The organism is Mammaliicoccus sp. D-M19 (assembly GCF_022386695.1).
GTDB lineage: Bacteria > Bacillota > Bacilli > Staphylococcales > Staphylococcaceae > Mammaliicoccus > Mammaliicoccus sciuri.
The window spans coordinates 1-102923 of record NZ_JAJNHW010000010.1 but is presented as its reverse complement, the minus strand read 5'-3'; the positions used below and the strand labels follow the sequence as shown (position 1 = coordinate 102923).

General features: G+C 33.0%; 95 protein-coding genes and 1 riboswitch. Of the genes, 34 read left to right on the top strand and 61 right to left on the bottom strand.

Annotated elements, in window-relative coordinates:
- The coding region (locus LQ675_RS14020) for a YSIRK-type signal peptide-containing protein (RefSeq protein ID WP_239753269.1) at nucleotides 1-1806 on the bottom strand (1806 nt) is incomplete at its 3' end.
- A gap of 374 nt (nucleotides 1807-2180) precedes the next feature.
- Nucleotides 2181-2699, bottom strand: coding sequence for an NUDIX hydrolase (locus tag LQ675_RS14015; protein ID WP_172965096.1), 519 nt, complete (start codon nucleotides 2697-2699; stop codon nucleotides 2181-2183).
- Between the two features lie 134 nt (nucleotides 2700-2833).
- Here LQ675_RS14015 and LQ675_RS14010 point away from each other — a divergent pair, with 134 nt between their 5' ends.
- The gene (locus LQ675_RS14010; RefSeq protein WP_107610321.1) at nucleotides 2834-3613 is read left to right on the top strand and encodes a class I SAM-dependent methyltransferase; all 780 of its coding nucleotides are present in this window, start codon (nucleotides 2834-2836) and stop codon (nucleotides 3611-3613) included.
- A gap of 326 nt (nucleotides 3614-3939) precedes the next feature.
- On the opposite strand, the gene LQ675_RS14005 is transcribed toward LQ675_RS14010, so the two are convergent.
- From LQ675_RS14005 to LQ675_RS13945, 13 genes are all read right to left on the bottom strand, one after another.
- Nucleotides 3940-4287, bottom strand: a complete 348-nt coding sequence (locus LQ675_RS14005) for a DUF2200 domain-containing protein (protein ID WP_048540854.1) — start codon at nucleotides 4285-4287, stop codon at nucleotides 3940-3942.
- A 68-nt stretch (nucleotides 4288-4355) separates the two neighbouring features.
- A complete protein-coding gene (locus LQ675_RS14000) occupies nucleotides 4356-4751 on the bottom strand; it encodes a PTS sugar transporter subunit IIA (protein WP_048540852.1) in 396 nt (131 codons plus the stop codon).
- 18 nt (nucleotides 4752-4769) lie between these two features.
- Nucleotides 4770-5627 (bottom strand): PTS system mannose/fructose/sorbose family transporter subunit IID, encoded by an 858-nt coding sequence (locus LQ675_RS13995; protein WP_211097939.1) that lies wholly within the window; start codon nucleotides 5625-5627, stop codon nucleotides 4770-4772.
- Entirely contained in the window at nucleotides 5614-6516 is a 903-nt protein-coding gene (locus LQ675_RS13990) for a PTS mannose/fructose/sorbose/N-acetylgalactosamine transporter subunit IIC (RefSeq protein WP_048540851.1), read from the bottom strand. The genes LQ675_RS13995 and LQ675_RS13990 overlap by 14 nt, the downstream gene beginning before the upstream one ends.
- 27 nt (nucleotides 6517-6543) lie before the next feature.
- Nucleotides 6544-7020, bottom strand: a complete 477-nt coding sequence (locus tag LQ675_RS13985) for a PTS sugar transporter subunit IIB (RefSeq protein WP_048540849.1) — start codon at nucleotides 7018-7020, stop codon at nucleotides 6544-6546.
- Nucleotides 7021-8805 (bottom strand): glycoside hydrolase family 35 protein, encoded by a 1785-nt coding sequence (locus LQ675_RS13980; protein WP_152291963.1) that lies wholly within the window; start codon nucleotides 8803-8805, stop codon nucleotides 7021-7023. It abuts the gene before it with no gap.
- Between the two features lie 22 nt (nucleotides 8806-8827).
- On the bottom strand, nucleotides 8828-9769 hold the full coding sequence (locus LQ675_RS13975; protein WP_239728358.1) for a tagatose 1,6-diphosphate aldolase: 942 nt from the start codon (nucleotides 9767-9769) through the stop codon (nucleotides 8828-8830).
- Nucleotides 9766-10701: a 1-phosphofructokinase family hexose kinase gene (locus LQ675_RS13970; RefSeq protein ID WP_075578369.1), complete on the bottom strand. Its 936-nt coding sequence runs from the start codon at nucleotides 10699-10701 to the stop codon at nucleotides 9766-9768. The genes LQ675_RS13975 and LQ675_RS13970 overlap by 4 nt, the downstream gene beginning before the upstream one ends.
- Nucleotides 10702-10713: 12 nt before the next feature.
- Nucleotides 10714-11814 carry an SIS domain-containing protein gene (locus LQ675_RS13965; protein WP_239728355.1) on the bottom strand — a complete coding sequence of 367 codons (1101 nt, stop codon included), beginning with the start codon at nucleotides 11812-11814 and terminating at the stop codon, nucleotides 10714-10716.
- Nucleotides 11815-11869: 55 nt separating this feature from the next.
- Nucleotides 11870-12580 (bottom strand): GntR family transcriptional regulator, encoded by a 711-nt coding sequence (locus LQ675_RS13960; protein WP_048540838.1) that lies wholly within the window; start codon nucleotides 12578-12580, stop codon nucleotides 11870-11872.
- Between the two features lie 98 nt (nucleotides 12581-12678).
- Complete coding sequence (locus LQ675_RS13955; RefSeq protein ID WP_239728334.1) at nucleotides 12679-13857, bottom strand: YbfB/YjiJ family MFS transporter; 1179 nt, start codon at nucleotides 13855-13857, stop codon at nucleotides 12679-12681.
- 788 nt (nucleotides 13858-14645) lie between these two features.
- On the bottom strand, nucleotides 14646-18263 hold the full coding sequence (locus tag LQ675_RS13950) for an NEAT domain-containing protein (RefSeq protein ID WP_239728150.1): 3618 nt from the start codon (nucleotides 18261-18263) through the stop codon (nucleotides 14646-14648).
- A gap of 196 nt (nucleotides 18264-18459) precedes the next feature.
- On the bottom strand, nucleotides 18460-19461 hold the full coding sequence (locus LQ675_RS13945; protein ID WP_048540835.1) for an NADP-dependent oxidoreductase: 1002 nt from the start codon (nucleotides 19459-19461) through the stop codon (nucleotides 18460-18462).
- A 259-nt stretch (nucleotides 19462-19720) separates the two neighbouring features.
- Here LQ675_RS13945 and LQ675_RS13940 point away from each other — a divergent pair, with 259 nt between their 5' ends.
- Together LQ675_RS13940 and LQ675_RS13935 are read left to right on the top strand one after the other, a co-directional pair.
- Nucleotides 19721-21100, top strand: a complete 1380-nt coding sequence (locus LQ675_RS13940; protein ID WP_152291959.1) for an amino acid permease — start codon at nucleotides 19721-19723, stop codon at nucleotides 21098-21100.
- 97 nt (nucleotides 21101-21197) lie between these two features.
- On the top strand, nucleotides 21198-21485 hold the full coding sequence (locus LQ675_RS13935; protein ID WP_239728162.1) for a putative quinol monooxygenase: 288 nt from the start codon (nucleotides 21198-21200) through the stop codon (nucleotides 21483-21485).
- 498 nt (nucleotides 21486-21983) lie between these two features.
- Here LQ675_RS13935 and LQ675_RS13930 read toward each other — a convergent pair whose 3' ends face one another.
- Nucleotides 21984-23477 (bottom strand): CoA transferase, encoded by a 1494-nt coding sequence (locus LQ675_RS13930; protein WP_239728174.1) that lies wholly within the window; start codon nucleotides 23475-23477, stop codon nucleotides 21984-21986.
- 127 nt (nucleotides 23478-23604) lie between these two features.
- On the opposite strand from LQ675_RS13930, the gene LQ675_RS13925 reads away from it, so the two are divergent.
- Nucleotides 23605-24195 (top strand): TetR/AcrR family transcriptional regulator, encoded by a 591-nt coding sequence (locus LQ675_RS13925; RefSeq protein WP_239728177.1) that lies wholly within the window; start codon nucleotides 23605-23607, stop codon nucleotides 24193-24195.
- Nucleotides 24196-24222: 27 nt separating this feature from the next.
- Here LQ675_RS13925 and LQ675_RS13920 read toward each other — a convergent pair whose 3' ends face one another.
- From LQ675_RS13920 to LQ675_RS13905, 4 genes are all read right to left on the bottom strand, one after another.
- Nucleotides 24223-25542, bottom strand: coding sequence for an Nramp family divalent metal transporter (locus LQ675_RS13920; RefSeq protein WP_048540826.1), 1320 nt, complete (start codon nucleotides 25540-25542; stop codon nucleotides 24223-24225).
- Nucleotides 25543-25671: 129 nt separating this feature from the next.
- A complete protein-coding gene (locus LQ675_RS13915; RefSeq protein ID WP_048540824.1) occupies nucleotides 25672-26940 on the bottom strand; it encodes a pyruvate MFS transporter in 1269 nt (422 codons plus the stop codon).
- Nucleotides 26941-27136: 196 nt separating this feature from the next.
- Nucleotides 27137-27955, bottom strand: a complete 819-nt coding sequence (locus tag LQ675_RS13910) for a MetQ/NlpA family ABC transporter substrate-binding protein (protein WP_239728187.1) — start codon at nucleotides 27953-27955, stop codon at nucleotides 27137-27139.
- An 82-nt stretch (nucleotides 27956-28037) separates the two neighbouring features.
- A riboswitch (SAM riboswitch) is annotated at nucleotides 28038-28143 on the bottom strand.
- Nucleotides 28144-28659: 516 nt separating this feature from the next.
- The gene (locus tag LQ675_RS13905; protein ID WP_075578363.1) at nucleotides 28660-29370 is read right to left on the bottom strand and encodes a MerR family transcriptional regulator; all 711 of its coding nucleotides are present in this window, start codon (nucleotides 29368-29370) and stop codon (nucleotides 28660-28662) included.
- 287 nt (nucleotides 29371-29657) lie between these two features.
- On the opposite strand from LQ675_RS13905, the gene LQ675_RS13900 reads away from it, so the two are divergent.
- The 8 genes from LQ675_RS13900 (at nucleotide 29658) to LQ675_RS13865 (ending at nucleotide 38102) form a co-directional block, all read left to right on the top strand.
- Nucleotides 29658-31286, top strand: a complete 1629-nt coding sequence (locus LQ675_RS13900; RefSeq protein WP_078355236.1) for an APC family permease — start codon at nucleotides 29658-29660, stop codon at nucleotides 31284-31286.
- Between the two features lie 305 nt (nucleotides 31287-31591).
- Complete coding sequence (locus tag LQ675_RS13895; RefSeq protein WP_239728189.1) at nucleotides 31592-33619, top strand: BglG family transcription antiterminator; 2028 nt, start codon at nucleotides 31592-31594, stop codon at nucleotides 33617-33619.
- Between the two features lie 19 nt (nucleotides 33620-33638).
- Nucleotides 33639-34106 carry a PTS sugar transporter subunit IIA gene (locus LQ675_RS13890; RefSeq protein ID WP_239728191.1) on the top strand — a complete coding sequence of 156 codons (468 nt, stop codon included), beginning with the start codon at nucleotides 33639-33641 and terminating at the stop codon, nucleotides 34104-34106.
- A 57-nt stretch (nucleotides 34107-34163) separates the two neighbouring features.
- Nucleotides 34164-34442, top strand: coding sequence for a PTS sugar transporter subunit IIB (locus LQ675_RS13885; RefSeq protein WP_037590477.1), 279 nt, complete (start codon nucleotides 34164-34166; stop codon nucleotides 34440-34442).
- 84 nt (nucleotides 34443-34526) lie between these two features.
- The gene (locus LQ675_RS13880) at nucleotides 34527-35786 is read left to right on the top strand and encodes a PTS galactitol transporter subunit IIC (protein WP_048540810.1); all 1260 of its coding nucleotides are present in this window, start codon (nucleotides 34527-34529) and stop codon (nucleotides 35784-35786) included.
- Nucleotides 35787-35806: 20 nt separating this feature from the next.
- Complete coding sequence (locus LQ675_RS13875; protein WP_119493416.1) at nucleotides 35807-36838, top strand: zinc-binding dehydrogenase; 1032 nt, start codon at nucleotides 35807-35809, stop codon at nucleotides 36836-36838.
- A gap of 41 nt (nucleotides 36839-36879) precedes the next feature.
- Nucleotides 36880-37038 carry a hypothetical protein gene (locus LQ675_RS13870; protein ID WP_088592136.1) on the top strand — a complete coding sequence of 53 codons (159 nt, stop codon included), beginning with the start codon at nucleotides 36880-36882 and terminating at the stop codon, nucleotides 37036-37038.
- Between the two features lie 26 nt (nucleotides 37039-37064).
- Nucleotides 37065-38102, top strand: coding sequence for a galactitol-1-phosphate 5-dehydrogenase (locus LQ675_RS13865; RefSeq protein ID WP_107610331.1), 1038 nt, complete (start codon nucleotides 37065-37067; stop codon nucleotides 38100-38102).
- Between the two features lie 245 nt (nucleotides 38103-38347).
- On the opposite strand, the gene LQ675_RS13860 is transcribed toward LQ675_RS13865, so the two are convergent.
- Both LQ675_RS13860 and LQ675_RS13855 read right to left on the bottom strand, forming a co-directional pair.
- Nucleotides 38348-39229: a nuclease-related domain-containing protein gene (locus LQ675_RS13860; RefSeq protein ID WP_075578359.1), complete on the bottom strand. Its 882-nt coding sequence runs from the start codon at nucleotides 39227-39229 to the stop codon at nucleotides 38348-38350.
- A gap of 104 nt (nucleotides 39230-39333) precedes the next feature.
- On the bottom strand, nucleotides 39334-39840 hold the full coding sequence (locus LQ675_RS13855) for a P-loop NTPase family protein (protein WP_075578358.1): 507 nt from the start codon (nucleotides 39838-39840) through the stop codon (nucleotides 39334-39336).
- A 117-nt stretch (nucleotides 39841-39957) separates the two neighbouring features.
- Here LQ675_RS13855 and LQ675_RS13850 point away from each other — a divergent pair, with 117 nt between their 5' ends.
- A complete protein-coding gene (locus tag LQ675_RS13850) occupies nucleotides 39958-40542 on the top strand; it encodes a LysE family translocator (protein WP_058592169.1) in 585 nt (194 codons plus the stop codon).
- 43 nt (nucleotides 40543-40585) lie between these two features.
- Here the strand turns inward: LQ675_RS13850 and LQ675_RS13845 are convergent, their stop codons facing one another.
- Nucleotides 40586-41371, bottom strand: a complete 786-nt coding sequence (locus LQ675_RS13845; protein WP_049320537.1) for a MurR/RpiR family transcriptional regulator — start codon at nucleotides 41369-41371, stop codon at nucleotides 40586-40588.
- A gap of 112 nt (nucleotides 41372-41483) precedes the next feature.
- On the opposite strand from LQ675_RS13845, the gene pfkB reads away from it, so the two are divergent.
- The 3 genes from pfkB to lacD are packed head-to-tail and all read left to right on the top strand — an operon-like array spanning nucleotide 41484 to nucleotide 45231.
- A complete protein-coding gene (gene pfkB / locus LQ675_RS13840; RefSeq protein ID WP_239728192.1) occupies nucleotides 41484-42419 on the top strand; it encodes a 1-phosphofructokinase in 936 nt (311 codons plus the stop codon).
- A gap of 5 nt (nucleotides 42420-42424) precedes the next feature.
- The gene (locus tag LQ675_RS13835; RefSeq protein ID WP_239728194.1) at nucleotides 42425-44299 is read left to right on the top strand and encodes a fructose-specific PTS transporter subunit EIIC; all 1875 of its coding nucleotides are present in this window, start codon (nucleotides 42425-42427) and stop codon (nucleotides 44297-44299) included.
- Entirely contained in the window at nucleotides 44296-45231 is a 936-nt protein-coding gene (lacD, locus tag LQ675_RS13830; RefSeq protein WP_239728196.1) for a tagatose-bisphosphate aldolase, read from the top strand. Before LQ675_RS13835 ends, lacD begins: the two co-directional genes overlap by 4 nt.
- A 198-nt stretch (nucleotides 45232-45429) precedes the next feature.
- Here the strand turns inward: lacD and LQ675_RS13825 are convergent, their stop codons facing one another.
- A complete protein-coding gene (locus LQ675_RS13825; protein ID WP_239728198.1) occupies nucleotides 45430-47073 on the bottom strand; it encodes an alpha-keto acid decarboxylase family protein in 1644 nt (547 codons plus the stop codon).
- Between the two features lie 214 nt (nucleotides 47074-47287).
- On the opposite strand from LQ675_RS13825, the gene LQ675_RS13820 reads away from it, so the two are divergent.
- Nucleotides 47288-47734: a MarR family winged helix-turn-helix transcriptional regulator gene (locus LQ675_RS13820; protein WP_025906982.1), complete on the top strand. Its 447-nt coding sequence runs from the start codon at nucleotides 47288-47290 to the stop codon at nucleotides 47732-47734.
- A 56-nt stretch (nucleotides 47735-47790) separates the two neighbouring features.
- On the opposite strand, the gene LQ675_RS13815 is transcribed toward LQ675_RS13820, so the two are convergent.
- Complete coding sequence (locus LQ675_RS13815) at nucleotides 47791-48012, bottom strand: hypothetical protein (RefSeq protein ID WP_048540559.1); 222 nt, start codon at nucleotides 48010-48012, stop codon at nucleotides 47791-47793.
- Nucleotides 48013-48019: 7 nt separating this feature from the next.
- Nucleotides 48020-49195, bottom strand: coding sequence for a DUF418 domain-containing protein (locus LQ675_RS13810; RefSeq protein WP_239728200.1), 1176 nt, complete (start codon nucleotides 49193-49195; stop codon nucleotides 48020-48022).
- A gap of 134 nt (nucleotides 49196-49329) precedes the next feature.
- On the opposite strand from LQ675_RS13810, the gene LQ675_RS13805 reads away from it, so the two are divergent.
- The 3 genes from LQ675_RS13805 to LQ675_RS13795 are packed head-to-tail and all read left to right on the top strand — an operon-like array spanning nucleotide 49330 to nucleotide 51824.
- Entirely contained in the window at nucleotides 49330-49989 is a 660-nt protein-coding gene (locus LQ675_RS13805) for a response regulator transcription factor (protein WP_048540557.1), read from the top strand.
- Nucleotides 49990-49993: 4 nt separating this feature from the next.
- Nucleotides 49994-51457, top strand: a complete 1464-nt coding sequence (locus tag LQ675_RS13800; RefSeq protein WP_239728203.1) for a sensor histidine kinase — start codon at nucleotides 49994-49996, stop codon at nucleotides 51455-51457.
- Between the two features lie 13 nt (nucleotides 51458-51470).
- Nucleotides 51471-51824 (top strand): hypothetical protein, encoded by a 354-nt coding sequence (locus LQ675_RS13795; RefSeq protein ID WP_048540555.1) that lies wholly within the window; start codon nucleotides 51471-51473, stop codon nucleotides 51822-51824.
- Between the two features lie 224 nt (nucleotides 51825-52048).
- Here LQ675_RS13795 and yidC read toward each other — a convergent pair whose 3' ends face one another.
- Complete coding sequence (yidC, locus tag LQ675_RS13790) at nucleotides 52049-52807, bottom strand: membrane protein insertase YidC (protein WP_048540554.1); 759 nt, start codon at nucleotides 52805-52807, stop codon at nucleotides 52049-52051.
- 29 nt (nucleotides 52808-52836) lie between these two features.
- Nucleotides 52837-53106: a hypothetical protein gene (locus tag LQ675_RS13785; protein WP_037590157.1), complete on the bottom strand. Its 270-nt coding sequence runs from the start codon at nucleotides 53104-53106 to the stop codon at nucleotides 52837-52839.
- Nucleotides 53107-53275: 169 nt separating this feature from the next.
- On the opposite strand from LQ675_RS13785, the gene LQ675_RS13780 reads away from it, so the two are divergent.
- Nucleotides 53276-54199: an ABC transporter substrate-binding protein gene (locus tag LQ675_RS13780; protein ID WP_239728211.1), complete on the top strand. Its 924-nt coding sequence runs from the start codon at nucleotides 53276-53278 to the stop codon at nucleotides 54197-54199.
- Nucleotides 54200-54688: 489 nt separating this feature from the next.
- Here LQ675_RS13780 and LQ675_RS13775 read toward each other — a convergent pair whose 3' ends face one another.
- The 6 genes from LQ675_RS13775 to LQ675_RS13750 all read right to left on the bottom strand — a co-directional run bounded on the left by LQ675_RS13775 (nucleotide 54689) and on the right by LQ675_RS13750 (nucleotide 61274).
- Nucleotides 54689-56053 carry an MFS transporter gene (locus LQ675_RS13775; RefSeq protein WP_239728212.1) on the bottom strand — a complete coding sequence of 455 codons (1365 nt, stop codon included), beginning with the start codon at nucleotides 56051-56053 and terminating at the stop codon, nucleotides 54689-54691.
- Nucleotides 56054-56069: 16 nt separating this feature from the next.
- The gene (locus LQ675_RS13770; protein ID WP_048540551.1) at nucleotides 56070-56633 is read right to left on the bottom strand and encodes a cysteine hydrolase family protein; all 564 of its coding nucleotides are present in this window, start codon (nucleotides 56631-56633) and stop codon (nucleotides 56070-56072) included.
- A gap of 117 nt (nucleotides 56634-56750) precedes the next feature.
- Nucleotides 56751-57722, bottom strand: a complete 972-nt coding sequence (locus LQ675_RS13765) for a FecCD family ABC transporter permease (RefSeq protein WP_239728213.1) — start codon at nucleotides 57720-57722, stop codon at nucleotides 56751-56753.
- A complete protein-coding gene (locus tag LQ675_RS13760; protein ID WP_048540549.1) occupies nucleotides 57719-58705 on the bottom strand; it encodes a FecCD family ABC transporter permease in 987 nt (328 codons plus the stop codon). The genes LQ675_RS13765 and LQ675_RS13760 overlap by 4 nt, the downstream gene beginning before the upstream one ends.
- 70 nt (nucleotides 58706-58775) lie before the next feature.
- Nucleotides 58776-59714, bottom strand: coding sequence for an ABC transporter substrate-binding protein (locus LQ675_RS13755; RefSeq protein WP_048540548.1), 939 nt, complete (start codon nucleotides 59712-59714; stop codon nucleotides 58776-58778).
- A 210-nt stretch (nucleotides 59715-59924) separates the two neighbouring features.
- Nucleotides 59925-61274: an amino acid permease gene (locus tag LQ675_RS13750; protein ID WP_048540547.1), complete on the bottom strand. Its 1350-nt coding sequence runs from the start codon at nucleotides 61272-61274 to the stop codon at nucleotides 59925-59927.
- Nucleotides 61275-61516: 242 nt separating this feature from the next.
- Between LQ675_RS13750 and add the strand changes: the two genes are divergently transcribed.
- Nucleotides 61517-62494 carry an adenosine deaminase gene (gene add, locus LQ675_RS13745; RefSeq protein WP_048540546.1) on the top strand — a complete coding sequence of 326 codons (978 nt, stop codon included), beginning with the start codon at nucleotides 61517-61519 and terminating at the stop codon, nucleotides 62492-62494.
- 56 nt (nucleotides 62495-62550) lie between these two features.
- Here the strand turns inward: add and LQ675_RS13740 are convergent, their stop codons facing one another.
- Both LQ675_RS13740 and LQ675_RS13735 read right to left on the bottom strand, forming a co-directional pair.
- Complete coding sequence (locus LQ675_RS13740; protein ID WP_239371834.1) at nucleotides 62551-62925, bottom strand: hypothetical protein; 375 nt, start codon at nucleotides 62923-62925, stop codon at nucleotides 62551-62553.
- Nucleotides 62926-62955: 30 nt separating this feature from the next.
- Nucleotides 62956-63585, bottom strand: coding sequence for an NDxxF motif lipoprotein (locus tag LQ675_RS13735; RefSeq protein WP_239728214.1), 630 nt, complete (start codon nucleotides 63583-63585; stop codon nucleotides 62956-62958).
- A 173-nt stretch (nucleotides 63586-63758) separates the two neighbouring features.
- Between LQ675_RS13735 and bioB the strand changes: the two genes are divergently transcribed.
- Nucleotides 63759-64721, top strand: coding sequence for a biotin synthase BioB (gene bioB / locus LQ675_RS13730; protein WP_048540543.1), 963 nt, complete (start codon nucleotides 63759-63761; stop codon nucleotides 64719-64721).
- 148 nt (nucleotides 64722-64869) lie between these two features.
- Nucleotides 64870-66231 carry a CitMHS family transporter gene (locus tag LQ675_RS13725; protein ID WP_048540542.1) on the top strand — a complete coding sequence of 454 codons (1362 nt, stop codon included), beginning with the start codon at nucleotides 64870-64872 and terminating at the stop codon, nucleotides 66229-66231.
- A 385-nt stretch (nucleotides 66232-66616) separates the two neighbouring features.
- Here the strand turns inward: LQ675_RS13725 and LQ675_RS13720 are convergent, their stop codons facing one another.
- The 4 genes from LQ675_RS13720 to LQ675_RS13705 form a co-directional block, all read right to left on the bottom strand.
- Nucleotides 66617-67555 (bottom strand): mechanosensitive ion channel, encoded by a 939-nt coding sequence (locus LQ675_RS13720; protein WP_048540541.1) that lies wholly within the window; start codon nucleotides 67553-67555, stop codon nucleotides 66617-66619.
- Nucleotides 67556-67762: 207 nt separating this feature from the next.
- Entirely contained in the window at nucleotides 67763-68092 is a 330-nt protein-coding gene (locus LQ675_RS13715; RefSeq protein ID WP_239728215.1) for an excalibur calcium-binding domain-containing protein, read from the bottom strand.
- A 153-nt stretch (nucleotides 68093-68245) separates the two neighbouring features.
- Nucleotides 68246-68725, bottom strand: coding sequence for a GNAT family N-acetyltransferase (locus tag LQ675_RS13710; RefSeq protein ID WP_239728216.1), 480 nt, complete (start codon nucleotides 68723-68725; stop codon nucleotides 68246-68248).
- Between the two features lie 112 nt (nucleotides 68726-68837).
- The gene (locus LQ675_RS13705; protein ID WP_025907313.1) at nucleotides 68838-69167 is read right to left on the bottom strand and encodes a DUF4889 domain-containing protein; all 330 of its coding nucleotides are present in this window, start codon (nucleotides 69165-69167) and stop codon (nucleotides 68838-68840) included.
- 192 nt (nucleotides 69168-69359) lie between these two features.
- On the opposite strand from LQ675_RS13705, the gene LQ675_RS13700 reads away from it, so the two are divergent.
- Complete coding sequence (locus tag LQ675_RS13700; RefSeq protein WP_075578345.1) at nucleotides 69360-70250, top strand: fructose bisphosphate aldolase; 891 nt, start codon at nucleotides 69360-69362, stop codon at nucleotides 70248-70250.
- 88 nt (nucleotides 70251-70338) lie between these two features.
- Here the strand turns inward: LQ675_RS13700 and LQ675_RS13695 are convergent, their stop codons facing one another.
- Nucleotides 70339-70767: an IS3 family transposase gene (locus tag LQ675_RS13695; protein ID WP_107609106.1), complete on the bottom strand. Its 429-nt coding sequence runs from the start codon at nucleotides 70765-70767 to the stop codon at nucleotides 70339-70341.
- A 204-nt stretch (nucleotides 70768-70971) separates the two neighbouring features.
- On the opposite strand from LQ675_RS13695, the gene LQ675_RS13690 reads away from it, so the two are divergent.
- From LQ675_RS13690 to LQ675_RS13680, 3 genes are all read left to right on the top strand, one after another.
- Nucleotides 70972-72276 (top strand): MFS transporter, encoded by a 1305-nt coding sequence (locus tag LQ675_RS13690; protein ID WP_107609105.1) that lies wholly within the window; start codon nucleotides 70972-70974, stop codon nucleotides 72274-72276.
- A gap of 4 nt (nucleotides 72277-72280) precedes the next feature.
- The gene (locus tag LQ675_RS13685) at nucleotides 72281-73705 is read left to right on the top strand and encodes a glycoside hydrolase family 32 protein (RefSeq protein ID WP_239728218.1); all 1425 of its coding nucleotides are present in this window, start codon (nucleotides 72281-72283) and stop codon (nucleotides 73703-73705) included.
- 135 nt (nucleotides 73706-73840) lie between these two features.
- Nucleotides 73841-74818, top strand: coding sequence for a LacI family DNA-binding transcriptional regulator (locus LQ675_RS13680; protein WP_058592146.1), 978 nt, complete (start codon nucleotides 73841-73843; stop codon nucleotides 74816-74818).
- Nucleotides 74819-74903: 85 nt separating this feature from the next.
- On the opposite strand, the gene LQ675_RS13675 is transcribed toward LQ675_RS13680, so the two are convergent.
- Nucleotides 74904-76355, bottom strand: coding sequence for a SulP family inorganic anion transporter (locus tag LQ675_RS13675; protein ID WP_239728221.1), 1452 nt, complete (start codon nucleotides 76353-76355; stop codon nucleotides 74904-74906).
- Between the two features lie 94 nt (nucleotides 76356-76449).
- On the opposite strand from LQ675_RS13675, the gene LQ675_RS13670 reads away from it, so the two are divergent.
- The gene (locus LQ675_RS13670; protein ID WP_239728223.1) at nucleotides 76450-76992 is read left to right on the top strand and encodes a recombinase family protein; all 543 of its coding nucleotides are present in this window, start codon (nucleotides 76450-76452) and stop codon (nucleotides 76990-76992) included.
- Nucleotides 76993-77613: 621 nt separating this feature from the next.
- Here LQ675_RS13670 and betA read toward each other — a convergent pair.
- Together betA and betB are read right to left on the bottom strand one after the other, a co-directional pair.
- The gene (gene betA, locus LQ675_RS13665) at nucleotides 77614-79296 is read right to left on the bottom strand and encodes a choline dehydrogenase (protein ID WP_075578338.1); all 1683 of its coding nucleotides are present in this window, start codon (nucleotides 79294-79296) and stop codon (nucleotides 77614-77616) included.
- A gap of 39 nt (nucleotides 79297-79335) precedes the next feature.
- Nucleotides 79336-80826: a betaine-aldehyde dehydrogenase gene (gene betB, locus LQ675_RS13660; RefSeq protein ID WP_107610366.1), complete on the bottom strand. Its 1491-nt coding sequence runs from the start codon at nucleotides 80824-80826 to the stop codon at nucleotides 79336-79338.
- Nucleotides 80827-81034: 208 nt separating this feature from the next.
- Here betB and cudC point away from each other — a divergent pair, with 208 nt between their 5' ends.
- The gene (gene cudC, locus LQ675_RS13655) at nucleotides 81035-81589 is read left to right on the top strand and encodes a choline uptake/conversion transcriptional regulator CudC (RefSeq protein ID WP_048540526.1); all 555 of its coding nucleotides are present in this window, start codon (nucleotides 81035-81037) and stop codon (nucleotides 81587-81589) included.
- Nucleotides 81590-82175: 586 nt separating this feature from the next.
- Here the strand turns inward: cudC and cysC are convergent.
- The 16 genes from cysC to LQ675_RS13575 all read right to left on the bottom strand — a co-directional run bounded on the left by cysC (nucleotide 82176) and on the right by LQ675_RS13575 (nucleotide 99176).
- Entirely contained in the window at nucleotides 82176-82775 is a 600-nt protein-coding gene (gene cysC / locus LQ675_RS13650) for an adenylyl-sulfate kinase (protein WP_084755998.1), read from the bottom strand.
- 19 nt (nucleotides 82776-82794) lie between these two features.
- Nucleotides 82795-83973: a sulfate adenylyltransferase gene (gene sat, locus LQ675_RS13645; RefSeq protein ID WP_048540524.1), complete on the bottom strand. Its 1179-nt coding sequence runs from the start codon at nucleotides 83971-83973 to the stop codon at nucleotides 82795-82797.
- Between the two features lie 15 nt (nucleotides 83974-83988).
- Nucleotides 83989-84897 (bottom strand): sulfite exporter TauE/SafE family protein, encoded by a 909-nt coding sequence (locus LQ675_RS13640; RefSeq protein WP_048540523.1) that lies wholly within the window; start codon nucleotides 84895-84897, stop codon nucleotides 83989-83991.
- Between the two features lie 21 nt (nucleotides 84898-84918).
- Nucleotides 84919-85533, bottom strand: a complete 615-nt coding sequence (locus LQ675_RS13635) for an NAD(P)-binding protein (RefSeq protein WP_048540522.1) — start codon at nucleotides 85531-85533, stop codon at nucleotides 84919-84921.
- 25 nt (nucleotides 85534-85558) lie between these two features.
- Entirely contained in the window at nucleotides 85559-86299 is a 741-nt protein-coding gene (locus LQ675_RS13630) for a sirohydrochlorin chelatase (RefSeq protein WP_048540521.1), read from the bottom strand.
- 15 nt (nucleotides 86300-86314) lie between these two features.
- Nucleotides 86315-87085 (bottom strand): uroporphyrinogen-III C-methyltransferase, encoded by a 771-nt coding sequence (cobA, locus tag LQ675_RS13625; RefSeq protein WP_048540520.1) that lies wholly within the window; start codon nucleotides 87083-87085, stop codon nucleotides 86315-86317.
- Between the two features lie 20 nt (nucleotides 87086-87105).
- On the bottom strand, nucleotides 87106-88809 hold the full coding sequence (locus tag LQ675_RS13620; RefSeq protein ID WP_372587805.1) for an NADPH-dependent assimilatory sulfite reductase hemoprotein subunit: 1704 nt from the start codon (nucleotides 88807-88809) through the stop codon (nucleotides 87106-87108).
- A gap of 14 nt (nucleotides 88810-88823) precedes the next feature.
- Nucleotides 88824-90644 (bottom strand): assimilatory sulfite reductase (NADPH) flavoprotein subunit, encoded by a 1821-nt coding sequence (locus LQ675_RS13615; RefSeq protein WP_048540519.1) that lies wholly within the window; start codon nucleotides 90642-90644, stop codon nucleotides 88824-88826.
- Nucleotides 90645-90746: 102 nt separating this feature from the next.
- On the bottom strand, nucleotides 90747-91478 hold the full coding sequence (locus tag LQ675_RS13610; protein ID WP_048540518.1) for a phosphoadenylyl-sulfate reductase: 732 nt from the start codon (nucleotides 91476-91478) through the stop codon (nucleotides 90747-90749).
- Between the two features lie 454 nt (nucleotides 91479-91932).
- Nucleotides 91933-93555, bottom strand: coding sequence for a BCCT family transporter (locus tag LQ675_RS13605; RefSeq protein WP_048540517.1), 1623 nt, complete (start codon nucleotides 93553-93555; stop codon nucleotides 91933-91935).
- Between the two features lie 339 nt (nucleotides 93556-93894).
- On the bottom strand, nucleotides 93895-94584 hold the full coding sequence (locus tag LQ675_RS13600) for an LrgB family protein (RefSeq protein ID WP_048540516.1): 690 nt from the start codon (nucleotides 94582-94584) through the stop codon (nucleotides 93895-93897).
- A complete protein-coding gene (locus LQ675_RS13595; RefSeq protein ID WP_048540515.1) occupies nucleotides 94581-94964 on the bottom strand; it encodes a CidA/LrgA family protein in 384 nt (127 codons plus the stop codon). The genes LQ675_RS13600 and LQ675_RS13595 overlap by 4 nt, the downstream gene beginning before the upstream one ends.
- Nucleotides 94965-95113: 149 nt before the next feature.
- On the bottom strand, nucleotides 95114-96010 hold the full coding sequence (gene cidR, locus LQ675_RS13590) for a cidABC operon transcriptional activator CidR (RefSeq protein ID WP_048540514.1): 897 nt from the start codon (nucleotides 96008-96010) through the stop codon (nucleotides 95114-95116).
- Between the two features lie 35 nt (nucleotides 96011-96045).
- Entirely contained in the window at nucleotides 96046-97380 is a 1335-nt protein-coding gene (locus LQ675_RS13585) for a sodium-dependent transporter (RefSeq protein ID WP_048540513.1), read from the bottom strand.
- A gap of 70 nt (nucleotides 97381-97450) precedes the next feature.
- Complete coding sequence (locus LQ675_RS13580; RefSeq protein ID WP_048540579.1) at nucleotides 97451-98599, bottom strand: FAD-dependent oxidoreductase; 1149 nt, start codon at nucleotides 98597-98599, stop codon at nucleotides 97451-97453.
- A gap of 13 nt (nucleotides 98600-98612) precedes the next feature.
- The gene (locus LQ675_RS13575; protein WP_048540512.1) at nucleotides 98613-99176 is read right to left on the bottom strand and encodes a PadR family transcriptional regulator; all 564 of its coding nucleotides are present in this window, start codon (nucleotides 99174-99176) and stop codon (nucleotides 98613-98615) included.
- Between the two features lie 213 nt (nucleotides 99177-99389).
- On the opposite strand from LQ675_RS13575, the gene scdA reads away from it, so the two are divergent.
- From scdA to LQ675_RS13555, 4 genes are all read left to right on the top strand, one after another.
- The gene (gene scdA / locus LQ675_RS13570) at nucleotides 99390-100073 is read left to right on the top strand and encodes an iron-sulfur cluster repair di-iron protein ScdA (RefSeq protein WP_107610369.1); all 684 of its coding nucleotides are present in this window, start codon (nucleotides 99390-99392) and stop codon (nucleotides 100071-100073) included.
- A gap of 25 nt (nucleotides 100074-100098) precedes the next feature.
- A complete protein-coding gene (locus LQ675_RS13565) occupies nucleotides 100099-100854 on the top strand; it encodes a class I SAM-dependent methyltransferase (RefSeq protein ID WP_075578332.1) in 756 nt (251 codons plus the stop codon).
- Between the two features lie 58 nt (nucleotides 100855-100912).
- Nucleotides 100913-101350: a VOC family protein gene (locus LQ675_RS13560; protein ID WP_081359384.1), complete on the top strand. Its 438-nt coding sequence runs from the start codon at nucleotides 100913-100915 to the stop codon at nucleotides 101348-101350.
- Between the two features lie 111 nt (nucleotides 101351-101461).
- Complete coding sequence (locus LQ675_RS13555) at nucleotides 101462-102328, top strand: nuclease-related domain-containing protein (protein ID WP_048540508.1); 867 nt, start codon at nucleotides 101462-101464, stop codon at nucleotides 102326-102328.
- Between the two features lie 379 nt (nucleotides 102329-102707).
- On the opposite strand, the gene LQ675_RS13550 is transcribed toward LQ675_RS13555, so the two are convergent.
- A partial coding sequence (locus LQ675_RS13550) for a transposase (protein WP_239728392.1) occupies nucleotides 102708-102923 on the bottom strand: 216 nt, incomplete at its 5' end.

The window sequence follows — 102923 nt, the reverse complement described above, 5'->3', positions numbered from 1 at the left end:
GGCATCGGCATCGGCATCTGAATCAGAGTCTGCATCCGAATCGCTGTCCGCATCTGAGTCGCTATCTGAATCTGAGTCGCTATCTGCGTCAGCATCCGCATCAGCGTCAGCATCTGCGTCAGCATCTGCGTCAGCATCAGCGTCAGCATCCGCATCAGCGTCAGCATCTGCGTCAGCATCCGCATCGGAATCGGCGTCTGCGTCTGCGTCTGCGTCAGCATCGGCATCTGCATCTGCATCTGCATCAGCATCAGCATCCGCATCGGCATCAGCATCCGCATCGGAATCGGCGTCAGCGTCAGCATCCGCATCCGCGTCGGAATCTGCGTCGGCATCCGCGTCAGCATCCGCATCGGCATCAGCATCGGCGTCAGCGTCTGCGTCGGCATCAGCGTCGGCATCGGCGTCATCCTCAATAATTATTGAATCCGAATCACCACTACTTGCTAATAAATCAACATTTATGAGCCCTGATCCAACTGCTGATCTAAAGTTATATTCATGTCTTCCTGGTTGATCAGAATCTGGCAAAATACCACCAGCTGTTAGTGCATTTAAATCTAAAGTTAAAGTATAAGTTATTCTACTAGCCAAAGATATTGCTGCTAATCTTGGTGCTTGACCATATATTACCCCTGTGTTTGGATCAATATTTATATCATTCCCTGTTATTGATCCTGTTCTTCTTGGCCCTACTAACAATGTGGGGGGCAAATCATAATCAATTTTTACAGCGTTTCTAAAATTAGGGTCTGACATTAATGTTCTAAATTGAGGTGGCAATTGAAAAGTCGGATAAGTAGAGCCTAATGCTACATTTAAGAGTGGACTCCCTTCTAATTTCAATTGTAACTTCCCATCATTATGGGATGCATCTAAATTCATATCACCAAGTAAATTTACATCAATTAAAGCATTTGTGCTAATATTCCCTATTCTCTTATTTGAAGCTTCGGTTTGTGTATTATTCGTTATAACTTTTGATGAAGATTCATCTTTTGATGTTTCTACTTTTTCGGTTGTATTTTTTACAGACTCATCTTCTTTGGTTTTATTATCAGAAGCAACATCTTTTTCTGAGTCTTTATTTGCATCTATGTCTTCTTTTGTTGCATCTTCTTCATTACTTGATTCATCAGCATTATCACTATCTGTTTCCTCTGAATTATCTTCTAAGTCACCTTTTATAGTTGTAACATCTTCAGATGTTTCCTCAGAGTCAGTTGCACTATCTTCATCTGCTTCTGATGTAGTAACTTCTACATTTTGTTCATCAGTTGAAGAATCTTCTGATTCATTCCCTTGTTCAGTTTGATCTACTGTTGTTTCTTCTGAATTTTGATTATTTGAATCTTTTAAGTCATTATTACTTAATGGATGCTCTCGAGACGGTTGACCGTCATATGTAGCTTCCCCTTGATCATTCGTTACTTCTTCATTATTTATTGCTTCGGATGAACTTTCTGCAACATCAGAGGTATTACTATTCTCTTGTTGTGAAGTTGGTTCTTGAACTTCTGATTCATTTATTTCATTTCCCGTATTATTACTCGTAACATCGACTTTCGAATCTTGCTCAGTTGATTTTAAAGTCGATTGTTGTTGTTCAGAATTTAAACTCCTTTCTTTTATTGAATCACTATCATCAGAATCATCTGATGCATTACCCAAAATCTTGAAAGATGTTTCATAATTATTTTCGCTTGCTTCTACTGTATTTAAACCTGAGTACAGCGTTAAACCTATTAAAACTGATCCTGCTCCTACTGTGAATTTGCGTATTGAGTATCTTCTCTTTTCTCTCATATATTACTCCTCCCAAATTATTTAAATACAACTTAATATTACTATAAAATTTTAATTTTGCACTATATTTTTTTATTGCAAAACTAGCATTATACAATGTAACTATATTTATATAAGTTATTTTAATTGTTATAAAATTACATTTAAGGAGTAAACAAAATAAATTAGACCATTTAATAGTATTTATATATTTCTAAATATATATCATTTTATATATTTAGAAAGAATTGTTTTAATATACAAATTCTGCGCGAGACATATTTTGAGCGAGTGAGTACTAGTATAATAAGTTAACTAATAATAATCATATTATTTTGAAAACTTTATCTGAATAATAAAATTTTCAAAAAAAAAAGAAACAGCTAAACTGTTTCTTACTCACGGATTGTTCCTAAACCGATATTCATTTCAAATATAAATTCTATAAGACCTTTCCTATATGGAATAAATAAACCTTCTTTAATCATGTCTAATAATTCATATTTTGTAACCCATTTTACTTCTTGTACTTCTTCTGTTGGAAAGCTTAGTTTCTCTATATTTATATCTTGATGCACTATGAAAAAATCATCATATCCGTCGTCAAAATTAATTGTGAAATGTGGTCTTCGATTAGTTAAATCTAATTGAATACCTAGTTCTTCATATGTTTCTCGTTCTGCTGCATCTCTATTTGTATCACCTTGAACAGCACTACCTCCTGCTGAAAAGTCCCACTTACCTGGCCATCCTTGTTTGTCATCTCTTCTTTTTTGTATTAGCAATTGTCCCTGTTTATTAATAATACAAACATGAATCACAAGATGATATCGATTAGCAGGCACTTCATTTCCTCTTGTCATCGTTTCATTTAATAACTGCCTATTTTCATCGTATAAATCCCAATTCTCCATTCTCACCACTCCGTAATCATAGTAATCATATTTTATCATATTGAAATTAACACCTTGTTATAGCTATTCATAAGTTATGTGTATTATTACAACCATTCATTTAGGTGTATGGTGTAAGGAAAGGGGATGATATATTGAATAATATTTTTCATGATGAGCAGAATAAGTATATGTATAGTGGACGAAAGGTTGATTATAAATGGGTATCTTTGATAAGTAGCATCATCAAACAATCTAATATTGATATGGATGATGCACTAGACATTGGTTGTGGTGGCGGCATTTATACAAATCAATTAAGTGAATTTGGATTCAAGCATGTCTTAGGTATAGACCAATCTGAAGTAATGATCGCATCAGCTAATGAACAAGCTTACAATAACCATATACAATTTGAAGTTGGAGATATATTCAATAATCATTTAGCCAACCAGTCACAGAATTTTATACTTTCAAGAGCACTCATTCATCATATTCAAGATTTACAAAAAGCTTTTTTAGAAACAAAGCGTATTCTAAAAGATAACAGCATATTTGTTATTCAAGATCGAACTATTGAAGATTTAGCGATTCCTGCTTCTTCAAACAATCTACGCGGATATTTATATGAGCATTTTTCAAGACTTCGGGATTTTGATTCAAAGAGAAGACATTCAGAAGTAGATGTTACAAACGCATTGTATGATGTTGGATTTAATAATGTTGAAACTTTAAAAATTAATGAAATTAGACAATCATATGCAATGATAGAATCCTTACAGCATGATTATTTATCAAGAAAAGGTCGTAGTATTCTATTTGAATTATCAGACCAAGAATTAAAATCATTTGTAGCACAATTTCCCAAATATGTAGGAGACTATTCTCCCATAATAGAAAAAGATCAGTGGACACTTTGGGTAGCATATCATTAAAAAAGCATGGGATATTATCCCATGCTTTACACTTCTTCGGACTTTTGTAACTATGGCATGCCTTAGTTACATTTCCTCAAACTTTTGTTACTATAGACCGCCTTAATTACATTTCCTCGGACTTTTGTTACTATAGACCGCCTTAATTACATTTCCTCGGACTTTTGTTACTAACGGCTGCCTTAGTTACATTTCGCCAGACTTTTGTTACTAACGGACTCCTTAGTTACATTTCGCCAGACTTTTGTTACTAACGGACTCCTTAGTTACATTTCGCCAGACTTTTGTTACTAACTCCTGCCTTATCCCATGCTTTTACTACATATTTACCTAAATATGTTTTCTTTTTTCTTACCTCTTGCTAACTCATCTATTAATTTGTCTAAGTATCTAATTTCTTGCATAAGTGGTTCTTTGATTTCTTCAACTCTTATGCCACATATGACGCCTTTGATCAGTTTTCTATTTGGATTCATATTTGGTGCTTCTTCAAAAAATGTTCTAAAATCAGTTTTGTTCTCTAATTGCTGATCTAATGATTCTTGACTATAACCTGTTAACCAAATGATGATTTCATCTACGTCTGCTTTTGTTTTACCTTTTTTCTCAGCTTTTGTGACGTAATGTGGATAAACATTTGATACTGGCATGTCATATATTTTTTCATTCTTCATTATGCATCCCTCATTTTTATCTTTACTCTATTATAAAGGTAACAGCATTTCTTGACTAATTTTTATCGTTATTCATCATCTTCATCTAAGCCTTGTAGTAAATCATTTACTTTTACGATACTTTTTTGTGTTTCATTAATGATGTCCGCTTCTTGATTCAGCATTTCTCCATTTAAATATGCAATAACCATAGGCAAGTTCATTCCAGCATATAAATCAAACTGTTTTCCAGTCATTAAAGTTTTAGAAATGACATTGGCTGGTGTACCACCTAGTAAATCTGTAAATACAGTTACTTCTTCATCAGTGATTGCTGCTAGAAATTTCTTTTCAAAGTCTTCTTGTCCTTCATCAGGCAAAAGTGCAACAGTTTCAATATTATCTTGTGGTCCTAATATCATTTCAACACTTTCTTTTAAACCTTCACACATTGAACCATGACTTGCTAAAATTAATTTTCCCATTGTGAAAACTCCTATTGATTAAATTTTTGCTAATACGCCTAATGCAGATAATATAACCGTTACAATGATAACGATAAAAATTGCACGCGTTGAATTCATATGTTTTTTGCCTAATAACCAATAAACACCTAGTACAATTGCTAATGGTAATAATTTTGGTAAAATCATATCGACATTATTTTGAATATTAACGGTTAAATCACCAATTTTTGGTTCCCATGCAAATTGAACTTTAACCATCGTGGCGACGAGTGCTCCGACCATAAATACCCCGAGCAATGTAGCAGCATTTGTTAATGATTCGAGTTTATGTTGCATCGTTGTTACTAAAGATATACCTTCTTTGTATGCAAATTCTAATTGTTTCCATCTAAAGACCATAACGGCAATTTGTGCTGCTAACCATATAAAAGCACCAAAAGGATTTCCGTTAATCGCCATATTGGCAGCTAACGCCCCAAATATAGTTGGAATTAATGAACCGAATATAGAGTCACCTACTGCTGCGAATGGTCCCATTAAACCTACTTTCATACCACTTACAGATTCTTTAGATTTAATCTGTTCTTGCTCTTCCATCGCGACATCAATACCCGTCACAATTGTGTTGAAAAAGTTACTCGTATTGAAGAATTGAGCATGTGTATGCATCATTTCTTTTAGTTCTGGTGTATCGTCACCATAAATTTTACGTAATTGTGGAAGCATAATATATAAATAGCCAGATCCTTGCATACGTTCATAGTTCCATCCAGCTTGGAACCCTAATAAACTTCTTCTATTAATTTGTCTAAAATCTTTTTTAGTTAATTTATACTGACCTTCTGATATGACATTTTGTTCTTTAGGATCAACATTTTGATTATAGTTCGTCATCTTCAATCTCCCCTTCATCATCATTTTGAGAATTAGAAGTATTCATTTCTCCAGGTTGTACTGGTTTTGCTAAAGAAGTACGTTTGTATTCCATTGCAGCAAACGAAAATCCAATTAACGCAATGGCTAACATAGGTAGAGGATTGAATACAGTATCAAATTTCTTATCAAGTCCTGAAACAGCTGTACCTAAACCGCTCATACCATCAAATACTGTAGCTAATAACGCTGTTAATACAAATCCTAAAATGAAATACATATAATGTTTCTTAATAGGTAAGTATCTTAATAAGATTGCAAAACCGACTGCTGGTAGTACAGCTCCTGCAGTTGTTAATCCATCTCCTAGCCACTTTAAGTCGGAGTTTAAATAGTTCACAACTGTCTTAACGACAGAACCGCCGAAAGCTAATGCTAAGAATACTGGAATCATTCTTGATAATGCCCATGGAATAATACCTGCAATGTAATAACGTTCAATGCCTTTATAATCCATTTGTTCGATTTTTGCGTCTATACGATGTGCAAAGAATGTGTTTGTAAATCGAGCTAGAATATCTGTTTGAATCATCAAACTCGCAACAGGTACAGCTAATGTTGCAATTGCTTGAGTCGGCTGCATACCTAATGCAACTGAGAAAGCTACCGCTAAAATTGTACCTGAGTTCGCATCAATTCTAGATGCACCACCGAATGTACCAACACCTAAAATAGTTAACTGCATGCTACCACCGATAATTAAGCCAGTTGTTACATCTCCCATGATTAACCCTGCAATTAAACCAGCGAATACGGGTTGACTTATTGAAGAATAAAGATGAAGTTCATCCCATATTTGATAACCCGCATATAATGTTAAAAGCAGAACTTGCCACCATAATATTTCCATAATTAAAAACCCCTTTTTGTTTGAATATTATTTAATCAATGACATGAAATCCTCACTGTTATCATTTGGAACCATTTGCGAAATAATTCGAATACCTTTGTCGTTAAGCTGTTTAAACATTTCTATATCTTTATCCGTAACATTAATCGAACGCTTGATTGATCTTGTTTCCTTCGTTTGAGACATATTACCAACATTTAACTCATCAATTTTCACACCGTAGTTTACAAGTTCTAAAAATTGATCAGGTCCTTTGGCAATCACCATTAATCTTTGAGAGTCATATTTACCATTTAATATGTTATCCGCAGCCTTTTTAACAGGTAATACACTTAATTTAACACCAGCTGGCGTTGCTAATTTAAGCCCACTTTTATCCACTGTACTTTCTGCGACAACATCATCAATAACCATAAGTCTTGTAATATCTAGCTTTGTCGTCCACAAATTTGCTACTTGCCCGTGAATCAGCCTACCATCAATTCTATTCGCTATAATTGTCATTTAAATCTCTCCCTTTTTTTGAATAAATTTAGGTTCTTTCACCAAATTAATTTCTTGGTTATATGTCCCTTCAGTATCAAAAATAATAATTTCATTTTCCCCTTCATGAAGCAGTGTTTTTGATATATATAGGGATGCTGTTGGTCCAACATTCCAATATCTACCTATATTCACGCCATTCACTAATACTACGCCTTTGGAGAAAGCGCTTACATCAATGTGCGTATTGTTTGCTTCATTTAACATAAACACATACCTGTATAATGCAGGTGTATCTTTAATCCATTCTTCTTCAAAATGCTCCTTGTTTAGTTGCTCTAATTGAATATGGAATTGTTCATAGTCTTGAACAAAGTGCAAATCTTGCATTAAACCTTGTCCTAAACCTTTTCTTTGTGTACTTGCAAGCAATTTATATCCATAATTTACACGTCCCATATTTTCAACGAGTATATCAATTTGAGGGTCTTCTGATTGTAATTCAGCTTCAAAAGTATCCCCGATTTCTTGTTGATAGGCCGTATAAACATGTTCACCATCTATATACATCTTTACTCTATCTCTTGCATCAACAATTCTAAATTTTTCAATGGATGAATCTTTGTGTACTTTCGTGCGATAAAGCATGTAACCAAGTCCATCACCCGCTTCTTCCATCGTTTCTGGATATTTAGAAGTCGTCTTGTACGATATTTCATCTAGAACATTAAACAAACTGACTTTATCCTGTAGTTGAATATGTTTCAATTCAATAAAATCTTTTATTAACGGTTCTGCTTGTTCAATATGTGGTATTTCTTCTTTGAGCATTTTCTGCAAATCATAATACTTTTGAGTCGGATTGCCCATTTCATTAAGAGGTGCATCATAGTCATAAGAAGTAATTTGAGGCAAATCTACCGAACCTCTAGCTGAGCAACCGTTCCAGAATCCATAATTCGTACCACCATGAAACATATATAAATTGATATGTCCTTGTTGAACGGCAGTTCTTACTTCGGCAACTAAATCATCACTTTCTCGTTTAATAATGTCGTCGCCCCATCGATTAAACCAACCATCCCAAAATTCCATACACATGAGCGGCCATTTTTTCTGAAATTCATCATGGAATGATTTTAAATTTTGAAAGTTTATATCAGTCTTAGATCCAAAGTTAGCGGTTGGTAAAATATGATCTTCAGCCATACTGCCTGCCCTCAAAGTTTGTGCCCATCCGCCATCAGATGTAAATAGTGGCACTGTTGTACCATGTTTAATCATTAAATCTTTAATCATATTTAAATATGATTTATCTTCACCGAATGAGCCATATTCATTTTCAATCTGCATCATAATAATAGGTCCATTATGATCAATTTGTAACGGCTTTAATATTTTAAATAATTGTGCATAATATCGGTCTACTTTATCGATAAATCTTTGGTCTGACGAACGAATTCTCATGTCTTTGTAATTGAGCAACCATGAAGGTAAACCTCCAAACTCCCATTCTGCACATATAAATGGAGATGGTCTTATAATCACGTATAGACCTAATTCTTCAGCCAACTGAATAAAGTGTTGAATATCTTTTTCGCCACTAAATTCAAAGTGTTCTTCCCGAGGCTCGTGATAATTCCACGGAATATAGGTTTCAACTGTGTTAAAACCGAGTGCCTTTAAATTGTATAATGAATGATACCAGTCATCCTTAGGTACTCTAAAATAATGAATAGCACCAGACAATATTTGAATAGGCTTATCATCTAATAAGAAATCAGTGTTAATTTCAAATTTATGCATCTTTACACCACCTGTTCTTTGTTTATCTTATTGGAGTTGCTGTCTTCTGTATGATGTTATTGAGCGTCTCTAAATTATGAATGCCTTCACTGTTCAACCATTCTTTAGCAGCTTCTTGACCTTGTTCTTTGAGTACAACAGTTCCACCTTGCCATGTTGCACGTCCGCATAATACACCATTGAAATGCGCACCACTTTCATGTGCAAAGACAAGTGTATCTTTAAATTGTTGTGAAGTTAAACCCCCACTTAAATATATGTAAGGTATTGAAGTTGCTGTCTCTTGCTCTTTAAAATATGATGCCGCTTCTTCTTTACTAAAGACATAGTCTTCTGCAAAACCTTCGACATAGTTCATATTAACGGGTGTTTCAACTTTAAGTACATCGACGTTATACTTTTCATCACTAAAAGCTTTCATCGCCTCTATCACTTTATGTGGTCTTACTTTAGCAAATGACCCGCCTTTTACATCACCTATTTGATCATCATAAGTTAAGATTTCTAATAGGAACGGAATATTCTCTTCGACCGTTTCTTGTCCAACTTGTTGTACTAAATCTTTCTTTACATTGTTAATATCGTCCGGTTCATCAACATCATAATAGATGAGTAATTTAATACCGTCAGCACCCATCTCTTTTAATTGTTTAACAGATAAACCTTCAACTAATCTTGGTAATCTACCAACTACTGATTTATCGTATCCTGTTTGTTCATAAGCTAAAATTAATCCAGCGTCTTTAGCCTTAGCTTGTATGCCCTCTTTACCATATTCAGGGTCTAATAGAATACTAGAACCACTTGGTGAAAGTGTTTCAGATACAAGTTTTTTAAATAATGCAATGTTGTCATCCGTTCCTTGTTCACCTAGTAATCTTTTGAGTGCTCCTCTTTGGTCAACAGCAATTGCAGCGAATATCCCTTTGTCATCGACGAGTTTATTTATATTTTTATTTGTCATGCTAATTTCTCCACTCCCACTTTTTTGATTAAATCATCCACTTCTTGTTGAATGATTTTTCCCGTTGCAGCTTGCATCGCATTTGAAGTACCACATGCTAAAGCTGTTTGAATTGTCGTTACAGGATCTAAATCATACTCCACACTATAAGCGATACCTGCTACAGTAGCATCTCCTGAACCTACAGGATTAACCGCATTTATGTTTGGTAAAGTTGCTTTGTAAATCGACTGTTTCAATTTAATAATCGCACCTTCAGAACCAAGCGTTACAAATACATCCACTTCTTTAAATAACTGATTTGTTTTTAGAATCTTGATAATGTCTTGGTGACTTAACTCCTTTTGATGAACTAAGTCTTCAAATTCTGATTGATTAGGTTTTATCGCATGAATATGAGCACACTGTCCTAAAATTCCTTTTAACGATTGTCCATCTATATCGACAATGTTGTAACTATGCGTTAATGTATTTAAAATTTTAATCATATATGCAGTCTTTGACTGATTCATTAACTTAGGTGTGCTTCCGCTGATGGTTACAACTTTATACTGATGCGCAATATCCGTTAATTGTTTAAGATACAAAGATTGCGATGCTTCAGATATTTCAGGTCCAGCTTCAAGAATTTCAGTTTGATGTTCACCATCGTTAATCGCGATACACTGTCTTGTATTGCCTTCTATATCTATGAATTGAAGTTGAATATTTCTTTGTTCGAGTTGAGTTTGGATCCATTGTCCATTCGCTCCACCTAAATAACCTGTAGCTGTCACGTCTACACCTAAATCATTCAGAACTTTCGTCACATTTATACCTTTACCGCCAGCATTTTTAATCATTTGTGTCGGTCTATGCACTGCCCCAATTTCAAGACTTTCAACTTGATAGCTGATATCGATAGATGGATTTAATGTATTTGTCAAAATCATTCTTCTCACCCTTTAGCTATATGGATATATTGTTACCCCTTTAACAACACGATTGATAAAGCCATCTGGACTCGGATTATCAGGATTCAAGCCAAGTTCGACAGATTTTTTGCTTGCTAGTAATTGACCAAACATTAAATAAATCAGCCCTATTTCAAAGTCATTATAATCCTCGATATTTGGTATTTGTGTACTTTCATCTGAAGATTGACCATCTAAAATAAGCAACTGGTACTTATCTTTAACTTTGTTTACTTCATTTAATAAGTCACTTTCATAGTCTCGTTTATATGTTTCATTACTTCTAAGTAATATAAAAATAGAACCTTTCTTTAATCCTGCTTTTGGACCATGTCTAAACCCTAATGTCGTTTCTCTAGCAATCTCAACATGACCGCCTGTTAGTTCGTTTAATTTTAAGCTAACTTCTTTAGTAAGTTCACCTAACAATCCAGTTCCTACGTAAAATACTTTTTCAAATGATTTTTGTAATGTTTGATCTGCTAGTTCTTCCAAATATTCAAATAGCGAATCTGCAGTATCATAAAAGTCATTTGTAATCGATCCGTTAAATAATAAATAACCTGCTACAAGCATTGAAGAAAAGCTTGATGTCATGGCTAGTGATTTATCATTTGTTTGTTTAGGAAGAATCACTTTAAAAACATGTTTTAAACTTTCTTCAGTTGCTAAATAACCACTTTTATTATTTGTGATAAATAAATGATGTACGTTATCTGATAACTGCTCGACTAAATCAATCGTTGCTTTCGTTTCAGGACTGTTACCAGATCTAGCAAATGACACAATTAAATACGTCGTTTCTGAATCTATATACGCTTCAGGACTCGTAACAAAGTGTGTCGTTGGCACAGATTCAAAGTCCCACTTAGGCATATGTTTCGTATCAATTGCTGTTCTTAAAATATCTCCGACATACGCTGATGACCCTGCACCCGTAAATAGTACCTTTAACTTCCCAGTTGTATTTTTCTCTATATCTTTAATGAATTTGTCAAAATCTGATTTAATATCCTTAATAATCTCTTCTGTTAATTGCCACATTTCAGGTTGTTGTTTAATCTCCGAATATGTGTCCGTTGTGTTTAACAATACTTTCCCCTCCAATATTGGTAATGTTGTCATAACCAGTTTGTATATATAAAGACTATATTAAGTCTACTGTGTACTTATAGTCTTTACCGCTTGCAACACTCTCTGTGTACTCAATAATCTCATCATTTACAAAACTATATCTTTCTATAAACATACAAGGATCATTAACATTTTTCTCTAAATGTTGCGCTTGTTCTTTAGTTATATTTTTTGCTGTTAATGTTTCATAAGCATGATTGATTTGAATTTGGTAATGAGTATTTAATGTTTCGTATAATGATACTTCATTAAAATCAAATCGATCCAACCCTTCGCAATTCTTTAAAGGTAAGTAACTAGTCTCAAATACTAACGGTTTATCATTGGCTAATCTTAACCTCTTAAGTTCATACACTTCTTGAAATGATTTGAGCTGCATTTTTTCTTGAATATAAATACTAGGCTTTACTCTTTGAATACTTATTACCTTTGTACTTGCTTTGTCGCCGCTTTTTTCAACTTCATCTTTGAAGCTATAAAGATTGTTCATCTTCTGATTATATTGATTACCTAATACAAAAGACCCTTTACCATGTTCTCTTTGAATTAAACTTTCTGCTTCTAAGTTATCAAGCGCTTCTCTAATCGTGATTCTGCTAACATCGTATTCATCGCAAAGCTTTCGTTCTGAAGGTAACTTGTCGCCTTCTTTGTATTCACCAGAAATAATCTTATCTTTAATTTTTGCATAAACTTGATAATATAAATGTGTATTTTTTAACATCTCAATCATTCCTATTCCAACTGGTTATAACCAGTTTTAATTATAAATCATTCTCTTTAAAATGTAAACGCTTTATAAAAATGTATATTTTCACTACTCTAACTTTTAGGTTGATATGGTTTTATGCTCATAAATATCGCTACAAGAGCGAGTATTAATAAGGAAGATGCAAATATCAATGCACCGTTATAGTTATTAGAACTTCCGATAAGGATACCTGCAAAATATGGTGCCACAACTTGTCCGAGACTATATATAAATGTAAGTAAAGCGACTAAATTTCTTCCTGAGACAGCACTCATGAGTTGACCACGAGACATAAATAAAGTCGTTAATCCTAAGAATGTCCCACCAAACAGACATGAACTTATGATTAAGGCTATAATATTATGCGAAAATACTGGTAAGATTACGCCGATAATTTGAAGAATAAAAGCTAAATATATCGCTTTAATAAATCCAATCTTATTGCCTAAAATAGACCATAATACACATGAAGGTATTGCTGCCATACCGACAAACATCCAACTAAGGGCTGCGTATTCTTTTAAATCAGGAATAGATTCAACAATCGCAACTAAGAACGTACCTGTGACAATATATCCTGCACCTTCTAATAAATAAGCAATTGAAAAACATATCATAAACCATTTTGTATATAATGCGCTATTTTGATCATTTATATGTATTGCCTTTTGTTCTAAGTTGACAGGTTCTTTAATTTCTTTCATAAAGAATATAACTATAAAACTTAATATTAATGAAGCGATGCCTAAGATAATCCATGTTGATGCCCAAGTATTATAATCCGTATAAATTTGAATAAATATACTACTTGTAAATATACCAATCCCTACACCACTATATAAGAATCCAGATAAATGAGATTTCCCACCTTTATTTAAAGACTCGAGCACAACATTTGAAGCTAACACAAATACAGTACCACTTGTAATGCCAGCAATGAATCTTAAAATATTCCATACAAGAAAACCTTGCGTAACACCCATTAATAGAACAGAAATAATATTGATTAATAAATAAATTTTTAAATCTACCACTTTACTTTTAATAATTAAAAAGGTCGGAATCATCGCACCAATTAAATATCCTAAGTAATTTACCGTAGCCAGTAAACCAGCATTCTGGTTTGTTAAATGAGTCGCCTTTTGCATAAAAGGTAAAATAGGCGTGTACGAAAATCGCCCAATTGCCATGACAATAAATAGTGATAACATTCCTAGCAGTAATTGTTTATATGCTTTATTTGCTGACAATTTATGCACCTCATTTTCTATATTTAAACATTATTATCCTCCTCATAGCATTAATATACAAGATGAATTTATAGCAGAAAGATGAGGAAAATGAGGAGAATTATTGGTAATGAGTGTAGTAAGAGCTCTTGTGAACACTTCTGGCTAAACTTGTTCGTAACGGGGGCGTTAGTTACAAAACTCGAACGAAGTGTTACTATGGATAGCCTTAGTTACAAAACTCGGACAAAGTGTTACTATGGACTGCTTTAGTTACAAAACTCGAACGAAGTGTTACTATGGATAGCCTTAATTACAAAACTCGAACGAAGTGTTACTATGGACGGCCTTAATTACAAAACTCGGACAAAGTGTTACTATGGACGGCCTTAATTACAAAACTCGGTCGAAGTGTTACTATGGATAGCCTTAGTTACAAAACTCGGACAAAGTGTTACTATGGATAGCCTTAGTTACAAAACTCGGACAAAGTGTTACTATGGATAGCCTTAGTTACAAAACTCGAACGAAGTGTTACTATGGACGGCCTTAATTACAAAACTCGGCTGAAGTGTTACTATGGATTGCCTTAGTTACAAAACTCGAACGAAGTGTTACTATGGACGGCCTTAATTACAAAACTCGGCTGAAGTGTAACTAACGCACTCAGTATTTGCACTTTCAGCCAAAACTGCTCGTAACGGTATCAGTATTTGCACCTTCAGCCAGAACTGCTTATAAAAAATGCCAACAAAATCACAGTTGTGACTTTGTTGGCATGATACGAGACTATTATTTAGGTCTCATTTTTATTTACTATTTTTTGTTTTTCTTCTACCTATGAAGAACAATGAACCTAATCCAGCTATAAGTGATCCAAATAATGCATATTGTGTATTATCAAGCTCACCTGTATTTGGTAATTCATTTTTATTTTCTTGTTTCTTAGCTTGTTCTTTTGGTTGCTCAGTTGTCGCTTTATCTTTACTTAATTCTTGTTTTGTTGCTTCAACTTTATCTTTGCTTGCTACTGGCTCAACTGGCTTTTGTTCTTCTTTATTTGTGTTAACTTGTTCTTTTGCTGGTTTAGTTGTTGGTTTAGTGCTTACATTAACAACAGGCTCAGCTTTTTGATCTGGTTTAACTGTTGGTTGTTGGTCTTTAGTTGGTTCTTGTTTTTGGTCAGTTGTTGGAGCCGTTTTTTGATCCGGTGTTGCTGTTGATGGCTGATCTTTTGTTGGCTCTTGTTTATTATCTGGAGCTGGACTTGGTGTTGGTTCTGGACTTGGTTCCGGACTTGGTTCAGGAGTCGGCTCTGGACTTGGTTCAGGGGTCGGCTCTAGACTTGGTTCCGGACTTGGTTCTGGTGTCGGTTCTGGACTTGGTTCTGGTGTCGGTTCTGGACTTGGTTCCGGACTTGGTTCTGGTTCTGCTACTGATGCTCCTGGAATAGCTTTATCAAAAATAACGCGTGTTGTGTATTCTTTATCAGTATTATCATAAGGATTTACGATACGTGATTTAGATATTAGTGATGTCACACCTGATGGTACTTCAACTTTCACAATACGCTTCTCACTATCTTCTGCTAATATTGTTGTATTTAGTTTTTCTTCACCATTATATAATTCAAAATTTTTCCAGAATTCAGGACGTAATAATGTAAACTTAATAAATGTTTTTCCATTTTCATGGCTTACTTTTGAAGGATGTTCAAAAAATCGGTCCGTTATTGAATTTGAATCATTATTTTCTTTTTTTACAACGAAACCAAAGTCTTCTCCTTCATTGTCTGCAGATACAGTAGTTCCGTCTGTATTAGTTGGTTCCGGACTTGGTTCTGGTGTCGGTTCTGAACTTGGTTCTGGAGTCGGCTCCGGACTTGGTTCTGTATTGTCAGTTGCATCTCCTAAGTCCTTAATTCTTACATGGTATGAACCTTCATAATCAATATTTGTTGTTATTAAATGAATTTTAATGATTGCATTATAGAAATCTTTACCTTCTACAACAGGGAATAAGATTGTTCTTGTATCTTTTTCACTATCTTTGCTAATTGTAATTGGACGTTTATATCCATCTTCACCTTCTACTTGGAAATCTTTCCACATTGAATCATGCTTTAATGTAATAGCTAACATCTTCTTACCATTATACTCAACTAATTTAGCTGGGTGTTCAACTTCAAAGTCCATATGAGATTGATCCTCTTTAGAACTGTGTAAAACTTTAAAGTCTCTGTCTTTTGCTTTTGAAGTATCTACATTGGTAACTGGTGCTTTTTCAAATTCTGTAACTGCAGATTCTAATTCTTTAGCTAATTTATCTTTAAGTCCTTTTAATACTTCTTGAAGTTGCGGTTTTTCATCATCAGAAACTTTATCGATTAACTTCTCAAGCTCACGAACTTTATCTTCTAAAGTAACAGCTTTATCATATTTCTCTCTATCTTTTTGTTTCTTATAATCATCTGCTGTTGCATAGTTAGATGCGTCTTTAGTAATTGGTTTATCAAATACTATATGACCAAGTTCATGTTCAGTCTTACTATCAAGTGCAAGTACAGTTCCTTTTACTTTTAATTCTTGCGTATTTTTATTAACTTTGACTCTAATAGTAGCTACTTCGTTATCCGTATCATATGAAACAACTTCATAGTCTAACTTTTTATCGCCATCAAATAAATCAAACTCAACCCATGTTGAAGGTGCATCCACACGTAATTCTAAAATAGGTTGATCGCCATCAAAAACAATATTTGCTGGATCTTTAATCATAGCAGCATAATAGAATATTTCTGAATTATCTTTAGGATTAATAACTTTAAAGTTAATTGGTCGTTTTTCACCATCAACTGGTTTATTATGAATTTCTTTATTTTTAACATCTTCTCTTAATTTAGAAGTTTGATCTTGATCCGCTTTAGGAGTTTCTGCATCTACTTTTGGTGATTCAGGTTCTGTTTTTGGTGCCTCTGCATCTGCTTTAGGCACTTCTGGAACTACTTGAGATGCATCTGGAATAGCTTTATCAAAAACAACGCGTGTTGTTAAATCGTAATCATAAGTATCACCATAAGGGATATATAAATGCAATTTAGATATAAGTGTTGATACACCTGTAGGTACTTCAACCTGTACCATACGCTGCTCTTCAGTATCTTCTATAATTGTTGTGTTAAGTTTTTCATCACCATTATATAATTCAAACTTCTTCCAAAACTCAGGACGTTTCAATGTAAAGTTAACAAATGTTTTTCCATTTTTATGGATTATTTTCGCAGGATGTTCAAAATAAAGATCTGATACTGATGTTGCATCCTTTTGTTCTTTTTTCACAACGAAACTAAAGTCTTGTCCTTCATTGTCTGCAGATACTTTATCTTCACTTGGTGTTTCTGCTTTTGGTGTTTCTGCTTTTGGTGTTTCTGCTTTTGGTGCTTCTGGTTCGGCTTTTGGAGCTTCTTCTTTTGGTGCTTCTGGAACAGCTTCATCAAAAATAACGCGTGTTGTATATTTGTTATCATAATTAATAAATGGTACAACGATATGTACTTTTGATGTAAGTTCTGAAACGCCTGATGGTACTTCAACTTTAACAACACGTTTATCATCATTTTCTTCTAATGTTGTCATATTAAGTTTTTCGTCACCATTATATAATTCAAACATTTTCCACCAATTAGGGTTTAATAATGTGAAATTCACATATGTTTTTCCATTTTCATAGCTTACTTTTGAAGGATGTTCTAAATAATCATCCATTACTGATTTTGCATCTTCTGCTTCTTTCTTTACAATAAATCCAAAGTCATGTGCTTCATTTTCTTCAGATACAGCACTTTCCTCTTTATCGGTAGTCGCTTCAGTTGTTACATTGTCTTCCGCTTCATCAGATCCAACCGCTGATTCTAATGTTTCATCTTCAGGAAATACTTGTGTTTCTTTACTTGGGTCTGTTGTATCAGGTTCTTCTTTTGCTTCAGATTCTTCTTTTGCTTCAGATTCTTCTCCCGAACTTGTTCCATCATCTGCAGTTGAATCGTCTGCAGATACACTATTTGCAATTGCATCATCTGCATTTACATCTGTTGAGTCAGTCGCATCAGAACCTTGAATTTCTTCAGTTACACCGTCATTACTTTCTGTTTCATTATCTACATTTTCTGCAGCTGGTGCTTCTGCTGTTTCAGCAGCCGAAGCATCGTCTGCTGCTACTGGCTCACTTTGACTATCTTCAGTAGTAGCCGCCGCTTCATTTACTGTATCAACTTTATCTTCCATTGCATTAGCTGTTTGACCTGCTCCCAAAAATAGAGTCGCACCAATAGCAATAGAAGCTATTCCTCCCGACAATTTTCTAATAGAAAAATGATGTTGCTTCTTGATTGTTGAACGATTCTTGTTGTGCTCGTGTTGTGTTGTCATATTCATCTCTCCCGTAAATTAAAGTCGATAATGATAATCGTTATCATTTGTCAATTCAAAATTATACCATCTAATCAAAATTTTAGGAATATACAAATGGATATTTTTGTCATTTTTTTGTTAGATTATACTCGTCTAAATGAGCGCATAAAAAATCAGCTTAGGATATGTTCATCCTAAACTGATTTCACATTTTTTATTCAGCTACTTTTATAACTTGTTTACCAAAATTATCACCAGTAAATAACTTACGGAATGCATTTGGAATTTGATCAAACCCTTCGTCTATTGTAACTTCGGATTTAATTTTCCCTTCTTGTACCCATTGTGCTAACTGTTCACTTGCTTCTTTAATATCTTCATTAAATTGTGCAACAATGAATCCTTGCATCAATGCTTGGCTTTTAATCAATGTTTGTTGAATACGTGGTCCAATGTCTTCGCCTTTAAGATTGTATGAAGAAATTGCGCCACAAACTGGTATACGTGCAAATTTATTTAAATGTTTAAACACTTCATCTGAAAGTGCACCGCCAACATTCTCAAAATAAACATCTATACCATTTGGAACTGCTTGTTCTAATGCTTCAGCAAAATTATCTTTCTTATAATCTATACCTTCATCAAAACCTAATGTTTCAGTTAAGTAATTTACTTTCTCTGATCCACCTGCAATACCTACTACGTGCGCACCTTTCAACTTAGCAATTTGTCCTACGACAGATCCAACCGCACCGGATGCAGCTGAAACTACAACTGTTTCTCCTTCTTGAGGTTTACCAATTTTCAAGAGTCCTTGATAAGCTGTCATACCAGGCATACCGAGTACACTTAAGTATAGATATAACGGTACTTCATTTGATGGAATTTTAGTAACATATTTTTCATTGATTGTTATATATTTTTGCCAAGGTAAAATACCTGTTACAATATCGCCTTCTTTAAGGTCAGAAGCATTTGATTGAACGACTTCTGCAACGATATGGCCGTTAAATGGTTTATCTAATTCATAAGACTGCGTATAACTTTTAGAATCATTCATACGTCCTCTCATGTATGGATCTACAGAAACATATATTGATTTTAATAACACTTCTTCATTATTTGGTTCTTTCACTTCTATTTCTTCATAACGAAATACATCATCTTGAGGGATACCTTCAGTTCTTTTAGCTAATACAATTTGTTCATTTTTCATGGATTATCCTCCTCATTTATAAAAAGTAATTACTTACTTTACGCTTGTAAATATTAAACATGATTATGAATTGAGTCAAACAGTCTGTTCGTAATTTAATTTTTTTATAACTTTTATCATATTTTATTTATAATTCACTAAATTTTCAAATTAAATACATAATAATTCCTTTTTTAAAACAAAATTACACTAATCGAATTATTTAAACATATAGAATTTTTAGACAAATCTCTGTATAATTGTCTGCCGGAGGTGCAACATGAATCAATTTTTCAAGAAGAAAGAACACCTTTCTTCTCAATCAAATAAAAAACTTAAAAAAACACTCGGCGCTTTTGATTTAACCATGCTTGGAGTCGGAGCTGTTGTTGGTAGTGGTATTTTTATTTTACCCGGTGAAATATCTTCAACAATAACTGGACCTGGAATTATGCTTTCATTTATTATCGCTGCAATCGGATGCGGTTTAGCAGCTTTATGTTACTCTGAATTTTCATCAAAAATTCCTCAAGCTGGTAGTGCCTATACATATAGTTATTATGTTTTTGGTGAAGGTATTGCATGGATATTAGGTTGGGCATTATTACTTGAATATGGTTTAGCAATCGCAGCAGTCGCAAGTGGCTGGTCTTCATACGTCGTTAATTTACTATCTGGTATGAATATCCATATTGTAAAAGCATTATCTGGTTCATATGACCCATCTAGTGGTCATTATTTTGATTTACCAGCATTTATTATCATTATGATCATTGGCGCATTATTAATTATTGGCGTAAAAGAATCTACACGTATCAATAATATTATGGTTATTGTCAAAATAATGGTTGTCCTACTCTTTATAATAGTAGGTATTTTTTATGTTAAACCTGATAATTGGAGTCCTTTCTTACCATTTGGTTTCAATGGTGTGTTAACAGGTGCTTCAATGGTGTTCTTTGCGTATATTGGATTTGATGCAGTATCATCTGCAGCTGAAGAAGTTAAAAATCCTCAAAAGAACATGCCAATCGGAATTATTGGTGCATTAACGATTTGTACTATTTTATACATTATTGTTTCAGCTGTACTTACAGGTGTCGTACCATATCAAAATTTAGAAGGTGTCGGTGCACCAGTTGCATATGCATTACAATCCATTAATCAAAATTGGATAGCTGGATTCCTGTCACTAGGTGCAATCGTTGGTATGACAACAGTTATCTTCGTCATGTCTTATGGTGGAACGCGTTTAATATTCGCGATGAGTAGAGATGGTTTACTACCAAAAGTCTTCTCTAAAACGAATCAAAAACAAACACCCGTACAAAATACTGTCATACTCACGTTATCTATGGGAATCGTATCAGGTCTTGTACCTTTATCAGAACTCGCTTCACTAATTAATATCGGTACATTATTTGCATTTTGTACAGTTTCAATAGGCGTTCTGTTCTTAAGAAGAAATCGATCATTACCATCAGAAGGTTTTAATGTACCTTTATATCCCGTATTACCAATCGTATCCTTTATAATCTGTTTATACTTGATGACAAACTTAACACGTACAACTTGGATTGCATTTATTATATGGTTTATTTTAGGTATTATCATGTACTTTACGTACGGAATAAGACACTCAAAATTAAGAACCAAATAAAATTTTCAATTCCAAGATTTCAAAATTTACAATTCTATCGCTTTCTGTCATGATTCAAATATAGAAATCAAATTGATATAGAGAAAGAGGTTATCTTATGTTAATCATAAATGCGAAGTTTGAAGTTCAAGCACAAGCAGTTGAACAATATGAAGCATTGATTAAAGATTTAGTAGCATCATCAAGACAAGAAACCGGAAATATCGGTTACGAACACTTCAAATCAACTGAGTCAGACAATACTTATTTAATGTATGAAATTTGGGAAAGCCAAGAAGCTATAGAAACACATAATAATAGCGAACACTTCCAACAATTTATTAAAAGTATCAAACCATTATTAGCTGGACCTTCAGATATTAAAGTAAGTGCAAGCAAAGAATAGAACTTACTCATAGCTGAAGAATCCTATAAATAAACGAATAAGCATATCACTTATCTGAGAAACTCAGAAAATAAAGTGATATGCTTATTTTTTGTGTGATTATGTTGAGCTAACTACCATTATTTCGAATTCTGGTAATTAGGTGGGCGCTCACTTAGAGACACTTCTCGGAATTCTGTCCCTAACAGCACCTCTTACGGACATTTCTCGGAATTCTGTCCCTAACGACACCTCTTACGGACATTTCTCGGAATTCTATCCCTAACAGTACCTCTTACGGACATTTCTCGGAATTCTGTCCCTAACAGTACCTCTTACGGACATTTCTCGGAATTCTGTCCCTAACGACACCTCTTACGGACATTTCTCGGAATTCTGTCCCTAACAGGACCTCTTACGGACACTTCTCGGAATTCTGTCCCTAACAGCACCTCTTACGGACATTTCTCGGAATTCTGTCCCTAACGACTCCTATATCAAACTAAATTCAACCAATTTCTACTTCCAAACTGGTTTATCTGATCCTCTGACCATCAAGACTGTATCGTAATGTCCTGGTGTTTCACTCATTTCTACTTGATCTGTCACACCTACATAAGTTCCAAGTGGTGTTTCTGCTTCAAATTGTTCTGGCGCTACTGCACGATGTTCTTCATTACTATTTGCTACTTCTTGTGCATAATCTTTATCAAATATACCTAGAGACATTAAATACGCAGACACTTTACTTAATGATACAGACACACTATAACTACCACCTTCTACTGCTCGTCTTTCTAATGCTTTAATTGTACCGAGTTCTAACAACCATGAAATAACGTAATCATTTACAACGACAATTGGTGGCAATGCGGGTTGTTCATCTGTTCCTTCTAAACTCATAACACCTGTGACACTTCCTGCCGTCTGATCAAATCCATTTCTATCTGACCATGGTCCTGCATGTCCATGTAAATTAACAGACGCATGTATGATACCGGGTTTCTTCTCTGCTAATGCTTCAGCTGTCACATTATATTTTTCCATAAATCCATGTCTTTTATTGATGAAGAATATATCTGCATCACTTAACAATTCATCAAATTTATCTCTATGTGACTGTTGATTTGTGATATCTAAATAAGTTGAACGCATTCCGACATTAGAAGTTAAATACATTGTTTCTACTTCTAACTCAGTTGGTCGCCATACATTGAGTACGTCCGCTCCATGAAGTGCTAAACCTCTACCTAGTCCTGCTCCTGCTATAACATGCCCCATTCCTAATGCTCTTATACCACTTAATGGTTGTTCTGGGTTCTCAGTGAATGGTATCGGTTCAGATTCTCCTATTTTCTTAATTTCAATCAGTTCTGATTCTGCAATATATTTAAACTGTTCTTCTTCAACAAACTCTTCAACAGAACGTACGAGCGGCATCACGATACCTTTTTTAGAACCCGATTCCTCTAATTCTTTACCATTCCACTGTTTAATCGCTTTAGTAACCGCTTCTTTCGTTCCTCGACACTCTAATAAATCCAATACATGTTCTTTAGCATTTGGATAAGGGTTTAATGGCATTACCCATCTATTATCTTTCGTTTCATAAAAATTAAATCTAAATGGTGTATGTGGATCTTCTTGACCTTTTGCTGGAAATCCATTTAATGTTTCCCATTTTCGTTCGTAAAAAGGGGATAACCTTTTTAATGCTTTTCTAATATCGACATGAATATCTTGTCCATTACCACCTCGAACTTGCCATAAATGAGCTAAAGCGACTGATTTAGCTGCCAATCCCAATCCTGCTAATCCGGCAATTCGTAATGTACTTGGTAACACTGGATCTTTACCATAGAATGTAACGTTACCACCACTATCTGCAGTCGTATAACCAACTGAATTAAGAATTTCTTCTAAAGCTGCATTTAAATCAAAGTGATCGTCAGTTACTCTATTCTGTTTATTATTTAACAACGTTTCTTTCAACATTTCGGCATCTTTTTTCAATATGTTCTCCTCCAATAATTTTTCATATTATTATTATAAAAATGTTCGACTAAAAAAAACAATGCGTGTAAAATGAGAAAAGCAACACATTTTCAAATAATGTTGCATTCATAAGAAGGTGAATGATTTGGACAAGAAACAAAAACAATCCAGAAACAAAATACAGAATGCATTGTTAACATGTTTAAATACAACGAGCATTCAGTCCATAACAGTTAAACAGTTATGTAAAGAAGCTCAAATCAATCGTTCAACGTTTTATAGACATTATCCATCAATTGATGTATTAACGTCTCATACGATATCAAGTTACTTTCAATTACTATTCGGTGAGCCTTATAAATTTTATTTAAAACATCACAGCATTAGCGAATCACAATTCTATATTGCTAATAATATCTTTAGCCATATATCCCACTACGCATTTTTCTATCAAACGATGTTCAAACACTACCCTAATTTCTATATTTTGCTTAAAAATCATATTCATCAAAGATATATTATCTTTTTCGAAGATACTGGCGTTCAAAATGACATGATATTAGATAAAGACATTGTCGCTGAATATGTTGCGGCGGCTTATGCAGGTATGATACAAGGATGGGTCATTAGAGCATTAGACACCCCACCTGATGAAATGGCACAAAGATTAATCACTTTGAATTCGACAGGTCCCATCAAATTATTAATAGACGCAGAGAAAAAGCCAAGGCAATAAAATCATTTGCCTTGGCTTTATTATAAATTACATAAATTCTGATATTGTTTCTACTATTAAATATATATTAAGCACACTTAGAACTACTGCGAGTATCCAAGATATAATATTAACCCATCTTTTATTGACGAATTGTTTACCCATGATCTTTGGATTACTTGTCGCCATGATTAATGGAATAATACTAAATGGTAAAGCTAAACTTAAAAATACTTGTGTGAAAATTAATAAATCTTCTATTTTTGTATCGCTTGATCCATATAACCACAAACATAGAAATACTGGTATAACTGCGATAACTCTTGTAATGATTCTACGTACCCATGGTTTAAGTTTAATTTTTAAGAAACCTTCCATAACAATTTGTCCTGATAAAGTACCTGTTATTGTAGAATTTTGGCCTGAAGCTAATAATGCTATCGCAAACAGTGTACTCATAACAGCGCCACCTATAGCACCGCCTACATGAGAGTGACTTAAAGCATCATATAAATCAAAGAATCTACCTAAAGCTTCATGACTACCAAAGAATAATGCTGCGCCTAATACTAATAATAAGCAATTAATGATAAACGCAATTGTTAATTGAATATTAGAATCTATTGTTGCATATTTAATCGCACTTTTTTTACCTTTATCTGTTCTTTCATAATTTCTAGACTGAACAATTGATGAATGTAAATATAAGTTGTGTGGCATAATCGTTGCACCAATAATACCTAACGCAATGTATAAAGCGCCTTTATTCGTAACAATTTCAGAACTTGGTAAAAATCCTGCCATTAAGGAACCAGCATCAGGTGAAGATAGATACACTTCAAACATAAAGATAATAAGAACTGTAAATATAAGTACACCTACAATTGCTTCTATTTTTCTAAATCCGAGTTTAATAATTAAAAGTAAAAGTAAAACATCTAATACTGTGATCGTTACCCCTAAAGTCAATGGAATGTTAAACAGTAAATTTAATGCAATAGCACTACCAATTACTTCAGCAATATCAGTTGCCATAATTGCTAACTCTGCTAAAATCCAAGCAAATACGCCTAAAGACTTATTAGTCATATGCTCTGTAACTTGTGCTAGATCCATCCCACTTGCTATACCTAATCTTGCACACATGCTTTGTAACAGCATTGCAGATAAACTAGATATTAAAATCACAAATAATAATATATAACCGTACTGAGCCCCACCAGACATTGACGTAATCCAGTTACCCGGATCCATATATCCGACTGCTACAAGCAAACCAGGACCTAAATACATTAGGAACTTTCTAAAAGCATTTGCTTCAGCATCAAAAGAGACCGTACTATTAATTTCTTCTAAACTTTTGTCCATTTCTAACACCTCTATATCAAGAGGATATACCTATTTATTTAATTTGTAAACATTTTAATTAGGGTAACCTAAACTTTTTGTTATAAAAAAGAATCCAAAGCACATAATGTGCCTTAGACTCTTAAAATATTATACATTTTCTTCTTTCACTAAAGGATTGTCAGGTTTAATAAAGAACCACATGATGATTGCGAATGCTACTGGAACCATCATTAATTGTAGCGTCATTGTCCAACCAATTTTATCTGCTAATAAACCAGCTAAGATTGGACTTAATAATGCACCAATATTACCCCATAAATTCATCCAACCTGAAACTGTACCTGAGAAGTTACGTCCTAAATCTGTAGCAGTTGCCCAGCTCATGCCCATTGATAAACCTACACCACCAAGACATAAAGATAACCAGAAAATATTCATATATAAGTTATCTGTAGCTAACGCAAAGTATAGTGATATACAGAATACTACAAATCCAGTAATTGCGATTACACCACGTGCAACAAATTTAGATTTACCTGTAGATAAAATTTTATCTGAAATTGTACCACCTAGCATAATCAATATAAACATTGCTAACCAAGGTGCACCAGCGATAAAGCCCATTTCTTTAAATTCCACATGATATTCTTCGTGAATATATGTAGGTAACCAAATTAAAAATAATGTGATAACAAATTGTACAACGAAATATTGTGCAGCAATTGCATAGAAACTGAAACGTTTGAAGAATACATTCCAAGGTGCAGTTGTTTTACCTGTATTTACAACGTCACGTGTTTCCATAATAAATCTTTTTTCTGCTTCATTAACCATTTTATGTTGTTCTGGTAAATCTTTAGCGATAATCACCCATAAGATTGCAATTAATATGCCAACTAAACCGAAAATATAGAATACTGCTTGCCAACCAAACGCGTTCATAATTGCGATTGTAACTATTGGTGCAATTACTGGACCGAAGTATGAACCTGCTAATAATGCAGAAGATGCACGACCTTTTTCATTCTTATTAAACCAGTAACTATTAAATACAGCATTTGATGGATACATAGGCGCTTCACCTACACCAAATAAGAATCGTACAAAGTATAGTAAGCCATGGTTTTTCACAATACCTGTAAGAATTGTGAAAGCACTCCACCATAATAATGCGATTGTTAACATTTTCTTAGGACCAAACTTTTCAGCTAATATTCCTGAAGGTACTTGCATTAAAGCATAACCAAGTGAGAAGAATGATGCTAATAGCCCGAATTGAGCTTTACTCATATTTAAATCTTCCATCATAGGTCCGGCGATAATAGAGATGTTTGAACGATCCATATATGCGATAATTCCTATAATAAAGAATGCAATTGCAAAAAACCATCTTATATTAGTTCTTTTTTCTTTCATAAATATCCAACTTTCTTAATTAATTTCCCTTCAAATTCATGCGGTCATATGATGACTCTATTTATTAATAAGTTGAATATAGCACAAATAGGAAACGCTTACAACATAAATTTTAAAGATTTATAATATTATTTCATTGTGAATAAATACACAAATATATAAAATTAAAACCCAGACATATGCCTGGGCTCATGTATTATTCTTTTTCATATGGAATAACATTATCACCATATTCATCTTTAATATATTTCTTCATTTCTTTAGACTGAAGTACTTTCAGAAGTTCTTGGAATTTCTTATCATTTTTATGACCTTCTTTTACAGCTAATATATTCGCAAATGGTGATGATTTATCTTCAATTGCTATCGAATCTTTTACTGGATTCAGTCCATTATCAATTGCATAGTTTGAATTCATAATCACTAAATCACCTTCACCACTGTTATATGTTTTAGGTAAAAATTCTGCACCTTGTTTGTTATTAAAGTTCAAATTCTTTTTATTTTCTATAATATCATCAAATTTAGCATCTTCAATTTTCACCTTTGGATCTATTTTGATCAATCCTTCATTAACAAAGAATGATAAAAATCTTCCTTCTTCTGCTGGGTTGTTAGACACATAAATTGTTGCGCCATCAGGTAAGTGTTTCAAATCTTTATGTTTTTTACTATAAACACCCATTGGCGTTGTGAAAACTTTTCCTACCTCTTCAATTTTATATCCATGTGTTGCTTTTTCAGCTTTTAAGTAAGGCACATGTTGAAATAGATTTGCATCGACATCACCTTTATCCAATAATTTGTTTGGCACTTTATAGTCATTTACTGTTTTAACTTCTAAGTCATAACCTTTTTCTTTCATTTTTTCCTTCGCATGTTCAACCACATCGCCATGCGGAGCCGGAGAAGCTGCTACCGTAATCTTTGTATTTTCACTTCCACTAGATTTCCCACACGCAGCTAATAATAAAATAATACCGATAAAACTAACGAACTTTACGAGTTTCTTCATATGTATACACGCCTCTTTCCAAAATAAAATTTAAAATAAAAAAACTTTCCCTAAAAAAATTAGAGAAAGTTAGATAAACCTCCTCTCATCTTCAAAAGTTTAGACAAACTTTATGTGAATTAGCACCTTTCCAAATAGAAGGTTGCTGGGCTTCATAGGGCACATCCCTCAGCCACTCTTGATAAGAGTCTTTTATTATTTTTATTAATCCTATCATCGTACTCAAGATTAGTCAATTTAAAATTTTACACCGGAGAATGAGGGGATGGTTTGGATGGCGGTGATAAGAGCATTAAGATATGTGAGTTTGGTGAAAGTTGTGGGTAATATAGGTATGAAGCCATGACTTAGTCCATCTCTTTGCTTTACTCAGAATTTAAGCCATGACTTGGACCATCTCTTGGCTTTATTCGGTACTTAAGCCATGACTTGGGCCATCTCTTGGCTTTATTCAGTACTTAAGCCACGACTTGGGCCATCTCTTGGCTTTACTCGGCACTTAAGCCATGACTTTCACCATCTCTTGGCTTTACTCGATACTTAAGCCATGACTTGGACCATCTCTTGGCTTTACTCGGCACTTAAGCCACGACTTTCACCATCTCTTGGCTTTACTCACCACTTAAGCCATGACTTCCTCATTTTTCTATACTTATCTCTCAAACCTTCTTTAACTACGCGACTCTATTAATCGAATTCTACTATTATTCATGTGTCTCGATACAAAAATTTTCTACATTACAATGTGGACATAATAGCTTTCTTGTTTGATAAGTATGATTAGATTTGAACCATTCTGAGAAAATCGGTTTAAATTCATTTTGGCAATTTGGACATAAGTAACTTACAACAGCATAATATTTTTTAACGGCAAATGCTGCATACAATAGTACGAACGGATAAACGATGATAACTGGCTTCCATTTTTTCTTTGTTATCGCCATGGCAATGCTTGTATATTGGCCAATACCGACAATCATAGATACAAACATAAATTTACTTCTAAATTTTTTCATTAGTTGATGCTTTTTAGATTTATTTTTTAAATTCAAGATATTAGATACTGGATATTCGCTTTCTTCACTTATATTCTTTTTAATAAACTGAATTTGTTTCAATTGGTCACTTTCGTTTCGAATATTTTCCTCTAGCTCAATGATTTTTTCACTTAACAGTACATTGAGTGTGTTGATAGACTCATTTGATTTCAACAAAGCTTTAATTTCTTTCAAAGAAAAATTCATATCTTTCAAAATCAACACAATCTTTAATTGATTCAAATCCGCTTCTGTATATAATCTTCTATTATTTTCTGATGTTTCACTTGGACTGACAATTCCTTTCTTATCGTAATACTGTACTGTACGAACTGTTACATGACATACCTTGGCTACTTGTCCTGTAGTCATTTGCATACTAACCACTCCTCGTATTAATAGATTTTATACTTATATTCTATTTTATGACGTAGCGTCACAATCAACTTAAAAATACAAATTAATTTACTTTATAGCCAGTCAGACTGCCGGAACTCTAAAAATCTTTCATCTCCATAAAATTGGTATATACAGCCATTTGAAAACGTTTGATATTTACAACGAAATTTGACTATTAATTTCATAAGCGTATAATATTGACCCGTGCTTTAATTTTAACAATAAAAACAAATAAAAATTGATTAAAAATTAGAATGGGAGATTTGATGAGTAATCATAACGAAAACAAAAAAATTAACCTGACCCAACTCGTACTATTAGGACTTGGTTCATTAATCGGTTCTGGATGGTTATTTGGGGCATGGGAAGCATCATCAATTGCAGGTCCTGCTGCAATTTTATCTTGGATTATAGGCTTTGTTGTTATAGGATCTATTGCTTATAACTACATTGAGATTGGAACAATGTTCCCACAATCAGGTGGTATGAGTAACTACGCGCAGTATACACATGGTTCACTGCTTGGTTTCATAGCATCATGGGCTAACTGGGTATCATTAGTAACGATTATCCCTATCGAAGCTGTATCAGCTGTTCAATACATCAGCTCTTGGCCATGGGATTGGGCTAAACCTACTAGCCAACTTATGCATGATGGTTCAATAAGTAATATTGGATTATTTGCAGTATTTATTATCATTATTATTTTCTCATTATTAAATTATTGGTCAGTTAAACTATTAACATCATTTACAAGTTTAATATCATTCTTCAAATTAGGTGTGCCACTTGTAACGATTATTATGTTAATTATTTCTGGATTTGATACAGGAAACTATGGTTCGTCATTAGGAGAATTTATGCCGTATGGTAGTGCGCCAATATTTGCTGCTACAACAGCATCTGGTATTATATTCTCATTTAATGCCTTCCAAACAATTATTAACATGGGATCTGAAATTCAAAATCCTGAAAAGAATATCTATCGCGGTATCTTAATTTCACTTTCTTTAAGTGCTGTATTATATATTATTTTACAAAGTACGTTTATCACATCTATGCCAACAGACATGCTTTCTGAAAGTGGTGGTTGGAGCGGTATTAATTTCGACTCACCATTTGCTAACTTAGCCATCATATTAGGTTTAAACTGGTTAGCTATTCTATTATATTTAGAAGCCGTTGTATCACCATTTGGTACAGGTGTTTCATTCGTAGCGATTACTGGTCGTGTATTACGTGCAATGGAGAAAAACGGTCATATTCCTAAATTCTTAGGTTCTATGAACGAAAAATACAACATTCCACGTGTCGCAATTGTATTTAACGCTATTGTCAGTATGATTATGGTTTCATTATTTAGAGATTGGGCAGTATTAGCAAGTGTTATCTCTACAGCAACACTTGTTGCATATTTAACTGGTCCAACAACTGTTATTTCATTAAGAAAAATGGCACCGAATATGCATAGGCCATTCCGTGCGAAAATGCTTGGCTTTATGGCGCCATTTTCATTCGTTGTTGCATCACTCGCAATATATTGGGCTATGTGGCCAACAACAGCACAAGTTATATTTATTATTATTTTAGGTTTACCAATTTACTTCTTCTATGAATATAAGACAAATTGGACAAATACTAAAAAACAAATCGGTGGGAGTATTTGGATCATTGCATATCTTATCATACTTGCTTTCTTATCATTTATCGGAAGTAAAGAATTTAACGGACTTAATTGGATCCACTACCCATATGATTTCATCGTCATTGCAGTTGTTGCACTTGTATTCTATAAATTAGGTACAACAAGCTACTTTGAAGGTATTTATTTCAAACGCGCGAAGAAAATTAATAAAAAAATGAAAGAAAACTTACCTGACGAATCACAAGAATAATTATTATTTAAAAGCAATCGCTAATCGAGCGATTGCTTTTTTTATGTTCTTATCCCCTTTTCACTCCTTTCTTTACATAAGTTATCCCTACTATGTATTCAATTTTAATAATATTCATGCATTTGCAATAATTCGTTGTGTCTTACAAACGTTGTCATATCAATATAATCACAAAGGTGTACACAAAAGTTAATAACATTTGTGATTAAAGCTTGTACAACTCTTTGATGACCTGTGTTAAATTATGATTAACAACAAAGGAGGTATTCAAAATACAAAAAGAAAACTTTAATATCATTTCAGAAATGATTAAAAACCCAAAAGTAAAAGGCAAAGACTTAGAATCAATGTTTAACATTTCACGAAGACAGCTTGGGTACAGGATTCAAAAGTTAAATGACTGGTTTAAAGAACATGATTATCCGGAAATCGAACGAACTAGCCAAGGTTATTTTATCGTTGATGACACCATTAAAGATTTTCTTAATGTTCCAATTGAATCCACCTATCAAGAGAATGAGCAGGTATATACGGCATACCAACGTGCACACCTCATTTTATTGATGTTGTTTAGTGAAGAAGAAGGCCTTTCATTAAATCACTTCTCAATTGATTTAGAAGTCAGTAAAAATACCATTCTAAATGATATTAAGAAATTGAAAGAACTTCTACAACCATACGAAGTTAATCTGAAATATAGTCGTACTAATGGTTATTACTTAGCTGGTAGTGAATTTGAAATTCGAAGGCTTCTTATGAGGCTCATCGATAAAGTCTTTACAATGCATATTGCTCAGTCTGATATCATCAAAAGTTTAAGTATTATTGATGAAAAAATTGAATTAATCAATAAACAAATCACTAAAATCGAACAATATTTAGACAGAAAATTCATTGATCAAAGTACACAAACATTACCTTATAAACTTTATTTAATTTTACGAAGAATTAAGCATGACAAAATTGTTTCATCATTTTCTATAGGATACGATGATTTATCGGATACGAAAGAATATCAAGCAACAGAAATTTTGACATCGAACTACCCAAATATTCCAAGACAAGAAAAGTTATTCATTACTTTACAGTTGCTGTCTACGAGTGTTCAGTGGTCAGATGTCAGTGATGTTCAACATATTCCAGAACTCAAAAAGGCACTTATAGACATGATCGTACAATTTGAAAAAATTACTTTTATTAAATTTAACGATCGAGATTCTTTGATTAACCAATTAATGCTTCATATGGAACCTGCTTTTTACAGAATTCGATATCAATTATCTGATGTAGAAGGTTTAGAAAATTCCTTAAAAGAAGATTATAAAGAACTCTTTCATCTCGTTAAATTATCTTCAAAACCTTTAGAAAAGTTCTTCGGGCAATCATTACCCGAAAATGAAGTTGCTTATTTAACCATACTGATTGGTGGCAGTTTAAGAAGGCAAGATGAAGAAATTGAACAAAAAGTAAAAGCTGTCGTTGTTTGTACACAAGGTACATCCATTTCTCAGCTCATGTTACAAGAGTTGCGAAGTGTATTCCCTGAATTTATATTCCTTGATGCTTTATCATTACGTGATTTCAATCAGTATGAATTAGACTTTGATATCGTCTTTTCACCGATGCATATCATGACACCTAAAAAATTGTATATCACGAAAACGATATTAACTGCTCAAGAAAAACATGAACTACGGCAACATGTATTCGGTCAATTAAATAATACGATGGAAACAGAAATACAAGTCGAAAAAATGATTTCGGCTATAAGAGAACATGCAACAATTCATAATGAATCAGAGCTTTTCAAAATCGTAAAAGCACAATTTGAAGATACGTATGCATATTCATCGGTTAAAGCATCAACATTATCTATCAATAGTACTTTGAACTTACAAGATTTATTACCAACCAATCATATTAATTTTGTAGAGCGCGTAGCTGATATTGGAGAAGCCATTCAATTAACGGCTAACCCGTTAGTAAGAATGAAATATGTCGACCCGCTCTATGTAGATAAGATGCATGCAGCATTTGATGATACGTATATGGTTATTAACCAAAATATCGCAATCCCTCATGCTGATGGTGATCAAGTCGTTCATAGAACTGCAATGAGTATGTTGATTCTGAAAGAGCCACTCGAGTTGAGTACTGGATTAAAGGTTCATATCTTCGTAGCAATCGCTGCTACAGATAAGTTCAAACATTTAAGACCACTACTACAACTAAGAGATATGTCTCAAGACGATGAAGCTATACAACAAATTGTTCAAACAGATTCAAAAATTGATGTATATAAAATCATTCAACACTTTTCAAAAATAGATTAAGTCAAAGGGGTTGCATAATATGCAAGATTTAAAGATCGATGTTTCTAACGTCATTCTAGATTTAGAAGCTAAGACAAATGTTGAAGCGTTGAGTAAGTTGTCAGAGGTCATGTACCAAAATAATTATGTTAAAGACACTTACAAAGACGCAGTGATAGAAAGAGAAAAATCATTTGCAACTGGTTTACCAACTGTATATTGCTCAGTGGCAATCCCACATACCGACATACAACACGTTCAGACGAGATCAATAGGTATTGCAGTACTAAAAGAAACCGTTCCATTTGTCATTATGGGAGAAATTGAAGAAACAACAGACGTGAAATTAATATTCATGTTAGCAATGGATAAAGAAGATGCTCAACTATCATTATTACAAAAACTGATGGGAATCTTCCAAAACGATCAATTACTTGAATTGATTGCCAATGCACAAGATAAACAAACAATTGTAAATGCAATAGATAAAGAATTAAGCGAAGTATAAAAAAATTAACAGGAAGAGTTCGATGTACACATCGACTCAAATTAGGAGGAAATTATTATGAAACAAGTATTAGTAGCATGTGGAGCAGGAATCGCAACGTCAACAGTGGTTAACAACGCAATTGAGGAAATGGCTAAAGAACACAACATTAAAGTAGATTTAAAACAAATCAAAATTTCTGAAGTTGGTGCATACGCTGACACAGCTGATTTATTAGTGACAACAGCAATGACGCAAAAAGAATACAAATTCCCAGTTATTAACGCACGTAACTTCTTAACAGGAATCGGTGTTGAAGATACTAAGAAAGAAATTTTAGACGCTTTACAAAGTTAAACAAATTCAAAATTAAAAACTAGCATGAGGTTGGAATAAATCATATTTCATCCTCATTCTTCTAAAAAGAGGATGGTGTAGGGAATGAATGGTTTTGTAAATTTTATTCAAGCATTTCTTGATTTAGGTGCAACGGTAATTTTACCGATTGTCATATTCTTATTAGGGTTATTTTTCAGACAGAAAGTTGGTGCAGCATTTAGATCTGGTTTAACGATTGGTGTTGCATTTGTAGGTATTTTCTTAGTAATTGATTTACTTGTAAATAATTTAGGACCTGCAGCACAAGCAATGGTTAAAAATTTAGGCGTAAGTTTAAATGTAATCGATGTAGGTTGGCCTGCTACATCATCAATTGCATGGGCATCTGTTATCGCTGCATTTATTATTCCTTTAGGTATTGTGATTAATGTCATTATGTTATTAACTAAAGCAACTAAAACAATGAACGTTGATATTTGGAACTTCTGGCATTATACATTCTGTGGTGCAATGGTATATGCCGTTTCGGGAAGCATTTGGCAATCATTAGTTGCTGCTGCATTATTCCAAATCGTCTGCTTAAAAGTAGCTGATTGGACTGCACCAATGATGAGTAAATTCTATGATTTACCAGGTGTATCTATTGCAACTGGTAGTACGATTTCTTATGTACCTGGTATCTTCCTTGTTAAAGGTCTTCAAAAAGTGCCTGGTATTAACAAATTAAATGCTGACCCAGATACAATTCAAAAACGTTTCGGTGCTTTCGGTGAATCTATCTTCGTAGGTTTAGTACTTGGTTTAGCAATTGGTTTATTAGCTGGATACAATGCTGGTGACGTTATTAACTTAGGTATGTCAATGGCTGCTGTTATGGTCTTAATGCCTCGTATGGTTAAGATTCTTATGGAAGGTTTAATGCCTGTATCAGAATCAGCTCGTACTTGGTTAAACAAACGCTTTGGAGATCGTGAAATTTATATTGGTTTAGATGCTGCTGTTGCATTAGGTCATCCAGCTGTTATCTCAACTGCTTTAATCTTAGTACCTGTAACTGTATTATTAGCTGTTATTTTACCTGGTAACCAAGTATTACCTTTTGGTGACTTAGCGACAATTCCATTTATCGTCGCATTCATCGTAGGTGCAGCACGCGGTAATATCATACATTCAGTTATCGTTGGAACAGTGATGATTGCTATTTCACTATATATCGCAACAGATGTAGCACCTATCTTCACAAGCATGGCTGACGGTACAAATGTGAAAATGCCATCAGGATCTTCACAAATTTCAAGTCTTGACCAAGGTGGTAACATCTTAAACTATATTATCTTCAAGTTCTTTGCATTGTTCAACTAACATTAAGGGGATGACTTTAAATGAAAGCATTAGTAAAAACAGCACCTGGTTTTGGTAATTTAGAAATTTTAGATAAAGAAATTCCAGAACCAAATGAAAATGAGATAAAAATAAAAGTTCATTATGCCGGTATTTGTGGTACAGATGTTCACACTTATGAAGGTCATTACAATGTAAACTTCCCTGTAACACTTGGCCATGAGTTTTCTGGAGAAATCGTTGCGCTTGGTGATAAAGTTGAAGGATTTGAAATTGGTGATCGTGTAACGTCTGAGACAACATATTATATTTGTGGTGAATGTGAATACTGTCAATCTGGAGACTACAATTTATGTAATCATCGTAAAGGTTTAGGTACTCAACAAAATGGTGGCTTCACACAATATCTTGTAGCAAGAGCAGCAAGTGTTCACAAGTTGCCTGACAATGTTTCTTATAAAGCCGCTTCTATGACAGAACCTCTCGCTTGTGCACATCACGCAGTGTCTAAAATTGAAATTAATCAAGGTGATACTGTTATCGTTATGGGACCAGGACCAATTGGCCTACTCGTCGCACAAGTCGTTAAAAGTAAAGGTGGAAAAGTCGTTATAACTGGTTTAGATAACGATAAAGCTCGTTTAGCAAAAGCAGAAGAATTAAATTTAGATCATGTTGTGAATATTCAACATACAGACTTAAAAGAATATGTTAACAACATTACAGACGGATACGGTGCAGATGTTGTATTAGAATGTTCTGGCGCTGTACCTGCTGCTAAACAAGGTCTTGATCTATTACGCAAAAAAGGTCTATATGTCCAAGTTGGTATTTTTAAAGATTCAGAAATACCTTTTGATTTGGAAAAAATCGTTCAAAAAGAAATTAGAGTTGTTGGTAGTAGAAGTCAGAAACCTGCCGATTGGGAACCATCATTACAACTCATGAGTACTGGACAAGTAAATGCAGAAGCACTTGTTACTGCTGAACTTGATATTACTGAATGGGATGAAGGTTACAATCACATTAAAGGCGGCGAAGGTATTAAAGTATTACTTCGCCCTATCGAATAAACAAATAATCTTTTAAAAGATAAAAAAGGAGAATGTTGATTATGGTTGAACACATGTTAGATTTTATGCTTGGGCCAATGAGAGGTATTACACAATTCTATATGGATAATTTACTCGTATGTAATAGTGCTGTCTTCTTAAGTTATTTCGGTTCTAAACTTTTCAAGAAGAAGAAAGTGACTTCAGAACAAACCTCATAATATAAATAGAGGGGAGGAAAATACTTTTGAAAGCCTTAAATTTATATGGTATTGAAGATTTAAGATTTGAAGAAACAGCTGTACCAAAGATAGATGCACCGAATGATGTCATTATTAAAGTTAAAGCAACGGGTATCTGTGGATCAGATACCTCCCGTTACAAAAAGCTTGGACCTTACAAACAAGGTATGACGTTTGGACATGAATTTTCAGGAATTGTTGAGGAAGTTGGTAGCGACGTATCGGGGTTAAATGTCGGAGATGCTGTAACAGGATGCCCCGCTGTCGTATGCCATCAATGCCATTACTGTGAAAAAGGTGAATACTCACGTTGTGAAAATTTATATGTGATTGGATCATATGAACCTGGTTGTTTTGCAGAATATGTGAAACTCCCAGCAAACAATGTACTTAAAGTACCAGACAATGTAGATTTAGATACTGCAGCAATGGTCGAACCTTCTGCAGTCGTTGCACATGGATTTTACAGAACACGTATGAAGCCGGGTGCAACTGTAGCAGTCATGGGATGTGGAAGCATTGGGTTACTAGCCATTCAATGGTCGAAAATATTTGGAGCAGCTAAAATAATCGCAATAGATATTGATGACCATAAGTTAGAAATCGCTAAGAAACTAGGCGCGGATTATACGATTAATTCTAAAGAAACAGACTTAGATGAGTCTATATTTGCAATACCTGAAAAAATTGATGTTGCTGTTGAATCAGCAGGATCACCGTTTACAATAGGACAAGTTCTGACATTACCTACTAAAGGTGGCGAAGTCTTACTATTAGGTATTCCATATTCAGATATCGAGATTCATCGTCAACATTTCGAAAAGATATTAAGAAATGAGCTTAATGTCATAGGTTCATGGAACGGTTTATCCGCCCCATTCCCAGGAGAAGAATGGGCAGCTACACTACATTATATGTCTACAGGAGAAATTGATGTAAAACCCATTATCTCCGATGTACTTCCTTTATCAAAAGGACCAGAAACATTTGATAACTTAGTAAACAGAAAGAAACAATACGATAAAGTAATCTTCCACCCATAAATAAACATAACCATATATCAATAATACCTTAAGAAGGAACAGGGGCACCATGTGTGCCCCTGTTTTTGTTGGTGGATGAAGGGGGATGTTAATAAAAGTACGGCGCCTATTTATCTTGTTTGGGCAGTCTTGATAAATACAAGGCGCCTATTTATCTTGTTTGGGCAGTCTTGATAAATACGAGGCGCCTATTTATCTTGTTTGGGCAGTCTTGATAAATACACTTCAAAACTTAAAGATGATACTTAATTATTATCAAGATAATATTTCTTTGGCTTCTTATTAATAAACCTAAAATTTGTATCAAGCACCCTTCTAATAGTTAAATTATTCTCCACCTCACACCATTTTTGGGCTTCTGATAAAGTAAAAGGCTCCCCTTTGCAGATATAGAATTCCATTAAATTATACAAGTACAATTTATTTCTACTAATTTCAAAGTGACAGAATTTACAACGTAGATATTTCTTTCGTTCTTCTACCTCAATCGTATTCAATCTCTTACATTTTGGGCATTTCAATCCTGAACTTAAACTAGCCATTGGGACTTTTTTAATATTGTTATAAAGATGTGAAAAGTCACTATGCTCTTGTTGAAACATATGTAAGATATTAGCATTTTCTATAGTATGATTATTTTTGAACATATATTTAAGTTTGTGTAATTCTGTTGGTAATAGAATATTGAAATGATTAGGCATTGTACCTCTTAAAGTGAATTTGGGGTTTGAAAAAATAAGATAGGAATGTAAGGGTTTATTAATATTCAAGTGGGATATTAAATGATTCAATTCATGATTGGCTCGTCGCAGTTGCTGAAAAGGTGTATAAAACATGTTTCCAAATTCGTTCATAAGCTGACCATCTTTAATCGTATAATCTCCAGAATAATGTTTAACCTCAAAGTGACATATAGCATCATCCGTTACAATTAAAAAATCAATTTGAACGCGATTTTTGTAGTTTATATGAAAATCATATAAATAATGAAGATCTGGATATTCATCAAGAATACCTTTAATGAAAAGTTCACCCTCCAGACCTTTAATATAGTTCCTCGTATCTTCATCAAGTTTATCTTGAATGATACGATTTTTGAGAGCCAGTAAGTATGTTTGACTGTTCATCGATGCACCTCCATAATTCTTTACAATTATTATAGAGAATGCGCAGGAAAAGATAAACTAAAATACTACAGTTCGTTATACTTAATTAGTAAACCTATACAACATTAACTTTCCTGCAGTTTATCACAAAATAACTTAGTGTCATATTTAGACTTTAAGATTATCCATTCATTTTGATTACTATATTTATCTTTTAAATCAAGTAATCTTTTATCATGATTGTCTTTAAAATTCCAAACAAATTTAATAAAACTCCAACTCACTCTTTTAGGATTTCCCCCTTCAGATTTTCTATAAAAACTTTGAAGAAACCTTTTAAAAACTCTAAATATACAAATTGCTCTACTATAATTTAACCAGATTACAATGTCAGCTTTCTTCATTCTCAACTCCAAAGTACTGTTATAATTGCCATCAATAATCCATTCATCTAATTGAATAATATTTTTTAATATTTCTTCAAAAGTCTCACTATCTATTGTTTTGTTACTATTTTGCCATTTTATTTCATCTAAATGATATAAAGGAATTCCTAAGTTATTATGTAATTTATTTGATAATGTTGATTTACCTGAACCTGGACATCCAATAACCATAATACGTTGTTTCATACTTTCACCTTCTTTTTATAAGATTTATATATTCTCATCCTCCACCACCAATCATTTACAATCGCTCCATCTATCGATACAATACACACAATAGTTTAACTCGAAGGGGCGTTTTATATGACTTTATTATCTATGACGATTTATGCAATTGTTTCTAGTTTCACGCCCGGACCAAATAACATTATGTCTTTATATTATTCTAAACAAACTGGTCTGCGAGGTACAGTAAGATTTTGTATCGGTGTTGCGCTTGGCTTTTTTTTATTACTACTCGTATCTAATTTCTTTAGTTCTGCTTTGTATCACCTGTTCCCTAAAATACAATTATATATGAAGATTTTCGGGGCAATTTATTTACTTTATTTAGCATACAAAATTGGAACGAGCAAAGGTACGGATGCTCAATCATTTAGTAATAGATACAATAATATTAAATTTGGTATGTTGTTACAGTTCGTAAATCCTAAAGGTGTGATTTATGCGTTAAGTGTTGTAGCTGCATTTATAACGCCAAACTATGAACATTTCTCTATCCAAATCATCTTAATTACATATTTAGCACTCATCGGATTTCTATCCTCTTTCAGTTGGAGTGTCTTTGGTTCAATCTTTAAAAAATTTATTAATCAACATGAATTAGCATTCAATATCATAATGGCACTACTTCTCGTATATACTGCCTTCTCCATCCTCTTCACATAAAAATGCCCCCTAATCCATAATTGATGGTATAGGGGGTATTTTATTAACTGTTTTGATCATTTCTTATTACATATGCATCCAAAAGTATTCTGGATAAAACTTGTAATGGTAACCGTGACCTAACTTCATATTCAGGTAAATAATTTTTATCAGATTTAAATCCTAATAAAATGATATCGCATAGTTCATATAGTCTACCTTCTTTATTTGTTGTTAAACAAATTGTTTTGACGTTTAAGTTTTTACAATATTCAGCAGCTTCCACCAGTTCTTCTGTTTCACCATTCAAAGAAATAAATATTACTAAATCATCTTTTGTAAATGTTTTTGATTTTATGCGAATTATGTTCGGATCATTATGCTCCTCAGTATATTTATTTAGTAATTGCAGTTTGATTGTCATTTCATTTGATATATGTTCTGAAAATCCTCTTGCAAATATAGTAACTTTTTTACTGTATTTAATCGCTGATATAGCATCCTCTATTATAGAAGATTGAATGTATCTAATAGTCTTATCAACTTCTTCTTTATTTTTAATAATCGCAGTTTGTATTTGACTATCAATGTATTCTACTTGTTCCAATGATTTTGGATTGGTATTAGAAATCTCTGTTGCAATTTGAAACTTAAAATCCGTAAAACCACTGTAGTCTAGCTTTTTCATACATCTTACTATCGTTGAAGTAGATACATTAGCATCTTCGCTCAATTTAATAATAGAAAGATTTACCATATCAAGATAATTTTTTTCTATATAGTTAATTAAGTATTTATCACTATCACTTAACTTACTATAAAAATATTGTACACGTTGTTGAAAATTCATGTTAACCCTCCTTATGTAAATATTTTCACTTTATTTTTACTATATCATAGAAAGTGTAAACATTTTCATTCTTGCTCATGCCATAATCATTATTAAGAAAGGATGTTTGCTTATGATATACACTTGTACATTAAATACAGCTATTGATATGTTCGTTCATATGAATGATTTTAAACCTGATTATGTAAATAGAAGTATTTATGATGAGTTTCAACCTAATGGGAAAGGTGTTAACATATCTGTAATTTTAAGTAAATTAGGTACTCCTAATATCGCAACAGGATTTGTAGGAGGATTTAGTGGGAAATTTGTCAAAGATGAATTAGAAAAAATGAAAATTCAAACAGATTTTATTGAAGTAGAAGGTAATACTAGAATTAATGTATTTCTTAAATCAAACCAGGGTGAATATAAAATTGTTAATTCGGGACCTACCATTAAGAAAAATGAGATAAATTCATTATTAGCCAAAATAAAAAATTTGAATAGTAATGATATTCTTTTTGTTTCTGGAAGTCTTCCCAAAGGCATTGATGGTGAAATTTTATTAACAATTGCCAAATTATCAAATTCAATAGGATTTAAATTAATTATTGATACCAGCCATCCTATTCTAAAAGAAATTATTAAATATAAACCGTTTTTAATCAAACCTAATGAAGAAGAGTTACAAAACCTTTTCCCTATCCATGATCTAAAATCTGATAAAGACATCGCATATGTATCCAACCTACTTATTAAAGAGGGTTGTCAAAATGTTTTAGTATCTGTTGGAGAAAATGGAGCATATTTTTTCAATAAATATTGTAGTTATCATTGTACTGCTCCTAAAGGTGAAGTTTTAAATACAGCTGGAGCTGGAGATACAATTTTAGCAACATTTTATCATACTTTGCAAGAGACTTTAGATGAAGCTACTGCTCTTAAAAAAGCTGTTGTTGCCGGTTCTTCTACGGCATTTAAATCAGGACTCACAGATTTTAGCGATACCGAAGAATTATTGAAAGAGATTAAAATTTCAACATTAAACGTTACTAAACAGGGGTGATATTTATGAAATATCAATTTTTAGGAGTTACAGGATGTCCAACGGGAATAGCACATACTTTCATGGCAGCTGAAGCACTAGAAAATGCTGCCAAAAGTAAAAACGTAACAATTAAAGTAGAAACACATGGACAAAGAGGAACTGAAAATGAATTTAGTAAAAAAGAAATTGACGAAGCAGAAGTCATCATTATTGCAGCTGATAAAAATGTAAATATGGATAGATTCAAAGGGAAGAAAGTTATTAACGTTTCAGTATCTAAAGGTATTAAACAAGCAAATCAGTTACTCGATCAAGCTATTTCAGGTGATGTGGCAATTTATCAATCTGAGAATAATCAATTAGATAATTCTAAGCATCAAGAAAATACTTCGTCTAATATGTGGCATAAAATATATGTTCATTTAATGAATGGTGTTTCGCATATGCTTCCTTTCGTAGTAGCTGGGGGTGTTATGACTGCTATATCATTCATGTTTGGGATATACTCCGCTGATCCAAAATCTGATCAATACAATGTAATCGCTGAACAAATGAACACAATAGGCGGCTTAGCTATGGGTCTAATGGTTCCTATACTAAGTGCATATATAGCACAATCAACAGCCAATAGGCCTGGTCTAGTTATAGGTTTTATCGTTGGTATGATAGCTGATACAAATGGTACAGGATTTCTAGGAGGTATTGCAGGAGGTTTCTTAGCTGGTGGCATCGTATTATTATTACAAAAATCTCTAAAAGACTTACCTAAATCATTAGATGGTTTGAAAGCAATATTTTTACTACCTGTTTTAGGTATTTTTATCGCAGGCTTTATAATGTGGTATTTATCAATACCTATGGAATTTATTAATAAAGGTATGATGGATTTTTTAGCAGGTTTCCAAAACTCAAATCCAATAATTTTAGGTTTAATTGTCGGTATAATGTGTGCGTTTGATATGGGTGGACCAGTAAATAAAGCAGCGTATGTTACAGGTACTGCTCTATTAGCACAAGGTAACCATCTTTTCATGGCTGGAGTATCAGCTGCATGTATAGTTCCTCCATTAGCAACTGGATTCTCAGTATTACTATCTAGAAAATATTACAGTCAATCTGAGACGAGTGCTGGATTAGTCAACTTTTTACTTGGTTCAACACATATCACTGAAGGTGCGATTCCATTTGCTGCTAAACGACCATTTATTATTATCCCAATACTTATGGTTGGCTCGTCTATAGCTGCAATATTCACATATATGTTGAAAGTTGAAGTTCCAGCCCCACATGGTGGATTTATAGTATTGCCTGTAGTTACTCATCCAATATTCTGGGTAGTATCAATAATTATTGGTGCTCTTGTTGCTGGAATATTGATGTCTATCGAACAAAAAAAATATGTTACTAAAAGTAATGAGTCTGATGAACAACCTAAAATCATATCTACTAACAACTTAGTAGACAGTAAACGAGTTTTCTTAAATAAATCTTTCAACAATAAAGAAAGCGCTTTAGAGTTTATTGCCCAACAATCAGTTGAAACAAATGTTTCAGATAATTTCAATTCTGTCTTTGAAGGTTTGAAAGCACGTGAATCAGAAAGTAGTACGGGCATGGAGAATGGTATAGCTATACCTCATGTATCAGATAAATCAATTAGTAACGCAAGTCTAATTGTCATTAAAATGGATAATGAAATTGAATGGCCATCTTTAGATGGGAAACCTACTAATTTCTTAATAAGTATATTAGTACCTGAAAATAATGGTGAGGCACATTTAAATATTTTAGCTAACCTATCTAGAAAATTAATGGATAAAGAATTTACAAATCAATTAATATCTTCAAATTCAAAAGAAGAAATCGTAAATCTATTAAGTGGAGTGAATAAGAAATGAAATCCTTAAAAAAACTAACTAACAATAAAGGCATTATTACTGCATTAGCTATAGATCAAAGAGGTGCTTTAAAAAGAATGATGGGCGAAAATATTTCAAATACTGAAATATCTAATTTTAAAGAATTAGTCTCAAATGAATTAACACCTTATGCATCATCTATATTATTAGATCCTGAATTTGGTAAAGAAGCAGCTAATATAAGAGATGAATATTGTGGTTTAATTATGGCATATGAAAAAACAGGTTATGATAAAAAAACACCAGGAAGATTTCCTGACTTAATTCCAAATTGTTCAGTCAAAAACTTGAAATCTAAAGGTGCAGATGCCATCAAACTTCTAATCTATGTAGACATTAATGAGTCAGAAGAAATAAATAGTCAAAAAGAAGCTTTTGTAGAAAGAGTTGGTAGTGAATGTGTATCAGAATCATTACCTTTTTTCCTAGAAATTTTAACATATGATGACTCTATTGGTGATGAAAAGGGAATTGAGTTTGCTAATATAAAGCCATATAAAGTGATTAATGCCATGCGTCTTTACAGTGAATCAAGATTTAATGTTGATGTACTAAAAGTAGAAGTTCCAGTTAATATGAACTTTGTAGAGGGATATGCTAAGAATGAATATGTTTATACAAAAGAGGAAGCTGCTGAATTCTTCCTGGAACAATCTAATGCTACCAACCTACCGTTTATATTTTTAAGTGCTGGCGTGTCATCACAATTATTTATAGATACATTAAACTTCGCATATAAGTCAGGATCTAAGTTTAATGGTGTATTATGTGGAAGAGCTACATGGAGTGATGCTGCAAAAGTATATGTAGAAGATGGTATTAATTCCTCAAGAAACAAACTGAAATCAACCTGTAAAAATAATATTCTAGAATTAAATAAATTAGTTGAAGAAATTGCTACACCCGTCTAATCCTTCTCCATCCTCTTCACATAAAAAAATGGGAGCGGGACAGAAATCTAATTTAGATAAAAAGATTTCGTAGTCCCGCCCCGGCAAGGATGACTAGAGTTGAAAAAAGCTTGCTGCAAGCGCATTTTCAATTCAGTCATCTACTGCCAAGATACTAAAAGAGTCAGAGACGTTACATTATGTCCCTGACTCTTTGTATTAACTATTTTGTTTTGAGAATGCTTGTCCGATTGCGTCTAGTTTTTCTGGTGCGTCTGAAACGCCCATTTTCACTTCTATGAAATGCATTTGATTAGGTTCATTGTTAATTTTTAAGAATACATTTTCTAAATCGGCAGATGTTTCTACGTCGTGTACGGCTACTGTATCTTTACCGCCAAATACGGCTGGTAACATTTTGTAGTCCCACATTTGAATATCATTATACACTTGGTGTTCGCCGTGGATTTTTCTTTCAACTGTGTATCCATCATTATTAATAACAAAAATAACAGGTTTAAGGTCATTTCTAATCATTGTTGATATATCTTGTGCTGTTAATTGTAATGAACCATCACCAATTAATAGGATATTTCTTCTATATAAATTAGACATTTGTGTACCGATTGTTGCTGGTAATGTATAACCGATTGATCCCCATAATGGTTGTCCAATAAATGTATTATCTTTGTATAAGTTAAGGTCATACGCACCGAAGAATGAAGTACCTTGTTCTGCTAAAATTATATCATCTAATCCGATAAAATCTTGCATCATTTTAAAGTAAGTTTCTTGTGTGAGTGGTGCATTATCAACTGTGTAATCACCTTTTTCTGGACGATTATTTTCTGGGAAATGTGCTTCATTTTTATATTCTATATCAAGTAATCCGTTCATTAAACTTGGTAATGTAAGTTTTGATGAAATTGTATCATTTAATTTGAAATCTAAGTGATTGATCATTACGACATCATCAATATCAAATCCATAAGAATAACCTGCAGTCGCTGAATCTGTTAATTTAGCACCAATATTTAAAATAGCATCACTGTTATCTACATAATTTCTAATATCTTCTTTTGCGATACTACCATCATAAATACCCATATAATAACGACTTTCTTCATTAAATGCACCTTTACCTAAAGAAAGTTGTGCAACTGGAATTTGTGTTTGTTCAACAAAGCGTTCTAATTCATCATGTAATTTAAAGCTATTAATTTCATGACCAGTAATGATAACAGGTTGCTGAGCTGTTTTTAATTTTTGTTGTACCATTTCGATGTATTGAGAAACATCTTGATTGATCATTTCGGCTGGTTTGAAAGCTTCTTCAACTTCAATTTCTGCTTGTGCTACATCGATTGGTAAATGTATATGGACAGGTCTTTTTTCAGCTAATGCTGCATTAATTAATCTTGGAATTTCAGTCTGAGCATTTTCTACTGTTATATAACCTTGAGCAGTTGTAATTTCTTTAAACATTTTTCTATAACTATCAAACTTACCTTCACCTAATGAATGGTGAACATATTTACCCGCTTCTTCAACAACTGTTGTTGGTGCACCTGTAATAGCTATTACTGGCACGCGTTCTGCATAAGATCCTGCAATACCATTAACTGCACTTAGTTCACCAACTCCAAATGTAGTGACCATTGCACTGATACCATTCATTCTTGCATATCCATCCGCAGCATAACTTGCATTTAATTCATTCGTATTGCCTACCCATTCCATATCTTCTCTACTTACAATATCATCTAAAAATGCTAAATTAAAATCTCCAGGAACACCAAATACTTTTTCTACTCCTACCGTACTTAATGAATCCATTAAATATTCCCCAACACGTTTTTTCATATCCGATTCTCCTTTTCTATTTTTACGAATCAATTTAAGTCAATATAGTTGACCTATTAATGTAAAAAATAAACCTTTGATTAAATATCAAATGTTTAATAATCCCTATAACAATTCTTAGTATATACCTACTTTGAAATTAAGTCAATATTATTGACCTAAAAATGAAATTTTAGCAACTATCCTTTATAATAGTTGAAAAGGAGTCGACACGATGGATAATAAAAACAATTATGATCATATGCTTTTTTATTTCGCGTACAAAACATTTATCAATACAGCTGACGATATTATTAAAAATCATGGCATGAACAGACAGCATCATAGATTTTTATTTTTTATAGATCAAATGCCAGGTATAACAATTAAAGATTTATTAGATACACTTGAAATATCTAAACAAGCATCTCACGCTTCATTAAAAAAATTAAAAGAAAAAAAATTAATTAGATATGTAGACTCTGACAATGATAGACGTGTAAAACATTTATACCCTACAGAAGAAGGTAGTGCTTTAGTTCATAAATTGAACCAAGCGCAAAATGAATTATTACAGCAAACGTTTGAAGAAGCTGGTACAGAGTGGCATGATTTTATGGAGCACCTTGCAAGTATGAAAAGTGGATTTAAAAATGTTAAATCTATTAAGCCAAAAGAATAGCAATCAAAAAAGGGAGCTGGACAATACGTCCTGCTCCCTTTCTTTATATATTTAAACTAATCACTTTGTCCATATGTACGCAATGAACTATAAACTACAATACAGATGAAGTATAAAATAACAATGATAATGAAACTATATGGCACATGTTCTAAATAGAACCAGCTTAAATGCAAATTAGTAAATTGATTCAGCTGCTGAATGACATATCTTGCGACTAATAGTCCTGAAAATACGACAAATAATATGCGTGCGACTTTCTTAACTATTTCTATCATTATTATTTCATCTCCTTTTTCCTACTTTAATTTTCCAATGTGTAAACATTCGCAGTATATATTCTAGCGGACCATATCGCCAATGCTTTTGATACCATGATGCTAAAAGCATTTGTAATACATAAATTAAAATAAAACTAATCGTCGTCACTAAAAGTACATCTTTTCCGAAGAATCCTAATCCATAGCCATATAATATGAGTGTTCCGATAATACTTTGTAAAATATACATCGATAACGACATTTTACCGAGACTTTCAAACCCTCTAAATATTACGTTTTGTTGATACGTTTGATATAAGTATTTAAATAAACAAATAAAGCCAATCGATAACAATATACCGAATATCATTGTGATACTCTCAGCCGCATTTTCATTCGATAACCATAAATAAGAGGACTTCCCTAATATCGATACTGGTATAAGATATATAAACCATTTAGAAATGCGTTGGTCTTCGATACGTTTTTCAAACCATTTATATTTAGATAAACATATGCCTAGGGTGAAATATGGAACTTCTATAAAGAAAATCATTACAAATAACCATCCTATATTATCGCCAAGCATTGATTTTAATTGCATGAATTGTGGATCTTTAATATTGTCATCCGCTTCACGAATGTCCCAATAACTACCTTCACTAAATAATGTTTTAACTTCGTGCACATACGAAGCTTTATCACTTATTTCTATAATAGGACCGGAAGTATCAAATAAAGAAACAATCGACAACGCTAATATCATCCCAAATCCAACGATTGTAACCCATTTAAAAAATTTACGATTCAATGATATAAATGGAATCACGATTAACATTGATAGTGCATAACCAAATAAGATATCTCCTTCCCATATAAAATAAGCATGTAAACTACCTAATATTAATAAGAATATGGCTCTTCTTAACAGTTTAATTCTTGGACGTTTAATTTGTTTACTTTTCATAGATTGATAAAGTTTATCTAAAGAAAATCCAAATAAAATCGCAAAAATAGGCATAAAGCTACCTTCAAATATAATCTTGATAACATAATAAATGGTTTGATTCACACCACTTAAATAATATTGATCTATGTACAATTGCCCTGTTAAACCAAATTGAAAAATTAATAAATTGGCCATAAATATGCCAAATAAACTAAACCCTCTTAGTGCATCGGCAACTTCTATTCTGTTCATTCTATTCACCTCACATATTATATTAGCAAGTTAAAATAAAATCCGACTTATATAAACCTTAAATCTGACTTAATTTTACATATACCAGTAGATACATATAAAATGAAAATATACAATTATATAGAGGTGTAAAAATGACTGCCAAAATATTAATAGTAGAAGATGATTTAGATATACAAACATTGATAAAAATATCCTTATCTAATAAACAATTAGGTGATATATATTTAGCAAGTGACAAACCAGAAGCTGAAGCGAAATTAAAAGCGCATCGCTTTGATGTCGTGTTGCTTGATTTAAACTTAAAATCAGAAAACGGCTATGAACTCGTCAAATATATTAAACATGAAGATACAAAACTTATAATCGTGACAGCGAAAGATTCAGATTTGGATGTTTATAAAGGGTTTGAAAATGGTGCCGTAGATTATGTGAAGAAACCATTTGATCCTATTGAGCTTGCTTATCGCGTATCTGTACATATTAAAAATATCAATACGCATCACAATAAGAACTTGCAAGTTAATCTAGATACAACTGACGTCATTACAAATAATAAGAAAGCTAATCTGACTTCAAGAGAATATGACCTTCTCGCTTATTTTATTAAAAATAAAAATCAAGTTTTGACGAAGAGTCAAATATACGAACGTGTATGGGGTTACTCCGTAAGTGTGGATGACAATACATTAATGGTTCACATTCGAACATTACGCAAAAAAATAGAAGATGACCCGAATAATCCTCAACTTATACAGACAGTTCGAGGTAAAGGTTACATATATAGAGGTTAATGAAATGAATAAAAGGTTCACATGGAAATTCACGAAATACATTTTTATTTTTCTTACGATTACTTTTATTATAGGTGTTATTGGCATATGGCTTTTCTTTACAAATGTTATAAAAATTTCTTATTCCGATTTAGATGATGTTGATGATTTTTATATGGATTTTTCAATATCAAATGAAGAAAACGGCTATAAACTGAATGATGATTTAAAACAAAAATTAAAAGACAGTCATGTTCAATTATATATTATCGATAAAGATGCCAATGTCCTTTATCCTAAAAAACAAATGAATTTAAAAAATAAACTTGTTGAAAACTTATATAATACACAAGCTATTCCATTTCGCAGTGATGACTATAGCGTCATATTAATTTATCCAAAATCACACAATCATGCTATTCAATCAACAGAAAATATTGATACAAAGAAATTGATAAGTAGCTTGTATACCAATAATTACAATAAATATTATCATGTCGAAAAGGATAAACAATTAACATTTATAGATAATCCTGCTTATCATAAAGTTCAATATACAGATGAGTTTAATGATATTGAAAATAAGACATTTAAATTTTTAGCACTATCTTATTTATTATTGCTGTTACTCAACATGATTTTAGTAATCATTTTCGCATTTATCATTTCTAAAAGACTTTCTAAGCCATTATTCTTCTATACGGATTGGATAGAAAACCTTTCTAAAGGTAAATTGTTTAAACCAAGCTCTAAACACTACAACAAAAGAAGCAAAAAATTATTTAAAGAACTGAATGATTCTGTAGAAAGCTTAAACCTACAACTGACTGAAGATAAAATTTATCAAAATCAAATTAATTACTACCGCGAGAAATGGCTTAATCAGCTATCTCATGATTTAAAATCACCTTTAACATCTATTTATGGTTACGCCAAACTATTATCATCAGAAGAAATAGATACTAAGAAATATGCAATTTTAATTTCAGACAAAGCTGCATATATGACTGAGTTGATTGATAGTTTAAACAATAACTTCAGATATGAAACAGATCAAATGACCATTCATAAAGAATCATTCGATATTACAGAAACATTAAAGCAGCTGAGAAAGACCATACAATACGACAAACTTGAAATTATCAATCAGTTAACAGAACAAAGATTTTATGGGAATAAACTATATTTTGAACGTATGATGATGAACCTTATAGATAATAGTATCGACCATAATAAACGTAATCCAAACATTGAAATCAACATTAAGAATATAAATGAAGGTTTAGAAATTAATTATAAAGATGACGGTGTTGGCATAAGTAAGACGACAGAGAAACATATGCTTCATTCAAATTACACAACAAAAGACAACAAAGAAGGACACGGTATCGGTTCAACGATCATTATGGATTGCATCACATTTCATAACGGAACCTTTAAAATTATGCCCACTACAAAAGGTGTAAACTTCAAAATCCATTTAAATTAAGGAGCTGAGAAGGATGAAGGAGAAGTTGTTTTATAGTGTGACGTATGGATTGTATATGATTTCAATTCTTGTATTAACCCAACTTATTATCTTCAACAAAGTGGATTTAGCGTCATTAATTGGTTCAATAATCGGAATTTCACTAGTTATGCCACTAGTTTTAGCAAGTGATATATATAAAAAAGAAAAATATAATATCTTTACTAAAGAATACTTAATACAGTTTAGCTCATTAATTATCGCATTCATCTTAATTAGATTATTTGTTTCTTCCGATTACAGAATATACCCTATGATGGTGATTGTTGTTATTTTGATTACATATGAAATCATTAAGAGAAGAAAGAAAAAGAAGCTCGAGAATTGAGCTTCAGGTGTTTAAGTCACTAGACAAATTGTATTTTTTCATGATATTCTATAATCAAATAAAGGTAACGTGCTGGAACACGTTACCTCAACAAGCCCGTTTAAGTGACGGTAGCTGTACATAATTTTAATAACCTTCTATATGCACGCTAAAGCGAATAGAAGGTTATTTTTTATGTTTTTTATTCATAAAAAGACGCTCAATTCTTGAGCGTCTTTTGTTATTTATGAACTTGTTTGAAGTTCGTCTTCGTGATAATTAAAGTACTTATTAGATATATATTGTTGAACGATGAGTACGATCGCACTTGCACTCCAATATAATGGCAGTGCTGCTGGTGTGCTCATACTTACAATAAATATCATAATTGGACTGATATACATAATGTATTTCATTTGTCCTTTTGATTCTTCTGGTAAATATTTTGTTGATAAATATGCTTGTAATAAATAGAGTGCTCCAGCAATCAGAGCCATAAATATATTTGGTGTACCAAGGTTAAACCATGCGAAACTATGACTTGCAAGTGCATCATTATGAGATATTGCAAAGTACAATGCCATTAGTATCGGCATCTGTATAATCATTGGTAAACATCCCATATTTAAAGGATTTACGCCATGTTCTTTATATAAAGCCATCATTTCTTGGCTATATTGCGCACGTTCTTGTTCATCTTTAGCTGATTTCATCTTCTCATTAATTTCATCCATTTGTGGTTTTATTTTCTTCATTTTAAATTGCATTTTCTTCTGTCCTTTAAAAGAACGCAACATAAACGGCATAACAATTAGTCTTACACATATGGTAACGATGATAATGCCAATTCCGTAACTATTATTAAAGAATGATGCAAAGAATTTAATCAAATAAATGAATGGTTCTACTAATGAAGTATAAAATACACCACCTTCTTGTGGTGCACATCCACTTAGTAATATCGATACTGCTAAAAATGCTAAAACTGTATATAATTTTTTCAAAATTTCTCCTCCAATATATTAATTATGCGTTAATATATTGGACTAGCGTCTTCTTCATCGACGGTCTTGGATAAGCAACGTGTTCTCCACCTTAAAATAGGGACTATCCATTCAAAAATGTATTGATCCTCTACTTCAGTTGAAAACCTTACAATCCAATCTTTGTGGAGCTTGATGTTTGCTTGCATTTGCAAGTAGACAAACAAGAGCGTTAATAACACAGGAATGAAATAATGTATGCTAAATGCAACATAATTAATTAATATCTCTTCACCTAATAAACCTATGAGCCATTCCATTACGCCTTCACTCCTTTCCAATCGAATTTACTACGTTAAATATACATGGTAAAAATATGATATTCAAATAATTGCACTCTTTAAATTTTGCAAAACCTATTGTATAATCACAATATTTTGATACAATTGAGAAAGATTATCAATATCAATGAATTGGGGAGGTTTTTTAATGAAAAAGGTATTAATTTTAGTATTAACGTTAATTTTATTTGTTGCAGCATGCGGGAACAACAATGACAATAAAGATTCAAGTAGTAAGAAAGATTCAAGCTCTGATACAAAGTCGTTTACGATGGATAATGGTAAGAAAGTTGATGTACCAAAAGATCCTAAACGAATTGCAGTATTACATCCAACATATGTCGGCGCATTAGTTAAGTTCAAACATACACCAGTAGCAGTACCAGAATTTATTAATCAAAATAAGGTACTTAAAGATGTTACGAATGATGCTAAAAAAATAGATCAAACAAATGTTGAACAAGTTGCAAAAACAAAACCAGATCTCATTATTACAAGCGCACAAGACAAAAACCTTAATAAACTCAAAAAAATTGCACCTACCGTTACTTTTGATGCAATGACTTCTACATATAAAGATAATACAACTAAATTAGCAGAATTAGTCGGCGAAGAAGACCAAGCTAAAGAGTGGATTAAAGAATGGGATAAAAAACTTAGAGATGATAAAAAAGATTTAGAACCACTTATCAAAGGAAAAACAGCAACAGTCTTACAACAAACACCAAAAGGACTTATGGCATTCAGTGATGAATTAGGTCGAGGTACTGAAATTTTATATAGCGGTTGGGGCTTGAAACAACCAAAAGAGCTAAAAAAAGCAACAGAAAAAACAAATGCTATCACAATAACTCCTGAAGAATTCGATAAATATTTAGGTGATTTTGTTGTAATCGCAGCAAACGGAAATCAGAAAGCACCATTCGAAGATACAAATGTTTGGGCAAATACAGAAGCTAAGAAAAATAATCACGTCTTTAAATTTGATGTAACAGAAACACAATATAACGATCCAATTTCATTAGAAAAACAAAGAGAAATATTCTTAAAAGCCTTTAAAGAAATGAAATAAATATGAAAAGAGCTAGGATACGTGTCCTAGCTCTTTTTTTGATGGGGAATGTGAAATTGGGTGGTTTCTTGGCTTTATTCAGTATTTAAGACAAGACTTGGGACATCTCTTGGCTTTACTCAGTACTTAAGCCATGAATTTAGTGATCTCTTGGCTTTACTCAGTACTTAAGCCATGACTTCAGCTATCTCTTGGCTTTATTCAGGCGTTAAGCCATGAATTTAGCGATCTCTTGGCTTTACTCAGTACTTAAGCCATGACTTCAGCTATCTCTTGGCTTTATTCAGTATTTAAGACAAGACTTGGGGCATCTCTTGGCTTTACTCAGTACTTAAGCCATGAATTTAGTGATCTCTTGGCTTTATTCAGGACTTAAGCCAAGACTTCAGCTATCTCTTGGCTTTATTCTGTACTTAAGCCAAGACATCTAACTTAAAGCAACCACTCCAAAACACCCTCCCCTCTCTCTAACATCAGACAACCCGCAGTCTACCTTGTGCTTAATGAACGTCTACTGACAAAGGTTAGAATGATGATAACTATGCCTATCAGCATACAGAATAGACCTAATTCATGTATACCATTTGTGATGTGGTCACCTTTGAATAAAGTACTAATGAGCGTGGATGATACGATTGCACCGATATACATCGCAGTTCTTAATAATCCTGCTGACATGCCTATCATTGATTTTGGTGCTTGATGATAAAGTGCATTTTGATTTGCTAAATTTAATAATCCTTGTGGCACACCAAAAATTGCAGCTAATAATATTAATATCCATAATGGTGTATCGGCATGAATAAATTGGAAGCCTATCATTGTTATGAGTGCACAAATTGTGCCTAAATATAGTTTGAACTTAATTGATAGCCTTGTACCTGTTAATTGTGCCATAAAAATCCCAACCAAGAATTGAGGTAACATCATGAGTCCTGCATGTGCTGCAGTCAATCCTCTCCCCTCTTCTAGCCATTGAACATATCCATATAGCACACTATAAGAAATAACAGCTGTAAGAAGTGATCTTATATAAGTATTATTTAAAGCACCATTGTGAGCAAGTACTCTTAGATCAATAAATGGTTTTTTAGATTTGAGTTCCATGATAATAAAAGCAATCAAACTGAACAGTCCAATTATAAATAGATAAAAAATGGATTGATCTGGCTCCATAAAGAAAATCATCCATGTTGTTAAAGTAATTGTAAACAACGTTATACCTATAAAGTCTATCTGTTCTTTTAATGCATTTAATTTCTTTGGACTTTCAACTTTTGGATAATATAAAAATCCAAATACGAATGAAAGAATGGAAAGTGGAATATTGACTAAGAATATAGCTTGCCAACCGCCACTATGAATTAACAAACCACCGATTGTTGGACCAATAACAGAAATTGTCTGATTGGATATAGATAGCATTGTTAATATTTTACTTGGACTATCTTTAGCTGTGCGCTTCCCCTCATAACTGATTAAATACATTGCTGAAGGATAACCTGCACAAGTACCAATACCAATAAGAAATCTTGCTAATACTAATCCATAAAAAGATGGTGTAAAAATCGCAATCAAACTCGCTACTCCTACTAAACTTGTAGCAAATAAAAATAATCCTCTTGGACCAAATATATCTATAAGTTTACCTATAACCGGTTGACCAATACTTGTTGCTAAATATAACGATGACACAAGCCATGTTGTTTGATAAAAAGGTATACCGAAGGCTTGTGCAATTGGTATAAGTGCAACAGCTAACATAGAAGAATTAATCGGATTCAATATTGATCCTAAAATCATCGGTGGGTATAGTTTCGTATTAAAGGCTTCTTCACTCGAAACTTGACGCATAAAAATTATCTCCTATCTATACGATTGTATTTGACCATTCTATCGTCTCAGTTACTTCCGCATACCTAGGAAAAATCTTATGAATTAGAAATTGATGTGTTTCAATATCTCTGTCTGTCATCGCATCTGATAAGACTGTTAATTCAAAGTCTTTATCTGCCGCTTCAACTAAAGTAGATAACACAACACCACTCGTTACAACACCTGTTAAAATAAGGTGATCCACTTGCATACCACGCAATAACACTTCTAAATTACTACCTGTAAAAGCGCTAAAGCGATGTTTTGTAACAACGACTTCATCTTCATTTGGTGCAAGTTCGTCTATAATTTGAGTTGATGCGTCATTCACACTCATTTGTTGTCCACTTGCTTTAATACGTGAAAATGATTTGTTGTAAGGCGACACTTCATAAAATCCTTTTGAAAAAGCTACTCTCACAAAAATAACTGGGATTTGATGTTTCCTAGCACTTTCGATAGCCTTTTTATTTTTATCGATGATTTCACTCGAATTAGATAAGCTACCAACAATACCATTTTGCATATCCATAACTAATAAAGCAGATTGATTAGACATACTTACACTTCCTTAATATTCTTTTTAATGCAATGTTATCACAGCAATATTTCTCAAGAAATATTTTTGCCTATCAAAAAGCCGAAACAATCCTGACTGTTTCGGCTAAATAACTCTCTATACACTTTGAGATTTTTTTAATAAATATAAGAAATAAGGTGCACCTATAATGGCTGTTACAACACCTGCAGGAATTTCGAGTGGAGGAAACAACCCTTTACCTATTGCGTCTGCTACTAATAGGAATATTGAACCTATTAAAGCTGACAATGGTAACAATTTAGTGGCTTTTGGTCCTGCTAGTAGCCTTGCTATATGAGGTGCAATTAACCCTATAAAGCCAATTGTTCCTGTTACTGACACAACAGAACCAACACAAATTGCTGCCATTACAAGATATACATTTCTAATGAGCGATACTTTTTCTCCTAAACTGACAGCAGATTCATCACCTAAACTTAATATGTCAATTTTACGAGCAAATAAGAAAATAAGCGGCAACACCACTACTCCAGGTATAAAGAACCATAAGTCATCATAATTCCGTCCCCATACACTTCCTGACAACCACAATAAAGTCGTATTAATATTGTCTGGATATCTAATCATGAAATATTGTAGACCTGCTTGGCATATTGCACTTAAAGCAACACCGATTAATGCTATTGTGTATGTACTTGCTTGGAACAATTTACCGATAAGCATTATAAGCATGATGAGTACAACTGCACCAATAAATGAAGCAATACCTAAGAAATAAAATGGTAGTGCTGGTAACAATAATGTTTGCGCAACCGCAAACAATCCTGCACCTTTTGTGACACCAATAATATCTGGCGATGCTAAAGGATTTCTCAGTATGCTTTGGACAATTGCTCCAGATACACCTAATAAACACCCACCTATTAACGAAAGAATCATTCTTGGCAATCTATAATTATAAATGACAAAATCATAATCATCTGAAAAACCAATAAATGTAGATATAATCTTTGATCTACCTATAAACTGAGAACCAACTTGTAGATTAATGAATAATGCGACCAATAGTACGAGTGAAACGATGATATATTTCCATTTAAGTTTCATCCTTTTTGAACACTCCTTCCATTTTTACATAAGTAAAGGAAGAATGGACCGCCTATTAAAGCTGTTACAATCCCAACGGGCGATTCATAAGGATATGCAATAATATGTGATAACGCATCTGAATATACGAGTAATACCGCACCAATCAGTGCCGTTAATATAATATGTCTTTCATAACCGCCTCTAATCAACCTCTTAGATATATGAGGTGCAATTAACCCTACAAAACCAATTGGACCTGCAACAGATACAGATGAACCTGCTAAAATAATAACCATTAAACCAAATATAATATAAATCATTTTCTTATAAACACCTAAACTTGTAGCTAAATCATCACCAAGTGAAATAACCGTTAAATGTCTCGCTAACATAATGGTGATAATCGTACCGATTACAAACCATGGTAATAAGACTTCCACACTATCCCAATCTTTACCGTTTAAAGAACCTGTTAACCAATATAGAATATCTGTGGCATTTTCATTCATTAATATCAATACTTCAGTGACCGAAGATAGTAACAAATGAATGGTCATACCCGCTAAGGCTAAACGAACTTGATTATTCTCGTGTCCATAAATAAAGGTATAAACAATCACGCCACCTAAAATCGCACCAATAAAGCCAATATACGCACTTTGGTTACCATTATAATCAGGAAAGAAAACCAATGCCGCCACGAGCACTAATGAAGCACCAGCATTAATACCAAATGTTTGAGGTGAAGCAAGTGCATTCCTCGTAATACCTTGCATGATTGCACCTGCTAACGCTAAACTCACGCCAACCATAATCGCAACTAATACTCTTGGTAGTCTTACCGTTCTAATAATTAATGTATCTTTCGAGTGATCATTATGTAATAAAGCATGAAATATCGTTTTAAAACTCATAATTGATGAAGCAAAGCTTAAATTTATAAAAATCCCTAAAATTAAAATTATGACTGTTACTATAATGATTATCGTTTCTTTTTTCATAACATCACCAACTCAACTCAGAAATAAAACAATGAACGGACAATTGTATGTACGTTCATTGTTCAAGTATTTATTTCTTTTCGTTATATTTTTGTAAATCTTTTATGATATATTCATTGGCATTAATACCTCTGAATCTCGTCCAGAAGTCTCTATCTACTTGATATATTTGACCTTTTTTATATGCTTTAAGATCTTTCCAAATCGCTTTTTCTTTCCAATCATCTGTTATTGGATTCTTTTTATCAGTTGTAAAAATGATTTTATCCGGATTAATTTTAGATAAATTTTCTAAATTAACATCTTCATATGCATTTTTAGATTCTACAGCATTATCTAATCCCAATTTCGTTAATAGCTGGCCAGCATAAGAAGTAGATGTATGAGCTTGAAATGCATCTTCTCTCGCAACTGCAATCAATACTTTTTCACCTTTGTTTTCTTTAGTAGTTACTTTATCTTTAGCTTTTTTAATTTTTGCATCTTGGTCTTCAAGTAATTGTTTAGCTTTATCTTCTTTACCTAAAGCTTTACCAATTGTTTTAAATGAACCATTCACATCATCATAGCTTGCTTCTCTACTTTTCAATACAAGTGTTGGTGCTATTTTCTTCAAGTCTTCACTTATACCTTTATGACGTTGAACATCCGCTATAATCAAATCTGGTTTAAGTGAACTGATAGATTCTAAGTTTGGTTGTTTACGCGTACCAACTGACGTATATTTCACATCTTCACCATATAATTTTTTAATAATTTCTTTCTTATTATCGTCCGCAATACCAACTGGTGTATTGCCAAGATTTTTAACTGCATCTGCAAAAGAATACTCTAATACGACAATATTTTTAGGATTCTTCTTAACTTTTTGAGTACCTAATTCATCTTTTATTTCTATTGTTTCAGATTTCTTAGCACCTGCTTCACTACTTTTATTATTGCCACACGCTGCTAGAAACATTGCCGAAACAACTAATACCGCCATAAAAATTCTTGAATATTTATTCATGATGTCCTCCTATTAATTGATAACCGTTATCAATTATATAATATTCAGAAAATGATGTCTATAGTCAATTTTGAATATTTATTTTATAGAACCCTTTATTTAACTGTTATATAACAATTCATATTTATCAAATAACTTTACTATAATTTTAATTCAGACTATAAAAAAATACATATGCAAATAAAATGCAAATGTATTTTTATTCATATATTATGGCTTTTTAATAAATGCGTACAAACTAACAATCGCGATAAATACGATTCCGATTATGACTGAAATTCGTGTTTCACCATTGAACATCATACCAATAACAACCAGTATAAGCATAATAATTGTGATAATATTACTGACCGGCGCGAATGGCATTTTAAATGGATGGTCTTTAATTTGTTCTCTCTTTCTAAAATTCATATGACTAATTAAAATAGCGAACCATGGCACCATACCTGGAAGCACACCTGCGCTGAACACATATACAAATATATTCGTATCTTTACCTAATAATAGTGGTAATACAATATCTAAGACGATTCCGAAGAAAATACCGATTGATACTGCGATAACAGCAATATGGGGGACACCATTTTTATTTGTTCTATAGAATATTTGAGAAATTTGTTTTTGTTTAGACAACGTATAAAGCATACGACTCGTACTAAAAATACCAGAGTTACAGCCTGACATCGCTGCTGTAATTACAACAAAGTTAATAATTGTTGCGGCAGCCGTAATACCTACTTTTGCAAATGTTGCAACAAACGGTGAACCAATTTGATTCACTTCATCCCATGGATAAACCGTTACAATAACGAAAATCGAACCGATATAGAATATTAATATTCTCCATACAACACCGTTAATGGCTTTTACAATATTTTTCTGTGGATCTTTCGTTTCACCGGCAGTAATACCAATTAATTCGATACCAATATAGGAACCAAATACAATAGATAATGCAAAGAAGAAACCACTTAGACCACCAGTAAAGAAACCACCACGATCCCATAAATGACTAACACCAATCGGATTAAAGTTATTACCTATTCCGAAAATTATTAAGCCTAAACCTGCAATAATCATTAATATAATCGTTACGACTTTTACAGCGGCAAACCAAAATTCAAATTCACCAAACCACTTAACAGAAACTAAGTTTGCAGAAAGCAATATAAGAACGACAGCTAAACCTGGTATCCATGAAGGTAAATCTGGCCACCAAAATTTAAAATACGAACCTACTGCTATAACCTCACTCATACCGACAATAATCCAATTAAATGTACTACTTGCAGCTGTTACAAATGAAAATGACGGATGAATATAATCATTTGCAAACTTAGCAAATGAACCTGTATCTGGATAAACGTAAACCATTTCACCTAAAGCTCTCATAATTAAAAATACAAATACACCTGCAATCGCATAAGCTAATAACACGGATGGTCCTGTCCACTTAATCGTACTTGATGCACCCATAAATAGACCAACACCAATTGTGCCACCAATCGCAATCATTTGCATTTGTCTTGACGTTAACTCTCTTTTTAAATTATTATTCATGTCTGACCCTTCTTAATATGTATGTTCTAAATTTTCAACCTATAATTATTAAAATATTCTATAAATATAGCATTTTTAATAATTGGATACCAAGAATTTTCAAATAAAAAACTAATATTTTCATATATTCAATCACAAAATCTACACATTTGTGCTAAATACTACCAGATATTTCTGAAATTGTTTATAATATATAACTATATTTAAAAATCATACTCATAGATAAAGAAAGGATATTCCTAATGTCTACAATAAACGAAGTAGCAAAAACAGAGTTACACTGTCATTTAGACGGATCTGTCAGCATCGAATTAATCCAACAACTCGCACGAGAACAACATGTATCTATTAATTTAGAAGATATTCAAGTAGATCAAAATTGTGAAAGCTTAGACGACTACTTAAAATCTTTCGACACCATTTTAAAAGTGCTACAAACAAAAGATAGCTTAGAAAAAGCTGTTGTCGACGTCGCACGACAAGCACATCACGACAACGTTAAATATATAGAAATCCGATTTGCACCACTTTTCCATACAGATAAAGGCTTAAACATTGAAGAAATATTAGAAGCTGTTAACAACGGAGCAATCGAAGCTGAAGATACATATGATATTAAAGTCAATTTGCTAATTTGTGGCATGCGACATCACGACAACCAAACAAACATCGACCTATTTAAATCAGTAGATCAGTTAAATACAAACAATCGTCACATCGTAGGTTTTGATTTTGCGGGTCCTGAAGAAGCCTTTCCAACAAAGGTCATACAGGAAGCTATACAACATTCTACAGATTCTGGCCATTACTTAACATTGCATGCCGGTGAATGTGGATGTATACATAATATAATAGAAGGAATCGAACTCGGTGCACAGAGAATAGGACATGGCGTTGCAGCAATTCAAGATAATCAAGCATTATCGTACATTAAACAACACAACGCATTATTAGAAATTTGTCCGACGAGTAACTTACAAACAAAAGCAATCCAATCAGTAGAAGAACTTAATATTAGAAAGCTCATAGAGCAAGGTATCCCATTTAATATTAATACAGATAATAGAACAGTTTCGAATACAAACTTAAACCAAGAATACCAACTCTTATACAACCATCAGTTGTTAACAATACCAGAAATGAAAGACATTAATATTAAAGCAATAGACCATGCGTTTATATCAGACATTGAAAAAGAACAATTAAAGACGAAATATTAAAATACCAAAAGGCTGAGACAGATCATACTGTCCCAGCCTTTTAAGTTTCTTGATTGTTATTTACTTGATTCTTTTTTTATGAAATATTTATTTTCAATAATGTCAGTAATGAATAATACAATAAACCAACCAAAAATATATAACGGATTCGTAAATTGATTATTCTGGTACATACTCAATATGTATAATGACATTATTACCAAAAATATTATCATTACAACTAATCTAAATATCATAAATTTCTTGAAATCCTTTGCTTTCTCGCGTCCTCTCAACCAATCTCTAAATAAAAGAAAAATAATAAAAATCGGAAATAAACAAATAAGTACTTGTTCAAGACTTAGGAATAAACCTAATAATAAACTTAAGGCAATAATTAGAAATACAAATACCACCGTTAATAACTCTCTATTTTTAATTAACTGTTTCATCATACACCCACCATCTTTCAAAATAACCTTTTACCTTTTAAACGCATTCATCTTCACATTGATTTGTTTAAGGAATTTTTCTATTTTTGCTTGTTGTCTGCCATTTACCTTTTGACTATCTGGTACGATATCTTTTATATCTTTTGTTGAGATGGTACCTTTTTCTGCTTTATCTTCTATTTTTTGCACTTGTTGATCTAAATTTTTAATTGTTTGATTGTAACTGGTAAAGTACTGACTGATTCTATTTGTTTCTTTTTGATAACCTTTTGGGAGTGTATTATTTCCTATATAATTTGAGAAGTTCTGGTCATTCTTTTCTAAAAGTTTTCTACCTTCTTCTAATTGATCTGCTTCTCTCTTCGTTAAAGGTTGTTCGTCCCATACTTTTTCTTCAATCTTTGTTGTCACTTTATAAATACTTTCATTTGTATCTAAATAACGTTGAATACTTTTATGTATTTCTGACTTTGATAATTTTTCATTTGTTAAATCAGATTCAAATAAAACAGTTGGCAACTTTGCATTTTCATGTTTATTTGCCTCCTGTTCTGATTGATTGTGCTCATTATTTTTACTTGCTGAACTTTCTTCGTTTCCACATCCTACAAGCAATAAAGCTAAACTACTATATATGATGACTGACTTAAACTTCTTCATTTTATCTCTCCTATATATAATTTAAATCTTTCAATATATATGCTATCACTAGTTCATTTTAATTTCTACCATATTTTAGTAATTATTACTTAATTGTTAACCTATTAATAATTTAGGTTTACAATAAAGGATATTATTAGTATTCTATTAATAATTAAAGAGGGGGAATTTTAATGACTTTAGGAAATAACATCATCAATGGTCATCACTTAACTTTTGATGAGGCTTTAAAAATTTATCTAGATGAATCGATTGATACATTAACACTTGTTCAAGAAGCTTATAAAGTTCGATATCATTATTATGGTAAAAAAGTAAAACTGAATATGATTTTAAATGCCAAAAGTGGTATTTGTCCTGAAGACTGTGGTTACTGTGGTCAATCAAGAGATGTTAAACAAAAATCTCAACGATATGCACTTATTCCAGAGAATCAAATTGTCGATGGTGCTAAAGTGGCTTCTGAAAATAAAATTGGAACATACTGTATTGTTATGAGTGGTCGTGGTCCTAGTGATAAAGAGGTTTCTCACATTACTGATTCTGTTGAACAAATTAAAAGAAATCATCCTCAACTTAAGATTTGTGCTTGTCTCGGATTAACAAATGAACAACAGGCGGAGTCCCTTAAAAACAGTGGTGTAGACCGATATAACCATAATATAAATACTAGTGCTAATTATCATGATGAAGTTGTGACAACACATAGTTTTGATGATCGCGTAAATACAATTAATATAATGAAGGAAAAGAATATCTCTCCATGTTCTGGTGTGATTTGTGGTATGGGTGAATCTGACGAAGATATTATCGATATGGCTTTTACATTGAATCAATTAGATGCTGATAGTATTCCAGTCAATTTCTTACATCCTATAAAAGGTACGAAATTTGGAAGTATGGATGACTTAACACCTATGAAATGTATTAGAATTCTATGTATGTTTAGGCTCATTAATCCTACGAAAGAAATACGTATTGCTGGTGGTCGTGAGGTAAATTTAAGAACGCTTCAATCATTATCTCTTATGGTAGCAAACTCTATTTTTGTTGGAGATTATTTAATTACTGGTGGTCAACCAAATCAAATGGATTATGACATGATTCAAGATTTAGGATTTGAAATTGATTATTAAATTATTATTAGAATTTTCAATTTATTATATTATTTTTTAATGTAAAATGTTATAATAAACATATGCTTTCTATTACACTTTAATGTGTTGTAGAAAGCTTTTTAATTTTTAATAATGTAAGCGCTATATTAAACTGAGGGGGATAAAAATGGAAGAACCAAATACGCTGCTGACAATAGTTGGACTCGTTATTATTATTTCAATTGTCGCAATGTTAATTATGAAGAAAATTAGTCCAGTTGTAGGAATGATTTTAATACCTGTAATTGGCGCATTAGTTATTGGTCATGGATTTGGAGATATTCGAAAATATGTTGAATCCGGTATTGATCAAGTATTTAATGTAGCAATCATGTTTATTTTTGCGATTATCTATTTCGGTATTATCTCAGATAGTGGTTTATTCAGACCTTTTGTTAGAGGAATGATTAAATTAACACGAGGTAATATTATTATCGTTGCGATTGTCACAACGATTATCGGTACTTTTGCACAATTAGACGGTGCTGGTGCCACTACTTTCTTATTAGCAATTCCTGCTTTATTACCATTATACAGGGCACTAAAAATGAGCCCATATTTATTAGTACTACTTCTTGCATTAAGTGCAGCAATTATCAACATGGTACCTTGGGGCGGACCAATGGCAAGAACCGCTTCTGTCCTTAAAGTCGATAATATCAACGACTTATGGTATCAAGTTATACCTATTCAATTAGTCGGAATCGTACTCGCAATTCTATTCTCTATCTATTTAGGAATCCGTGAAAAAAGACGTATTGCTAAAGCTTTTCCTAATGAGGATGTTGTGAAAATCAATATGGATGAAATTATTGCAAACTATGAAAAAGACCAAGAAGAGAATGCTACTATTAAAGGTGAAGCTACAAAGCATACTTACATACTTTGGCTCAATTTAATACTTACAGTCATCGTCGTAGCTATGATGTTATTAGATATTGTACCTCCTGAATTTGCATTTATGCTCGGTGTTGCAGTCGCATTACCATTAAACTTTAGAGATGTCGATGAACAAATGGAGCGTATTAGAGCACATGCACCAAATGCCTTAATGATGGCAGCTGTTATATTAGCAGCAGGTGTATTCCTAGGAATACTTAATGAAACAGGTATGTTAGAATCGATTGCACTATCGTTAATTGCAGTATTACCAACAGTTGTAGGACCATACTTACACATTATAATCGGTGTATTAGGTGTTCCTTTAGATTTATTAACAAGTACAGATGCTTATTATTTCGCAATCTTACCTATAGTAGAATCAACAGCCAGTCAATTTGGCGTTCCATCACAATCAACAGCCTTCTCACTTATGATAGGTAACGTAATCGGAACATTCGTCAGCCCATTCGCACCAGCAGTATGGTTAGCCGTTGGACTTGCAGAAATAAATATGGGTAGATATATCAAATACGCATTCTTCTGGGTTTGGGGTTTCTCCATCCTAATGCTATTTATCGCTATCTTGATGGGCATTGTTACGATATAGAATGTGATTTTTGAAAAAAGTGAGGATGTTTAGGGTTTATGCTATGACTTGGGCTATCTCTTGGCTTTATTCAGTACTTAAGCCATGACTTGGACTATCTCTTGGCTTTATTCAGTACTTAAGCCATGACTTGGGCTATCTCTTGGCTTTATTCAGTACTTAAGCCATGACTTCGGCTGTCTCTTGGCTTTACTCAGACATTAAGCCATGACTTCGACTATCTCTTGGCTTTACTCAGACATTAAGCCATGACTTGGACATTCTCTTGGCTTTATTCAGTACTTAAGCTAAGACTTGGGCCACAACTCTTACCTTCACTCACCCATTAAATATTTTCACACAAAAAAGCTGAGACACGGATGTCTCAGCTTTTTCTAATCATCTTTTATTTGTCATTTGATTCAGCTTTACGTTCAATTTTTGATAATGTTTTTTCTGCAAATGACTTACCACCGATACCGAATGAGATAGCAAATGCTACTGCTACAGCACCTAAGATTAGTAAGAATGCTACATTAACAATGCTTTGAGCAAAGTTTAATTGATCTAATGTCATAAATACTGAAACGATGATTACTAAATATTTAACGATTTCAGATACGAATACGTTACCTGTAGATTTTTTAATTAATTTAGATAGTAAGTTACCACCAATGAAACCAATTAATAAGATAATTGCTGCTGAAATTACTAATGGTAAGTATCCAATAATTGCTTCACCAATTGTATTTAATACTTCTAAATTAACTGTATTTAATGATTCAACAACAAAGAATAAACCAATGATTGTTGAAATTACCCAGCCTGCAGCTGAAGGAATATCAATACTTTCTTTATTCTCACCAAAGTTTACATAGTGATTATATTTACTAACATTTAAATTTGTTAATAAGTTTTTAACTAATGTACCTAATACTTTTGCGATGAATAAACCAACAACTAATATAACAATCGCAACAATAATTCTAGGTAAGAAGTCTAATACACTACCCATCATGTTTTTAATCGGTGTTGATACAGAAGTCATATTTAATGCATCAAACACTGATGGTAAGAATAATAGGAATATAATGAAGTAAGCTAATTTACCAAATGTCTGAATTAAACCTTCAGATCCTGATTTGCCACTTCCTGATTCAGTTAACCCCTTTTTCTCTAGCCATTTCTCAAAACCAACTGCGTTTAAACCTTTCACAATAATTGTTTTAACAATTACTGCAATTAACCAAGCGACAATTAATAATATAATTGCACTAATTAAGTTTGGTATGAATGCTATAATGCTGTCTAAAGCATTTAAGAATGAATCTGTTATTTTACTCATATTTAATTCCTCCTTTCTTGATATGTTACCCTAGTATAATAATACTAATCATATTTTTTATAATAATTTTTGATTTGTTTAAAAAACTATTCTGAAAGCCTAAATAATTTGAATAAGTAATTAATATTTTCAAAAAAATAAACGAGCAGATGATCAAACATCTGCTCGTTTCACGTAAAACACAATCCCCTTTAATAATACTTCTACCTAGTATCTTTCACACGCAATTTTATCTTTATCTCTATCAAATTTTGGTAAATATGCACGATGACCATAAGTCACACCATTTGGAAATACTTTTCTTAAATCTGTGCAATTTTGATAGTTACGTTTTTCCTTAGCACCCGGTTTTTTGTAATTATATCTTTGGCTTGGTGGTAACTGTTTTGTTTTCTTTTTTACAACTTTCTTTGCCGTTTTTTTCTTTACAACTTTCTTTGTAGCTGCATCAACTTGACTATGAATTGAAGGCATTGTAAAAGATAACACACAGATAATAGCTAGCAGTAATTTTAAAATATTATTTCTTGTTCTCATTTCTCTTCCCCTTTAATTTTTTATAAATATAGCACAATTGATTGTAATTTTCTACTGTATTTAGCAAAATTCTTTAAAATTATTTTCTTTTATTTTTTCTGGATTATTAATATAAAAAAGACCATAAACTTTAAAATTCATGGCAACTATGTATCATATTCTTTTCATCATTCTTACTTCTTTTAATGCTTTACTAACATCACTTATTTTACCATCTTTTTTAAAGCCATGTTTTTCATAAAATTTAATCGTAGGATGATTATCTTCAAAAACCCAAAGACTTAATTCATCATATTTATCCTTCATTTGTTCTTCCGCTTCTTGCATTAAACGTGTGCCTATTCCTTGGTTTTGATATGCTTCAAGTAAGTAAATGACCATAATTTCACCACATGTATCACTTGTATCTTCATCTTTGTCTTTACCATACATTAGAAATCCAATCACTTCTTCATCAACCTCTGCAACAATACACGGTGCATTAAATTTATGGTGTCTTTCAATATATGATGATAACGTTAATTGATCCAAATAACTATCTGGAACAATTCCTCTATATGTCGTCAACCAAGACTCATAATGAACTTTAGCAATCGCTTCAATATCTGATTCTTGTTTATTTCTGATTAACATCACTTTAACCACCCACATTCTATAGAAGTTAAATATAATTTTACTATAAGTGTCTATTAAATAAAATAGTAAAAGTCCGAGACATTCTCATTCGTCTCAGACTTTATATTCCTTACATTTCCATATCATGTATTTTCATCATTAAACCATGTGGTATATCATCATGTTTGACGACTTCTTTTTTATAAAATGTTTTGCCGTTATCGTTTGAAATTAATTTTACAAAATCACCTTTTTTAGGTTTGAAATCACTTGTTGATTCGATTTTGATATTTTCCGTAACTTCATTATTTTTCTCACTTACTACTTTTTCTGCAGTTGTACTATTCTCCATATATCCGTAGTAAGTACTTTTTTGCGTTGAAAATAACAATAAAGCTGCGACTGCTAAAGCTACGATAGCTAAGCCACCTATTAATAATATTGCTGATTTTTTATTCATTGAGAATCCTCCCTAATGTACATCATAATGCGTATAAGCATTTTATGAAATAATCACGCATCAATCTTCTTAAATTCGACATATTTATTTAGTATTTTTCTCTCTTAAAAAAATCATTAAAAGTTGAATAACTTGCGATAAATGGTAAAAATCATCATACTATAATTGAAAATATCTAAAGGAGTGGAAAAAATGAACCAAGAACAATTTGAAAAAATAAAAAATGGTAAAGGTTTTATAGCTGCACTAGATCAAAGTGGTGGTAGTACTCCAAAAGCTCTTAAAGATTATGGTATTGAAGAAAATCAATACAGCAATGAAGATGAAATGTTTACACTTGTTCATGAAATGAGAACACGTATCGTAACATCTCCAGCCTTTACTTCTGAAAAAATATTAGGTGCTATTTTATTTGAACAAACAATGGACCGTGAAGTTGAAGGTCAATATACTTCTGACTACTTAGCTTCAAAAGGTATCGTTCCTTTCTTAAAAGTAGACAAAGGTTTAGCAGATGAAGAAAATGGCGTTCAGTTAATGAAAGTCATTCCTGGTTTAGATGAGTTATTACAACGTGCAAAAGAACGTAATGTATTCGGTACAAAAATGCGTTCAAATATTCTTGAAGCAAATCAAGAAGCTATTGCTAAAGTTGTAGAACAACAATTTGAAATTGGTAAACAAATTATCGAAGCAGGATTAGTTCCAATTATCGAACCAGAAGTGAACATTAATGCTAAAGATAAAGAAGAAATCGAAGATATCTTAAAAGAAGAAATCGCGAAAGAACTAGATAAATTAAACGACGATCAATACGTAATGTTGAAATTAACAATTCCAACAAAACCAAACCAATATAAATCATTAATCGAACACCCTAACGTTGTTCGTGTCGTTGCATTATCAGGTGGTTACTCAAGAGAAAAAGCAAATGAATTACTGAAAGAAAATGACGGACTTATTGCAAGTTTCTCACGCGCATTAGTAACTGACCTATTCGCTGGACAATCAGCAGAAGAATTTAATAACGGATTACAAGACGCAGTAAATTCAATCTATGACGCATCAGTCAATAAGAATTAAAAACATAACAAAAGGCTTGGACAATTTATTAGTGTCCGAGCCTTTTTTATATTGGGGTTAAATAAAGTTTCTCAGTCTTCGTGCCCCTTTATTCTTTCTTATTTTCATGTGATTGCCCTTTTAAACCAAGTTCATTCATTAAACGTTGAATTCTCTTATGATTGACTGGTTTTCCTAATTCTTCTCTAATGTAATGATAAATACGTCTATATCCGTATGTCTCATTAGATTTATGATATATATCTAAAATATCTTTCTTCAATGCTTCGTTTTCTATATCTCTTTTAGATGGTTCACGATTCAGCCAATTATAATAATTCGATTTTGGTATTCCGAAAATTTGTAGCAGTTGTTTAACTGGATACTCACCTTTTAAATCATAAATTGTTTTATACGTAGCATTTTTGAAAGCTTTTTTGTCTTTCTTATTTTCCTCTTCCAAATATTTATCGCGCACTTTTAATACATATATTTCTATCTCTTTCTGTTCTTCAAGCGTTAATTTTTTTGCACTCATTTTATACACCTCAACTTCAGAGAATTTAAAATTAATTTGCTTTAAGTATACATATTTAATCGTACCTTTACATCAACCGAGTAGCTATTGAAGAACTAAATACTTTTAAAAAAAGATATTATTTTTATGTCAACCGGTTGACATACTAAAAGTTTAGCTATAGAATCACATTAAGAAAGCCCTTACATCAAGGAGGTTATTTAATTGGAATTCGGAAATTCATTTAAAACATTTAAAAATCAGTCATACTTGCAGTCATCATTTACATTACTGTTATTCTTTGCGTCATGGTCAATTTGGTGGTCTTTCTTCCAAATTTGGTTAACGTCTGAGAAAAATGGTTTAGGCTTAACAGGAAGTGAAGTTGGTACGATTTATTCTGCCAATTCTCTAACTACTTTAATATTGATGTTTTTATATGGCATTATACAAGATAAACTCGCTATTAAAAGAACGTTATTAATTTTTTGTGCCTCATTGTCTACACTAGTTGGTCCATTTTTCATTTGGATCTATGCACCATTAATTCAAAATAATTTTATGGTTGGCATTTTTGTAGGTTCTATCTTTTTATCAGCTGGATTCTTAGCAGCTGCTGGTATTTATGAAGCTGTGTCAGAAAGATTTAGTCGATATTTTGACTTTAAATACGGACAGGCTCGTGCTTGGGGATCATTTGGTTATGCTGTGTCAGCTCTAATAGCAGGATTCTTATTCGTTAAAAATCCTGAATATAATTTTTGGGTTGGTTCAGTGATTGGCTTATTACTATTATTAAATCTTATTTTTATAAAACCTAAAGTTGAAGACAAAGCAAAACATGAAATTACGTATGATGATACAGATGCTTCAATTCCTAGTTTCAAAGAAATGATCGCATTATTAAAATTACCACACCTATGGGTAATTGTTATCTTTATTATGTTTTCATGGTCATTCTACACAATTTATGATCAACAAATGTTTCCAGACTTTTATACTAAATTATTCGAAACACCTGAAGCTGGTCAACAAATGTACGGTACGTTAAATTCCATACAAGTATTTTTTGAAGCATTAATGATGAGTATTATACCTATTGTCATGTATAAACTTGGTGTCAAAAACACTTTAATGTTAGGTATTTGTTTCATGGTAGCAAGAATCGGTCTTAGTGGTTTACTAGAACACCCTATTTCAGTTTCAATGATAAAAATGATGCATGCAATTGAGGTGCCATTATTTATGCTACCTATGTTTAGATATATCACGTTACACTTTAATCCGAAATTATCAGCAACTCTATATATGATAGGCTTCCAAATTGCAGCACAGATTGGACAAGTTATTTTATCAACACCACTTGGAAATTTACGAGATCATATCGGGTATGGTGATACATTCCTAATTATTTCAGGAATTGCACTGTTAGCTGGTATATTTGCGATATTCACATTCAAAAAAGACGATGAAGATGTAAACGGTGATCCTTTCATTCGTCAAAAAGATATAAAAGAAAAAGGAGCATAATATTATGACTAATCATCAAATTGAAGTTACTAATGAACGATATAGACTAGGTTATCACGTAATGGCAAAGTCAGGTTGGATTAATGATCCAAATGGATTTTGTTACTTTAAAGGATATTATCATATTTTCTATCAGCATCATCCATACAGTGCAGACTGGGGACCAATGCATTGGGGGCATGCAAGAAGTAAAGATTTAGTACACTGGGAAGATTTACCTATCGCTTTAACACCTGGCTCAAAAGAAGATAAGGACGGTTGTTTCTCTGGTAGTGCAATCGTTAAAGACGATACTTTATATTTATTCTATACCGGTCACCACTATTATGGTGATAATGATCCAGAACACTTTTGGCAAAATCAAAACATGGCATATAGTATAGATGGTGTAAATTTCACTAAATACGAACATAACCCTGTCATCGCTTCTGAACCTGAAGATAACACGCATCACTTTAGAGACCCTAAAGTTTGGGAGGATAACGGCAAATATTATATGATACTCGGTAGTCAAGAAAAGGATGGTTTAGGAAGAGTTATATTATATCAATCATCAAATTTAAAAGATTGGGATTATATAGGTGCTATAGCTAAGTCGGAATCATTAGAAGATGAAGGTTTTATGTGGGAATGCCCTGACCTATTTCCATTGAACCAAAAAGACGTCCTTCTTTGTTCACCTCAAGGTATAAAAGAAACAGATAAGAAATATTTAAATCTATTTCAGACTGGATATTTTATAGGAAATTTAAATGATGATAAAAATCTTTTCACACGTGACCATTTTAAAGAATTAGATTACGGGCATGATTTTTACGCTGCTCAAACTACTTTGGCACCAGATGGCAGACGTATATTAATCGGTTGGATGGCAATGTGGGAAAGTCCTATGCCTGAGAAAGAAGACGGTTGGGCAGGCGCTTTAACGATACCTAGAGAGCTAACATTAGAAAATAATCACTTATATATGAAACCAATTGAGGAATTAAAAGATTTAAGAACACATTCAATAGATGCTGCAAATATCACTTTGAAAGAACCTGAATTAATTGTCAGCAAGTCATCTCATATAGAAGTGAATATTGAGCATCAATTTGAACATACACAAGAAACAATCACTAAATTCGAATTAAAAGACGCTCATAATAAAATATTATCTCTTGAATATAACGCAAATAATAATGAATTATCATTGTATAGAACAGATAAAGATGACTATAGGTATGCCACAATTCAAAGTCATCAAGACTTAAAACTACAAATATTTATTGATAAAAGTTCTATCGAAATATTTATTAATGATGGTGAAGCAGTATTTACTGAGCGTTACTACACTGAAGATGATATACAAGTATGGATTAGTTCTACTGAAGATGTTCCAACAAACTATCAAATTTATCAATTAAATAATCAAGCTATTCAATATTAAAATGACTGAGGGACTGAAATAAACAATTATGTTTCAGCCCCTCTTTTACATTAGTGATAACAAATATTTATTCATACTATCTATGTTTGCTATAATTATTGCTAAGGTTAAATATTGGATTGAGAGGGATTATAAATGAAACCTAAATTAGATGATGTTGCAAAATTGGCAAATGTATCAAAAACAACTGTTTCAAGAGTACTAAACAAGCGTGGCTATTTAAGCCAAGAAACAATCGATAAAGTGTATGACGCAATGGCAAAATTAAATTATCAGCCAAATACTGTAGCTCGCCAACTTTATAACAAGAAAACTCAAATTATAGGTTTGATATTCCCTACTGTCACTAATCCTTTTTTCGGAGAACTCGTTGAAGAATTAGAAAAGAAACTTTATTTGCAAGGTTATAAAGTCATTATCGGGAATTCAATGAACGATCCTGAAAAAGAAACTAATTATTTAAACCAACTTTTATCTAATCAAGTAGATGGTCTTATTGTCGGTACGCACAATCGCGACATTGAACAGTATAAAAATGACAACTTACCTATTGTTGCAATTGACCAAATTATGAATGAAGATATTCCGATAATAGAATCTGATAACTATTTGGGCGGACAACTTGCAACAGAAAGATTAATTAATAAAGGTGCAAAAAAAATAATCCATACATCTGGTCCAGATTATCTCAATTCACCAACCCATAGACGTCGATTAGCCTATGAAGATAAGATGAGAGAACATGGTTTAAATCCAATAAGTTATTCAGTGGATTTCAATATTCCTTACGAAGATAAAATTCAAATTTTCAATCGTATATTTAAGGAACACCCTGATGTCGAAGGTATCTTTGCATCAAACGACCTAGATGCTGCACTTATTATGAACATAGCAAAAAATTATAATAAAAAAATACCCGAAAATTTATTACTCGTTGGTTACGATGGGACAAAAATCATGCGTACTGTATTCTCAGAACTTACAACGATTATTCAACCAATTGATGAAATATCAACGAAAGCAATAGAAGTATTAAATGACAGAATGGAAAACAAAGACACTTTAAAAGAATATATCTTCCCCGTTACAGTTTGGGAAGGCGGTACATGTTAAGTTTAACCAAGATAATTTATATAATTAAAAAACCAGTACAAATCCATCTTATAATGCATTTATACTGGTTTATTTTGTTATTTCCTTATGTTAAATGTGTTTCATTGAGCTGACTTAATTCGGAAATAATTTTCCTGCTATCTGTATTTAATTGTTTAACAAATACCGTATTGTTTTTATCTTCGAATTTTTTCACCATTGAATCGATTGCATTGACTGCTGAGTCATCCCATAAATGAGCGTGTGTAAAGTCTAATTCAATCTGACTATTCTCAATAGAAAAGTCTAGCTGATTCATCATTGAATCGATTGAAACAAAGAATATTTGTCCGGTGAATGAATATTTATAATAATGATTTTCTATCGTTTGATGAACATGAACATTTGATATTTTAGTAGCAAAGAATAACGAACTAAATATTACGCCGACAATAACGCCTATAGCTAAGTTATGTGTAAACAACACGATTATCACTGTCAAAATCATAACGACAGCATCTGTTCTTGGAGCTTGCTTAACGTACTTAAATGATTTCCAATCAAATGTACTTATTGATACCATCACCATAATACCCGCTAAAATTGGCATTGGGATTTGTACAACTACATCTCCTAATAATAGGATAAGAATGATTAAGAAGACACCCGCCGTAAATGTTGATAATCTACTCGTTGCACCTGATTTTACATTGATGACAGATTGACCAATCATAGCACAGCCACCCATTCCTCCAAATAATCCTGTGATGATATTAGCAATACCTTGGCCTCTAGATTCTTTATTTTTATTACTATGAGAATCTGTTGCTTCATCAACAATTTTAGCAGTTAATAAACTTTCTACTAATCCTACAATTGCCATTGATAAAGCATACGGCAAAATGATAGTTAATGTCTCTAAGTTAAATGGAACTTGTGGTATTAAGAAATTCGGAAATGCTCTTGTTATCGTACCTAAATCGCCAACTGTTCTTACATTAGAACCTGTTACCATATATAGCGTTGTTAATAAAATAATTGCGATAAGTGGTGCAGGAATGGCTTTGAAATATTTTGGTACAATATAAACAATAAGTAATGTAACAACTATATAAATATATGTACTTATTGAAATACCGAATATATGCTCAAGTTGAGACATAAAAATCATAATCGCTAAGGCATTTACAAATCCAATCATGACTGACCTTGGTATAAACTTCATGAGTCTACCAATTTTGAGAATTCCTAATAATAACTGTATAATACCCATGAGTATCGTTGCTGCAAATAAATAATCGACACCATGTTCTCTTACTAAAGGTGTTACAATAAGCGCAACAGCTCCTGCAGCTCCAGATATCATAGCAGGTCTACCGCCTACTATTGAAGTTGTCGTAGCAATAATAAAAGCAGCGTACAATCCTACCATTGGATCTACACCTGCAATTATAGAAAACGCAATGGCTTCAGGTATAAGTGCTAGCGCTACAACAATACCAGCTAGTAAATTTTTCCCTGGATTAGAAAGCCATTCTTCTATATAAGATTTAAACATTATACATACTCCTATTTTATATATTTTCAATAGTGCTATTATAAACAAAAGAGTTTCATATGTATACATTTATGAAACTATTGAGGTGAAATTTATGAATTATGGTTATATTAGACCAATCGAATTATATGATACAGTCGCTGAACAACATTCAAAGTTAAGCAAATTTTCGTTAACAATTATTGAAGAATCTCATGCACAAACTGAAATCAGAAAAGAATTAAATACTTTATTTTATAGTAAATTACAAAACGGGGATAAATTATACATAACTGATTTATGTATTCTTGCAGATACCTCATACCAATTAGAAGAACTCATTACAATTGCCCAGGAAATCAATGTGGATATTCACATTATTAATGCTCAAATAATAATTAGCCAACATGAACAAATGAATTTTAATAAAATTTTAAATCTAATTAATCAGTTTCAAAGTGATATGATTAAATTCAGAACTAAGTCTGGTATTGCAAAAGCCAAAACAGAAGGTAAGACTATCGGAAGACCAAAACGAAATGATCTTAATTTAAAAAATGCCATCGAAATGTACCATTCTAAGAAATATACTTTAGAAGAAATTAAAGAAGCGACAAACATTAGCAGAGCAACATTGTATAGACACTTAAATAAATAATAATTAGGGACACAATTCTGGAAAATGTCCCTTAGACATGCTGTTAGGGACACAATTCTGGAAAATGTCCCTTAGATATGCTGTTAGAGACACAATTCGGAATAATGTCCCTTAGACATGCTGTTAGAGACACAATTCGGAATAATGTCCCTTAGACATGCTGTTAGAGACACAATTCGGAATAATGTCCCTTAGACATACTGTTAGAGACACAATTCGGAGTAATGTCCCTTAGACATGCTGTTAGAGACACAATTCGGAATAATGTCCCTTAGACACTCTGTTAGGGACAAAATTCGGAGTAATGTCCCTTAGACATGCTGTTAGAGACACAATTCTGGGAAATGTCCCTTAGACACTCTGTTAGGGACACAATTCGGAGTAATGTCCCTTAGACATACTGTTAGAGACACAATTCGGAATAATGTCCCTTAGACATACTGTTAGAGACACAATTCGGAATAATGTCCCTTAGAAAAACCCTCTCTTATTACCATTATTCAGAATTATGATAGTTAGCGCGTTCTTATTACCACTTTTCGGAATTATGGTAGTTAGCGCGTTCCCATATAACAACTAAAGGCTGAGACAATTTCTGTCTCAGCCTTCTTACTTCTCCTATTATTTCATAACGCCTGCGTCTTTAGGGTGGACGCCATGTTTATAGTAATCTATTTCTTCTGGTTCTAATGGTTTTTTACCACGAATGATGTCTGCTGCTTTTTCTGCTAGCATCAATACTGGTGCGTGGATATTACCATTTGTTGTACGTGGCATTGCTGATGCATCGACTACTCTCAAGTTCTCCATACCGTGTACTTTCATTGTTAATGGGTCAACTACAGCCATTGGATCTGATGCTGGTCCCATTTTTGCACTACATGATGGGTGAAGTGCTGTTTCTGCATCTTTTTTAACCCACTCTAAAATTTCTTCATCTGTTTGTACTGAAGGTCCTGGAGATATTTCTCCATCATTATATGGTGCTAAAGCTGGTTGTTTCAAGATGTTTCTTGCAACTCTAATTGCTTCTATCCATTCTTGTTCGTCTTCTTTTGTAGATAAGTAGTTAAAGACAAATTTAGGTTTTTCAAATGGATCTTTAGATTTAATCTTCAAGCTACCTCTAGAGTTAGAATACATTGGTCCAATATGTACTTGGAAACCATGTTTCGTATCTGCTTTTTGTCCATCATAACGTACTGCTAATGGTAAGAAGTGGAACATTAAGTTTGGATAATCAACTGTATCATTAGATCTTACAAATCCTCCACCTTCAAAGTGGTTACTTGCTGCTGGTCCTTTTCTACCGAATATCCACTGTAATCCGATAAATGGCATTTTAAATTTATTTAAACTTGGTTGCTCAGACACTGGTTTAGAAGATGCATGTTGTACATATACTTCTAAGTGGTCTTCAAAGTTTTCACCTACACCTGGCAAGTGAACACGTGTCTCTATTCCTAATGAATTTAAATGTTCAGAGTCACCAATTCCAGAAAGTTGAAGTAATTGTGGCGTATTGAACGCACCACCTGATAGAATGACTTCTCCTGCAGCAACTGTATGTGTCTTACCATTTTTCTTGAATGTTACACCAGTTGCTCGTCTACCTTCATAATTGATTTCTGTAACAAAAGCTCTTGTTTGAACAGTTAAATTCTTACGTTTCATAGCTGGTCTTAAATAAGCAAGTGATGCTGAAACGCGTCGACCATTATGAATTTGGCTATCAAATGGTCCAAATCCTTCTTGTCTAAAACCATTTACATCAGGTGTCTTATTGTATCCAGCTTGTACGCCCGCTTCAAAGAAAGCTTGGAATAATGGGTTTGTTGCTGGTCCTCTTCTTAATTTAATTGGACCATGGTGACCACGATATTGATCTGATTTATCTGCTCCAAAAGCTTTTTCTAATCGTTTAAAATATGGTAAACAATTCGCAAACTTCCATGTTTCCATGCCTTCAGGTTCTCCCCAACCTTCATAGTCCATTGGGTTTCCTCGTTGATAAATCATACCGTTGATTGAACTTGAACCACCGAGTACTTTACCTCTTGTATGTGCTACTTTTCTACCACCCATATGAGGTTCGCCATCTGTTTCATATTTCCAGTCGTAGAAACGATTACCTGATGGATACATAAGTGCTGCTGGCATTTGAATCAATAAATCCCATGGATAGTCACTTCTACCCGCTTCTAATACTAATACGGTCTTATCTTTATCTTCACTTAAACGATTACCTAATACAGATCCGGCACTTCCGCCTCCAATAATTATATAATCATAAGATTGCTTCATCTCAAAATCCTCCTATATACTCGTTCTTCTTTGTTGTATTTATTTACTAAACCAATTCACCGGCTCAGGTTGAATATTTGTATAAATGTGTTTAGAAATTAAATATTCTTCTAAACCTTCTTTACCTAACTCTCTACCAATACCAGATTGTTTATATCCACCCCATGGTGCTTGTGCAAAATATGGATGGAAGTCATTAATCCAAACAGTACCCATTTTCAATTTATTGGCTACACGATTTGCTTTAGCGATATCTTGCGTAAATACGCCGCCTGCGAGTCCATAAATAGAATCATTCGCTAATTCAATCGCTTCTTGTTCATTAGAGAATCCTTCAATTGTTACGACAGGTCCAAATACTTCTTCTTGGACAATTCTCATAGATGTATCACAGTTTGTAATAACAGTTGGTTCAAAGAAGAAACCATCTTGTAAGTCTGCCCTGTCTGGTCGTTTACCACCAGCAGCAATTGTCGTACCTTCTTCTTTCGCAACTTCTATATATTTTTCAACTTTATCGCGATGTTCTCCTGAAATTAATGGTCCCATCTCAGTTGTTTCATCAAAGCCATTACCGATTTTAATTTTGTTAACACGTTCGACTAAAGCTGCTTCGAATTTATCTTTAATATCGTTATGTACGATAATTCGTGACCCTGCTGAACAAACTTGACCGGCATGGAAGTAGCCACCATTTAATGCTTGATCAATTGCTAAATCAAAATCTGCATCATCGAATATAATATTCGGATTCTTACCACCTAGTTCTAATGCAATATTCGTTACATGGTCTGCTGCACGTTTCATAATATGCTTACCTGTTTGAATACCACCTGTAAATGAAACTAGATCGACTTCTTCATGAGATGCTAATACTTCACCAACTTCAGAACCTTTACCTAGTACAAGGTTGATGACCCCGTTAGGAAATCCAACTTGTTCCATTAATTCAAATACACGAATTGTTGTTAATGGGGTAATTTCACTTGGTTTCATAACTAACGAACAACCTGTTACAAGAGAAGGTGCTATTTTCCATGAAGCTTGAAGTAACGGATAATTCCAAGGCGTAATTTGCGTTACAACGCCTACAGGTTCTTTTACTAATTTACTTTCTGAATGAGGTATTGGAGAATCAATAATTTCACCACCATCATGTCCTGCTAAACCTGCAAAATACATAAATACATTATGAATATCATCCATATCTGCATATGATTCTTCTAATGTCTTACCAGTATCTAATGTTTCAAGTTCTGCTAGTTCTTCTTTATGTTCTTTAATTAAATCTGCAATGGCTCTAACTTTACGACTTCTATTCTCAGTCGTTTCACCTGACCATTCACCAGCTTCAAACGACTGCCTAGCTGCTAAAATTGCTTTTTCAGCATCTTCTTCTGTACCTTCTGCTACTGAAATCACAACTTCTTGATTATATGGATTCACAATGTCGCGAGTCGCTTTATTAGAAGCTTCTACCCACTCACCATTTATAAATTGACGTCTAGATAAATGCTCTATATATCCCATTCAAAATACCTCCGTTAACTTTGTTAAATTTTTATTTAACGAACTTTACAAATTTTATGTTAGCATAGAATTATGAAAGGCGTCAAATTTCCAAAGTTCATTTATGGTTTGTTTTTAATAGGTATTTCAAATAGACAAGTAATGGAAAAGCAACTACAATGTAAAAGGATTCATGGTACAATTAAGGTAACTATTGGAGGTGTATGTAGTGGTACGTTCAGATAACTACGAAAAACAATTAGACCAAGCTAAAGACATCGTGATTAACGGTATTGGAGAAACGATGGATTTATATGGTATTAATCGAAGTGTCGGAAATTTATACGGGACGATGGTATTTGAAGGTAGTATGACACTAGATGAAATGCGTGAACAACTTCAAATGAGCAAACCAAGCATGAGTGCTGGTGTTAAGAAACTACAAGAATTTGATATCGTCAAACAACAATTTACAAGAGGAAGTAGAAAACAACATTTCATCGCTGAAAAAGACTTCTTTATCTTCTTTAATAACTTTTTCTCTAGAAAATGGGATCGAGAAATTTCTATTAATATGGATTCTGTTAAAGACGCAGAAATCTTGCTACAAAAAATCATAGATGCAGATGATGTCGATGAAGAAACTAAAGAAGAAGCAATCACCATTCATACACAATTAGAAGAATCAAAAGTATATTATGAATGGTTAGCAAATATCAGTAACGCTATTAAAACTGGAGAGATATATAAGTATTTCCCAATACCAAGTCATGATGACAAATAAGTAAAAGCGCGAGGTAGCAATGCATACCCCGCGCTTTTGTTATTTTTGTTGGCTCCAGTATTTGCATCTTTGGCTAGAACTGCTTTTAATGGTATCAGTATTTGCACCTTTGGCTAGAACTGCTTTTAATGGTATCAGTATTTGCACCTTTGGCCAGAACTGCTAATAACGGTATCAGTATTTGCATCTTTGGCCAGAACTGCTAATAACGGTATCAGTATTTGCACCTTTGGCCAGAACTGCTTTTAACGGTATCAGTATTTGCATCTTTGGCCAGAACTGCTAATAACGGTATCAGTATTTGCATCTTTGGCCAGAACTGCTTTTAACGGTATCAGTATTTGCACCTTTGGCCAGAACTGCTTTTAACGGTATCAGTATTTGCATCTTTGGCTAGAACTGCTTTTAATGGTATCAGTATTTGCACCTTTGGCCAGAACTGCTTGTAACGGCTACTTTATTTACAAAACTCGTGAAAATTGTAAATAGTGACAGCCTTATGAACACTTCTTGCCAAACTTGTTCATAAGCACTCCACCACAATACAAAAAGCTCACAACACTAGCTAGCGTTGTGAGCTTTATCATTATAAATATTGATTTTCTTTTAAGTATGCAACGATTTTATCTACAGATTCTTCTACACTTTCGTTTTCTGTATCAATGACTATTTCAGGGTTTGATGGTTCTTCATATGGTGCATTAATGCCAGTGAATTCTTTAATTTCACCGCTTCTTGCTTTCTTATACAGTCCTTTTGGATCTCTTGATTCACACTCGTCTAAACTACATTTAGTGAAGACTTCGATGAATTCACCGTCTTCAAGGATATCTCTAACTGTATTACGGTCTTCTTCATATGGTGAGATGAATGCTGTCATTGTGACAACACCTGCATCTACCATTAATTTACCGACTTCACCGATACGACGGATATTTTCTTTTCGATCTTCTGGACTGAATCCAAGGTTTTGGTTTAATCCATGACGAATATTATCTCCATCTAAACGATATGAAGTGATATTTTGTTCAAATAATGCTTTTTCTAATGCTACAGATATTGTTGATTTACCTGATCCTGATAAACCAGTAAACCAAATCACAACACTTTTATGACCGTTACGTTCTTGTCTTTGTGCTTTTGTTACTTCAGAATCATGCCATGTAATATTTGTTGACGCGCTCATTATTCCACTCCTAAAGAAATTAATTTTGTCTTAAACCTTTGATTAATACATCTGCTACTTCTGGTCTTGAGAATTCTTTTGGTAATTGTTCACCGTTACGAAGTTTCTCTCTTACTTTTGTTCCACTTAAATGAACATGATTTGATTTGTCATGAGGACATGTCTTTGCTGTTGTCATGTTGTCACAAACTGTACAGAAGAATGCATGTTCAAATTTAAAGATTTGAATGCCAATTTCATTTTCATATTGTGAAATTAATTCTTGTGCGTCATATGTACCATAGTAGTCACCGACACCTGCATGGTCACGACCGACGATAAAGTGTGTACAGCCATAATTCTTACGTACTAATGCATGTAAAATGGCTTCACGTGGGCCAGCATATCTCATTGCTGCTGGATAAATAACAAGACGTGTTCTTTCTTCAGGATAATAATGTTTCAAGATAACTTGATAACTTTCCATTCTTATTTCAGCTGAAATATCATCAGACTTCGTTTCACCAACTAAAGGATTTAATAATAATCCATCAACTGATTCAAGTGCTATTTTTTGAATATATTCATGCGCACGATGAACTGGGTTTCTCGTTTGGAAACCTACAACTGTTTTCCATCCTAATTCTTTAAATAATTCACGTGTTTCACTTGGGTCTAAATGGAAATCACTAAATTCATCATGCTTTGGTCGATCAACTAATTGGATTGGACCAGCTAAATAAACATTACCTTTTTCATATACACGTTTCACACCTGGGTGATCCACATCTGTTGTGCCGTATACATTTTGAGCTTCTTTAGCTTTATCATACGTATATTTCTCTTCAAGTTTTAACACACCATATAAATGATTGTCTTCTCCATATAAAGCGATGTCTGAACCTATTTCATAGTTGTTTGCTTCTTCTTCAGTAACCGGTAATGTAATTGGAATACTCCATACAAGTCCGTTTTCTAGACGTAGATTTTCAACGACACTGATATAATCTTTCTCGCTTAAAAACCCTGTCAGTGGACTGAAACCACCAATTGCGATTAATTCTAAATCTGATAGACTCCAAGGATTTAATGTTAATTTAGGATATGATTGTGCCGCTTCAATAAGTTCTGCTCTTTCTTGACCTGTTACTTGGCGATTAATTAATTCTCCACCATGAGCTTCGATTGTTTCTTTAGTCTTTTGAGTTGCTGATACCATCAATATTCACTCCTATTAATTAATTTGATCTACTTCTTTTGATTTTTGATTTTGAATATTAAAAGGAAATTTATTATGTTGGTAAAGTGTGAATAGTACTAGACCTAACCAAGCAAGGATAATAATACCTTTTATAATATTGACTGTTGCTTCACTGCTAATTAAAGTACCTAATAAAACACTACTATTTGTAAATATGATTAGACCACCGACAAGTACTGCTAAAACATACACCGGTAAAGTCTTCACTAGCCATGCTGAGAACGGTGCTGCTACGACGCCACCAAATGCTAACGCAACGACGAGTAAAATATTTATTTGATTCCAACCTAAGAAGATAATAAATCCTAATGAAGTTGAAATTGTCACAAAGAACTCACTCGCTGAAACTGTTCCGATAACATATCTTGGTTCAATTTTATTTCTTGATAGTAATAATGGTGTGTTGACTGGACCCCATCCACCACCACCAATTGCGTCTAAGAATCCTGCAATTGCACCTTGTGGAACAAGTAATAAAGCTGAAAATCTGCCATCTTTCACTTGTTGGTTTTGCTGTTTTTTAAATACAAATTGATAAATAATATAAATTCCCATTGATAATAAGAATAAGGCGATGAATGGTTTAATAAAATCACTGTGCAAGTTGCTCAATACACCCGCACCGATAAATCCAGTTATCGCGCCTGGTAAAGCAAGCTTTAGAATAATAGACTTATCAACATTTTTAAACTTTAAGTGTGAAAGTCCTGATGCTGCTGTTGTTGCCACTTCTGAAAAATGAATGGTTGCAGATGCGATTGCTGGTGCCACTCCAAAAGTTAATAGTAATGATGAAGAGGTTGCACCAAATCCCATCCCAAGAGAACCGTCTATAAGTTGTGCTAAAAAACCTACTAATGCAAATATTGTTAACTTTCGCATACGCTACTCCTCTCTGGCTTTCTATTTAAGTTGTCGTTTCAACCAATTGATGAATTTATTTTGCTCATCCGTATCGAAATATTGATGAGACAAAATGTTCTCTAATAATTGGTTTTTTTCTGTTTGCTCTATTTCTAGTGATTTAATGATTGTGCGACATTCATATAAAAAATCTACATATTCTGTATAATCTACTGAATATTGTTGATCTAATTCTTTCAAAATATTACGCACTAACTTTGGGCTTGCACCATTTGATGTGACGCTTATCTGCAACTTACCTCTATTTAATGTCCCAGGAAATATCACATTGCCATCTTGTGCATCACCAACCATGTTAATCAGACAATGTTTAGGGGTATTATCTTTAATGACATCGGTTATTTCTGGTGAGTTCGTGGCATTTATAATAAAATCAACATGCTCTATATCAGATATTTCAAAGTCCTTTTTGTGCCATTTCAATTTCCCTTCAATTTCATATTGCTTTAAATGGTCTGTAAGTTCTGGTGAAATAACATGAATCAACGCTTCACTATCTATCAGTGCGTTCACTCTACGTTCAGCAATTTTACCGCCACCAATAACTTTGACGATTTTATCTTGTAAATCTAAATTGATTGGAATGTATGCCACAATAAATCATCCTTTAATCTGATATTTAAACTGTTTGAGTCGTCAGTGTTTCTAATACGCGATCTTTCAATGCTGCTTGTATGGATGGATGATGACCTAAATGTTCGCATACGATGATGTCGCTTTTCGTATTATGTTCTGCTGCTGTTTGCTCTATGTGACGCTCCAAGACACCTGTAAACCAAAGATACGGTGCAATGAATACTTGTGAATATTCTTCATGTAATGCATCTTGCAAAGCTTCTTCAAAAGATGGCTCACAGGCAGCTAAGTAACATACTTCTACATTTTTAAATGCTGTCGATTCATATAAAGCTTGACCTATAGCTGTTATATCTATCTTCGTTTGCGGATTGTAACTCCCTCTTCCAACAACAAGTAATTTAGCATCTTCTTGAATCTCGACTTTCGTTTCTTCAATACGTTCTTTAAGAATGGCTGTTAATCTTGGTTGAACACCTAAAGGCTCTCCATAAGTAAATGTTACTTCTGGATATTGTGTCTTAATTTCATCTATCTCTTTCGGTATATCTTTAAAATAGTGACCTGCACTTAGTAATAATACGGGTATAACGGATATCTCGGTTGCACCTTTTGCTATTAACTTTTCGACGCCTTGCTGAATATCCGGTTGTGCTAATTCTAAGAAACAAATTTCTTGTAAAGGTATATCAATAGACTGTTTCACTGATTCTATAAAAGAAATTGCCTCATCTGTCGCTTCTTTAATTCTGCTACCGTGACTGACATATAACACGCCTATCATTGTATCCCTCCAGTATTAATAAATAAGTTGTGGAACGTTCTGTTCTGATGCCACTTCTTCAAACCAGCTCATGCGTTCTCTTAGTTTGACGACTTCTCCAATAACAATCATTGCAGGGTTTGTGATTTGTTCTGATTTCTCTACGATGTCTTCTAAAGTCCCTGTCACTGTTACTTGTTTCTGTGAAGTTCCACAATGAATTAATGCTACTGGTGTTTGAATATCTTTACCATGTTTCACTAATAATTTTTGGATGTCAGGCAACTTCTTTACACCCATATAAATACAAAGTGTCTCAGGTCCTAGTGCTAAGTGTTTCCAATATTCATCTTCATCAACACTGTCTTTCATAACACCTGTTATAAAGGCAACAGATGAACTATAATCTCTATGTGTTACTGGAATACCAGCATAAGCTGGTGCTGCAACACCAGCAGTAATACCTGGAACCACTTCGAACGGAATATCATAGCTATTTAATGTTTCTGCTTCCTCGCCACCACGACCAAAGATAAATGGATCGCCACCTTTAAGTCTTGTTACGGTGTAACCTTCTAGAGAAAGTTTTACGAGCAATTCATTAATTTCATCTTGAGTTAAAGAATGCTTATTCGGACTTTTACCACAATAAATCATTCTCGTGTCTTCAGTTGCATAATCTAATAATGCTTTATTAACGAGTCGGTCATATAATATGACATTAGACTGTTTAATGGCTTTAATACCTTTAACCGTTATTAAATCTGGATCGCCCGGTCCTGCACCAACCAAAAATACTTTCCCCATTCTTACACCCCATTTTCTGATTAACTGTGGAAGTCTTGTCCTGAATGCACTTCTTTAATAATGCCTTTACGGATAACAAAGTCTCCAAAGTGTTCTCCATCATTTTTTTCTTTACCGTATTGAATCAGAATTGGTTTTAAGCTTTCTAAAATCTCATCTTCACCAATATTTTCTTTAAATAGTTTATTTAAACGATCTCCAGTGAATCCACCGCCAAGATACATATTATATTTACCTGGCGCTTTACCAATAAATGCAATTTCAGCTAATGCTGGTCTTGCACATCCATTTGGACACCCTGTCATACGAATCGTTATTTCTTCTTCATTTAACCCTGCTTCATCTAAAAGTCCTTCTATTTTATTAATAAGTGTTGGTAGATAACGTTCTGATTCAGCCATCGCTAAACCACACGTTGGAAACGCAACACATGCCATTGAATTTCTTCTAAGTCCTGTGTAATGTTCACCATCTGTAATTCCGTATTTATCAATAATTTTTTGAATTTGTTGTTTTTTACTTTTAGCTACATTGGCAATGATTAAATTCTGGTTTGGCGTTAGACGGAAGTCTCCAGTATGAATTTCAGCAATTTCTCTAAGTGCTGTCTTCAATTTGTAGTCAGATGTATCTTTGACACGTCCATTTTGAATAAATAATGTAAAGTGCCATTTTCCGCTTCCTTCAGTCCAACCGTATCGGTCACCATTATGTTTAAATTCAAATGGTTTTGCCTCTTCAATTTCCCAACCTAAACGTTTATTCAATTCTTCACGAATAAAATCAACACCAAGACGGTCAACAGTATATTTAAATCGTGCGTTCTTTCTGTTTTCTCTATTACCATAATCACGTTGGATAGTTAAAATCTTCTCACAAACATCTACCGCTTCTTCTTTAGGGAAGTAGCCTAATAAACGTCCTACTTGAGGGTATGTCTTCGTATCACCGTGTGTCATACCCATACCGCCACCGACTGTCACATTAAATCCGACTAATTGATCATCTTCAATAACTGCAATCAATCCGATATCTTGTGAATAAACATCAATATCATTTGATGGTGGTACAGCGATACCTATTTTGAATTTTCTTGGTAAGTATGTCTTACCGTACATTGGTTCAACTTCTTCTTTTGTATCGATAATTTTTTCATCGTCTAACCAAATCTCGTGATACGCACCAGTTTGAGGTGATAAGTGATCACTTATTTGTGTAGCAAGTGTATCTACTTCTTTGTGCACGCCTGACTGATATGGATTTGGATTACACATGACGTTTCTGTTAACGTCACCACATGCTGCTAATGAATCCATGACTGCATGATGGATACTTTGCATTGAACTTTTTAAATTTCTTTTCAAGATGCCATGGAATTGAAACGCTTGTCTTGTTGTAAGTTTGATTGTGTTATTAGCGTATTCTGTTGAAATATCATCCATCGCAACCCATTGATCAGCAGTAGCCGTACCACCTGGAACTCTAACTCTAATCATGAAACTATATGCTGGTTCTAACTTTTGTTTACGACGCTCATCACGAATATCCCTATCATCTTGCATATAACTACCATGGAATTTAAGTAATTTAGTATCGTCTTCAGCTATTGCGCCAGTTATTTCATCTGCTAAACCTTCTTTAATTGTTCCTCTTAAATAATTACTTCTATTCTTAATGTGTTCCATTTCATCTAATTTGTCGGATAAATTAGTTTGAGTGCTCACAATATTGCCCCCTCTTAATAAATATCTCTTTGATATCTTCTCTCTTTTTTTAATTCAGTTAAAAATTCTTCTGCTTCTTCTTCGTTATAATGTCCTTCTTTTTGAATGACATTTAAAATGGATTGATGCACATCTTTAGCCATATGTTTTTCATCTCCACATACATAGATTGCTGCACCTTCTTGAATCCATTGATAAAATTCTTTACTGTTTTCTTCAATTCTATGTTGTACATATACTTTTTCTTCTGAATCTCTTGAGAACGCGACACTTAATTTATCAAGTACGCCATCTTTCAACCAACCTTGCCATTCCGTTTGGTATAAGAAGTCTGTCGTAAAGTGTTGTTCACCGAAGAATAACCAAGCTTTATTAGTAAGTTCTAATTCTTCTTTTTCTTGAATATATGATCTAAATGGCGCAACACCTGTACCTGGTCCAATCATAATGACAGGCGTTTCACTTGTTTTAGGGAACTTAAAGTTCGGATTCTTCTTCAAGTAAATCGGTACTGTATCACCTGGTTGTAATCGTTCTGCAAATTGTACTGAGCAAACACCTTTTCTATCTCTATCATGAGAGTGATAACGAACTGCTCCTATAGTAAGATGTACTTCATCAGGTGCTGCTTGATGACTACTTGCGATTGAATATTCACGAGCTGGTAATTTTCTCAATATTTGATGCAAAGCATCTGGTTGCAAATCTTCAGGTGGAAAATCATTTAATAAGTCTATTAAATCGCGACCTTCAACGTATCCGTAAATCCATCGATCTTTTTTAACTTTTTCAGATAACACACCATTACCGAAGATATTCGCAGCCTTTGTGACGATTGGTTTTGTTAATTTTGTAATTTCGAAATGATTAGTTAATGCATCACGTAAACTTAATGTATCGCCTGAATCATTAATTGGCACAATTTCTTCTGGATCCCAAACGAGTGTTTCAATTAACTCTGATACAATTTCGGGATCATTTTTAGGAAATATGCCGATACAATCGCCTGGTTCAAATGAATCATTGAAACCTTCTAAAGAAAGTTCGATATGTCTAACTTCTTTATTTGAACCTCTACCGTTTAAATTAATATTCTCTAAAATTTCAGCTTCATACGGATTAGAGCGTGAATATGTTTGAGTAGCTGATAAATCTTCAGCATCTAATTTAACGGGTTCCTCTGCCGTTTGACCTGATACTTGTCCGATTGAATTTAAAATGTCTTCCATCCATTTCTCAGCAGGTTCATCAAAGTCTAAATCACAATCTACTCTTGGATGTATTCTCTCTGCACCTAACTCTTCTAATCTCTTATCAAAATCTTTACCCGTCTGACAGAAGAATTCATATGATTCGTCTCCAAGTGCTAACACTGAGAATCTAACATCATTCAACTTAGGTGCCTTACGACTATGTAAAAACTCATGGAATGTAATTGCATTATCTGGTGGATCTCCTTCTCCATGAGTCGCTGTGATAATAAATAAATCTTCTACTTTCTTTAAATCTTTTGTCTTAAAATCTTCCATACATGCAAGATTGACATTGAATGATTTTTCTTTTAATTTACTTTCTAACGTTTCAGCTAAACCTTGAGCATTACCTGTTTCAGAACCAAACAATACCGTAATATCTCGCTTCTTAAACTTAGGTTCACTGCTTACTGCTGTAGATTGCTCAACAACAGGTGCACTTGCTTGACCACCTTGCACGACTGACGCCGATAAGTAACCACTCAACCAAATCTTTTGTTCAGTTGTAAGTGTTGCAAAAACTTGATTTAACTTTTCTGACTGCTCTTGATTAAAAGGGCTATTTGTTACTGATAATTCCAAAGATGTCACCTCATCCTGTCCAATTATTTAAGTTTTAAATACTATTCTTATGGGAATAGTCTGATTTATGCTAAAAAAAGATTAATAAATCTCTTAATTAGATTACTTAGGTTTATTATTTACTGTATGCAAACCACATTCAGTTTTGTTGAAATTCGTCCATCTTCCTTCACGTGAATCACCTGAAGAAGATACTTGAGCTGTACAAGGAATACATCCAATACTTGGATAATTAAAGTCATGAAGTTCATTGTAGGTTAAATCGTGGCGTTCAATATATGCCCATACGTCGTCCCAAGTCCAATAAATTAAAGGACAAACTTTTATAGATTTAAATCTTTCATCTTTATTAATAAAATCGGTATTTTGTCTACTTGGAGATTGTTCTCTTCTTAGTCCTGAGACCCAAGCAGTAGCGCCCGATAATACTTCTTCTAACGGTTTAATCTTTCTGATATAACAACATTGATTCGGGTCACTTGTCCATAGTGCCGGTTCATATTGATCTGCTTGTTGCTCTAGCGTTAAATCTGGCTTTTTAAGTTCAATATTTAATGTTGGATATCTTTCTTTCACACGGTCAATCAAATCGTACGTTTCTTGAAAATGCAAATCAGTATCTAAGAAGACAATTTTGGCATCTGGTTTAACTTTTGATATTAAATCTATCAAAATCATACCCTCTGCCCCAAAACTACATGAATATACGATAGAATCTCCATAATGTTCATACGCCCATTTAATTATTTGATATGCACCTTTAGTTTCATCGTCAATATCAATATCTTTAAAAGGATCAGTGTCAAAACGTTCATAAGTTAACACTTCGGCCATGATATATAACGTCCTCCTTATACTTATTTCTACAAGCTTTTATGTTTAAAATCAATGTTTTTAGCAGAAATTATTTTAAACAGATAAGTTTACTAAGAAATAATAAATTATGATGATTAGCATACCCGATACATCATATGATGTCAACTATTCTTTTTAAATTTTCAGTCTATTTAATGAAGAAATTATTCACTGAAAATGTTAGGTATTGTGAACACTTCAGTGTTAGTTTGTTTTTAACTGGGGCTTAGTTACAAAACTCCGCGGAGTTGTTTCTAACAGCACCCTTATTTACAAAACTTCCTGGATTTGTTTCTAACAGCACCCTTATTTACAAAACTACTCAAATTTGTAACTACTCCTATCGTTATTCACACTTCTCATCAAAAATGCTTCTAACAAAATTAAGATATAAAAATTCCAACAAAACCATAAGATTTTGTTGGAATTTTTATTATAAGTTATCGTCTTCTTTTTCTGCCCGTACTTGAACGATTCTTAATGATCGTCGTTCTACTGCTTTTAATTTTTCAGCTCGTTCTTCTAATTTAATTCGATCTCCGCCTAGTGTCCGGATAAATGAAACCATCATCATCACAAATATAACGGTTAGTGGCACACTCGCTAATATGGATGCGGTCTTCAAGACGTCTAACGCGCGTTCTCCACCTACTAACATTAATGAAAATGGCAATAAGCATAATGCAAACGCCCAGAATAATCGATTTGCTTTTAATGGTTCGTCTATGACTTCTTTTTGAGTTGCTGCTGCTAATATATATGACCCCGAATCAAATGTCGTTGCTAAATATAAGAATGCTGAGATTAAGAATAGAACAATCATTACTTTTGGAAATGGTAATTGATGCATCACTTCTATTATAGTGGCTTCAGCGCTATGTTGATTCAAGAATTGAATGACATCAAATTGTCCTGAAATTTGTAAGAACACTGCATAGTTACCAAAGATACCAAAGAATAATACACATCCTAAAGTTCCATAAATAATTGTACCTAATACGACTTCTTTTAACGTACGGCCTTTGGAAATTCTGGCAATAAATAAGCCAATAAATGGCGCATATACTAACCACCAAGACCAATAGAATATCGTCCAATCTTGAGGAAAGTTTGTTTCTTTTCTATCTCCTACACCACCAAATGGTTCTAACCATGTTGCCATTCTAAAGAAATTCTTCAACATATTTCCTAATCCTGATACAGTCGTTTCCATAATAAATATCGTTGGCCCAACAATCAGTACGATTCCTAAAATTAAGAACGTTAGCCAAACGTTAATATCACTTAATTTTTGTATACCCTTTTTCAAGCCAGTATAAGAACTAAATGCAAAGATGACTGTAATGATAAGTAAGATAATGCTTCTCATAACCATATTCTCACCGTCAAGTCCTGTAAGTCGCTCTATCCCAGCAGAAATCATTGGTACACCCAATGCTAATGATGTCGCTGCACCGCCTAATAATCCAAAAATAAATAAAATATCTACAATTTTACCGAGTAATTTATCCGTTTGACCTTTTAAAATTGGTCTACATGCTTGGCTGATTTTATAAATTGGTTTCTTCTTAACAAATACTAAATAACCAATTGGCAAAGCAGGTAACACATAAATCGCCCAAGCTATTGGTCCCCAATGAAACATGCCATACATTGTTGCGTATTCGAGTGCTTCATCCGTCATACTACCTGCCCCATACGGCGGCACTTGATAATAGTATGCCCATTCGATGACACCCCAGTATAGAATATCAGAACCGATACCCGCACAAAACAGCATCGAAATCCAACTAAAATTATTAAATTCAGGTTTATCACTTGCTTTACCTAAAGTGACATTCCCGTATTTCCCAAACGCTATGTATAATACAAATGCAAAAACAATCAATCCAAGTAATAGATACCATGATCCTAATGAGTCTGAAATAACATCATTAATACTTGTGATGACTTCTTGACTAGCTTTAGGGAATACCATCATCGGTATAACAGCGATAAGTAATACTGCAACCGTCCCATAAAATGTCCACCAGTCCATTACTTTATGTTTCTTCACTTCTGAACACTCCTCGTTGTCGATTAATGTACATCGTTAAATAATCATTATTAATGAACACGATGATTTAAATCACAATGAAGACACTATAGAACTTTAAATAAAAATGCAAATTACATACAATGAAAAGCATCATTACTTATGAATAAATATATATAATACACTTTTTATAATCATTATAAATATTGCTACAACGGTTGTGTTAAGTTAAAATTTAACGAACGTAACAAATCTAACGTTCTTTTATTATGAATTTTTATACATATTCAATGAATATAAATTTATATAAAAAAGAAGGAGATATGACATGAAATTTGCCATATCTCCTTCTATATCTCATTAAATATAAGTGGTCATTAAATAAAGTACTGGTAACATAATCGCACTGAGTACAGCTGTTAAAATCATACCAATTGTACTAAATGCACCTGCTTCGATATTGGATTCTAAAGCTTTTGCTGTACCAAAAGCATGTGAAGCATTACCATACGTTAAACCTTTCGCTAAATCACTTTTAAACTTCGCTTTACTAATATAAAAATTACCTAAAATACTACCAATTAAGCCTGTCGCTATAATAAACATAACCGTTATCGTATCTGTTCCACCCATTTGATGAGACACTTCAATGCCTACTGCTGCTGTCATCGATCTAGGTAAAATTGTTACAATCGTTGAACTCGGATATCCCATTATATATAGGACACCATAAATAAGGACAAAGTTAACCATGATACCTGCCAATACACTTGAAATAATAATTTTGAAGTTCGCGACAATCAACTTTCTGTATTTATATAACGGATACGCTAAACTCACAACTGAACAATCTAAAAATTGATGAATCCATGAACCACCTACCATGTAGTCTTTGTAATTCATACCTAAGACTAATAAAATTGCGACAATCATAATTGAAGCAATCAGTGCTGGATTAAGAATAGGATGTTTATATTTAATTTGTAGTTTCTTAGCGATGATAAAACAAGCTAATGTTAAAAGTACCATCAATAAAGATTGTATAATCATGATGCATTCTCCTTATCCGTTTTATTAATATTTAAAAACTTCTCACAAACATAACCAGATGACAGTGCTACTAAACTTGTACTCACAATGAGTAACACGACCATAATGATATAACCTGGTCCAATCTGATCTGCAATATCCATAATACCTACAATTGAAGGCACGAAAAACAAAATCATAACATTAATTAATTTATTAGCACCGACTTCTATCCATCGTTCAGGTAAAATACCTGTTAGAAGTAATAAAAATAATAATGCTAGTCCAACAATACTACCTGCAATTGGTATATGTAATATTTCTTGAAGCCATTTACCAATTTGAGTAATCATATATATGAGAGATACTTGAAAAAGTATCTTTATAAACAATTTAATCATATAAACTCATCCTTTTAATAAGACGTTATAGACAATATTATAGGACGGTTCAAAGTATTAATAAAATACATATTATCGATTACAACTATTCCACTTCGGAATAGTTCAATTATATTTTTATTGTTCATAGCAAGAAACAGGCTAGAACATTATGTTCCAGCCTGTTTCTTGATTAATGATTCTTTTAGAAATAATATCCATTCTTTCGTAACTCTGTTAACATAGGCACCTTTTTTCCAAATTAATCCGAGATGCCAATATATCTTTTCACCTTCAAGTTCAATCATTGTCACATCATCACTCATTTGTTCAGCAATACTTCGTGGCACAATAGATAGACCAAGTCCTCTTTCTATCATATTGCTGATAAAGGTAAGCTGTGATATTTTAGCAACTGTCTTTGGATAGAAGCCTTCTTTCCGGCAGTTCTCAATAATCATATCTCTTAAATAGTAGTCATCGTGGAACAAAACAAATTCTTCATCTTTCAATTCACTGATTGATACTTGATGTCTCTCTGCAAGTTTATGTGACTTATTCACTACTAAAAACAATTCCTCTTTATAAAGTGGCACGCTGTTATATTTAGATGAATCTACAGGTAATGTCGTCACACCAATATCTACTTCATCTTTATTAATATAATGTTCTACCGCTTTACCGCCACCTTCAGTAACTTCGTATGTGACGTTAGAATATTTACCATGAAAATTCTCAAGACTGTCTGTTATAAGATCCACTTTAATCATAGGTGACAACCCTAATCTAATATGTCCACGTTGCACTTCAAAGATATCATTCAATTCGAGCGTCAAATGATCAAATAGCGTTAAGAATTCTACTGCTTTATCGTAAAATACTTCGCCAGTATCTGTTAGTTTAATGTGTTTTTGTGAACGATCAAATAGCGTGACATCAAATTCATTTTCAAGATTTTTTACAGCTTTACTAATTGTAGATTGCGCTACAAATAAATGTTCTGCAGCTTGTGTCATACCACCATTTCTAACAATTTCCACAAAATATTTTAACTGTTTAAACTCCATTTGCTATACCTCATTTCATGGATTTCATGACAGAATTAAAGCGAACATATAAATACGATAAGTATAATAATCGGAATGATATATCTCATTAAGAATTTCCATAATTTAAACCATTTTAAAGAAAGTTGATTCCCCATTTGGAATTCTCTTTTTACAATAGCTTGATCCATTCTAAACGAAATAAATATTGCGATTAGTAAACAGCCAATTGGCAATAGTATGTTGCTCACTAAATAATCTGTAGCATCAAATATAGACTTCCCAAAAATCGAAACATCTGCAAGAACACCATATGACAGTGATGATGGAATACAAGCGATAAATGTCAGTAATCCTAATACCCATACTATTTTTGAACGCGATCTTTTGCCTTCTTTTTCAAAAGCTGAAATGATAATTTCAAATTGACTAAATGAAGAAGTCAATGTCGCAAATAAGAATAACAGTAAAAATAACGTTAAGAATACTGAACCAAATGCCATTTGGCCAAATACATTAGGTAATACGATAAATAATAATCCAGGACCTTCAGTAGGTTCTAATGAAAAAGCAAATACAACTGGGAATATCGCCATTCCCGCTAATATAGACACGATAATATTCATAATCGATACCGACATAGCTGACGTTGGTAAACTTTCTTTTTTACTTAAATACGAACTATAAGTAACCATACATGAGAATCCCACAGCTAACGCGAAGAATGACTGACCTAACGCATATAACACGCCTTCAGCTGAGAAGTCTTCAAAGTTGAAACTAAAGAAGAACGATAATCCTTCAGATGCGCCTTCTAAAGTTACTGCTCTCGCAACAAGAATAATAAAGAATATAAATAATAAAGGCATTAATACATTATTTGCACGTTCAATACCTTTTTTAATACCGAAGTTTAACACAACAACATTCATTAAAATAAAGACAAACACACCGATTAATACAGTAAATGGCTCTCCTATAATTTGTTCAAAGACTTTACTGTAATTTGTATCATCAGATATAAGATTGCCTGTTAATCCTAATGCTGTATAAATTGTAATCCAACCACCTACAACACTGTAAAAGGATAATAATAAGAAACATCCAATAACACCAAGTCTTCCCGTTATTCTCCATGGTGATTTGGGTGCTAGCGTATCATAGGCAGCAACAGCTTCTTTGTTTGTTGCACGTCCAATGATAAATTCAGAAATCAACATCGGTAATCCGATAAATAATGTAAATATAATAAATAACAATAAGAAGGCGCCACCACCGAATTGACCTGCAACATAAGGAAACTTCCATATTGCGCCAATACCGATTGCAGCACCTGCTGATGCCATAATAAATCCTATCTTAGATGACCATTGATCTCTTTGATTGACCATGTTATCACTCCATTCAGTTCTTCCTTAATTGAAGTATAACGTAAATTAATCATCTACACAGTAAGAATTTTTATGACATTTGTTCTACATCTGTAAATATACTGCCCATTTTTTCAGCAGCATTATCTGAAAACATTAACTCTAAATTATCTTGAGATTCTTGTGCGTGCTCTTCAGAAGCTTTGTACATTTCATCTTCGTATGCTGTTATCACATCTTCTAAATTGTCATGATTTTTAAATGCACGTGCTAATAAATACGCATCATATAAAGCTGTATTAACACCTTCACCAGCGAATGGACTCATAACGTGAGCAGCGTCACCTAACAATGTCACATTCGATTGACGTTCCCATTTAAAACCAATTGGCAATTTATAAATTCTTCTAAACAGAACTTTATCATCGGCATATGAAATGTATTTTAACAGCTCTTTATCCCAATCTTTAAAATCTTGTAATAAACGTGATTTTAGTTGTTCGGGTGACAAAGCTTTATACGTATCTAAATCTTTATATGGCATGCGATAAGTGACATAAACTTTAATCGATCCATCACCGTTTAATTGTCCAAGTATAGCTTGATCCCCGCCAAGCGCCATTATTTTACCATTCTTATTAAAAGCAGCTAAATCTGGAAATTGTTGTTTCACATCAGAAATGTTTAGTTCGACCATTGATATGCCTGTGTAGCCGATTTCTTGCTCTGTAATAAATGGTCTCACTTTAGAAAAGGATCCGTCTGCACCTACTACAACATCAAAGATTTCACTCACATTATGATTAAAAGTAACTTTCACTTTATGATTATTTAACGTTTCGATTGCTTTAAATTCATAATGATAACGGATGTTTTCTGGATTAATTTCGTTAAGAATCATATCGCAAAGTTCGCCACGATCAATCTCTGGTCTTCCGCCTTCACCTTCAGCATCATCTTCAAAATACAATGTGCCATCTGGTCCAAGAATTTTTGTGTCTTCGCCTTCAAATCTTGCCATACTTTTAAATGTTTCAATAAGACCAGCTTCTTTAATCGGCAATTGTCCTGATTCTTCGTGAATATCTAATGAACCACCTCTGTTGCCGTTAATATCACGTTCACCTTTTTCAAATATAGTAAATGGAATTCCTTGTTTTTGTAGTAACAAACCGAGCATTAAGCCACCAGGACCACCACCAATAATTGCTACTTTATTATTTTTATTGCTTTTCAACATTTTTACCTTCTTTTTAGTTTTTATATAAGTTTTTTGCTTTTTCTTTTGTTTCATTTATAAATGATTCGAATTTCGCTTTTTTCTCATCATCTTCCACTGCTTCTCTTCCTGCTAACATAATTTCTTTAAATAAATCTCTAAGTTGATTTCGTGCATCTTCCATTGCTTTAATATCAACATTTTGGAATCCTTCTAATCGTTTCGTAAATTCATCTTGATTGATGTTTTCATTTAAAAATGCTTCGCCTTCATCTGTAATTGTATAAACTTTTTTATTACCATCTTTAGAAATTGATACAAAGTCTCTATCTTCTAACATTTGCAAAATTGGATAAACTGAACCTGGGCTTGGTGCATAGAATCCTTTAAATCTTTCTTCTAAATCTTTAATGACTTGATAACCATGTTTCGGTTCTTCTTTTAACATTTTTAAAATAATAAATTGTAAGTTCCCTTTCTTAAAGAAACGATCTCTTCCCGGATGACCGCCAAAACCTTTTCCAAAATCAAAGCCATCACGATTCATCATATGGCCTCTGTGATTGTTAAATCTTCCCTCAAAATTTCTTCTAAACATATAATCACCTTTCTCCTTTTCGATATATCGTTATATTATCCGATATATCGAAAAGAGTCAAGCGATATATCGTAATAAATTTTATCGACATCTTTTCATACCATATTTTTACAATTTTATGTTATTTTCATGGAACTCCCTAATACTGAGAATGTTTCTCATATAATATAATTGAGATATATAGAAGGTAAATATTTTAAAGGAGGTCATTACATGATTACTAAAGAGCGTCATGTTGCTGATGTCGTAACAGATATTCCAAAGTCTGCTGATATTTTCCGTAAATACGGTATCGACTTTTGTTGTGGAGGTGATGTATCCATTGATCAAGCTGTGTCTAATAATAAAAAGGTCGATTTAGAAACATTGTTAAATCAACTCAATAGCATACCTGTCGATCAACAAAATTGTGGAATTGATATTAAATATTTAGATGCTGCTTCACTTATTCAGTACATTCAATCTCGATATCATGAAGTATTGAGAACTGAGTTCCAAAACTTAACACCTTATGTTACAAAGTTGGCTAAAGTTCACGGTCCAAGTCATCCATATTTATTAGAACTAAAGGACTTATATACTAAATTGAAGTCTGCATTATTAGAACATATTGACGAAGAAGATCATCAGTCGTTCCCTAAACTTTTAGATGTATCAGCAGGTAAACAAGTTAATCAATTAAACGAAACCATTACATCCCTAGTTGATGACCATGACGAAGCAGGACAATTATTACGAGAGATACGTGCCATCACAAATGATTACCAACCACCTCTAGAAGCATGTGGTACATGGAGACTTGTCTATCAACGTTTAGAACAATTAGAACGCGACACACATGAACATGTTCATTTAGAAAACCACGTATTATTCAAGAAATACAAACATCTACTTTAAAAACTTTTTAAAGGAATGATTCATTATGAAAAAAGAAGCTGGACATACATTTTTAGCAAAGTTAGGTAAGAAACGATTAAGACCCGGTGGAAAAATTGCGACAGATTGGCTCATTAAAAAAGGCCATTTTACGAGAGATAAATATGTATTAGAAGTTGGATGCAATATGTGTACGACAGCTATGCAAATTGCGAAAACTTACGGATGTAGAATTGAAGGTGTCGACTTAAATGCTAAAGCTCTAGAAAAAGGTATTAAAAATGTATCATCTGCAAACTTATCTCATTTAATTAATGTTCAAAAAGCTAATGCGATGAACTTACCATTTGAAGATGAACAATTTGATATCGTATTAAATGAAGCGATGCTTACAATGTTGCCAATCAAAGCGAAAGAACAAGCATTAAAAGAATATTATCGTGTCTTAAAACCAGGCGGCATCGTATTAACACATGATATCGCAATTATTAATGTTAAATCTAAAGATGAAATCATCTATCATTTAAGTGATGCCATTAACGTGAAAGTAACCCCACTACCAACAGCAGAGTGGTACAAACTTTATCAAGATGCTGGTTTCAAACAAATAGAATCGCACATCGGCGCATTAACACTTATGACACCTGCTGGCATGATACGAGATGAAGGTGTTCTAGGTACATTTAAAATTATTAAAAATGCCTTAAAGAAAGAAAATCGATCTATGTTCTTTAATATGTTTAAAACAATGAAACGATATAAAAAAGATATGAATTATATTGTTCATGCTGTTAGGAAATAACCGTCTCAACAGATATAATAGTTATAATATAACTATTAACTGAATTGGAGATGTAAACATGAAATTAAATAAAATGGATCATGTAGGTATTATCGTTGAAGATTTAGAATCTGTTAAAGCATTTTTTACTACGTTAGGATTGGAACTGATCGGAGAACAAAATATTAATGGTGAATGGATCGACAATATTTATGGTGTAGATGCTTTAGAAGCAAGTATTGCTATGATGAAAGTTCCTCACGATGAAACAGCTATAGAACTCATACAATTTCGTGACCAATCAACAACGACTAACAAATCTTTACATTTCCCAAGAAATATAGGCGCTAGTCATTTTGCATTTTCAGTTCAAAATATTGAACAAGTTGTAGAACAATTGGCCACAACATCTTCCAATGTGATTGGAGAAATTACGCAATTCGAAGACATGTATAAATTGTGTTATATCAAGGGTCCAGAAGGCATATATATCGAATTAGCTGAAAAACTCAAATAAGTTATGGTAAAAACATTTTGGTAATCAGGATAAATGGTTTCTAAAATGTTTTTATTTGTATTTTAGTGGAATATTATATATAATAAATGTAAAAAAATAGGAGGTTGATAGATGGAACTCACACGATATAATAAGGCAATCTTTGGTCGAATAGATGCCAATCAAGACACCCAAGAAATTTATCGACAAATCCAAGGTGAAGAAGGTGAACAAATTGTACAACAAATGTTAGAACAAGAACTTAAGTTAAATTATGTACATAACATTGAATTAAATATAAAGAACAAAATTCAACTCGATTTCCTCATTGTAGATGATGATATGATAATCAATTTAGAAGTCAAACACTATAAAGGCGACTACTATATCATCGATAATCAAATGAAAAATAGTTACGGGAATATATTCCAAACCCCTTTTTTACAAATGAAAAGAGCCGAATATGAACTCGAACTGATTAAATCACATCTCAATATTAAACGAGATATAATATCTTATCTCGTCTTTACAAACCCCACATTTACACTTCACTCTGACATACCTAATCGTAAACAGGTACTGTTACCAACAGAGTTACACAAAATTCCAAAGCTATTTAATAATTTTAAAGTAGACGAAAATAGAGCCATCCTCAATAAAATCAAAACACTTAAACAAGATTTTTCGAAGACCTACCCTAGACATATAATTCCATTCGAACAAATCAAACCAGGCTTAAGATGCCCACATTGCCGTAAAATCAACCAAATACAATTAGAAAAACGGATGAGATTCGGTCATTGCATGTATTGCTCAAGACAGATACAGAGACAGTTACTCTACTTAGAAAATTTAAAAGAATTATACGTATTAAAAAATGGGCCATTTACATTGAAAGAAGCAGAACTGTGGTGTGGTGCGGATGCGCATGCTATCAGAAGAGTATGTAAACGTCATTTTAAAAAGAAGGGGAAACATAAAAGTTATTTTTATTTATAGAATAGTACCTTCTTAATCAAAGAATTTGGGCTCTTCTCGGCTTTACTCCTACTTTAAGCCAAGACTTGGGGGATCTCTTGGCTTTACTACCTCTTTAAGCCAAGACTTAGGCGATCTCTTGGCTTTACTCCTGCTTTAAGACAAGACTTGAGCCCAAATTTATAAAATGACTATATGTTTTCCTATATTTCTAATTTTGAAAAGTGAATCTACTGATCCCCATCCCCCATAGATTCACCCCCTCTCAAAAATCAAAACCACCCGTTTAACGGGTGGTTTGTTCTGCGGCTATAAGCTTCTATTACTGACCAGCCCTAAAAGGGCACTGAGAAGATCAGCCAAATGTACTACTTTCCCAGCAACCCTTAAAAGGGTTGTTTTATTTTGTCTTCTTTCGAGTTTCTTCCCCAGTAAAAGGATCTATGTACTCTATCATTGTTAATTGTTCTGCTACTATATCCTCTTGTAATTGATTTCTTATATAATTTTCTATCACTTTTTTATTTCTACCAACTGTATCTACATAAAATCCTTTACACCAAAATTTTCTGTTACCATATCTATACTTTAAATGGGCATGTCTATCAAATATCAT

What these genes read in the sequence shown, in the direction of transcription:
- LQ675_RS13555 (WP_048540508.1), top strand. Translation starts at nt 101,462, where the DNA reads ATGGAACTCACACGATATAATAAGGCAATCTTTGGTCGAATAGATGCC.
- LQ675_RS13880 (WP_048540810.1), top strand. Translation starts at nt 34,527, where the DNA reads ATGAATGGTTTTGTAAATTTTATTCAAGCATTTCTTGATTTAGGTGCA.
- LQ675_RS13700 (WP_075578345.1), top strand. Translation starts at nt 69,360, where the DNA reads ATGAACCAAGAACAATTTGAAAAAATAAAAAATGGTAAAGGTTTTATA.
- LQ675_RS13915 (WP_048540824.1), bottom strand. Translation starts at nt 26,940, where the DNA reads ATGAAAGAAAAAAGAACTAATATAAGATGGTTTTTTGCAATTGCATTC.
- LQ675_RS13905 (WP_075578363.1), bottom strand. Translation starts at nt 29,370, where the DNA reads ATGCAAATGACTACAGGACAAGTAGCCAAGGTATGTCATGTAACAGTT.
- LQ675_RS13760 (WP_048540549.1), bottom strand. Translation starts at nt 58,705, where the DNA reads ATGAAAAAAGAAACGATAATCATTATAGTAACAGTCATAATTTTAATT.
- LQ675_RS13710 (WP_239728216.1), bottom strand. Translation starts at nt 68,725, where the DNA reads ATGTTAATCAGAAATAAACAAGAATCAGATATTGAAGCGATTGCTAAA.
- add (WP_048540546.1), top strand. Translation starts at nt 61,517, where the DNA reads ATGTCTACAATAAACGAAGTAGCAAAAACAGAGTTACACTGTCATTTA.
- LQ675_RS13970 (WP_075578369.1), bottom strand. Translation starts at nt 10,701, where the DNA reads ATGATTTTGACAAATACATTAAATCCATCTATCGATATCAGCTATCAA.
- betB (WP_107610366.1), bottom strand. Translation starts at nt 80,826, where the DNA reads ATGGGATATATAGAGCATTTATCTAGACGTCAATTTATAAATGGTGAG.
- cidR (WP_048540514.1), bottom strand. Translation starts at nt 96,010, where the DNA reads ATGGAGTTTAAACAGTTAAAATATTTTGTGGAAATTGTTAGAAATGGT.
- LQ675_RS14000 (WP_048540852.1), bottom strand. Translation starts at nt 4,751, where the DNA reads ATGGGAAAATTAATTTTAGCAAGTCATGGTTCAATGTGTGAAGGTTTA.
- LQ675_RS13670 (WP_239728223.1), top strand. Translation starts at nt 76,450, where the DNA reads ATGAATTATGGTTATATTAGACCAATCGAATTATATGATACAGTCGCT.
- LQ675_RS13990 (WP_048540851.1), bottom strand. Translation starts at nt 6,516, where the DNA reads ATGGAAATATTATGGTGGCAAGTTCTGCTTTTAACATTATATGCGGGT.
- LQ675_RS13575 (WP_048540512.1), bottom strand. Translation starts at nt 99,176, where the DNA reads ATGTTTAGAAGAAATTTTGAGGGAAGATTTAACAATCACAGAGGCCAT.
- LQ675_RS13785 (WP_037590157.1), bottom strand. Translation starts at nt 53,106, where the DNA reads ATGGAATGGCTCATAGGTTTATTAGGTGAAGAGATATTAATTAATTAT.
- LQ675_RS13885 (WP_037590477.1), top strand. Translation starts at nt 34,164, where the DNA reads ATGAAACAAGTATTAGTAGCATGTGGAGCAGGAATCGCAACGTCAACA.
- LQ675_RS13685 (WP_239728218.1), top strand. Translation starts at nt 72,281, where the DNA reads ATGACTAATCATCAAATTGAAGTTACTAATGAACGATATAGACTAGGT.
- LQ675_RS13940 (WP_152291959.1), top strand. Translation starts at nt 19,721, where the DNA reads ATGAATCAATTTTTCAAGAAGAAAGAACACCTTTCTTCTCAATCAAAT.
- LQ675_RS13750 (WP_048540547.1), bottom strand. Translation starts at nt 61,274, where the DNA reads ATGAATAATAATTTAAAAAGAGAGTTAACGTCAAGACAAATGCAAATG.
- scdA (WP_107610369.1), top strand. Translation starts at nt 99,390, where the DNA reads ATGATTACTAAAGAGCGTCATGTTGCTGATGTCGTAACAGATATTCCA.
- LQ675_RS14015 (WP_172965096.1), bottom strand. Translation starts at nt 2,699, where the DNA reads ATGGAGAATTGGGATTTATACGATGAAAATAGGCAGTTATTAAATGAA.
- LQ675_RS13985 (WP_048540849.1), bottom strand. Translation starts at nt 7,020, where the DNA reads ATGACAATTATAGCGAATAGAATTGATGGTAGGCTGATTCACGGGCAA.
- LQ675_RS13850 (WP_058592169.1), top strand. Translation starts at nt 39,958, where the DNA reads ATGACTTTATTATCTATGACGATTTATGCAATTGTTTCTAGTTTCACG.
- LQ675_RS13825 (WP_239728198.1), bottom strand. Translation starts at nt 47,073, where the DNA reads ATGAAAAAACGTGTTGGGGAATATTTAATGGATTCATTAAGTACGGTA.
- LQ675_RS13920 (WP_048540826.1), bottom strand. Translation starts at nt 25,542, where the DNA reads ATGGACAAAAGTTTAGAAGAAATTAATAGTACGGTCTCTTTTGATGCT.
- LQ675_RS13845 (WP_049320537.1), bottom strand. Translation starts at nt 41,371, where the DNA reads ATGAATTTTCAACAACGTGTACAATATTTTTATAGTAAGTTAAGTGAT.
- LQ675_RS14005 (WP_048540854.1), bottom strand. Translation starts at nt 4,287, where the DNA reads ATGAAGAATGAAAAAATATATGACATGCCAGTATCAAATGTTTATCCA.
- cysC (WP_084755998.1), bottom strand. Translation starts at nt 82,775, where the DNA reads ATGAGCGCGTCAACAAATATTACATGGCATGATTCTGAAGTAACAAAA.
- cobA (WP_048540520.1), bottom strand. Translation starts at nt 87,085, where the DNA reads ATGGGGAAAGTATTTTTGGTTGGTGCAGGACCGGGCGATCCAGATTTA.
- LQ675_RS13580 (WP_048540579.1), bottom strand. Translation starts at nt 98,599, where the DNA reads ATGTTGAAAAGCAATAAAAATAATAAAGTAGCAATTATTGGTGGTGGT.
- LQ675_RS13960 (WP_048540838.1), bottom strand. Translation starts at nt 12,580, where the DNA reads ATGTTAAAAAATACACATTTATATTATCAAGTTTATGCAAAAATTAAA.
- LQ675_RS13705 (WP_025907313.1), bottom strand. Translation starts at nt 69,167, where the DNA reads ATGAATAAAAAATCAGCAATATTATTAATAGGTGGCTTAGCTATCGTA.
- LQ675_RS13630 (WP_048540521.1), bottom strand. Translation starts at nt 86,299, where the DNA reads ATGATAGGCGTGTTATATGTCAGTCACGGTAGCAGAATTAAAGAAGCG.
- LQ675_RS13815 (WP_048540559.1), bottom strand. Translation starts at nt 48,012, where the DNA reads ATGATAGAAATAGTTAAGAAAGTCGCACGCATATTATTTGTCGTATTT.
- betA (WP_075578338.1), bottom strand. Translation starts at nt 79,296, where the DNA reads ATGAAGCAATCTTATGATTATATAATTATTGGAGGCGGAAGTGCCGGA.
- bioB (WP_048540543.1), top strand. Translation starts at nt 63,759, where the DNA reads ATGACTTTAGGAAATAACATCATCAATGGTCATCACTTAACTTTTGAT.
- LQ675_RS13735 (WP_239728214.1), bottom strand. Translation starts at nt 63,585, where the DNA reads ATGAAGAAGTTTAAGTCAGTCATCATATATAGTAGTTTAGCTTTATTG.
- LQ675_RS13910 (WP_239728187.1), bottom strand. Translation starts at nt 27,955, where the DNA reads ATGAAGAAACTCGTAAAGTTCGTTAGTTTTATCGGTATTATTTTATTA.
- LQ675_RS13720 (WP_048540541.1), bottom strand. Translation starts at nt 67,555, where the DNA reads ATGAGTAAAATAACAGATTCATTCTTAAATGCTTTAGACAGCATTATA.
- LQ675_RS13585 (WP_048540513.1), bottom strand. Translation starts at nt 97,380, where the DNA reads ATGGTCAATCAAAGAGATCAATGGTCATCTAAGATAGGATTTATTATG.
- LQ675_RS13945 (WP_048540835.1), bottom strand. Translation starts at nt 19,461, where the DNA reads ATGAAAAATGAACAAATTGTATTAGCTAAAAGAACTGAAGGTATCCCT.
- LQ675_RS13870 (WP_088592136.1), top strand. Translation starts at nt 36,880, where the DNA reads ATGGTTGAACACATGTTAGATTTTATGCTTGGGCCAATGAGAGGTATT.
- LQ675_RS13560 (WP_081359384.1), top strand. Translation starts at nt 100,913, where the DNA reads ATGAAATTAAATAAAATGGATCATGTAGGTATTATCGTTGAAGATTTA.
- LQ675_RS13600 (WP_048540516.1), bottom strand. Translation starts at nt 94,584, where the DNA reads ATGATTATACAATCTTTATTGATGGTACTTTTAACATTAGCTTGTTTT.
- LQ675_RS13610 (WP_048540518.1), bottom strand. Translation starts at nt 91,478, where the DNA reads ATGGCCGAAGTGTTAACTTATGAACGTTTTGACACTGATCCTTTTAAA.
- LQ675_RS13740 (WP_239371834.1), bottom strand. Translation starts at nt 62,925, where the DNA reads ATGAAACAGTTAATTAAAAATAGAGAGTTATTAACGGTGGTATTTGTA.
- LQ675_RS13565 (WP_075578332.1), top strand. Translation starts at nt 100,099, where the DNA reads ATGAAAAAAGAAGCTGGACATACATTTTTAGCAAAGTTAGGTAAGAAA.
- LQ675_RS13775 (WP_239728212.1), bottom strand. Translation starts at nt 56,053, where the DNA reads ATGCGTCAAGTTTCGAGTGAAGAAGCCTTTAATACGAAACTATACCCA.
- LQ675_RS13895 (WP_239728189.1), top strand. Translation starts at nt 31,592, where the DNA reads ATGATTAAAAACCCAAAAGTAAAAGGCAAAGACTTAGAATCAATGTTT.
- LQ675_RS13890 (WP_239728191.1), top strand. Translation starts at nt 33,639, where the DNA reads ATGCAAGATTTAAAGATCGATGTTTCTAACGTCATTCTAGATTTAGAA.
- LQ675_RS13715 (WP_239728215.1), bottom strand. Translation starts at nt 68,092, where the DNA reads ATGAGAACAAGAAATAATATTTTAAAATTACTGCTAGCTATTATCTGT.
- LQ675_RS13820 (WP_025906982.1), top strand. Translation starts at nt 47,288, where the DNA reads ATGGATAATAAAAACAATTATGATCATATGCTTTTTTATTTCGCGTAC.
- LQ675_RS13900 (WP_078355236.1), top strand. Translation starts at nt 29,658, where the DNA reads ATGAGTAATCATAACGAAAACAAAAAAATTAACCTGACCCAACTCGTA.
- LQ675_RS13695 (WP_107609106.1), bottom strand. Translation starts at nt 70,767, where the DNA reads ATGAGTGCAAAAAAATTAACGCTTGAAGAACAGAAAGAGATAGAAATA.
- LQ675_RS13935 (WP_239728162.1), top strand. Translation starts at nt 21,198, where the DNA reads ATGTTAATCATAAATGCGAAGTTTGAAGTTCAAGCACAAGCAGTTGAA.
- pfkB (WP_239728192.1), top strand. Translation starts at nt 41,484, where the DNA reads ATGATATACACTTGTACATTAAATACAGCTATTGATATGTTCGTTCAT.
- LQ675_RS13995 (WP_211097939.1), bottom strand. Translation starts at nt 5,627, where the DNA reads ATGACGAACTATAATCAAAATGTTGATCCTAAAGAACAAAATGTCATA.
- LQ675_RS13795 (WP_048540555.1), top strand. Translation starts at nt 51,471, where the DNA reads ATGAAGGAGAAGTTGTTTTATAGTGTGACGTATGGATTGTATATGATT.
- LQ675_RS13860 (WP_075578359.1), bottom strand. Translation starts at nt 39,229, where the DNA reads ATGAACAGTCAAACATACTTACTGGCTCTCAAAAATCGTATCATTCAA.
- sat (WP_048540524.1), bottom strand. Translation starts at nt 83,973, where the DNA reads ATGGTATCAGCAACTCAAAAGACTAAAGAAACAATCGAAGCTCATGGT.
- LQ675_RS13675 (WP_239728221.1), bottom strand. Translation starts at nt 76,355, where the DNA reads ATGTTTAAATCTTATATAGAAGAATGGCTTTCTAATCCAGGGAAAAAT.
- LQ675_RS13755 (WP_048540548.1), bottom strand. Translation starts at nt 59,714, where the DNA reads ATGAATAAATATTCAAGAATTTTTATGGCGGTATTAGTTGTTTCGGCA.
- LQ675_RS13980 (WP_152291963.1), bottom strand. Translation starts at nt 8,805, where the DNA reads ATGCATAAATTTGAAATTAACACTGATTTCTTATTAGATGATAAGCCT.
- LQ675_RS13780 (WP_239728211.1), top strand. Translation starts at nt 53,276, where the DNA reads ATGAAAAAGGTATTAATTTTAGTATTAACGTTAATTTTATTTGTTGCA.
- LQ675_RS13805 (WP_048540557.1), top strand. Translation starts at nt 49,330, where the DNA reads ATGACTGCCAAAATATTAATAGTAGAAGATGATTTAGATATACAAACA.
- LQ675_RS13800 (WP_239728203.1), top strand. Translation starts at nt 49,994, where the DNA reads ATGAATAAAAGGTTCACATGGAAATTCACGAAATACATTTTTATTTTT.
- LQ675_RS13725 (WP_048540542.1), top strand. Translation starts at nt 64,870, where the DNA reads ATGGAAGAACCAAATACGCTGCTGACAATAGTTGGACTCGTTATTATT.
- LQ675_RS13975 (WP_239728358.1), bottom strand. Translation starts at nt 9,769, where the DNA reads ATGACAAATAAAAATATAAATAAACTCGTCGATGACAAAGGGATATTC.
- LQ675_RS13770 (WP_048540551.1), bottom strand. Translation starts at nt 56,633, where the DNA reads ATGTCTAATCAATCTGCTTTATTAGTTATGGATATGCAAAATGGTATT.
- LQ675_RS13875 (WP_119493416.1), top strand. Translation starts at nt 35,807, where the DNA reads ATGAAAGCATTAGTAAAAACAGCACCTGGTTTTGGTAATTTAGAAATT.
- lacD (WP_239728196.1), top strand. Translation starts at nt 44,296, where the DNA reads ATGAAATCCTTAAAAAAACTAACTAACAATAAAGGCATTATTACTGCA.
- LQ675_RS13640 (WP_048540523.1), bottom strand. Translation starts at nt 84,897, where the DNA reads ATGCGAAAGTTAACAATATTTGCATTAGTAGGTTTTTTAGCACAACTT.
- LQ675_RS13835 (WP_239728194.1), top strand. Translation starts at nt 42,425, where the DNA reads ATGAAATATCAATTTTTAGGAGTTACAGGATGTCCAACGGGAATAGCA.
- LQ675_RS13680 (WP_058592146.1), top strand. Translation starts at nt 73,841, where the DNA reads ATGAAACCTAAATTAGATGATGTTGCAAAATTGGCAAATGTATCAAAA.
- LQ675_RS13855 (WP_075578358.1), bottom strand. Translation starts at nt 39,840, where the DNA reads ATGAAACAACGTATTATGGTTATTGGATGTCCAGGTTCAGGTAAATCA.
- LQ675_RS13765 (WP_239728213.1), bottom strand. Translation starts at nt 57,722, where the DNA reads ATGAAACTTAAATGGAAATATATCATCGTTTCACTCGTACTATTGGTC.
- LQ675_RS13810 (WP_239728200.1), bottom strand. Translation starts at nt 49,195, where the DNA reads ATGAACAGAATAGAAGTTGCCGATGCACTAAGAGGGTTTAGTTTATTT.
- LQ675_RS13950 (WP_239728150.1), bottom strand. Translation starts at nt 18,263, where the DNA reads ATGACAACACAACACGAGCACAACAAGAATCGTTCAACAATCAAGAAG.
- LQ675_RS13595 (WP_048540515.1), bottom strand. Translation starts at nt 94,964, where the DNA reads ATGATTAAATTGTTTATAAAGATACTTTTTCAAGTATCTCTCATATAT.